The sequence below is a fragment of the Pseudomonas sp. JQ170C genome (assembly GCF_035581345.1).
Taxonomy (GTDB): domain Bacteria; phylum Pseudomonadota; class Gammaproteobacteria; order Pseudomonadales; family Pseudomonadaceae; genus Aquipseudomonas.
The window spans coordinates 814,179-924,762 of sequence record NZ_CP141608.1; the positions used below are offsets into that span (position 1 = coordinate 814,179).

General features: G+C 62.8%; 107 protein-coding genes, 1 tRNA gene, 4 pseudogenes and 1 riboswitch (2 of these 113 only partly in view). Of the genes and pseudogenes, 64 read left to right on the forward strand and 48 right to left on the reverse strand.

What is annotated here, in order from left to right:
- The 3 genes in view from doeB to U9R80_RS03575 are tightly spaced (at most 32 nt apart) and all read left to right on the forward strand, a layout consistent with a single transcriptional unit that may run on beyond the window.
- A protein-coding gene (doeB, locus tag U9R80_RS03565; RefSeq protein WP_301840949.1) for a N(2)-acetyl-L-2,4-diaminobutanoate deacetylase DoeB crosses the window boundary here: on the forward strand, positions 1–150 show its final stretch. The gene continues 870 nt to the left of window position 1, outside the view; the window shows 150 of its 1,020 coding nt (coding positions 871–1,020); its start codon lies beyond the left edge, outside the window; its stop codon occupies positions 148–150.
- Positions 151–182: 32 nt separating this feature from the next.
- Positions 183–1,655, forward strand: coding sequence for an NAD-dependent succinate-semialdehyde dehydrogenase (locus U9R80_RS03570; protein WP_301840948.1), 1,473 nt, complete (start codon positions 183–185; stop codon positions 1,653–1,655).
- 11 nt (positions 1,656–1,666) lie between these two features.
- Positions 1,667–3,052, forward strand: a complete 1,386-nt coding sequence (locus tag U9R80_RS03575; protein ID WP_301840947.1) for an aspartate aminotransferase family protein — start codon at positions 1,667–1,669, stop codon at positions 3,050–3,052.
- Positions 3,053–3,127: 75 nt separating this feature from the next.
- On the opposite strand, the gene ppk2 is transcribed toward U9R80_RS03575, so the two are convergent.
- The 3 genes from ppk2 to U9R80_RS03590 all read right to left on the reverse strand — a co-directional run bounded on the left by ppk2 (position 3,128) and on the right by U9R80_RS03590 (position 5,801).
- Positions 3,128–3,937 carry a polyphosphate kinase 2 gene (ppk2, locus tag U9R80_RS03580; protein WP_301840946.1) on the reverse strand — a complete coding sequence of 270 codons (810 nt, stop codon included), beginning with the start codon at positions 3,935–3,937 and terminating at the stop codon, positions 3,128–3,130.
- Positions 3,938–4,069: 132 nt separating this feature from the next.
- Complete coding sequence (locus U9R80_RS03585; RefSeq protein ID WP_301840945.1) at positions 4,070–4,942, reverse strand: WYL domain-containing protein; 873 nt, start codon at positions 4,940–4,942, stop codon at positions 4,070–4,072.
- A gap of 115 nt (positions 4,943–5,057) precedes the next feature.
- Complete coding sequence (locus U9R80_RS03590; protein ID WP_301840944.1) at positions 5,058–5,801, reverse strand: hypothetical protein; 744 nt, start codon at positions 5,799–5,801, stop codon at positions 5,058–5,060.
- A 359-nt stretch (positions 5,802–6,160) separates the two neighbouring features.
- Here U9R80_RS03590 and U9R80_RS03595 point away from each other — a divergent pair, with 359 nt between their 5' ends.
- From U9R80_RS03595 to U9R80_RS03610, 4 genes are all read left to right on the forward strand, one after another.
- Positions 6,161–6,418 carry a hypothetical protein gene (locus U9R80_RS03595; protein WP_301840943.1) on the forward strand — a complete coding sequence of 86 codons (258 nt, stop codon included), beginning with the start codon at positions 6,161–6,163 and terminating at the stop codon, positions 6,416–6,418.
- Positions 6,419–6,518: 100 nt separating this feature from the next.
- Complete coding sequence (locus U9R80_RS03600) at positions 6,519–8,627, forward strand: hypothetical protein (RefSeq protein WP_301840942.1); 2,109 nt, start codon at positions 6,519–6,521, stop codon at positions 8,625–8,627.
- A complete protein-coding gene (locus U9R80_RS03605) occupies positions 8,602–10,539 on the forward strand; it encodes a GTPase (protein WP_301840940.1) in 1,938 nt (645 codons plus the stop codon). Before U9R80_RS03600 ends, U9R80_RS03605 begins: the two co-directional genes overlap by 26 nt.
- Positions 10,536–11,540: a hypothetical protein gene (locus U9R80_RS03610; protein WP_301840939.1), complete on the forward strand. Its 1,005-nt coding sequence runs from the start codon at positions 10,536–10,538 to the stop codon at positions 11,538–11,540. The genes U9R80_RS03605 and U9R80_RS03610 overlap by 4 nt, the downstream gene beginning before the upstream one ends.
- A 79-nt stretch (positions 11,541–11,619) precedes the next feature.
- Here the strand turns inward: U9R80_RS03610 and ychF are convergent, their stop codons facing one another.
- The 8 genes from ychF to U9R80_RS03650 all read right to left on the reverse strand — a co-directional run bounded on the left by ychF (position 11,620) and on the right by U9R80_RS03650 (position 18,431).
- Positions 11,620–12,720 carry a redox-regulated ATPase YchF gene (gene ychF / locus U9R80_RS03615; RefSeq protein ID WP_301840937.1) on the reverse strand — a complete coding sequence of 367 codons (1,101 nt, stop codon included), beginning with the start codon at positions 12,718–12,720 and terminating at the stop codon, positions 11,620–11,622.
- 21 nt (positions 12,721–12,741) lie between these two features.
- The gene (gene pth, locus U9R80_RS03620; protein WP_301840934.1) at positions 12,742–13,326 is read right to left on the reverse strand and encodes an aminoacyl-tRNA hydrolase; all 585 of its coding nucleotides are present in this window, start codon (positions 13,324–13,326) and stop codon (positions 12,742–12,744) included.
- A gap of 77 nt (positions 13,327–13,403) precedes the next feature.
- Complete coding sequence (locus U9R80_RS03625; RefSeq protein WP_301840933.1) at positions 13,404–14,003, reverse strand: 50S ribosomal protein L25/general stress protein Ctc; 600 nt, start codon at positions 14,001–14,003, stop codon at positions 13,404–13,406.
- 138 nt (positions 14,004–14,141) lie between these two features.
- On the reverse strand, positions 14,142–15,083 hold the full coding sequence (locus U9R80_RS03630) for a ribose-phosphate pyrophosphokinase (RefSeq protein ID WP_028944092.1): 942 nt from the start codon (positions 15,081–15,083) through the stop codon (positions 14,142–14,144).
- 48 nt (positions 15,084–15,131) lie between these two features.
- Positions 15,132–15,206: transfer RNA gene (locus U9R80_RS03635), tRNA-Gln, on the reverse strand.
- A gap of 34 nt (positions 15,207–15,240) precedes the next feature.
- Positions 15,241–16,086: a 4-(cytidine 5'-diphospho)-2-C-methyl-D-erythritol kinase gene (gene ispE, locus U9R80_RS03640; protein ID WP_301840931.1), complete on the reverse strand. Its 846-nt coding sequence runs from the start codon at positions 16,084–16,086 to the stop codon at positions 15,241–15,243.
- 1 nt (position 16,087) lies between these two features.
- Positions 16,088–16,705, reverse strand: a complete 618-nt coding sequence (gene lolB, locus U9R80_RS03645; protein WP_301840929.1) for a lipoprotein insertase outer membrane protein LolB — start codon at positions 16,703–16,705, stop codon at positions 16,088–16,090.
- A gap of 4 nt (positions 16,706–16,709) precedes the next feature.
- Complete coding sequence (locus tag U9R80_RS03650; RefSeq protein ID WP_301840926.1) at positions 16,710–18,431, reverse strand: tetratricopeptide repeat protein; 1,722 nt, start codon at positions 18,429–18,431, stop codon at positions 16,710–16,712.
- Between the two features lie 176 nt (positions 18,432–18,607).
- Here U9R80_RS03650 and hemA point away from each other — a divergent pair, with 176 nt between their 5' ends.
- The 6 genes from hemA to U9R80_RS03680 all read left to right on the forward strand — a co-directional run bounded on the left by hemA (position 18,608) and on the right by U9R80_RS03680 (position 23,971).
- Positions 18,608–19,885, forward strand: coding sequence for a glutamyl-tRNA reductase (hemA, locus tag U9R80_RS03655; RefSeq protein ID WP_301840925.1), 1,278 nt, complete (start codon positions 18,608–18,610; stop codon positions 19,883–19,885).
- On the forward strand, positions 19,882–20,964 hold the full coding sequence (prfA, locus tag U9R80_RS03660) for a peptide chain release factor 1 (RefSeq protein WP_301840924.1): 1,083 nt from the start codon (positions 19,882–19,884) through the stop codon (positions 20,962–20,964). The genes hemA and prfA overlap by 4 nt, the downstream gene beginning before the upstream one ends.
- Positions 20,965–21,795 (forward strand): peptide chain release factor N(5)-glutamine methyltransferase, encoded by an 831-nt coding sequence (gene prmC, locus U9R80_RS03665; RefSeq protein ID WP_301840923.1) that lies wholly within the window; start codon positions 20,965–20,967, stop codon positions 21,793–21,795.
- Positions 21,789–22,544, forward strand: coding sequence for a molybdopterin-synthase adenylyltransferase MoeB (locus U9R80_RS03670; RefSeq protein ID WP_301840922.1), 756 nt, complete (start codon positions 21,789–21,791; stop codon positions 22,542–22,544). Before prmC ends, U9R80_RS03670 begins: the two co-directional genes overlap by 7 nt.
- On the forward strand, positions 22,537–23,337 hold the full coding sequence (gene murI / locus U9R80_RS03675) for a glutamate racemase (RefSeq protein ID WP_301840920.1): 801 nt from the start codon (positions 22,537–22,539) through the stop codon (positions 23,335–23,337). Before U9R80_RS03670 ends, murI begins: the two co-directional genes overlap by 8 nt.
- A gap of 115 nt (positions 23,338–23,452) precedes the next feature.
- Positions 23,453–23,971, forward strand: a complete 519-nt coding sequence (locus U9R80_RS03680; RefSeq protein WP_301840918.1) for an acyloxyacyl hydrolase — start codon at positions 23,453–23,455, stop codon at positions 23,969–23,971.
- Positions 23,972–24,011: 40 nt separating this feature from the next.
- Here U9R80_RS03680 and phrB read toward each other — a convergent pair whose 3' ends face one another.
- The 3 genes from phrB to U9R80_RS03695 form a co-directional block, all read right to left on the reverse strand.
- The gene (phrB, locus tag U9R80_RS03685) at positions 24,012–25,454 is read right to left on the reverse strand and encodes a deoxyribodipyrimidine photo-lyase (RefSeq protein WP_301840916.1); all 1,443 of its coding nucleotides are present in this window, start codon (positions 25,452–25,454) and stop codon (positions 24,012–24,014) included.
- 35 nt (positions 25,455–25,489) lie between these two features.
- On the reverse strand, positions 25,490–26,458 hold the full coding sequence (locus tag U9R80_RS03690; protein ID WP_301840915.1) for a YbgA family protein: 969 nt from the start codon (positions 26,456–26,458) through the stop codon (positions 25,490–25,492).
- Positions 26,459–26,610: 152 nt separating this feature from the next.
- Positions 26,611–27,597: an NAD(P)/FAD-dependent oxidoreductase gene (locus tag U9R80_RS03695; protein ID WP_301840914.1), complete on the reverse strand. Its 987-nt coding sequence runs from the start codon at positions 27,595–27,597 to the stop codon at positions 26,611–26,613.
- A gap of 186 nt (positions 27,598–27,783) precedes the next feature.
- Here U9R80_RS03695 and U9R80_RS03700 point away from each other — a divergent pair, with 186 nt between their 5' ends.
- Both U9R80_RS03700 and hemH read left to right on the forward strand, forming a co-directional pair.
- Positions 27,784–28,689: a TIGR01777 family oxidoreductase gene (locus U9R80_RS03700; protein WP_301840913.1), complete on the forward strand. Its 906-nt coding sequence runs from the start codon at positions 27,784–27,786 to the stop codon at positions 28,687–28,689.
- 13 nt (positions 28,690–28,702) lie between these two features.
- Positions 28,703–29,716: a ferrochelatase gene (hemH, locus tag U9R80_RS03705; protein ID WP_301840912.1), complete on the forward strand. Its 1,014-nt coding sequence runs from the start codon at positions 28,703–28,705 to the stop codon at positions 29,714–29,716.
- 63 nt (positions 29,717–29,779) lie between these two features.
- Here hemH and U9R80_RS03710 read toward each other — a convergent pair whose 3' ends face one another.
- Together U9R80_RS03710 and upp are read right to left on the reverse strand one after the other, a co-directional pair.
- Positions 29,780–31,042 carry a uracil-xanthine permease family protein gene (locus tag U9R80_RS03710; RefSeq protein ID WP_301840910.1) on the reverse strand — a complete coding sequence of 421 codons (1,263 nt, stop codon included), beginning with the start codon at positions 31,040–31,042 and terminating at the stop codon, positions 29,780–29,782.
- A 2-nt stretch (positions 31,043–31,044) separates the two neighbouring features.
- Positions 31,045–31,683, reverse strand: coding sequence for a uracil phosphoribosyltransferase (upp, locus tag U9R80_RS03715; RefSeq protein ID WP_301840909.1), 639 nt, complete (start codon positions 31,681–31,683; stop codon positions 31,045–31,047).
- Between the two features lie 165 nt (positions 31,684–31,848).
- On the opposite strand from upp, the gene U9R80_RS03720 reads away from it, so the two are divergent.
- From U9R80_RS03720 to U9R80_RS03735, 4 genes are all read left to right on the forward strand, one after another.
- Entirely contained in the window at positions 31,849–32,406 is a 558-nt protein-coding gene (locus U9R80_RS03720) for a hypoxanthine-guanine phosphoribosyltransferase (RefSeq protein WP_301840908.1), read from the forward strand.
- A 3-nt stretch (positions 32,407–32,409) separates the two neighbouring features.
- Positions 32,410–32,883, forward strand: a complete 474-nt coding sequence (locus U9R80_RS03725; protein ID WP_301840906.1) for a WbuC family cupin fold metalloprotein — start codon at positions 32,410–32,412, stop codon at positions 32,881–32,883.
- A gap of 142 nt (positions 32,884–33,025) precedes the next feature.
- A complete protein-coding gene (locus tag U9R80_RS03730; protein ID WP_301840904.1) occupies positions 33,026–33,493 on the forward strand; it encodes a hypothetical protein in 468 nt (155 codons plus the stop codon).
- 70 nt (positions 33,494–33,563) lie between these two features.
- Entirely contained in the window at positions 33,564–33,851 is a 288-nt protein-coding gene (locus U9R80_RS03735) for a PA4642 family protein (RefSeq protein ID WP_301840903.1), read from the forward strand.
- 54 nt (positions 33,852–33,905) lie between these two features.
- On the opposite strand, the gene mqo is transcribed toward U9R80_RS03735, so the two are convergent.
- Both mqo and U9R80_RS03745 read right to left on the reverse strand, forming a co-directional pair.
- Positions 33,906–35,411 carry a malate dehydrogenase (quinone) gene (gene mqo / locus U9R80_RS03740; RefSeq protein WP_301840901.1) on the reverse strand — a complete coding sequence of 502 codons (1,506 nt, stop codon included), beginning with the start codon at positions 35,409–35,411 and terminating at the stop codon, positions 33,906–33,908.
- Between the two features lie 607 nt (positions 35,412–36,018).
- Positions 36,019–36,252 carry a hypothetical protein gene (locus U9R80_RS03745; protein WP_301840900.1) on the reverse strand — a complete coding sequence of 78 codons (234 nt, stop codon included), beginning with the start codon at positions 36,250–36,252 and terminating at the stop codon, positions 36,019–36,021.
- Between the two features lie 176 nt (positions 36,253–36,428).
- Between U9R80_RS03745 and U9R80_RS03750 the strand changes: the two genes are divergently transcribed.
- A complete protein-coding gene (locus tag U9R80_RS03750) occupies positions 36,429–37,013 on the forward strand; it encodes a YajG family lipoprotein (protein ID WP_301840898.1) in 585 nt (194 codons plus the stop codon).
- 62 nt (positions 37,014–37,075) lie between these two features.
- Here U9R80_RS03750 and U9R80_RS03755 read toward each other — a convergent pair whose 3' ends face one another.
- Entirely contained in the window at positions 37,076–37,282 is a 207-nt protein-coding gene (locus U9R80_RS03755) for a hypothetical protein (protein ID WP_301840896.1), read from the reverse strand.
- Positions 37,283–37,429: 147 nt separating this feature from the next.
- Here U9R80_RS03755 and U9R80_RS03760 point away from each other — a divergent pair, with 147 nt between their 5' ends.
- Complete coding sequence (locus tag U9R80_RS03760) at positions 37,430–37,690, forward strand: hypothetical protein (RefSeq protein WP_301840895.1); 261 nt, start codon at positions 37,430–37,432, stop codon at positions 37,688–37,690.
- Between the two features lie 53 nt (positions 37,691–37,743).
- On the opposite strand, the gene U9R80_RS03765 is transcribed toward U9R80_RS03760, so the two are convergent.
- Entirely contained in the window at positions 37,744–38,910 is a 1,167-nt protein-coding gene (locus U9R80_RS03765; RefSeq protein WP_301840891.1) for a 1-acyl-sn-glycerol-3-phosphate acyltransferase, read from the reverse strand.
- Between the two features lie 121 nt (positions 38,911–39,031).
- On the opposite strand from U9R80_RS03765, the gene U9R80_RS03770 reads away from it, so the two are divergent.
- Genes U9R80_RS03770 through U9R80_RS03780 form a run of 3 tightly spaced genes read left to right on the forward strand, consistent with a single transcriptional unit; the run spans position 39,032 to position 40,108 of the window.
- On the forward strand, positions 39,032–39,214 hold the full coding sequence (locus U9R80_RS03770; RefSeq protein WP_301840890.1) for a CPXCG motif-containing cysteine-rich protein: 183 nt from the start codon (positions 39,032–39,034) through the stop codon (positions 39,212–39,214).
- Positions 39,214–39,474 (forward strand): putative signal transducing protein, encoded by a 261-nt coding sequence (locus U9R80_RS03775; protein WP_301840889.1) that lies wholly within the window; start codon positions 39,214–39,216, stop codon positions 39,472–39,474. Before U9R80_RS03770 ends, U9R80_RS03775 begins: the two co-directional genes overlap by 1 nt.
- A 13-nt stretch (positions 39,475–39,487) precedes the next feature.
- Positions 39,488–40,108 (forward strand): SOS response-associated peptidase, encoded by a 621-nt coding sequence (locus U9R80_RS03780; RefSeq protein ID WP_301840888.1) that lies wholly within the window; start codon positions 39,488–39,490, stop codon positions 40,106–40,108.
- Positions 40,109–40,171: 63 nt separating this feature from the next.
- Here U9R80_RS03780 and U9R80_RS27250 read toward each other — a convergent pair whose 3' ends face one another.
- Together U9R80_RS27250 and U9R80_RS27255 are read right to left on the reverse strand one after the other, a co-directional pair.
- Positions 40,172–41,014, reverse strand: a complete 843-nt coding sequence (locus tag U9R80_RS27250; RefSeq protein ID WP_442964960.1) for a methyl-accepting chemotaxis protein — start codon at positions 41,012–41,014, stop codon at positions 40,172–40,174.
- A 60-nt stretch (positions 41,015–41,074) separates the two neighbouring features.
- A pseudogene (locus U9R80_RS27255) lies at positions 41,075–42,313 on the reverse strand (methyl-accepting chemotaxis protein); the annotation flags it as partial.
- Positions 42,314–42,467: 154 nt separating this feature from the next.
- Here U9R80_RS27255 and U9R80_RS03790 point away from each other — a divergent pair.
- On the forward strand, positions 42,468–43,283 hold the full coding sequence (locus U9R80_RS03790) for a M48 family metallopeptidase (protein WP_301840884.1): 816 nt from the start codon (positions 42,468–42,470) through the stop codon (positions 43,281–43,283).
- Positions 43,284–43,342: 59 nt separating this feature from the next.
- On the opposite strand, the gene U9R80_RS03795 is transcribed toward U9R80_RS03790, so the two are convergent.
- The 5 genes from U9R80_RS03795 to U9R80_RS03815 form a co-directional block, all read right to left on the reverse strand.
- Complete coding sequence (locus U9R80_RS03795) at positions 43,343–43,930, reverse strand: TMEM165/GDT1 family protein (protein WP_028944124.1); 588 nt, start codon at positions 43,928–43,930, stop codon at positions 43,343–43,345.
- A gap of 87 nt (positions 43,931–44,017) precedes the next feature.
- Positions 44,018–44,139, reverse strand: a riboswitch (yybP-ykoY riboswitch).
- A 38-nt stretch (positions 44,140–44,177) separates the two neighbouring features.
- A complete protein-coding gene (locus tag U9R80_RS03800; RefSeq protein ID WP_301840881.1) occupies positions 44,178–45,176 on the reverse strand; it encodes a class I SAM-dependent methyltransferase in 999 nt (332 codons plus the stop codon).
- A 50-nt stretch (positions 45,177–45,226) separates the two neighbouring features.
- Positions 45,227–46,192, reverse strand: a complete 966-nt coding sequence (locus U9R80_RS03805; RefSeq protein WP_301840880.1) for a 2-hydroxyacid dehydrogenase — start codon at positions 46,190–46,192, stop codon at positions 45,227–45,229.
- A 27-nt stretch (positions 46,193–46,219) separates the two neighbouring features.
- Positions 46,220–46,591, reverse strand: coding sequence for a MerR family transcriptional regulator (locus U9R80_RS03810; protein WP_301840879.1), 372 nt, complete (start codon positions 46,589–46,591; stop codon positions 46,220–46,222).
- 12 nt (positions 46,592–46,603) lie between these two features.
- Entirely contained in the window at positions 46,604–47,182 is a 579-nt protein-coding gene (locus U9R80_RS03815) for an NAD(P)H-dependent oxidoreductase (RefSeq protein ID WP_301840878.1), read from the reverse strand.
- A 208-nt stretch (positions 47,183–47,390) separates the two neighbouring features.
- On the opposite strand from U9R80_RS03815, the gene U9R80_RS03820 reads away from it, so the two are divergent.
- The 6 genes from U9R80_RS03820 (at position 47,391) to U9R80_RS03845 (ending at position 57,029) form a co-directional block, all read left to right on the forward strand.
- The gene (locus U9R80_RS03820; RefSeq protein WP_301840877.1) at positions 47,391–48,020 is read left to right on the forward strand and encodes a LysE family translocator; all 630 of its coding nucleotides are present in this window, start codon (positions 47,391–47,393) and stop codon (positions 48,018–48,020) included.
- Positions 48,021–48,143: 123 nt separating this feature from the next.
- On the forward strand, positions 48,144–49,826 hold the full coding sequence (locus U9R80_RS03825; RefSeq protein WP_301840875.1) for a fatty acid--CoA ligase: 1,683 nt from the start codon (positions 48,144–48,146) through the stop codon (positions 49,824–49,826).
- 334 nt (positions 49,827–50,160) lie between these two features.
- Positions 50,161–52,047 carry a DUF1302 domain-containing protein gene (locus U9R80_RS03830; protein ID WP_301840874.1) on the forward strand — a complete coding sequence of 629 codons (1,887 nt, stop codon included), beginning with the start codon at positions 50,161–50,163 and terminating at the stop codon, positions 52,045–52,047.
- Positions 52,048–52,074: 27 nt separating this feature from the next.
- Positions 52,075–53,439: a DUF1329 domain-containing protein gene (locus U9R80_RS03835; RefSeq protein ID WP_301840971.1), complete on the forward strand. Its 1,365-nt coding sequence runs from the start codon at positions 52,075–52,077 to the stop codon at positions 53,437–53,439.
- Between the two features lie 204 nt (positions 53,440–53,643).
- Positions 53,644–56,370: a helix-turn-helix transcriptional regulator gene (locus U9R80_RS03840; protein ID WP_301840873.1), complete on the forward strand. Its 2,727-nt coding sequence runs from the start codon at positions 53,644–53,646 to the stop codon at positions 56,368–56,370.
- A gap of 74 nt (positions 56,371–56,444) precedes the next feature.
- The gene (locus U9R80_RS03845; RefSeq protein ID WP_301840871.1) at positions 56,445–57,029 is read left to right on the forward strand and encodes an MliC family protein; all 585 of its coding nucleotides are present in this window, start codon (positions 56,445–56,447) and stop codon (positions 57,027–57,029) included.
- 18 nt (positions 57,030–57,047) lie between these two features.
- Here U9R80_RS03845 and U9R80_RS03850 read toward each other — a convergent pair whose 3' ends face one another.
- From U9R80_RS03850 to U9R80_RS03870, 5 genes are read right to left on the reverse strand one after another with little or no spacing between them, the layout of a single operon-like run.
- The gene (locus U9R80_RS03850) at positions 57,048–57,830 is read right to left on the reverse strand and encodes a transporter substrate-binding domain-containing protein (protein WP_301840869.1); all 783 of its coding nucleotides are present in this window, start codon (positions 57,828–57,830) and stop codon (positions 57,048–57,050) included.
- A 34-nt stretch (positions 57,831–57,864) separates the two neighbouring features.
- Positions 57,865–58,224: a RidA family protein gene (locus U9R80_RS03855; protein WP_301840867.1), complete on the reverse strand. Its 360-nt coding sequence runs from the start codon at positions 58,222–58,224 to the stop codon at positions 57,865–57,867.
- Positions 58,221–59,627: an FAD/NAD(P)-dependent oxidoreductase gene (locus tag U9R80_RS03860; RefSeq protein WP_301840865.1), complete on the reverse strand. Its 1,407-nt coding sequence runs from the start codon at positions 59,625–59,627 to the stop codon at positions 58,221–58,223. Before U9R80_RS03860 ends, U9R80_RS03855 begins: the two co-directional genes overlap by 4 nt.
- Positions 59,617–59,946, reverse strand: a complete 330-nt coding sequence (locus U9R80_RS03865; protein ID WP_301840863.1) for a (2Fe-2S)-binding protein — start codon at positions 59,944–59,946, stop codon at positions 59,617–59,619. The genes U9R80_RS03860 and U9R80_RS03865 overlap by 11 nt, the downstream gene beginning before the upstream one ends.
- Positions 59,936–61,060: an NAD(P)/FAD-dependent oxidoreductase gene (locus U9R80_RS03870; protein WP_301840861.1), complete on the reverse strand. Its 1,125-nt coding sequence runs from the start codon at positions 61,058–61,060 to the stop codon at positions 59,936–59,938. Before U9R80_RS03870 ends, U9R80_RS03865 begins: the two co-directional genes overlap by 11 nt.
- A 155-nt stretch (positions 61,061–61,215) precedes the next feature.
- Between U9R80_RS03870 and U9R80_RS03875 the strand changes: the two genes are divergently transcribed.
- The 5 genes from U9R80_RS03875 to qhpG all read left to right on the forward strand — a co-directional run bounded on the left by U9R80_RS03875 (position 61,216) and on the right by qhpG (position 67,849).
- Positions 61,216–62,121 carry a LysR substrate-binding domain-containing protein gene (locus U9R80_RS03875; protein WP_301840860.1) on the forward strand — a complete coding sequence of 302 codons (906 nt, stop codon included), beginning with the start codon at positions 61,216–61,218 and terminating at the stop codon, positions 62,119–62,121.
- 128 nt (positions 62,122–62,249) lie between these two features.
- A complete protein-coding gene (locus U9R80_RS03880; protein WP_301840858.1) occupies positions 62,250–64,157 on the forward strand; it encodes a sigma-54-dependent Fis family transcriptional regulator in 1,908 nt (635 codons plus the stop codon).
- Positions 64,157–65,878 (forward strand): ABC transporter ATP-binding protein, encoded by a 1,722-nt coding sequence (locus U9R80_RS03885; RefSeq protein WP_301840969.1) that lies wholly within the window; start codon positions 64,157–64,159, stop codon positions 65,876–65,878. The genes U9R80_RS03880 and U9R80_RS03885 overlap by 1 nt, the downstream gene beginning before the upstream one ends.
- Complete coding sequence (gene qhpE, locus U9R80_RS03890; RefSeq protein ID WP_301840857.1) at positions 65,868–66,542, forward strand: subtilisin-like serine protease QhpE; 675 nt, start codon at positions 65,868–65,870, stop codon at positions 66,540–66,542. Before U9R80_RS03885 ends, qhpE begins: the two co-directional genes overlap by 11 nt.
- The gene (gene qhpG, locus U9R80_RS03895; RefSeq protein WP_301840856.1) at positions 66,539–67,849 is read left to right on the forward strand and encodes a flavin-dependent monooxygenase QhpG; all 1,311 of its coding nucleotides are present in this window, start codon (positions 66,539–66,541) and stop codon (positions 67,847–67,849) included. Before qhpE ends, qhpG begins: the two co-directional genes overlap by 4 nt.
- A gap of 3 nt (positions 67,850–67,852) precedes the next feature.
- Here qhpG and U9R80_RS03900 read toward each other — a convergent pair whose 3' ends face one another.
- Positions 67,853–69,346 (reverse strand): aldehyde dehydrogenase family protein, encoded by a 1,494-nt coding sequence (locus U9R80_RS03900; protein WP_301840855.1) that lies wholly within the window; start codon positions 69,344–69,346, stop codon positions 67,853–67,855.
- 354 nt (positions 69,347–69,700) lie between these two features.
- Here U9R80_RS03900 and peaA point away from each other — a divergent pair, with 354 nt between their 5' ends.
- From peaA to U9R80_RS03940, 8 genes are all read left to right on the forward strand, one after another.
- Entirely contained in the window at positions 69,701–71,278 is a 1,578-nt protein-coding gene (peaA, locus tag U9R80_RS03905) for a quinohemoprotein amine dehydrogenase subunit alpha (protein WP_301840854.1), read from the forward strand.
- A gap of 47 nt (positions 71,279–71,325) precedes the next feature.
- Complete coding sequence (gene peaB, locus U9R80_RS03910; protein WP_301840853.1) at positions 71,326–72,756, forward strand: quinohemoprotein amine dehydrogenase maturation protein; 1,431 nt, start codon at positions 71,326–71,328, stop codon at positions 72,754–72,756.
- A 1-nt stretch (position 72,757) separates the two neighbouring features.
- Complete coding sequence (qhpC, locus tag U9R80_RS03915) at positions 72,758–73,081, forward strand: quinohemoprotein amine dehydrogenase subunit gamma (RefSeq protein WP_028944146.1); 324 nt, start codon at positions 72,758–72,760, stop codon at positions 73,079–73,081.
- 29 nt (positions 73,082–73,110) lie between these two features.
- Entirely contained in the window at positions 73,111–74,229 is a 1,119-nt protein-coding gene (gene peaD, locus U9R80_RS03920; protein ID WP_301840851.1) for a quinohemoprotein amine dehydrogenase subunit beta, read from the forward strand.
- 255 nt (positions 74,230–74,484) lie between these two features.
- Entirely contained in the window at positions 74,485–76,092 is a 1,608-nt protein-coding gene (locus U9R80_RS03925) for a tetratricopeptide repeat-containing response regulator (protein WP_301840848.1), read from the forward strand.
- On the forward strand, positions 76,089–76,781 hold the full coding sequence (locus U9R80_RS03930; RefSeq protein WP_301840846.1) for a sensor histidine kinase: 693 nt from the start codon (positions 76,089–76,091) through the stop codon (positions 76,779–76,781). The genes U9R80_RS03925 and U9R80_RS03930 overlap by 4 nt, the downstream gene beginning before the upstream one ends.
- A 170-nt stretch (positions 76,782–76,951) precedes the next feature.
- A complete protein-coding gene (locus U9R80_RS03935) occupies positions 76,952–77,596 on the forward strand; it encodes an MBL fold metallo-hydrolase (RefSeq protein ID WP_301840845.1) in 645 nt (214 codons plus the stop codon).
- Between the two features lie 96 nt (positions 77,597–77,692).
- Positions 77,693–78,388 (forward strand): OmpA family protein, encoded by a 696-nt coding sequence (locus U9R80_RS03940; protein WP_301840843.1) that lies wholly within the window; start codon positions 77,693–77,695, stop codon positions 78,386–78,388.
- Positions 78,389–78,500: 112 nt separating this feature from the next.
- On the opposite strand, the gene U9R80_RS03945 is transcribed toward U9R80_RS03940, so the two are convergent.
- The 4 genes and pseudogenes from U9R80_RS03945 to U9R80_RS03960 all read right to left on the reverse strand — a co-directional run.
- Positions 78,501–79,079 (reverse strand): hypothetical protein, encoded by a 579-nt coding sequence (locus U9R80_RS03945; protein ID WP_301840842.1) that lies wholly within the window; start codon positions 79,077–79,079, stop codon positions 78,501–78,503.
- A gap of 167 nt (positions 79,080–79,246) precedes the next feature.
- On the reverse strand, positions 79,247–80,149 hold the full coding sequence (locus tag U9R80_RS03950) for an acyltransferase (RefSeq protein ID WP_301840841.1): 903 nt from the start codon (positions 80,147–80,149) through the stop codon (positions 79,247–79,249).
- 2 nt (positions 80,150–80,151) lie between these two features.
- A complete protein-coding gene (gene pta, locus U9R80_RS03955; RefSeq protein ID WP_301840840.1) occupies positions 80,152–82,248 on the reverse strand; it encodes a phosphate acetyltransferase in 2,097 nt (698 codons plus the stop codon).
- Positions 82,249–82,397: 149 nt separating this feature from the next.
- Positions 82,398–82,514, reverse strand: a pseudogene (locus tag U9R80_RS03960) (DUF3565 domain-containing protein); the annotation flags it as partial.
- On the opposite strand from U9R80_RS03960, the gene U9R80_RS03965 reads away from it, so the two are divergent.
- The 3 genes from U9R80_RS03965 (at position 82,483) to U9R80_RS03975 (ending at position 84,907) form a co-directional block, all read left to right on the forward strand.
- Positions 82,483–82,968 (forward strand): FKBP-type peptidyl-prolyl cis-trans isomerase, encoded by a 486-nt coding sequence (locus tag U9R80_RS03965; RefSeq protein ID WP_301840838.1) that lies wholly within the window; start codon positions 82,483–82,485, stop codon positions 82,966–82,968. The pseudogene U9R80_RS03960 and the gene U9R80_RS03965 sit on opposite strands and share 32 nt — an antisense overlap.
- A gap of 155 nt (positions 82,969–83,123) precedes the next feature.
- Positions 83,124–83,606: a glutathione peroxidase gene (locus tag U9R80_RS03970; RefSeq protein ID WP_301840837.1), complete on the forward strand. Its 483-nt coding sequence runs from the start codon at positions 83,124–83,126 to the stop codon at positions 83,604–83,606.
- 197 nt (positions 83,607–83,803) lie between these two features.
- Entirely contained in the window at positions 83,804–84,907 is a 1,104-nt protein-coding gene (locus tag U9R80_RS03975) for an NADH:flavin oxidoreductase (RefSeq protein ID WP_301840836.1), read from the forward strand.
- Here the strand turns inward: U9R80_RS03975 and U9R80_RS03980 are convergent.
- Positions 84,876–86,099 (reverse strand): glycosyltransferase family 4 protein, encoded by a 1,224-nt coding sequence (locus tag U9R80_RS03980; RefSeq protein ID WP_301840835.1) that lies wholly within the window; start codon positions 86,097–86,099, stop codon positions 84,876–84,878. The two genes, U9R80_RS03975 and U9R80_RS03980, sit on opposite strands and share 32 nt — an antisense overlap.
- 268 nt (positions 86,100–86,367) lie before the next feature.
- Between U9R80_RS03980 and U9R80_RS27260 the strand changes: the two are divergent.
- Positions 86,368–87,000 (forward strand): annotated as a pseudogene (locus U9R80_RS27260) (PAS domain-containing protein); the annotation flags it as partial.
- A gap of 234 nt (positions 87,001–87,234) precedes the next feature.
- Positions 87,235–87,594, forward strand: a pseudogene (locus U9R80_RS27265) (methyl-accepting chemotaxis protein); the annotation flags it as partial.
- 24 nt (positions 87,595–87,618) lie between these two features.
- Here U9R80_RS27265 and U9R80_RS03990 read toward each other — a convergent pair.
- Positions 87,619–88,956: an amidohydrolase gene (locus U9R80_RS03990; protein WP_301840832.1), complete on the reverse strand. Its 1,338-nt coding sequence runs from the start codon at positions 88,954–88,956 to the stop codon at positions 87,619–87,621.
- 101 nt (positions 88,957–89,057) lie between these two features.
- Between U9R80_RS03990 and U9R80_RS03995 the strand changes: the two genes are divergently transcribed.
- Positions 89,058–90,008: a LysR family transcriptional regulator gene (locus tag U9R80_RS03995; RefSeq protein ID WP_301840830.1), complete on the forward strand. Its 951-nt coding sequence runs from the start codon at positions 89,058–89,060 to the stop codon at positions 90,006–90,008.
- Here U9R80_RS03995 and cysZ read toward each other — a convergent pair.
- Positions 90,005–90,733: a sulfate transporter CysZ gene (cysZ, locus tag U9R80_RS04000; protein WP_301840827.1), complete on the reverse strand. Its 729-nt coding sequence runs from the start codon at positions 90,731–90,733 to the stop codon at positions 90,005–90,007. The two genes, U9R80_RS03995 and cysZ, sit on opposite strands and share 4 nt — an antisense overlap.
- Positions 90,734–90,998: 265 nt before the next feature.
- On the opposite strand from cysZ, the gene U9R80_RS04005 reads away from it, so the two are divergent.
- Positions 90,999–91,598 carry a peroxiredoxin gene (locus U9R80_RS04005; RefSeq protein WP_301840825.1) on the forward strand — a complete coding sequence of 200 codons (600 nt, stop codon included), beginning with the start codon at positions 90,999–91,001 and terminating at the stop codon, positions 91,596–91,598.
- A gap of 119 nt (positions 91,599–91,717) precedes the next feature.
- Positions 91,718–92,680, forward strand: coding sequence for a thioredoxin-disulfide reductase (trxB, locus tag U9R80_RS04010; protein ID WP_301840823.1), 963 nt, complete (start codon positions 91,718–91,720; stop codon positions 92,678–92,680).
- 64 nt (positions 92,681–92,744) lie between these two features.
- Here the strand turns inward: trxB and nadC are convergent, their stop codons facing one another.
- On the reverse strand, positions 92,745–93,593 hold the full coding sequence (gene nadC / locus U9R80_RS04015) for a carboxylating nicotinate-nucleotide diphosphorylase (protein WP_301840822.1): 849 nt from the start codon (positions 93,591–93,593) through the stop codon (positions 92,745–92,747).
- A 258-nt stretch (positions 93,594–93,851) separates the two neighbouring features.
- On the opposite strand from nadC, the gene U9R80_RS04020 reads away from it, so the two are divergent.
- From U9R80_RS04020 to U9R80_RS04045, 6 genes are all read left to right on the forward strand, one after another.
- Positions 93,852–96,041, forward strand: a complete 2,190-nt coding sequence (locus tag U9R80_RS04020) for a DUF1631 domain-containing protein (protein WP_301840820.1) — start codon at positions 93,852–93,854, stop codon at positions 96,039–96,041.
- A 78-nt stretch (positions 96,042–96,119) separates the two neighbouring features.
- Positions 96,120–96,686: a 1,6-anhydro-N-acetylmuramyl-L-alanine amidase AmpD gene (gene ampD, locus U9R80_RS04025; RefSeq protein WP_301840819.1), complete on the forward strand. Its 567-nt coding sequence runs from the start codon at positions 96,120–96,122 to the stop codon at positions 96,684–96,686.
- Entirely contained in the window at positions 96,683–97,516 is an 834-nt protein-coding gene (gene ampE / locus U9R80_RS04030; RefSeq protein ID WP_301840816.1) for a regulatory signaling modulator protein AmpE, read from the forward strand. The genes ampD and ampE overlap by 4 nt, the downstream gene beginning before the upstream one ends.
- Positions 97,517–98,998: 1,482 nt before the next feature.
- Positions 98,999–99,703 (forward strand): methyl-accepting chemotaxis protein, encoded by a 705-nt coding sequence (locus U9R80_RS27270; protein WP_442964961.1) that lies wholly within the window; start codon positions 98,999–99,001, stop codon positions 99,701–99,703.
- A 167-nt stretch (positions 99,704–99,870) separates the two neighbouring features.
- Positions 99,871–101,070, forward strand: coding sequence for an enoyl-ACP reductase FabV (gene fabV, locus U9R80_RS04040; protein WP_301840813.1), 1,200 nt, complete (start codon positions 99,871–99,873; stop codon positions 101,068–101,070).
- A gap of 60 nt (positions 101,071–101,130) precedes the next feature.
- Positions 101,131–102,078, forward strand: coding sequence for an alpha/beta hydrolase family protein (locus U9R80_RS04045; RefSeq protein ID WP_301840811.1), 948 nt, complete (start codon positions 101,131–101,133; stop codon positions 102,076–102,078).
- Here the strand turns inward: U9R80_RS04045 and U9R80_RS04050 are convergent.
- Genes U9R80_RS04050 through U9R80_RS04065 form a run of 4 tightly spaced genes read right to left on the reverse strand, consistent with a single transcriptional unit; the run spans position 102,065 to position 104,040 of the window.
- Complete coding sequence (locus tag U9R80_RS04050) at positions 102,065–102,403, reverse strand: HopJ type III effector protein (RefSeq protein WP_301840810.1); 339 nt, start codon at positions 102,401–102,403, stop codon at positions 102,065–102,067. The genes U9R80_RS04045 and U9R80_RS04050 overlap by 14 nt on opposite strands.
- Entirely contained in the window at positions 102,396–102,692 is a 297-nt protein-coding gene (locus tag U9R80_RS04055) for a DUF1244 domain-containing protein (protein ID WP_038614644.1), read from the reverse strand. The genes U9R80_RS04050 and U9R80_RS04055 overlap by 8 nt, the downstream gene beginning before the upstream one ends.
- A gap of 24 nt (positions 102,693–102,716) precedes the next feature.
- Positions 102,717–103,415, reverse strand: a complete 699-nt coding sequence (gene folM / locus U9R80_RS04060) for a dihydromonapterin reductase (protein WP_301840808.1) — start codon at positions 103,413–103,415, stop codon at positions 102,717–102,719.
- 55 nt (positions 103,416–103,470) lie between these two features.
- A complete protein-coding gene (locus tag U9R80_RS04065) occupies positions 103,471–104,040 on the reverse strand; it encodes an antibiotic biosynthesis monooxygenase (protein WP_301840807.1) in 570 nt (189 codons plus the stop codon).
- A gap of 226 nt (positions 104,041–104,266) precedes the next feature.
- On the opposite strand from U9R80_RS04065, the gene U9R80_RS04070 reads away from it, so the two are divergent.
- Positions 104,267–105,217 carry a MerR family transcriptional regulator gene (locus tag U9R80_RS04070; RefSeq protein WP_301840806.1) on the forward strand — a complete coding sequence of 317 codons (951 nt, stop codon included), beginning with the start codon at positions 104,267–104,269 and terminating at the stop codon, positions 105,215–105,217.
- Here U9R80_RS04070 and U9R80_RS04075 read toward each other — a convergent pair.
- Entirely contained in the window at positions 105,202–105,819 is a 618-nt protein-coding gene (locus U9R80_RS04075) for a hypothetical protein (RefSeq protein WP_301840805.1), read from the reverse strand. The genes U9R80_RS04070 and U9R80_RS04075 overlap by 16 nt on opposite strands.
- Before the next feature lie 73 nt (positions 105,820–105,892).
- Positions 105,893–106,351, reverse strand: a complete 459-nt coding sequence (locus U9R80_RS04080; RefSeq protein WP_301840803.1) for a PAS domain-containing protein — start codon at positions 106,349–106,351, stop codon at positions 105,893–105,895.
- 140 nt (positions 106,352–106,491) lie between these two features.
- Between U9R80_RS04080 and U9R80_RS04085 the strand changes: the two genes are divergently transcribed.
- Positions 106,492–106,947 carry a flavodoxin gene (locus U9R80_RS04085; protein ID WP_301840802.1) on the forward strand — a complete coding sequence of 152 codons (456 nt, stop codon included), beginning with the start codon at positions 106,492–106,494 and terminating at the stop codon, positions 106,945–106,947.
- Here U9R80_RS04085 and U9R80_RS04090 read toward each other — a convergent pair whose 3' ends face one another.
- A complete protein-coding gene (locus U9R80_RS04090) occupies positions 106,948–107,835 on the reverse strand; it encodes a LysR family transcriptional regulator (protein ID WP_301840801.1) in 888 nt (295 codons plus the stop codon).
- A 97-nt stretch (positions 107,836–107,932) separates the two neighbouring features.
- Here U9R80_RS04090 and U9R80_RS04095 point away from each other — a divergent pair, with 97 nt between their 5' ends.
- From U9R80_RS04095 to U9R80_RS04110, 4 genes are all read left to right on the forward strand, one after another.
- Positions 107,933–108,319 (forward strand): CidA/LrgA family protein, encoded by a 387-nt coding sequence (locus tag U9R80_RS04095; RefSeq protein ID WP_301840799.1) that lies wholly within the window; start codon positions 107,933–107,935, stop codon positions 108,317–108,319.
- Positions 108,309–108,995 carry an LrgB family protein gene (locus U9R80_RS04100; RefSeq protein ID WP_301840797.1) on the forward strand — a complete coding sequence of 229 codons (687 nt, stop codon included), beginning with the start codon at positions 108,309–108,311 and terminating at the stop codon, positions 108,993–108,995. The genes U9R80_RS04095 and U9R80_RS04100 overlap by 11 nt, the downstream gene beginning before the upstream one ends.
- A 185-nt stretch (positions 108,996–109,180) precedes the next feature.
- Positions 109,181–110,086, forward strand: coding sequence for an alpha/beta fold hydrolase (locus tag U9R80_RS04105; RefSeq protein ID WP_301840796.1), 906 nt, complete (start codon positions 109,181–109,183; stop codon positions 110,084–110,086).
- Between the two features lie 129 nt (positions 110,087–110,215).
- Positions 110,216–110,584: the 5' portion of an SDR family oxidoreductase gene (locus tag U9R80_RS04110; protein WP_301840794.1), read on the forward strand. The gene runs 540 nt beyond the window's last position; 369 of the gene's 909 nt are visible here — the first part of the coding sequence; it begins with the start codon at positions 110,216–110,218; its stop codon lies beyond the right edge, outside the window.

Genomic DNA, 110,584 nt, shown 5'->3' on the forward strand with positions numbered 1-110,584 from the left:
GTGATTGCCCGTATCCATGACATCAAGCGCAGCGGTGCCACGCCGGTGGAGTACCGCGCCCGCCGCAGCGGGTTGCTGGCGGCGCGGCATTTTCCGGGGCTGGTGCAGTGTGGCGATACTCTCGCGGTGGTCGCCGACGTTCTGCAGTAGCACATCCCCCCACACGGTTTGGAGAACACGATATGCCACACAAGCATGCGCTGACATTCAAGACCCTCTGTCATGTGGATGGCCAATGGCTGCACAGCTCCACAGGCAACAGCATTGCCGTGCACAACCCGGCCACCCGCCAGGTCATCGGGCATGTACCCCTGCTTGAGCACGAGCAGATCGTTGCTGCCGTCGACGCCGCCCAGCGCGCCTTTGCGCCGTGGCGCGCCCGGAGCCTGGAAGTGCGGGCGACGCTGCTGCGCCGGTGGGCCGAGCTGATCCTGGATCATCAGGAAGAACTGGCGCGGATACTCAGTGAAGAGCAGGGCAAGTCGCTGGCCGAATCACGCGGCGAGATTGCCTACGCGGCAAGCTTCATTCCCTGGTTCGCCGAAGAGGCGCGGCGCCTGTACGGCCAGACCATCCCCAGCCATATTCCCGGTGCCCACCTGGGCACGGTGAAGGAGCCGGTGGGCGTCTGCGCCTTGCTTACCCCGTGGAACTTCCCCAGCGCGATGATTACCCGCAAGGCCGCTGCCGCCCTGGCGGCGGGCTGTACGGTAGTGGTCAAGCCTGCGCATGAAACACCTTTCTCCGCCCTGGCGTTGGCCCAGTTGGCCGAGGAGGCGGGCTTTCCGGCAGGCGTGTTCAACGTGGTGATCGGCGAGCCGCAGATGGCCATGGAAACCCTGGTGCGTGATGCACGGGTGCGCTCGGTCAGCTTCACCGGCTCCACCCGGGTGGGCAAGCTGGTGCTGCAGGCCGCCGCCCAGGATGTGAAAAAGGTCGCACTGGAGCTGGGCGGCAACGCGCCCTTTATCGTCTGCGCCGATGCTGATCTGGAGCTGGCGGTGAAGGTGGCGGTGGCGGCCAAGTTCCAGACCTCGGGCCAGGATTGCTGCGCCGCCAACCGGATCATGGTGCAACGGCCGTTGTACCCGGCCTTTGTCGCCCGCTTCGCCGAAGCGGTCCGGGCGTTGCGTGTGGGGCCGGCGATGGTGGGCGGTGAAGAGATGCCGGTGGATGTCGGCCCGCTGATGCACCAGGGCGCCTTCGATGTCACCTGTGCCCGGGTCGAGGATGCTGTGCACAAAGGTGCCCGCTGCCTGGCGGGTGGTGAAGGGCACGCGCTGGGTGGCTGGTTCTATCAGCCTACCGTGCTGGCAGACGTGACCCCGCAGATGCGCATCTACCAGGAAGAAAACTTCGCCCCGATTGCCGGCGTCATGCCCTTCGACACCCTCGATGAGGCGGTCGAACTGGCCAACGACACCGAGTACGGCCTGGCGGCCTATATCTGTTCCAACCGCCTTGACCAGGTGTACCCGCTGATCCGGCGGCTGGACCACGCGATGGTCGCGGTCAACGGCGTGAAATTCACCGGCCATCCGATCCCCTTCGGCGGCATGAAGGCCTCGGGCCTGGGCCGCGAGGGCGGTAGCGAAGGCTTCGAGCCCTTTGTTGAAACCAAGTACTTCTGCCTGCACCACCAAGGTCAAATTTAAGGAGCGTTGCCATGAGCCAAGATTTCAGCCAACTGTTCGAGCAAGACCGTGCCCACTTCATGCACCCCTCGACCCACGCCCATGACCATGCCAGCGGTGCGCTCAAGGGCAGGATCATCACCGGCGCCGAAGGCATCCGCCTGCGCGACCATGAGGGGCGCGAGCTGATCGACGCCTTTGCCGGCCTGTACTGCGTGAACATCGGCTACGGCCGTACTGAGGTCGCCGAGGCGATCTACAAGCAGGCCAAGGAGCTGGCGTACTACCACACCTACGTGGGCCACTCGACCGAGGCGATCATCGAGCTCTCCAGCCGCATCATCGACTGGGCACCCGAGGGCATGAAGAAGGTCTACTACGGTCTGTCCGGCTCCGATGCCAACGAAACCCAGATCAAGCTGGTGCGCTACTACAACAACATCCTGGGCCGCCCGCAGAAGAAGAAAATCATCTCCCGCGACCGTGGCTACCACGGCTCGGGGATCATGACCGGCAGCCTTACCGGCCTTGCCAGCTTCCACCAGCACTTCGACCTGCCGGCCGAAGGCATCAAGCACACGGTCTGCCCGCACTGGTACCGCAAAGCCCCGGCCGGCATGGATGAAACCGCGTTCGTGCAGTACTGCGCCAACGAGCTGGAAAAGATGATCCTGGCCGAAGGCCCCGACACCGTGGCAGCGTTCATTGGTGAACCGCTGATGGGCACCGGCGGCATCATCGTGCCGCCCAAGGGTTACTGGGCAGCGATCCAGGCGGTGCTGAACAAGTACGACGTACTGCTGATCGCCGATGAGGTGGTGTGCGCCTTCGGCCGCCTGGGCTCGAAAATGGGCAGCCAACGCTACGGCATGAAGCCCGACCTGATCACCACCGCCAAGGGCCTGACCAGCGCCTATGCACCGCTGTCGGCGGTGATCGTCGGTGAGAAAGTGTGGAACGTGATCGACCAGGGCTCGCAGAAAGAGGGCGCGATGGGTCACGGCTGGACTTACTCCGGGCACCCGGTGTGCGCCGCGGCGGCACTGGCCAACCTGGACATCCTGGAACGTGAAAACCTCACCGAGAACGCCGAGGTGGTGGGCGCCTACCTCAATCGCACACTGCGCGAAGCGCTGGAAGGTCATCCGCTGGTCGGCGAGGTGCGCGGTGACGGCATGCTCGCGGCGGTGGAGTTCATGGCTGACCGTGAAGCACGTACCCCGTTCGACCCGGCGTTCAAGGTTGGCCCGCAGGTCTCCGCAGCCTGCCTTGAGCGCGGCATGGTCGCCCGGGCGATGCCCCACGGCGACATCCTGGGCTTCGCGCCGCCGTTGGTGCTGACCCGCGAGGATGCCGACCTGATCGTCGCCATCACCAAGGAAGCGGTCGATGAGGTGGCGGGCAAAGTGCTGGGCTAAACCGGCCGGCGGCCCCTGAAAAAACAAAACCCCGTCTCGGCAAGCGAAGACGGGGTTTTGTATTCAGGGCGTTGCTCAGAAGCGCTCGGGAATCATCCGGAACGGATAGTCGACGCTCTTGTACTGGCCGATCTTGCCGCGTTTGGGCAGCTTGATCTTCTCGTCCTGGGTGATGTCCTTGTAGGGGATCTGCTTGAGCAGGTGGCTGATGATGTTCAGCCGCACGCGCCGCTTGTCCTCGGAAGGCGCCATGTACCACGGCGCCCAGGAGGAGTCGGAGGCCGCGAACATCTCGTCGCGGGCGCGGGTGTAGTCGTCCCAGCGGTTGAACGACTTGAGGTCCATGGGCGAGAGCTTCCAGATCTTGCGGCCATCGGTGATGCGTTCTTCCAGCCGGCGCTGCTGTTCCTCAGGGCTGACCTCCAGCCAGTACTTGATGACGATGATGCCGGACTCCACCAGCATCCGCTCGAACAGCGGCACCACGCCGAGGAATTTCTTCGCCTGGTCGTCAGTACAGAAGCCCATGACCCGTTCAACGCCCGCGCGGTTGTACCAGCTGCGGTCGAAGATCACCACTTCGCCAGCCGACGGCATGTGCTGGAGGTAGCGCTGGGCATACATCTGGCTCTTTTCCCGCTCGGTGGGCGCCGGTAGCGCCACAACGCGGAAAATCCGTGGGCTGACCCGTTCGGTGATGGCCTTGATGGTACCGCCCTTGCCGGCGCCGTCACGGCCCTCAAAGATCACGCAGACCTTCAGGCCCTTGGCCACGACCCACTGCTGGAGCTTGACCAGCTCGACATGCAGGTTCTTGAGTTCCTTCTCGTAGTCTTTGCGCGGTAGCCGTTCTGCGTCACGGGCCTTGTCTTTCTTCTTGCTCATGGAGGTAGCCTGGTCAGTGAAAGTGGAGTTGAGTATAGGCAGGGCTGTGCCGGGCGCACTGACCAGGGGCAAAGGAAAAGCAGCGAGCGTCAGCACGGCAACGCGCTACACAGCAGCACCGAACACCGTCAGTCACTCATACAGCCACGGCTTCAGCTCCCTCAGGTTCGTCACCACGATTTGCTGGGCTTCAGGGGTGGGGTCCAGGTTCCTGTGGTCGATCTGATAACGCTGCAATACATACTTCACCAGGGCCCTTCGGCTGGGGACCACCAACTGGCCATCCACCATGCCGAAGTCGCTTTCGATGATTGCTTTCTGCGGCGTGCTCAGTCGCCCATCGGCAGCGATCATGACCGGTACCTCGGTATTCCAGTCTTCATCGAACTCGCGGGTGTTTTGCGAAGGATCAAGCAATTCGGGTTGGCCGCGCAGTCGGCTCAGCACGAAGTCGCGGTACTGGCCGTTCTTCTCGCAGTACGCTCGCACGTGCCAGCGCATGCCGGTGTAGACCAGGGTATGCGGCGCTATGAGGCGAACTTCCACGTTGGGCGTGTTGAGCGACACATACTCGGTTTCCAGGCGCAGGCCGTCGCGGCAGGCCTTGAGCAGAGGGCGCAGAACTTCCGGGTGGATTGGCCGGTCAGGTACTTCCAATACCTTGGTATGGGCATACGCCAGGGCGAGCCCATCAATGTGGGGCGCGCGTTCGTTGTTCTGATAGAGCAGGTGCAAATAGGCACTGGCACTGTCATCAATGAACAGGGGCTTGAAGTGCTTGGTGGGGACATAACCTTTGAGCTGCTTGTCGTAGGCCAGGTTCTTTGACGCATGCTCGGTGATGTAGGTATTGATGTCCTTGGACGCCTGTTGCCGGCTGATGCCAAAGCTCTGGATCAGGTGCCCGGTGGTCAGACGGCCTTCCCACCAGACCACGGTCTCGATCAGCCTGTAGCGCAGTGCCAGGTCCCAACGTACCTGCTCGATGGTGTGCTTGCGTTTCATTGCCCCTCCCTGTGTGCGGATGCTTGCATCGCAGCACTCTACAACAAGGACCTGTCGTAACAAGCGACATATCGTAGAAATGTCACAGGGAGAGTGCCTGGCTCAGCGCTAGACGTCAGGCTTCCTCAGCCTCGACCTCTTCTTCAAGCTGCAACCCTTCCCACATGTGCCAGACCTCGTCAGTGACGCAGCGGGAGCGGTTGCCCTGGCCCCGGGGCTGCGAGAAGAACGAGATCCCGCGCTTGAGGCTGATCAACGCTTTCTCATTGCCGGACTTGCCGTTGCTGCCCACCGGGAAGTGCGGGCTGAAACATTCGATGCCCATCGCCAGTTGTTCACTGATGTCGCTGCGATCCTGGAAGTCCGACTCCCCGGCGCGAATCATCTGGCGAATGATGGACAGGTCGATCATGGTGCTTTCATGCCAGTACGCTGCGCAGTTGTAGGCGGCTACCCAGGCAATGTTCGACTCCTGGACCATGTAGTTGATCGTTTCGGCCTGGGAGCGTTTGGCCGTGCCGGCGGAGAAGCACGAGCCCAGGACGACGCCGGTGATGTTGGCCGCCACCGACTTGAGGCTGCACTCGACCATGATGTCGATGATCCTGGCGCCGCCTACACGCTGACCATCACCATGGCCGGCGACATAGACGATGGCATTCTTGTACGTGTGCTTGCTCAGCGCCGCGAACGCCAACCGGAAGCTGCTCACATCGTAGAAACGAGAATGCAGAATTTCGACGTCATTGGATTGTTTGGCCAGCCCCTGGAAAAAGGGCTCGACCGAGCTGCGGTTGATATCCCCTTCATAGATGTTCCAGGGGGCTTCCAGAATCAGTACTGCGCTTTTGTCGTGCATGAGGTCGTCTGTGGGTCAGGGGTGATTCGAGTCGGCACCTGCCATCGCAGTGGTCATGTGTAAAGTTTCAGGACACAAGAGGCCTGAAGCTAGATACCAGTCCCTCACTGCTCAAGCGGCTGCCGGGGAAGACCGATTTCATGGCTTTCAGGCTTCCCTGCCGGGGGCAGATCCTCTAACAGATGATGGCAAAAAGCTATTTTTTGCTGGCCCAGCGACCCCGAGGCCCGACCTTTTCAGGTGCATACATCTGCATGATTACCTTACCTGTATAAGTCTACATTCTAGACCTGTCGTGAATTACTACATATCGTGATCCTGGCTTGTTGATAAATCGGACTCACGCAAGGACGTAAAACATGAATATGTCAGAAGCGGTTTCGACAGGGGCATTGGCGCTGATCGGGGTGATTCTGCTGGTGCTTCTGCATCAGTGCCTCAGGCTGCACGAACTGTGGGAAATGGCCCGGGCCTGTCAAAAGGGCGCGCGCTGGGCACGGATCTGGGAGGCGGAGAACCGCGAGCTTCGTTCGCAGCTGCGTGCCAATAAGGCGCACATCGAGCAGTTGCAGAGCAAGCTGGTGAGTTTGCAGGCGGTGCTCCCGACGGAGGGGTGAGTGCATCATTTTCTAAACTATCCCCTCTTTCTGCCGACAACCCGACTGTCACCTATTGCCCGATCCAGGCCGGCGTTGTCAGACACCAAGGAGTTTCACCATGTATGCCTCGCTCATCGATCCCGTCACCCAGGCGCTGAGACAGGCGCTCGACATCGCCGTCCAATTTGACCGCAGCACCCAGGAGCGCGAGAAGATCCGCGCCGTGCTGCGCAAATTGCTGGTGATCCGTGAGATGCACTCCAGCTTCTTTGTGAGTGTGGGGGGCACCCAGGGCGCGGGGAAAACGCATCTGTTACGTGAGCTCTACGACCTGGACGACTGGCTACCGGACAACCCCGGCCGTGGCGAATGTCGCCCGCTGTTCGTGCTGGAGCGCGATTGCGAGACACCCCAGGCCTACGGGGTGGATGAGTGGGGGCAGGAGTGCCCGATTGACCCACAGACGCTGTTCGACGAATTGCGCAGTTTCTCGGCAGGCGAGCAGTTTTTGCTGTTGCGCCTGTATGTACCCAAGCGCCATTTTGGCGGGCGTGCCGGTTTCCTGCTGTTACCCGGCTACGAAAAGCTCAACCGTACCAATGGCCTGTGGCAACAGGAAATGCGCGACACGCTCAAGCATGCGACGGGCAGCATCATGGTGACCCACAGCAACGCCCTGGCCACGAAGTCCACGCAGGATGTGCTGGTCGAGATGCTCGAACAGGCGCTGCCGGGGCGTCAGCCGATCATCGCTATCGGGCGCACCGAAAACCAGTCCGATGAAGCGCGTGACGAACTGCGCGTCTCGGCGGCACAGGACTGCCTTGTACCGGCCGAACAACTGGACCGTATTGTGTGTGTCGGTCGTGGCGAGGCGTACAAAGCACGCTGGATACCGCAATTGTTTGAAGCGCTGGGTCGTTACGCCGAGCCAGGACTGGATGTTTACCACCAGCGCCTGACGGACCTGCGTGCCGTCCTGGAGCTTGAGCTGGAAGCTGCGGTGGGCTTTCTGGACGCACTGATCGAAGATGCCGGGGCCACGGCCAGTGCTAGCGAAGGGCTGGTCAGGAAGGTTCTGGAGCAGTTCCGTCGTTCGGCCGATACCTATCGCGGTCAGTACAAGAAGCGTCTTCACCAGCACCTGCAGCACTATGCCGATCAGGCGACTGCAAGCGCCAGGAAAGCCTTTGCCGAAGAGGAGGAGGGCTGGTCCAACGTCGCCAGGAACATCGTGGATTACGTAAAGCTCAAGACCAGCGAAACCGAACAGCGACACATCGAGCGCATCAACCAGCACTGGCAGCAGCAGGGCACACGGACGCCTGTGCATGCCATCTACCTGGCGCTGACGCATGTGGCCGATGAGCAATTCCAGCTTGGGGTTGCAGAGACCCTCAGTGAGGGTTCCAACGCGCTGCTCACGCAGCGCCTGGAGAACCAGCCGGGTCGCTACCTGGGTTACGAAAAGCCTGACGGCACTGCGGTGATACCCAGCAGCAAACTCCCCGAGGCCCCCGAGCTGCAAAAAAACCTCTGCCTGCTGCTGAACAACACTGCCAGCGAAAACCACCTGGACCCGGCCACCGTGCGCACCCGGCAGTTCGATACGGCGCTCAAGCATCTCCCCGCGTTGACGATGGAATACCTGCGCATGAGCCAGGGTATGGCGCTGTACCAGCAGCAGGCGGTCGATACCGCGCAGATGGTCAAATACGACCCTGACGCGCTGGCCAGGGACATTCGCGATACGCTCCCCGGCTTTACCCAGGGCGCCAAGCAGGTGGGGCGTGCGCTGCTCGCCATCACCGCGGTCGACCTGGCCATCGATGGCAGCCTGGATGTCATTCCGGTGCTGGCCGGCGGGGCTGCGACCGGTCTGGGCGCGACGTTGTCGCTGGCAGCCACCGGGCTGATGGGTTTGGGCTTTATCGGCTACAAGGCGGCCAGTTCGGTCCATCACTACAACGTGGCGAAGAGCAATTTTATCGGGGCGAGCATCGAGCGATTCAAAGACCACTTAGTGGAAGGCAGCCTCGATCATTACGATGAGCTGATGAACAAAATCGAAGAGCGCATTGAGCACAACCTCAGTGTGGCCTATGGCGTGGATGCCAATCAGTTCTCCGAGCGTGATGCCCTGGCAAGGGCCATGCGCGCGCTGAATGCATCGCGGCGTCACCTGAGCGCCGAGATCGACCGTGCCCAAGCCTCGTTTGTGGTTTGAGCGGCACCGGCAGCGCCATGATTGGGCGCTGCAGGCCTATGATCGCTTCGTCCATGAGTTGGCGCCGGAGGTGAGTGCCCAGCTCAAGCGTTCCGAACAGGTGACGGTAGTGGTGTATGGCGCCACCCAGGTGGGCAAGACCACCTTGATACTTGATCTGCTGGGGCTCGCCTCCGATACCCAGCAGGAGGTCGCCCAGGTGCTGCGCGGGGGGCAGGCACGCGGCAAGTCAGCGACGGTGATGCCGCTGCGTTATGGGCGTTCTACGGATGACCACTGGTACATCGGCAACAGCGCGGCGCTCGACCGGGCCCAGGCCACCCAGGCGCTGGCCGATGTAAGACGGGGTGTCGAGCAGGGCCAGAACGAGGGCATTGTGCTGACCGACATTCTGATCCCGGCCAGGCTGTTTCCTTCTGCGGGCGATGAGGCGCTGGAGGTTGATGTCAAACTGATCGACTTGCCAGGTCTGGATGCGCGCAATGCCCATGAGCGTGAGCTGGTTGCGGCGCTTGCCCGACGCTTCGTCACCGTGGCCGATCTGGTGTTGCTGGTGACCCAGGCCAGTAGCCTGGGCTTCTTGCGACCGGAGAACTTGCAGATCGAAGAGCTGGCCAACTGGGTGCACCAGCCGGTGCGTTTTCGGGTGGTGATCACTTCCAGCTACTCATTGAGCAGCGTGCGCAAGCGCATACTGGCGTCCCCGCTGGATGTGGCGGCGATGCGGGTAGCGATGATCGAGGAAATCGAAACCCTCGATCTACGTATACCCCCGTCTTTCAGCGATAACGTCTATGTACTGGAACTTGGGGACTCCGCGCGGGACATGGCCGAAGGCGACCCGGATTATTATTCAAAGGTCAGTCCCCTGGTTGAAACCTTCCGACGGCAGCTGATTAGCGATATCAAACGCTCCAGCGGACCGTTTTCCCGATTGTTTGCTGCCTTCCAACTGGATCAGGTGGTGACGGGGCAGGTCGCGGCGTTCGAGGACGACTATCGAGAGCGCAAGGCGTTTCTGGAGGTTGAGTTGCAGGCCTTTGAGTCACGGCTGCGGGCAATGTATTCATTGCATACCAAAGACGGACTCTGGGCCGCGCTGCAGGAACACAAGGACACGCTCGAAGCGCAATGCGCCACGATCAAGCATTGGGCGGGTATCGTCGAAGTGCTGCTGAAAACCGATTGCCGGGTGGCTTTTGAATCGCTGTTCGCAGCCCCCGTGATTTCACGGGGAGTGCAACGTGTCAGCGCCATGCAGGACGCACTTCAAAGCGAAAAGCATGCACTGAAAGAGCAGTCCGAGTCCTGGGTTGACGCGCTAAAAACCTTACTTTTCGATCGTGTGGATGAGAGCGTCAGGCCTCTCTTGGAGGCATTTTTCAAAATGCTGCGTCCCACCGCTTTTGATGATCGCAGTTTCCATTTGCTGGAATACCAACTTGACGGGTATTCATGGGATCGTTACTGGAAGTCTTCGAGCTATGACGGTGATGTGTGGATGTTGGACGTTGCTGTCAGAGAGAGTCGGCAGCATCACATCAAGCTTGCGCACGAAGACTTTGTCAGCGGCTTGCGGCTGCAGGCAACATCGCAGGGGGAGGCCCTGTCCGCGATTCAAATCCAGTTACAGCAAGTGCAAAAAGCGATTGAGACGTATGAAATCCATCTGGGTGGAATGTCGGCACTGAGTGCCGAGCTTGACGGCAACATTGCCCGAATGCACGACTCGCAGGAAATCGCCCGGCATTTTGAGCGGCGTGTTCACGAGAGCTTCTCGAATGCCCTGCAAGCCTCCTCGGCGGAGATCACTCAGGGGCGGTGTGCGACTGAAAAGTTCCTGGGCTTGATGAATGCTCATTTAATTATCAACGAAGCAGAAAAGTTCTATTCCGGAAAACCCGCCACATGACGGATAACACCGCTAACGATGACAGGCTCGCCGCCAAGCAGGATTTGACCGAGCTTCTCATTGATATCCTGATACCCCCGTTCAAACATGAGATTTCTACAATCCTTGAGGAGAATCTCTATCCTCTGGAAAAGAACATCCTTGATAAGCAGGAGCGCTTGGAGACCCAGGCCGGCAGAGTTGCACGGTTCATCGCCAAGCATTACCCCGAGCACAGTCCGCCGCTTGAAGAGCAACTTCAAGGCCTGCAGTTTGCCCAGCAGGATGCCGACGCGCTTGCACAAGCCCGCAATACTGAACTGTTTGCCACCCTGGCTAAGCACACCGAGCAAGCGCAGGTCATTCAACATGGGCTCGAGGGGCTGTCGCAGGCGCTCAAGGCAGCGGGAGTGAACCAGGCTGCTACCCAGGATCTGCTTCAACACTTGATTGAAACGAACCAGCAAAGCCTTGGTCAGCTGAGCCAGCAGTTGTCGTCGTTCATTGAGACGCAGCAGCACGCTCACGCACAGGCACTACAGGCCTTACAAGCGCTGGGCGCGTCCGTGGAGGGTAGGCTGGACGATCACCTGCTGCGCTTGAAAGCCTATGGGCAGGCGCTGAGTGATAACAGTGAGCAGCGGTTGCAGGAAGGGTTCAGTGAATTGCTTGAACAGCTGCGAGGGCTGGACAAGGAAGGGCGGCAGCGGCTGGAGAAGTTCATGGTCGTGACTGCGTCCCAGCAGCGCACCGTCGCGCAGAATGTCGCCTTGGCGCAGGACCAGCATGTGCAGACCGTGTTGGCCGAGCAAGCGAACACGCTGCGCGCCCAGCATGAGGCCTACCTGCAATCACTGAATGAGCTTCAACTGAACCAGCAGGCGCAGCAGGCATGCACGGTGGAGTTGAAGTCGCAGTTGGACATCAGCCACAAGCAGCTGAAGCGAGTGCTGTACGGTTGTGCGGGGATGGTGTTCGTCGGCGTCTGCGCCGTGATGTACCTGGTACTGCTCGGCCGCTAGTACTGCCAGAGCCCTGGCGGAAAAGAAAAACCCCTTGAGGCGTGAATCCTCAAGGGGTTTTCTGTTCAGCGGGAGCGGCTTAGACGTTGAAGCGGAAGTGCATCACGTCACCGTCCTTGACGATGTAGTCCTTGCCTTCCAGACGCCATTTACCGGCTTCCTTCGCGCCGCCTTCACCCTTGTACTGGATGAAGTCGTCATAGGCGACCACTTCGGCGCGGATGAAGCCTTTCTCGAAGTCGGTGTGGATCACACCGGCCGCCTGTGGCGCGGTAGCGCCGATGCGTACGGTCCAGGCGCGTACTTCCTGCACGCCGGCGGTGAAGTAGGTTTGCAGGTTGAGCAGGCCGTAACCGGCGCGGATCACGCGGTTCAGGCCAGGCTCTTCCAGGCCCAGGGCCTCGAGGAACATGTCCTTTTCTTCGCCTTCGTCGAGCTCGGCGATTTCCGCTTCGATCTTGTTGCACACCGGCACGACCACAGCGCCTTCTTCTTCGGCGATGGCGCGCACGATGTCCAGGTGCGGGTTGTTCTCGAAGCCGTCTTCAGCAACGTTGGCGATGTACATCACCGGCTTGCTGGTCAGCAGGTGGAAGCCGCGGATCAGGGCCTTCTCGTCGTCTGCCATGCTCTTCATCAGGCTGCGCGCTGGCTTGCCTTCGGTGAAGTGCGGGATCAGTTTTTCGAGGATGGCTTTCTGCGCCAGAGCGTCCTTGTCACCGCCCTTGGCGTTGCGCGCAACCTTTTGCAGTTGCTTCTCGCAGCTGTCGAGGTCGGCGAAGATCAGTTCCAGGTCGATGATCTCGATGTCACGCTTGGGGTCGACGCTGTTGGAGACGTGGATGACGTTCTCGTCTTCAAAGCAGCGCACCACGTGGGCGATGGCGTCGGTCTCGCGGATGTTGGCGAGGAACTTGTTGCCCAGGCCTTCACCTTTGGAGGCGCCGGCAACCAGGCCTGCGATGTCGACGAATTCCATGGTGGTCGGCAGCACGCGGTTCGGCTTGACGATGGCTGCCAGGGCATCCAGGCGTGCATCAGGCATTGGCACGATGCCGCTGTTCGGCTCGATGGTGCAGAAGGGGAAGTTCTCTGCCGCGATGCCGGATTTGGTCAAGGCGTTGAACAGGGTGGACTTGCCGACGTTGGGCAAACCGACGATGCCGCAATTGAAACCCATGGTGAATCCCTCTTCGTGGAGTCAGGCCTTCTGGCTGTGCAGCTCTCTCATCGCACGCGTCCAGTCGCCGGCGAGGATGTCCGGCAGCACGCCGAGGGCAAAATCGATACTGGCGTCCAGTTTTTCCTGTTCGGCGCGTGGCGCCTTGCCCAGGACAAAACCGGAGACCCTGCTGCTGTCACCCGGGTGGCCGATGCCAAGCCGCAGACGGTGAAAGTCGTTGTTGTTGCCGAGTTGCGCAATGATGTCGCGCAAGCCGTTGTGCCCACCATGGCCGCCGCCTTTCTTGAGCTTGGCGACGCCTGGGGGCAGGTCGAGTTCGTCGTGGGCCACCAGGATGGCATCTGGCGGGATACGGAAAAAATTCGCCAGTGCAGCAACGGCCTGGCCGCTGCGATTCATGAAGGTGGTGGGGATCAACAGACGGACATCGTTGCCCTGATGGCTGAATTTAGCCGTCAGGCCGAAATACTTGCGATCAGCAGTCAGGTTGACACGCTGGGCGCTGGCAATGCGTTCTACGAAAAGAGCCCCTGCGTTATGCCGGGTCTGTTCGTATTCGGGGCCGGGGTTTCCCAGGCCGACGATCAGTTGGATGGCGGTCACGTCAGGGGCTCTTCCTTGGAGTTGGGGGTTACAGTGCGGGGCACTGTAACCCGATCAACGCCGGCGTGCCGAGTGGATTACTCAGCAGCGCCTTCTGCAGCTTCAGGCGCAACACGCGGAGCGTGAACGTTGGCAACAGCTTTGTCATCACCGTGGGCCAGAGCTACGAACTCTACGCCTTTAGGAGCTTTGAGGTCCGACAGGTGGATGATGGTGCCGACTTCAGCCTTGGCCAGGTCAACTTCGATGAACTCAGGCAGGTCTTTGGCTTCGCAGGAAACTTCGATCTCGGCCACTACGTGGGAGATTTCGCCGCCTTTCTTGACCGGTGCTTCTTCGTTGATGAAGTGCACAGGAACGATGGCGGTCAGCTTCTGGCCAGCAACAACGCGGACGAAGTCGGCGTGCATGATGAACTGCTTGGCTGGGTGACGCTGCATGGCTTTAACAACGACGTTTTCTTTCTTGCCGTCGATGTTCAGCTCGATAACGTGGCTGAAAGCAGCTTCGTTTTCGAACAGTTTGGCCACTTCTTTAGCCAGCATGGTGATCGATGCAGGCTCTTTGTCGCCACCGTATACAACGGCAGGGACTTGGGCGGCGAGACGACGCAGGCGGCGGCTCGCACCTTTCCCCAGGTCGGTACGCGCTTGGGCGTTCAGGATGAAATCAGTCATTTTGTATCTCCAAAATAGCCATCTCCCGCAGGCGTTTGCGACCAGCGCCAAACGGGATGGGCAAAAAAGCCCCGCCCCAACAACAGGTGTTGGGGCGGGGCGCTTTACGTCAACGTGATGTTCGCGAGGGCAGGGCCCTCAGCGGAACATCGCGCTGATCGATTCTTCGTTGCTGATACGGCGAACCGCTTCAGCGACGACCGGTGCGATATCCAGTTGGCGGATACGCGCACATGCTTGTGCAGCAGCGGACAGCGGGATGGTATTGGTAACCACCAGCTCGTCCAGCACGGAGTTCTCGATATTCTCGATCGCCCGACCCGACAGGACAGGGTGCGTGCAGTAGGCGTAAACCTTGGCAGCGCCGTGTTCTTTCAGGGCCTTGGCCGCGTGGCACAGGGTGCCGGCGGTATCGACCATGTCGTCGACGAGAATACAGGTACGTCCTTCGACGTCGCCGATGATATGCATCACTTCGGAGTGATTGGCCTTTTCACGGCGTTTGTCGATGATACCCAGATCGACACCCAGGGACTTGGCAACAGCACGTGCACGCACGACGCCGCCGATGTCCGGGGACACGATCATGAGGTTCTCGAAACGCTGGTCTTCGATGTCATCCACCAGAACGGGGGAGCCGTAGATGTTATCTACCGGAATATCGAAGAAACCCTGGATTTGGTCAGCGTGCAGGTCGACAGTGAGCACACGGTCGATACCAACGACGGTGAGCATGTCAGCGACGACTTTGGCGCTGATAGCAACACGCGCCGAACGCGGACGGCGATCCTGGCGGGCATATCCGAAGTAAGGAATCACGGCAGTGATTCGGGACGCTGAGGAGCGGCGGAAGGCATCGGCCATCACTACCAGTTCCATCAGATTATCGTTGGTTGGCGCGCAAGTCGGCTGAATGATGAAAACGTCTTTACCGCGGACATTTTCATTAATCTCAGTGCTGATTTCGCCGTCGGAGAATTTACCGACAGAAACATCACCCAGTGGGATATGCAGCTGACGTACGACACGCCGAGCCAGATCGGGGTTGGCGTTCCCCGTAAAGACCATCATCTTGGACACGCGCAGTACCTGAAGGCTGAGGGTATACCTGGATGAGTATAAGGAAAATGGCAGGGGCGGCTGGATTCGAACCAACGCATGGCAGGATCAAAACCTGCTGCCTTACCGCTTGGCGACGCCCCTGTATCTGTTGCTGCGAGTACCTTGTACTCGATTCCTAGTGCAGACTTTGCAGCGTGCGATGCAACATTGAGATGTTGCTACCTTTGGCTACAAATCCTGTTTGGGTATCTGCAAGAAGGGCCAAAACTTTATCAGCTTCAGCTTTGCTTGGGAAGGCCCCAAACACACAACTTCCAGTTCCGGTGAGTCTTGCTTCAGTGAATTTGTTTAGCAAATTCAATGAGTTACGTACTTCTGGGTAACTCTGCTCAACTACCGCTTGACAGTCATTACGACTGTTTCCCTTGGGAACGGGGCGCATCTTAAGGGGCAAAGAATCACGTGTCAACTGCGGGTGTGAAAAAATTTCTGCTGTACTAACAAATACTTGTGGAACCAGCACAACGTACCAGGGTTCTTCGGGGTCGACCGGCGTCAGCTTCTCGCCCACGCCCTCGGCAAATGCTGCGTGGCCGCGCACGAAAACCGGTACGTCGGCGCCCAGGCTCAGGCCCAGTTCAGCTAGTTGGTCTTCGCTGCACTCCAGTTGCCAGAGATGGTTCAGGCCCAGCAGGGTGGTGGCGGCATCCGAGCTGCCGCCGCCGATACCACCGCCCATGGGCAGGACTTTTTTCAGCCATATGTCAGCGCCCAGTTTGCAGCCGGTGAGTTGCTGCAATTTGCGCGCAGCCTTGACGATCAGATTGCTGTCGTGAGGGACATCCTGAAGGTCGCTGTGCAGGTGGATCTGGCCGTCATCGCGCACGGCGAACTCGAGTTCGTCGGCGTAGTCGAGGAACTGAAAGAGCGTCTGCAGTTCGTGGTAGCCGTCGGGGCGACGGCCGAGAATGTGCAGCATCAGGTTGAGCTTGGCGGGAGCGGGCAGGGTCAACCGGGTCATGTCAGTGCCCCAGCTGGCGTGGCTGCCAGTCCTTGACCACTACCGTCACATCAATATTCTGGCCGTGCAGTTTGAGGCGCTCGGGAAGCCAGTAGCCGTTCTGTTCGGTGTAGCTCAGGTACTGCACGTCCCAGCCATCCTGCTTGAGGCTGGCCAGGCGGCTGTCGCTGCCCAGGGTCAGCTGGCTCTTGCTGTCGGGGGCCGGCAAGCCGCGAACCCACCAGACCAGGTGCGAGACCGGCAGCTCCCAGCCAAGTTGCTCTGCCAGCAGGGCTTCAGGGTTCTTGGCTTCATAGCGGCCCTGATTGGCCACTTCCAGCACCACGCCACCGGGGCGACCGGTCAGCCGGGCAGCGCCACGACCCAACGGGCCGGACAGGCGGATGTCGTAGTAATCCTGGCGCTGCAGCCAGAACAGGGTGCCGCTGCCGGAATCCTTCGGTGCACGAATACCGACCTTGCCGTTGATCTGCCAGCCGTCCAGGGTGCTCAGTTGCTGTTTGTGTTCGCGCCACAGTTGCGGGCTGCCCTGGCCCTGGAGGGCTTCACGGGAGCCGAAGCCGGCGCAACCGGCAAGCAGGGCGATCAGGCTGAAGGTGATGCAGTGGCGCAAAAACATAGGCTTAAAGAGTCTCGGATCCGGTCAGGCGCAGGACGGTCTTGCGCAGGATAGGGCTGTCGGGTTGGGTCTCGAAGGCCTTGGCCCAGGTTTGCCGGGCCTCGCGGCGCTTGCCGTTGGCCCACAGAACTTCGCCCAGGTGCGCGGCGACTTCGTGGTCGGGGAAGCGCTCCAGCGCCTGGCGCAGCAGGCGTTCGGCCTCGTCGAGGTTGCCCATCCGGTAGTTGACCCAGCCGAGGCTGTCGAGCACGGCGGGGTCATCGGGGGTGATCTGGTGGGCTTTTTCGATCAGTTCCCTGGCTTCGGCGTAACGCGTGGTGCGGTCAGCCAGGGTGTAGCCCAGCGCATTGAGGGCCATGGCGTTCTCAGGCTCGCGGGCGATGATGCTGCGCAAGTCCTTTTCCATCTGGCCCAGGTCATTGCGCTTTTCGGCCAGCATGGCGCGGGTATAGAGCAGGTTGTTGTCGTCCGGGTACTGCTTGAGTGCTTTTTCAAGCACGCCCAGGGCCTGGGCGTCCTTGTCATTGTTGCCCAGGGCCTCGGCTTCGATCAGGTACAGCTGGATGGCATAGTCGGGCTGGACATCGCGGGCCATGGCCAGGCGGCGCGAGGCTTCGGCACTGCGGCCGTTGGCCACGAGGATGTCGGCCTGGCGCAACTGCGCTGGCAGGTAGTCGTTGCCCGGGCCTACCAGGCCGTATTCGTTCAGGGCTTCCTCAAGCTGGTTGCGCTCTTCATGAATGCGGCCCAGGTTCAGGTGCGCGGCATCCACGTGGCTGTCGCGCTCGATCAGCTCTTGCAGGTAGCCGGCGGCCTCGTCCCAGTTCTTGGTTTCCAGGCAGATGAGTGCCAGGGAATAGCGCAGCTCATCGTCGTCCGGGTACTGCTGGACCAGGCTCGAGAACTCGACCTTGGCGTCGTCCAGGCGATCCTGTTCGACCAGCGTGCGCGCGTAGGTCAGGCGCAGGCGCTTGTCGTCCGGGTACTGGCGGATGGTTTTTTGCAGCAGCGGCAGGGCCTCTTCGCCGCGACCCACGCTTTGCAGCAGGCGGGCGCGCAACAGTACCGGAGCGATTTCACCATCGTCGGCCGGGTGCTCTTCAAGCAGGTTCAGGGCGGCTTCGGCGTTGCCGTCCTGCTGAAGCAGCAGGGCCTTGCCGAATACCAGCTGGCCGTTGTCCGGGTATTTTTTCAGCAGGCGATCAAAGCTCTTCTGCAGACCGTCGCGGGTGTCCTGGTCGGTTTCAGCGGCCGACAGGGCAAGAAAATCGAAATGCGTGTCGCCCTGGCCTTGCAGCACCTTCTCCATGTAGACCATCGAGTCGTCATAGCGGCCACCGCGGGCCAGCTGAATGGCGGCGGCGCGCTGGGCATCGAGGCTGTCGGGGGCGTTCTTCGCCCAGATCAGGGCGGTATCCAGGGCAGGCTGGTCGGCGCCCAGGTATTCGGCGATGCGGTAGGCGCGCTCGGAAATCCCGGCGTCCTGGGTCTTGATGGCTTCGCTGACGTAGTTGTCCAGGGCGATGTCGAAGCGGTTGCGCTGGCCGGCCAGCTCTGCGCTCAGCAGGTTATAGACGGTGTCCTGGCTGAACGATCCATAGACCACGGGCTTGTCTGGCTGCTGTTGCGCGGCATCGAGGGCAGGCGCCTGGGCATCGGTGGAGTCCAGAGTCTGGCAGCCCTGGAGCAGGGCCAAGGCAAGGAGCAACGCGTAGGATCTATTCATAATGAGGATTTGGGCGGCTTACCAGCGGTCGGATCATCATGACACAAGCGCCGGGGCAAACCCATAAGCGAAGGTCTCGGTAGGGGTAGTCTATAGAGACAATAGCGAGCGGTGGTTGTTCTGAAACCTGCGAAGTAGGACAATTATCGGCTTCTCGTCATAATCAGCGACCTTGCATGGCCTTTCTTGCCCTCGGTATCAACCATAAGACTGCCTCGGTAGACGTACGCGAGCGCGTGGCGTTTACCCCTGAGCAGCTGGTGGACGCCTTGCAGCAGCTCTGCCGACTGACCGCCAGCCGCGAGGCTGCGATCCTTTCGACCTGTAACCGCAGTGAACTCTATATAGAGCAGGATCACCTTGGCGCAGAAAGCGTTCTGCGCTGGCTGGCCGAGTACCATCAGCTGAGTCTCGAGGAACTGCGGGCCAGTGCCTACATCCACGAAGACCATGACGCCGTGCGGCATATGATGCGCGTAGCGTCGGGCCTCGATTCGCTGGTGCTTGGCGAGCCGCAGATCCTTGGGCAGATGAAGTCGGCCTACGCCGTTGCCCGCGAGGCCGGGACCATCGGCCCGCTGCTCGGTCGCCTGTTCCAGGCCACCTTCAGTGCCGCCAAGCAGGTGCGCACCGATACCGCCATCGGTGAAAACCCGGTGTCGGTGGCCTTTGCCGCCGTCAGCCTGGCCAAGCAGATCTTCAGCGACCTGGGTCGCAGCCAGGCGCTGTTGATCGGCGCAGGTGAAACCATCACCCTGGTTGCTCGCCACCTGCACGAGCAGGGGGTGCGCCGCATTGTGGTCGCCAACCGGACCCTGGAGCGGGCCAGTACCCTGGCGGAACAGTTCGGTGCCCATGCGGTGCTGCTGGCCGATATTCCCCAGGAGCTGGTCAACAGCGACATCGTGATCAGTTCCACCGCCAGCCAACTGCCGATCCTGGGCAAGGGCGCGGTGGAAAGTGCCTTGAAGCTACGCCGGCACAAACCGATCTTCATGGTCGATATCGCCGTACCGCGCGACATCGAGCCCGAAGTCGGTGAGCTCGATGACGTCTACCTCTACACGGTCGATGACCTGCACGATGTGGTCGCCGAGAACCTCAAGAGCCGCCAGGGTGCAGCCCAGGCCGCTGAAGAGCTGGTGACTGTCGGCGCCGAAGATTTCATGGTGCGCCTGCGTGAGCTGGCTGCGGTGGACGTGCTCAAGGCGTACCGTCAGCAGAGCGAACGCTTGCGCGACGAAGAGTTGCAAAAGGCCCAGCGCTTGCTGGCCAACGGTGCCAGCGCCGATGAAGTGCTGGTGCAACTGGCGCGCGGGCTGACCAACAAATTGCTGCACGCGCCCAGCGTGCAACTGAAAAAGCTCTCTGCCGAAGGCCGCCTCGATGCGTTGGCCATGGCTCAGGAACTCTTTGCCCTCAATGAGGGTTCGACGGATAAAACCCCGCAATGAAAGCGTCGCTGCTCAATAAGCTGGATACCCTCCAGGACCGTTTCGAGGAATTGACCGCCCTGCTGGGCGATGCCGAAGTCATCTCCGATCAGACACGCTTTCGCGCCTATTCGCGCGAATACGCCGAGGTCGAGCCGGTCGCGGCGACCTATGCCCAGTGGCGCAAGGTCCAGGATGACCTGGCCGGCGCCCAGGCGCTGCTCAAGGACAGCGATCCCGATCTTCGCGAAATGGCCGTCGAGGAAGTGCGCGAGGCCAAGGAGCAATTGGCCGAGCTGGAAGGCCAGTTGCAGCGCATGCTGCTGCCCAAGGACCCTAACGACGGGCGCAACGTGTTCCTGGAAATCCGCGCCGGTACCGGCGGTGACGAAGCGGCGATCTTCTCCGGCGACCTGTTCCGCATGTATTCGCGTTACGCCGAGCGCCGTGGCTGGCGCCTGGAGATTCTCTCGGAGAACGAAGGGGAACATGGCGGCTACAAGGAGATCATTGCCCGGGTCGAGGGCGACAGTGTCTACGGCAAGCTGAAGTTCGAGTCCGGCGCCCACCGCGTACAGCGTGTACCGGAAACCGAATCCCAGGGCCGTATCCATACCTCGGCCTGCACCGTGGCAGTGCTGCCGGAGCCGGACGAGCAAGTGGCGATCGAGATCAACCCGGCCGACTTGCGCGTGGACACCTACCGCGCCTCGGGCGCGGGTGGACAGCACGTCAACAAGACCGACTCGGCGATCCGCATCACCCACTTGCCGACCGGTATCGTCGTCGAGTGCCAGGAAGAGCGTTCCCAGCACAAGAACCGTGCACGGGCGATGTCCTGGCTATCGGCCAAGCTCAACGACATGCAGACCAGCGCGGCACAGAATGCCATCGCCAGCGAGCGTAAGCTGCTGGTGGGCTCGGGCGACCGTTCCGAGCGAATTCGTACCTACAACTATCCACAGGGCCGGGTGACGGATCACCGTATCAACCTGACCCTGTATTCCCTGGATGAGGTTCTGGCCGGTGGCGTGGATGCGGTGATCGAACCTCTTCTGGCCGAGTATCAGGCTGACCAACTGGCTGCACTGGGTGAGTAAATGACGATTATCGCCAGCCTGCTTCGCGCTGCGGAGCTGCCGGATTCGCCGACGGCGCGTCTGGATGTGGAACTGCTGTTGGCCGCGGCCATTGGCAAGTCGCGAAGCTACCTGCATACCTGGCCTGAGCGGATTGTCAGCAGCGAAGCGGCGCTGACGTTCGCCCAGTACCTGCAGCGCCGTCGCAGCGGCGAGCCGGTGGCCTACATTCTGGGCCAGCAAGGGTTCTGGAACCTGGACCTCGAAGTGGCGCCGCATACCCTGATCCCGCGCCCGGACACCGAGTTGCTGGTCGAGACCGCCCTGCAACTACTGCCGGCCACGCCTGTACGGGTACTGGACCTGGGCACCGGCACCGGTGCCATTGCCCTGGCCCTGGCCAGCGAGCGGCCCCAGTGGCAGGTGACGGCCGTGGACCGTGTGCTCGAGGCCGTGGCCCTGGCCGAGCGCAATCGTCAGCGCTTGCAGTTGAACAATGTCCAGGTGCGCAGCAGCCACTGGTTCGATGCCCTGCAGGGCGAGCGCTACGAGCTGATCATCAGCAACCCGCCCTACATCGCCAGCGAAGACCCGCACCTGGTGGCCGGCGATGTGCGCTTTGAACCGAGCAGTGCCCTGGTGGCCGGTGTCGACGGCCTGGACGACCTGCGCACGATCATCAGCCAGGCCCCGGCGCACCTGCAGCCCGGCGGCTGGTTGTTGCTCGAGCATGGTTACGACCAGGGCGCCGCAGTACGTGAACTGCTGGCGCGCCACGATTTCGAACAGATCGAAAGCCGCATCGACCTGGGTGGCAATGAACGTATCAGCCTGGGGCGACTGTCGTGCTAAGTGATCAGGAGCTGTTGCGCTATAGCCGGCAGATCCTCCTGGCCCAGGTCGATATCGACGGCCAGCTGCGGCTGAAGAACAGCCGGGCGCTGATTGTCGGGCTCGGCGGCCTGGGCTCGCCGGTGGCCTTGTACCTGGCTGCTGCCGGTGTCGGTGAGCTGCACCTGGCCGACTTCGATACGGTCGATGTGACCAACCTGCAACGCCAGGTGCTGCATGACACCGCCTCGGTTGGCCTGAGCAAGGTCGATTCGGCGCTGGCCCGCTTGCAGGCGATCAACCCCGAAATCAACCTGGTTGCTCACCGCAGCGCCCTAGATGAAGACTCCCTGGCCGCCGCCGTTCAAGCAGTGGACCTGGTGCTCGATTGTTCCGACAATTTCTCCACCCGCGAGGCGGTCAATGCCGCCTGCGTGGCCCAGGGCAAGCCCTTGGTCAGTGGTGCGGCGATCCGTCTGGAAGGCCAACTGTCGGTGTTCGACCCACGTCGCGCCGAAAGCCCGTGCTACCACTGCCTCTATGGGCATGGCAGCGAAGCCGAGCTGACCTGTAGCGAAGCCGGGGTGGTCGGTCCATTGGTCGGCCTGGTGGGCAGTCTGCAAGCATTGGAAGCGCTCAAGCTGCTGGCCGGTTTTGGCGAACCGCTGGTAGGGCGCTTGCTGCTGATTGATGCCTTGGGCAGCCGCTTCCGAGAGCTGCGGGTCAAGCGCGATCCAGGCTGCAGCGTCTGTGGCGCGGACCATGGCTGAGCAGCCATCGGCGCCCGTCGGCGTCTTTGACTCGGGCGTGGGTGGCCTGTCGGTGCTGGCAGAAATCCAGCGCCTGCTGCCCAACGAATCGCTGCTGTATGTGGCCGATTGCGGGCACATTCCCTACGGCGAAAAATCCCCCGCGTTCATTCGCGAGCGTTGCCGGCGGGTGGCCGAGTTCTTTCTCGAGCAGGGCGCCAAGGCCATGGTGCTTGCCTGCAATACGGCCACCGTGGCGGCCGTGGCCGACCTGCGCGAGCAGTATCCGCAGTGGCCGCTGGTAGGCATGGAGCCTGCGGTCAAGCCCGCTGCGGCAGCAACCCGCAGTGGCGTGGTGGGGGTCCTGGCAACGACCGGCACCCTGCAAAGTGCAAAATTCGCCGCCTTGCTCGACCGCTTCGCCAACGATGTGCGGGTCGTCACTCAGCCTTGCCCCGGCCTGGTCGAATGCATCGAGGCTGGCGACCTGAGCAGTCCTGCCCTACGAGAATTGCTTCAGGGCTACCTGCGTCCCTTGCTCGATGCCGGTTGCGATACCCTGATTCTGGGGTGTACCCATTACCCCTTCCTCAAGCCGTTGCTGGCGCAAATGGTCCCGGCCTCCATCGCCATTATCGACACCGGCGCCGCGGTTGCCCGCCAGTTGCAACGGCTGCTCGGCGAGCGTCACTTGTTGTCGGCAGGCCCCGCCAGTGACACGCAGTTCTGGACCAGCGCGAGTCCAGATCATTTGCGAAAGATCCTTCCAATGTTGTGGAATAAATCTGGCAGTGTGCGAAGCTTCACAATGTAAAAAAAGTGTGAAAAGCACTCAACATTGGCTGAACTAACGCAACACCAGCGGTTTCCAAAAATTTGTCCAGCGAGACAAAAGAACCAACTACAGCATTAGGAAAAGGACGTTTCTCATGAAGAAACTGCTTTGTTTGGCTGCTGTTGCAGCCTTGACCCTGGGGCAATCCTTAACAGCGCAAGCTGCTGATATCTCGTTTGCAGTTGGGCAAACCGGCGAATCGACCATGACCTACCGCTTGGGTCTGGAATCGAACTGGGATGTCAGTTGGTGGCAAACTAGCGTAGGTCGCCTTACAGGATACTGGGACGGGGCGTACACCTATTGGGACGGTGACAAGACCGCAAGTAACCACAGTCTTTCCTTCGCCCCCGTGTTTGTTTACGAATTCGCCGGCGAGTCGGTCAAACCTTATGTCGAAATCGGTATCGGGGTTGCAGCGTTCTCCAGCACTGAAATTGAAAACAACGAACTGGGTTCCTCTTTCCAGTTTGAAGACCGCATCGGATTAGGCCTGCGCTTTGCCGGTGGTCATGAAGTCGGGGTGCGTGCGATTCACTACTCCAACGGCGGGCTGCAGACACCCAACGATGGCGTTGAAAGTTACGCCCTGCATTACCGTATGCCGTTGTAATCCAGCCATGGCCCTGCGTTGATCGCAGGGCCGGTTTCGTTCAAGGGGCGACACCTTCATGCCGGTGCGTGGACAAGTGCTTGAACGCATCCAGTGCACGTTGGCGGCTACGGCTCAGGTCGACGATGGGCGGGGGATAGTCGTAATCGGCAAAGAGCCCGCCACCGGGTAGCGGGTTGTGGACGCACTTTTCATCGGCCTGGGCCAGTTCCGGCAGCCACTGCTTGATAAAGCGCCCCTGGCTGTCAAAGCGCCTGGACTGATTGATCGGGTTGAAGATACGAAAGTAGGGCGCAGCATCGGTGCCCGTCGATGCGCTCCACTGCCAGCCGCCGTTGTTGGCCGCCAGGTCACCGTCGATCAGGTGACGCATGAAAAAGCGCTCGCCCTCTCGCCAGTCAATCAGCAGGTTCTTGGTCAGGAACATCGCCACGATCATGCGCAGGCGGTTATGCATCCATCCGGTTGCCAGCAACTGGCGCATGGCGGCGTCGATGATCGGGATGCCGGTACGGCCTTCTTGCCAGGCCTTCAAGTCTTCAGGGGCATGGCGCCACGGCAGGGCTTCGGTGTCCTGGCGGAACGCGCGGTGGCGGGACACTCGGGGGTAGCCGACCAGGATGTGCTTGTAGAACTCGCGCCACAGCAGCTCGTTGATCCAGGTTTGCACCCCGTGGTTGCCACTGTCGAACTCGCCCTGGTTGTGCGCCAGCGCCTGGTGCAGGCACTGCCTGGGCGAGATCACCCCGGCGGCGAGGTAGGCCGAGAGTTGGCTGGTGCCGGCATCGGCAGGCATGTCCCGCTGGGTTTGGTAGTCGTCGACGGCGTCCTCGACGAATTGTTGCAGTCGCCGATGAGCTTCTGCTTCGCCGGCAGGCCAGAGGTCGCGAAGGCTGTCCGGGGGAGGAGGGAAGCCAGCAACTGCCTCGGGGACCGGATCACGGGCAACCCGCCCGATTGCCTGAGGCTCGATGGGAGGCTGCAAGGCGGGCAGGCCCAGGTGCAGGCGCTCCAGACAGACCTTGCGGAACTGGCTGAACACCTGGAAGTAGCCGCCGCTGCGCGTCAGGATGCTGCCGGGCTTGAACAGCAACTGGTCCAGATATCGATGCAGCGCGATGCCCGCCTGCGAAAATGCCTGGCTGACGGCCTGGTCACGGCGGCTTTCATTCACGCCGTATTCTTCATTCAGGTGCAGCGCCTGTACCTCGTGCTCGCGACACACCTGCAACAAAACTGCCGGTGCCTGCTCCCAGTCATCGGCCTCGCGGACCAGCAAGGGAATATTCAGTTCGGCCAGCCGGTCGCTCAATTCGCGCACATTGCGTAGCCAGAAGTCGACCTTGCACGGCGCGTCATCATGGGCGCGCCATTGCTGTGGGCTGTACAGCCAGATGGCCAGGGTCGGGCCACGCGCGCAGGCGCTGGCGAGGGCTGTGTTGTCATGTACGCGCAGGTCGCTGCGCAACCAGATCAATTGCATGGTGGTCCTTGGTCGACTGCCTGTATCGCGCGGCATCAGATGCCGTTGTGCAGGCTCAGGTCCTGTGGGTGCGGTTGCAGGTAGACCTGCTGTAGCACATAGGGATCGGGGTGGCTGCGCAAATGGTGTTTAAGCAGGGTCAGCGGCACCACCAGAGGGATGACGCCGGCGTGGTACTGGTTGATCAGTTGGCGCATTTCCTGCCGATCATCCTGGCTGAGTGCATCGCGCAGGTAGCCGCTCAGGTGCTGCAGCACATTGCTGTGGTTACCGCGGCTGGCGCAGCGGCTCAGTGCTTGCATCAGTTGGCTGAAGTAGCGGGGGCCGAGCACGTTGGGGTCGTCTTCGCGCCTCATGCTGCCCAGTAGCTTGCCCAGTACCTTGTATTGCTGTGGGTGGTTGGCCATCAGCTGGTACTTGTAGCGGGCATGGAAGGCGACCAGCGCGCCGCGACTTAGGCCGCCGGCCAGTAACCGCTGCCAGTCGGCATAGGCGTAGACGCGGGTGATGAAGTTCTCGCGCAGCACCGGGTCGCACAAGCGGCCGTCTTCCTCCACCGGCAAATCGGGGCGTCGTGCGCAGAAGGCTGCCGCGTACAGGCCGCGTGCACCTTCGCGGGCAGGGTAGCCGTTGTCCTGGTACACCTTGACCCGGTGAAGGCCGCAGGAAGGCGACTTTTGCATGAAGATATAGCCGCAGATGTCATCCAGTTCGTCGGCCATCTGTTCGCCGTAGGCCTTCAGCGGGCCGGACAGATCCAGGGCGGGATCACGGTGACTGATCGCTTGCGGATCCTGGGGGGCACCGACCAGGCGAATGGGCGCACGGGGTATACCCAGGCCGATGGCGACCTCGGGGCAGACTTGTACAAGTTCAAAGTGCTCGGCCAGCGTCTCATTGCACAGGCGCGAGGCTTTGTGTCCGCCGTTGTAACGTACGGAAGCGCCGGCCAGGCAGGCGCTGATAGCGATTCTGGGTCTGCTGGCGTGCAGTGGCGCCTTCATGGCTGCGTCCTGAAAACTTGTACAAATTTTAGTATTTGTACAAATAACTCCATCATAGAGGCAGGCGTGTGCAAGTCAATTGGTGTGGAAGGCTTTTGTACAGGGTGGCCAGAGGGCAGCGGGGCAGCGCTGGGGCAGCCCCGTGAGGGGAGTCATTCCATGTGTTCGAGTAGCCGCCGTGCCGCTTCCTGGCCACTGAGCCAGGCGCCTTCCACGCGGCCCGACAAGCACCAGTCGCCGCAGGCATACAGGCCCAGGTCGGCATCGGCCAGGGCGCCCCATTCATGGTTGCCGGCCGGGCGGGCGTACAACCAGCGATGGGCGAGGGAAAAGCTGGGGGCCGGTACCACGCAGCCGACCAATTCGGCGAAGTCCCCCCAGAGCTGCTCGATCACGGCTTCCTTGCTCAGGTCGATGTGTTGCTTGCTCCAGCTGGAGGTAGCGTGCAAGACCCAGGTGTCCATGTGGCTGTCACGTCCGGGCTTGCTACGGTTGCAGGCCAGCCAGTCAAGGGAGCTGTCCTGCACGAAGCAGCCCTGCATGGGGGTATCGAGCGGGGTATCGAAGCCCATGGCGATGGCCCAGGTCGGGTCCATCTGCACACCGGCTGCGGTGGCGGCGAGCTTGGGCGTGGCCGCCAGCAGTTGGGTGGCCTGGGGGGCGGGTACCGCAACGATCACCCGGCTGAACGGGCCGTGGCTGCAGCCTTCGGTGTCTTGCAGGTGCCAGTAGTGCTTGCCGCGGAACACCTCGGCGATACGGCAGGTGAAATTGACTGTCACGTCCTTGAGCAAGCCCCGGGTAATGGCGCTCATGCGGGGTACACCGACCCAGCGGGTCTGTTCGTCCGGTGAAGGGCTCAGCACGCCATCATGGTAGTTGTAGAGCTGGGGCTTCCACTCGGCCACCCAGCCGGCGGCGACCCACTGCTGGACCTGGTCGACAAAGCGTCGATCGCGAGCCGTGAAGTACTGGGCGCCCAGATCAAGGGCTCCGGCATCGCTGCGCTTGCTGGCCATGCGACCGCCACTGCCGTGCCCCTTGTCGAACAAGTGGACGGTCTGCCCTGCTTTTTGCAGGGCCTGGGCCGCTGACAGTCCGGCGATACCGGCACCGATAATGGCAATAGGTACACTCATAATGGCCTCTTCAAACCTGATGGTTAAAGACTACGCTGCCGGACAAACCTGTACCGCTCAAGAACCCTGCGCGAGGTGGTTCCACTCGTTGCGACAGGTTGTCCTATGTTTATCCGAGAGCGATCGGTCAAAAAAGTGCCTTGTTCTTAAAAATAGACCACTGGCGCGCCAAGTGAGGACACAGCCATGCATATATTGTTGACCGGCGGTACGGGGCTGATAGGCCAGCAGCTTTGTCAGCATTGGTTGGCCAAAGGTCATCAGCTGACAGTGTGGAGTCGACGCCCCGAACAGGTGGGCAGATTGTGCGGCGCTGGTGTGCGCGGCATCGCCCGGCTGGATGAGTTGAGCGAGGATGAGCCGCTTGATGCCGTGATCAATCTGGCCGGGGCGCCGATTGCCGATCGGCCCTGGACGGCGCGGCGGCGAGCGCTGTTGTGGGGCAGTCGGATCACCCTGACCGAGCAGTTGCTGGCCTGGCTTGGGCAGCGCCAGCAGCGCCCCGAGGTGCTGATTTCCGGGTCTGCAGTAGGCTGGTATGGCGACGCTGGCGAGCGTGAGCTGACCGAGGCCTCGCAGCCGGTCAAAGAAGATTTCGCCAGCCAGCTGTGCATCGCCTGGGAAGAAACCGCGCAACGCGCCCAGGCCCTGGGCATACGTGTGGTGCTGGTGCGCACGGGGCTGGTGCTGTCGAGCGAAGGCGGCTTTTTGTCGCGCCTGCGCACACCGTTCAAACTGGGACTGGGCGGGCCGATCGGGGATGGTCGCCAGTGGATGCCGTGGGTTCATATCCACGACCAGATCGCCCTGATTGATTTTCTCTTGCAGCAAAAGGACGCCAGCGGTCCTTATAATGCCTGCGCCCCGGAGCCGGTGCGCAACCGTGAGTTCGCCAAGCGCCTGGGCAGAGCACTGCATCGACCGGCCTTCATGCCGTTGCCGGCGCTGGTGCTCAAGGCCGGGCTGGGTGAGTTGTCGACCCTGCTGCTGGGCGGACAGCGGGCGCGACCGGTGCGTTTGCTCGCCGCCGGCTTCACCTTCCGCTTCAATGATTTGCAATCGGCCCTGGATGAGTTGTCCAGTCGCCTCTGAAATAGGACGTTGCATGACCGATCACGCTCTGCTGCTGGTCAACCTGGGTTCGCCGGCCACCACCTCGGTGGCCGATGTGCGCCGCTACCTCAATCAGTTTCTGATGGACCCCTACGTCATCGACCTGCCATGGCCGGTGCGACGCTTGCTGGTGTCGCTGATCCTGATCAAGCGCCCTGAGCAATCGGCCCATGCCTATGCCTCGATCTGGTGGGATGAAGGTTCACCGCTGGTGGTGCTGACCCGCCGCCTGCAGGCCGCCATGCGCGAGCAGTGGAGCCATGGCCCGGTGGAAATGGCCATGCGCTACGGCGAGCCCTCCTTGCCGACCGTGCTGGCGCGCCTGGCTGCACAGGGCGTGAAGCAGGTCACCCTGGCGCCGCTCTACCCACAATTTGCCGACAGCACCGTGACCACCGTGGTCGAGCAGGCGCGCCAGGTGATCGCCGAACAGAAGCTGGCGCTGCAAATGCGTGTGCTGCAGCCGTTCTACGACCGCCCGGAGTACATCGATGCGTTGGTGGCCAGTGCCAAGCTTTATCTCGAACAGGATTACGACCATCTGCTGCTGAGCTTCCATGGCCTGCCCGAGCGGCACCTGAAGAAGCTCGACCCCACTGGCAGCCATCGCTTCCAGGACCCGGACTGCTGTCGCGATTCCTCGCCTGAAATGCTCGCGGTGTGCTATCGCGGCCAGTGCATCCGCACCGCCCAGGCGTTCGCCCGGCAGATGGGTATCCCGGATGGTAAATGGTCGGTGTCGTTCCAGTCGCGCCTGGGGCGGGCCAAGTGGATCGAACCCTACACCGAGACGCGCCTGGACGAGCTGGGCAAGGCGGGCGTGAAAAAACTGCTGGTTATGTGCCCGGCCTTTGTCGCCGACTGTATCGAGACGCTGGAGGAGATTGGCGATCGCGGTCGCGAGCAGTTTATCGAGGCGGGTGGGGAGGAGTTGGTGCTGGTGCCGTGCCTGAATGATCACCCGCAATGGGTGCAGGCATTGAAGGGAATGTGCGAACAGGCTTGATGAAAGGATCGCGGGGCAAGCCCGCTCCTACACGGTAGGAGCGGGCTTGCCCCGCGATGCGGTTCAATCCTGAGCCTTGTTCTTCCAGCCGTCATTCCCCGGCAGCAGCAGGTTCAGCGCAATCGCCACCACCGCGCACAGGGCGATACCTTTGAGGCCCCAGTCATCCGGGCCGGTGCCGGTACCCACCAGCACGCCACCGATACCGAACACCAGTGTCACCGAGACGATCACCAGGTTGCGGGCTTCGCCCAGGTCGATCTTGTGGCGGATCATGGTGTTCATGCCAACCGCCGCGATCGAGCCGAACAGCAGGCAGAGGATGCCACCCATCACCGGTACCGGAATGCTTTGCAGCAGCGCACCGAACTTGCCGATGAAGGCCAGGGTGATGGCGAAAATCGCCGCCCAGGTCATGATCTTCGGGTTGTAGTTCTTGGTCAGCATCACCGCGCCCGTGACTTCGGCGTAGGTGGTGTTGGGCGGGCCGCCGAACAGGCCGGCGGTGGTGGTGGCGATACCGTCGCCGAGCAGGGTGCGATGCAGGCCGGGCTTTTTCAGGTAGTCGCGACCGGTGACGCTGCCCACGGCAATGACGCCGCCGATATGCTCGATGGCCGGCGCCAGGGCAACCGGCACGATGAACAGGATCGCCTGCCAGTTGAAGGTGGGCGCCGTGAAATGCGGCAGGGCCAACCATGGTGCTGCGGCGATCTTGGCGGTATCGACCACGCCAAAGTAGAACGACAGGCCAAAGCCCACCAGCACACCGGCGATGATCGGTACCAGGCGGAAGATGCCTTTGCCGAACACGGCGACGATCAGGGTGGTCAGCAGGGCCGGCATCGAGATCATCATGGCGGTGCTATAAGGCAGCAGCTCGGTACCGTCACCGGCCTTGCCCATAGCCATGTTGGCCGCAATCGGCGCCATGGCCAGGCCAATGGAGATGATCACCGGGCCGATCACCACGGGCGGCAGCAGGCGATCAATAAAGCCTGTGCCTTTGATCTTCACCGCCAGGCCCAGGAAGGTGTAGACGAACCCGGCCGCCATGACCCCGCCCATGGTCTCGGCCAGGCCGAACTGGCCTTTGGCGAGGATGATGGGCGTGATGAAGGCAAAGCTCGACGCCAGGAAGACCGGAACCTGACGGCCGGTCACCACCTGAAACAGTAGAGTTCCCAGACCCGCAGTGAACAGCGCGACGTTAGGGTCGAGGCCGGTGATCAGCGGCATCAGCACCAAGGCGCCAAAGGCGACGAACAGCATCTGTGCGCCAGAGAGGACCTGACGCCAGAGCGGGTCGTTGAACTCCTGCTGCATGTTCAGGCGTCCTTCTGCTTGGTGCCGAAGATCTTGTCACCGGCATCGCCCAGGCCCGGGATGATGTAGCCGTGTTCATTCAGGCGCTCGTCGATCGAGGCGGTGTAGATCTGTACGTCCGGGTGGGCTTTCTCGACCACGGCAATGCCTTCGGGCGCAGCAACCAGCACCATGGCGCGGATGTCCTTGCAGCCGGCTTTCTTCAGCAGGTCAATGGTGGCAACCATCGAGGCGCCGGTGGCCAGCATCGGGTCGATGATCAGCGCCAGGCGCTCGTCGATTTCCGGGGCGAGTTTTTCCAGGTAGGTATGCGCTTCGAGGGTTTCCTCGTTGCGGGCAACGCCCACGGCGCTGACCTTGGCGCCCGGGATCAGGCTGAGCACGCCGTCGAGCATGCCGATGCCGGCGCGCAGGATCGGTACTACAGTAATCTTCTTGCCGGCGATTTTCTCGACCTGGACCTTGCCGCACCAGCCTTCGATTTCGTAGGTTTCCAGTGGCAGGTCTTTGGTCGCTTCGTAGGTCAGGAGCGTGCCGACTTCCTGGGCGAGTTCGCGAAAGTTCTTGGTGCTGATATCGGCACGGCGCATCAGGCCGAGCTTGTGACGGATCAGCGGATGGCGGATCTCACGGGTAGGCATAGGGAAAGGCTCCGGGGGGCGGGCAAAAAAACGGCGGTAGATTAATCTATTCAGCCACCTGTGTCCTATAGGCATTCTGGACGTTAGTCCATAAATGCTTGATCTGACGCCCCTGGATGCGTACCTTTGCCCGCTTTTCTCAATTGCTGCCCCTTGGAGAGCGCCATGTCCGCTGATCTCGAGCATATCCGTCAAGTCATGCGAGAGGCTGACTGCCTTTACACCGAAGCCGAAGTCGAGGCCGCCATTGCCCGTGTTGGCGCGCAGATCAGCGACGTGCTCGCCGAACGCAACCCGGTGGTGTTCTGTGTGATGAACGGTGGCCTGATCTTCGCCGGCAAACTGCTCACCCATTTGCAGTTCCCGCTCGAGTCCTCCTACCTGCACGCCACGCGCTACCGTAATCAGACCAGCGGTGGTGATCTGTTCTGGAAAGCCAAGCCGGAAGTCTCGTTCATCGACCGCGACGTGCTGATCATCGATGACATTCTTGACGAAGGTCACACCCTCAGTGCCATCATCGACTTCTGCAAGCATGCTGGTGCCCGCGCCGTGCATACCGCTGTACTGATCGACAAGGACCACGACCGCAAGGCCAGCGCCGACCTCAAGGCCGACTTCTGCGGCCTGAGCTGCATCGACCGCTACGTGTTCGGCTATGGCATGGACTACAAGGGTTACTGGCGCAACGCCAACGGTATCTTCGCCGTAAAAGGACTCTGACTCATGCGCCAGCCCGGTTTTCTCGATCAATCGTTGTTTGCCGAGCTGGCTGACAAGTCGGCGGCCAACCCCCGTGGCCGCCAGCATCACAACTTCCACGAGATGGAAGAGCCTTGCCACCGCATGGCGGTGGGGCTGCAGCCTTCTACCTATATTCCGCCGCACCGGCACCTGTCGGCCGACAAGGCCGAGTGCCTGATCGTGCTGCGCGGCAAGCTGGGCCTGTTGATCTTCGATGAGCAGGGTACGGTGCTCGATAAGCGGGTGCTTGAGGCCGGTGGCGATTGCCTGGGTGTCGACCTGGCGCCCGGTACATTCCATGGCCTGGTGGTGCTGGAGGCGGACAGCATCATGTTCGAGTGCAAGTCCGGCCCTTATCGCCCGGTCGGTGAGGGTGAGCTGGCCAGTTGGGCGCCGCGTGAAGGTGAGCCGGGTGTGGCCGAGTACCAGGCCTGGATGCGCGCGCAGTTCGACTGATACCACCGTAGGAGCGGGCTTGCCCCGCGATGTGGCTGTGGGATTGCTATCGCGGGGCAAGCCCGCTCCCACAGCAAGCCCACACACAACAAGCCCGCTCCTACAATCTGCTAAAGTGCCAGGCCGCCCCAAGGAGCCTGTCATGCGTGCGATTGTCCCTCTTCTCCTGTTGTTGAGCATGCCTCTGGCTGCTGCCCCCCTGCATAATCAGTTCCTGCCACCGGATGACCTGTCCCTGCGCCAGGAAGCCGCCGAAACCCAGCAACTGCTGCAGGTCACCAGCTACTCGGTAGTGCTCGGCAATCAGCGCCAGTCCAACCAGCAACCTATTCCAGTGACCGCGCCGCTGACGCTTCGCCTCAAGGGCAAGCCGTTGAGCAAGGGCGCCACCTTGAGCCAGGTGTTGATCAGCTTCGATGGCGAAAGTAAAAGCCTGAAAAAGCCGGTGTTCGACCCGAAGAGCAAAGTCCTGAGCCTGAATTACCCGCTCAGTCAGTACCCGGTGATTCTCGATTTGCTGCGCAACGACACGGTCTATGTACAGTTTCTCAGCTACCCCAACGGCCACGTCTGGGCCGATCTGCACACCGGGGCTGTACGCGCGCGTTGAGCGCCGGGGCTAGGCAGGGGTAAACTGCCGGCCCGTGAAAATGTCCGTGATGGTTCAGTTGGAGTCGGTAATGCGTAAAGACAAAAAGCAAGTGATTGGGGATGAGATCAGCGACGAGTACGTCAAATCCTTCCTGCAGTTCGAGCCGGCTGATGCGACTTCGCCTTCGCTGCACAAGCTGGTAAAGGCCTACCGCGGTCTGCGCATCGATGACTTCGAGCGCTTTGTCGGCTTCTTCGTCGAGGCCGGGCTGGACCTGGACGGCAAGGACGAGCACGGCCAGACCTTCGTCGACCAGATCCGCGACCAGCGCAATGCCGCCGAGTACATCGAGATCATCGACAAGGCCCGTGGTTGATTGAATCGCGCCCATAAAAAAACGCCCCGAAGGGCGTTTTTTTATGCCGGTGCGTTACGCGTAGTTCTGCGCCGGGCTGTTTTCGACCAGGCCCAGGACCTCGTCGTTGTGCGCGCTGATCTTGTGATACAGCGCAGCGTCGGCGGCCAGGACCTTTTCCCGGGCCGGGAAAATTTCCTTGAGCTTGGCAGCCCAGGCGCCCTTGGTCTGCTCGGGGAAGCAGCGCTCGATCAGCTCGAGCATGATCGACACGGTTACCGAGGCACCAGGGGAAGCACCGAGCAGGGCGGCCAGGGTGCCGTCCTTGGCAGCCACCAGTTCGGTACCGAACTGCAGGACGCCGCCTTTTTTCGGGTCTTTCTTGATGATCTGCACACGCTGACCGGCCACTTCCAGGCGCCAGTCCTCGGCTTTGGCCTCGGGGTAGAAGCGGCGCAGGGAATCAAGACGCTGCTCCATCGACTGCATCACTTCGCTGACCAGGTACTTGGTCAGGTCCATGTTGTCGCGGGCCACGGCCAGCATCGGGCCGATGTTGCCCATGCGTACCGACAGCGGCAGGTCAAGGAACGAGCCGTGCTTGAGGAACTTGGTGGTGAAGCCGGCGTACGGGCCGAACAGCAGGGAGGTCTTGCCGTCGACGACGCGGGTGTCCAGGTGCGGCACCGACATCGGCGGCGAGCCGACGGCTGCCTGGCTGTAGACCTTGGCCTGGTGCTTCTTGACCACTTCCGGGTTGTCGCAACGCAGCCACTGGCCGCTGACCGGGAAGCCGCCAAAGCCTTTGCTCTCTTCGATGCCCGAGGCTTGCAGCAGCGGCAGGGCCGCGCCACCGGCGCCGAGGAACACGAAGCGGGCGTCGACTTCACGACTGCTGCCGCTGTTGACGTCCTTGATGCTGACGGTCCAGCCGCTGCCGTTACGGCGCAGGCCGGTCACGCGCTTGCAGTACTTGACCTGGGCATCCGGCGCGTTGGCCAGGTGCTTGAGCAGCTTGTTGGTCAGGGCGCCGAAGTTGACGTCGGTGCCTTTCATGACGCGGGTGGCGGCGATTTTCTGGTCGGTAGGGCGACCCGGCATCATCAGCGGCATCCAGTCGTTCATCACCGCTTTGTCTTCGGTGTACTCCATCTCGGAGAAGGCATGGTGCTGCTTGAGCAGCTCAAAGCGCTTCTTCAGGAAGCCGACGCCTTTCTCGCCCTCGACGTAGCTCAGGTGCGGAATGGGGTTGATGAACGCACGCGGCGAGCTGAACGCGCCTTTTTTGCTCAGGTAAGCCCAGAACTGCCGGGAAACCTCGAACTGGGTGTTGATGTGCACCGCTTTCTTGATGTCGATGCTGCCGTCGGCGGCCTGCGGCGTGTAGTTCAGTTCACACAGCCCGGCATGGCCGGTCCCGGCGTTGTTCCACGGGTTGGAACTTTCCGCGGCACCCGAATCCATCAACTCGACGACTTCCAGCTTGATTGCCGGGTCGAGTTCCTTGAGCAGTACGGCCAGGGTGGCACTCATGATGCCTGCCCCTACCAGTACTACATCGACTGCTTCGTTCTGCGCCATTTAACGCGTCTCCAAAATCTACAGCACCAAATTGACAGCATAGGATCCTTGGCTTTGCCAGGATCGCCATGTCCGATTCTTCGCAGTTTTTGCAACTTCAGCGGACACCGCCAACCGGGCTTTGCGTTGCCTATGAACGCATTTTAAGGCCGGTGCGGCAATTCGACTTATGGTCAAGGTGTCCGTCGTGCGTTATGGACCGGCCTCAGGCACTCATCCTGGATGAGCACGTTTGCCAGCTGTTCAGGGCTGTTCGGGACACTTTAGGTGCTTTTGCACATGCCAGACTGTTCATTGCTCGCCACACTCTCGTGAAGTTGTGAAAACCCGTTTTTTCACGCTCTTTTGGAGTCGTGAACCTCAAAAAGGACTGCGCGATGGCAGACCTGGCAGGTTCAGGCAGAGCAGAGGGCCAAATGACGCAGGCACACTGGCTGGTGCAAGACCTGTGTGGAAGGCTCTCTGTGGGCGGTGCGGAGGATGCGCAATGATGAACATTGGCGGTGCTGCGAGGCCCGATCAGGAGACGTCCTTATAATCGGGGGGAGATTATAACGATGTCGCGGGCAGAAATGATCTTTATTAGCGACTTTTATTGAAGCAGCCGTCAGGCGGCCAGGCTGCGTTGTACCCAGTTACCGCGGGGACGCGAGCAAACCCGGGCGCTGGCGGGCAGCGGATGGTTGAGCCAGCTCAGGCGAATTTCGTCGATTTCCACCCATTCGGCGCCACCGGGTTGCACCGTGCACTGCTTGAAAGCCAGGCAATGGCCCTGGTTGTCGAGGCGGGCGAAGCTGCGCATTGGCGTGCGGCGAAACAGGGAAGTCCAGAACCGGGACATGACGTAAACCTCGTTGAGTGCTCTGGGCGCCAGCATAACCGCGGGGTAATGAAACGATTGTGACAGCGAACCGGTGCCGTTGGCGCCTGTCTGATTTGCTAATGGCGCGCTGATGGCTGGCCCGTGTCGGGCTGGTTATACTGGCGGCCTTTGCTGCCTATCCTGGAGAAATGAGCATGTTGCAACGTTTGTTGTTCGGTTTGATCGCGGTGACCAGTCTGACCCTGGTCGGTTGTGCCCACAGCCCGCAACAGCTCAGCCCGCAGCCCAAACTCACCGCCCAGCTGGCGCCGGTCGGTCACGGCCAGCCGGTAGTGGTCAAGGTCGTTGATGGCCGTGGCACCCAGACCCTGGGCACCCGTGGTGGTCTGTACCCTGAAACCAGCGCCATTACCGTGACCGGCAACGACATCCTGCCCAAGCTGCAGGCCCAGGCCGAAGCCGCCGTACGCCTGCTCGGCTTCACCCCGACGCCCAACGCCTACAACGCGCCGCAGTTGACCTTGACCCTGGCCGAGCTCAAGTACCAGTCGCCAAAAGAAGGCCTGTACGTGACTGAAGCCACCATCGGCGCGACCTTCAAGGCTGACGTGTCCAACGCCAACCGTCGTTACAGCGGCCGCTACGGCGCCTCGCTGGATCAGCGTTTCGGCATGGCGCCCAACCAGGAAACCAACACCAAGCTGGTCAGCGACGTCCTGAGCGACGCCCTGACCCGTGTGTTCAAGGACCAGTCCATCGGCCAGATCCTGGGCGAGTAAGCCCGACGCACAAAAAGCCCGATGGCTGCATGGCAGGCATCGGGCTTTTTTGTGCCTGGGGTTCAGGCCGCTTCGACGTAGAAGTCCAGCACGCTGATGCCGGTCGGGCCGTCGACTTCCGGCAGGTCGTGGTGAGTGTGGCCGCCCAGGGCGCAGTACACCAGCCATTGGCGGTCCTGGACATTGAAGGCCAGGCCGTCGATCAGCGCTTGCTGTTCTTCACTTGGGGCGATCAGGTAGAGGCGGTCCTGGTTTTCGGCGTGCAGCATGACAAGCTCCGTTTGGTCACGAGGGCCGGTATGTTCGCGCGTGTGGATGACGATCGTATGACGCTGCTTGTCGTTGGTCGAAAAGCACGGGACTTGCGCGAAGGCTTGGGTAGAATGCCCGCCGACGTATGACTTCGAGGTTGTGTAATGTCGTTGCAAATGCTTTGGGCGCTGCTTGCCGCCCATCCGGCCAAGCTGATCAACGTGGTGGCGCTGCTGGTTACCTGCCCTGGCGGCCTGCTGCTGCACAGTGCCCGACGTCGCGAGGCCCAGGCGCTGGCCGGTGCTCCGAGCGATGAGGCGGTGGTCGATGGCATGACCCTGCGCATCAACCGCTTCTACTACATTCTGGGTTTTGCCTTCCTGGCACTGGCCCTGTTGCTGTCCTGGTTCAGTACCTGGGTTTGAAACCTCGCGGGGCAAGCCCGCTCCAGTAGGAGCGGGCTTGCCCCGCGCTTGCATCAAAGCCCCAATCCCGCCTTGACTCGATACTGGTTACGCACCGGCATCGCATACTGCAACACCAGGTAGGGCCGATGCTCGGCCGGGCAAGCGTCCAGGCGGCGCTGCCATTCAGCCTGGGCACGGGCCAGTTCATCGGCCGCAAATACCTTGTCCGCCTTGGGCACGTCCAGCGCAGGATCGGCATCGGCCCACTGTGCATACGCCAGGTAATGCACCGGGAACAGCCGGTAGCCGCCCAGGATCTGCCGATCGATTTCCGCCGCCAGCTGCTTGGTGTCCTCGAAGAACGCGGTCACCGGCGGGGCGAAGTTGATGTGTACCCGCCCCTTGTAGCCGGTAATGCCCTGGGCGATGCTCAGGTCATCTTCACCCGGTGCTTTGCTGTAGGTGCCGGTGGTGGCGCGGATGAAGAGCTCCCGGGCCTTGGCCTGGTCACACGGGTCGTATTCGTAGCTGATCGATACCGGGCTCAGGTTCAGCGACTGGATCACTGCGCCGAACGGTTCGTCCTTGCGGCTCATGTGGAACATCTTGAGGATCGCCGAATCGGTGCGATCGTCGCCATCCTTGGCCCGGCCTTCGGCCTGGGCGATCCAGATCGACTGGCCGTCGTTGCGGATCGAATGATTGATGTACGCCGACAGGAGCTGGTAGGCGGCGAGTTTTTCCCGGCGACCGGTAATCGAGCGGTGAACGATGAAGCTCTTGTTCAGGCGCATCATGTCGCTGACGAACGGCTTTTGCAGCAGGTTGTCGCCGATGGCGATCCGAGGCGTGGGCAGGCCGGCGTGGTACACCGCATAGTTGACGAAGGCCGGGTCCATGACGATGTCGCGGTGGTTGGCCAGGAACAGGTAAGCGGTACCAGCCTTGAGCAGTTCGACGCCGGTATAGGTCACCCCGTCGGTGGCGCGCTCAATGGTGTGGTCGACGTAGTACTCGACCTTGTCCTGCAGGGTCGAGACGCAGCTGACGCCGGCGAACTCTTTGCGCAGGCGCCGGGCGATCAGCGGCTTGAGCAGCCAGCCCAAGGCACCGGCCATGCGCGGGAAGCGGAAGTGGGTGAGGATATCGAGGAATGCCGGGTCGCTGAGCAGGCGTGCCAGAACGGCAGGGACCTCAGCGTCGTCGTACGGTCGGATGGCATCGAATTCGCCCATCATGCTCTCTTGTTGGAAACGGCTAGGGTAATAGGTAGGGCCGGGGCTCGAAAAACGGCTCGAACACGCGCAGGTCCTGTAAATAGACCGGCAATTATACGCACAAGTCACTGTGGAGGCCGCGATGCTCGAAGCTGCGATCTACGATTGTCCTTATTGCGGTGAAGAAGTTGAGACGACGGTGGACCTGTCCGGTGGCGACCAGGAGTACATCGAGGACTGCCAGGTGTGCTGCAAGCCCATCCGCTTTGTATTACAGGTGCATGGTGATGAATGGATGCTTGATGTCTACGGTGAGAATGACTGATGCAACGAATCTATGAGCCGGAAAGTCTGCTGGAAGCACAAATGCTGATGGGAATGCTCGACAGTGAGGGCATCGCGGTTCACCTGGTGGGGCGCGACCTGATCGGCGCCATGGGTGACCTGCCGATGCAGGGATTGTTGGGGCTGGCGGTGGCGGACGAGCAGGCCGATTACGCACGCCAGTTGATCGCCGCGTACAATGCTGCCCAGCCACTGGCTGGCGACGAACCGGAGAGTGTTCCCGGAACCCTGATTTGCTAGGTCTTTATCCCTCATGTGTGGACGTTATGCGCTGTTTCGCTGGTCTCCCGCCTTTGCTGCATTGCCGGGGTTCCCGACCGACCAGCAGGCGCAATGGAACATCTCGCCCGGTAATTCGGTACTGATCCAGCGTCAGCTTGACGGGCAGCAGACGCTTGCGCGGGCGCGCTGGGGGCTGACGCCGGCCTGGCTGACCGACCTTTCGCGCACCCCCGCCCATGCCCGGGCCGAAACCCTGGCCGAGCAACCGATGTTTCGCGAGGCCTTTCGCCTGCGCCGTTGCCTGATGCCGGCCAACGGCTTTTATGAATGGCGCGGCACCCAGCGCAAGCGGCCTTACTGGCTGACGCCGGGGGAGGGCTCATCGCTGTTCTTTGCGGCGATCTGGGAGGCGTACCCGGTGCAGGACCAGGTGTGGCTGAGTACGGCGGTGGTGACCCAGGCTGCGTTGAATCAGCGTCGACCGTTGATTCTCGATGCTGCCGGTCAGGCGCTGTGGCTCGACCCGGAAACGCCGTCGGCGCGGCTCTACGAATTGCTGGCCAGTACCCAGGCACCGTTGCGTGAGCGGGTGCTGGCCAATTTTGTGAATGATCCGAAGCTCAATGGTCCGGAGTGCCTGACGCCGGCCTGATGGGGCTGTAGGAGCGGGCTTGCCCCGCGATGCATTGATTGCGATCGCAGGACAAGCCCGCGCCTATACCCTGAACTGATTGATCAAGCGCCGCTGCTGCTCGGCCAGCTTGGTCAATTCGGCACTGGCTGTACTGGACTCATCCGCCCCGCCCGCCACCTCGTTGGCCACCTGGCCGATATTGATCACGTTGCGGTTGATGTCTTCGGCCACCGCGCTCTGCTCTTCTGCCGCACTGGCAATCTGGGTGTTCATGTCGTTGATCACCGACACCGCCTGGGTGATGCTTTCCAGGGCCTGGGCGGCGCGAGCGGCCTGCTGCACGCTGTCGTCGGTCTTGCCCTGGCTGTCTTCCATGACCCGCACCACATCGCGGGTGCCTTGCTGCAACTGCTGGATCATCTGCTGGATTTCTTCGGTGGCCTGCTGGGTTTTCTGCGCCAGGTTGCGTACCTCGTCGGCAACCACCGCAAAGCCGCGGCCCTGTTCACCGGCGCGCGCCGCCTCGATGGCCGCGTTCAGGGCCAGCAGGTTGGTCTGCTCGGCAATGGCGCGGATGGCGGTGAGGATGGCGTTGATGTTCTCGCTGTCGCGGGCCAGGGTCTGCACCACGCCCACCGCCCGGCCGATTTCCTCGGCCAGGGCGCTGATCGAGTGGGACGTGTCGCGCACAATCTGCAGGCCCTGGTGGGCGGCCTGGTCGGCGTTGCTGGCGGCCTGGGCGGCATGAGTAGCGTTGCGTGCCACATCCTGGGCGGTGGCGGTCATTTCATGTACGGCGGTGGCCACCAGGTCGATCTCGGCCATTTGCTTGTGCACGCCCTGGTTGGTGCGGATGGCGATGTCTGCCGTGTGCTCCGAGGAGTCGCTGACCTTCTGTACCGAGGCCACCACCTGGCTGATCATCGCCTGCAGCTTGCTCAAAAAGGTATTGAAGCCTTTGGCGATCGAGCCCAGTTCATCGGCGCGGTCGCTGCTCAGGCGGCGGGTCAGGTCGCCTTCACCCTGGGCGATGTCATCGAGCATGGCGACCATCTGGCGCAGCGGACGGGCGATGCCCTGGGCCAGCAGCCAGATCACCAGCAGGCCCAGGGCCGCAATGCCCAGGCCCACCACGGTCATGCCGGCGAGGTCGGTACGACGCTGGGCGCTGAGTTCATCCTGCAGTTTATTGATGTCGGCCATGACCGCGCTCAGCGGCAACTCCAGCAACAGGGTCCAGCGGGCGTCGGTGTTGCCGATCTTGAAGGGCAGGTACAGCTCGATGCGGTTGGCGGCCTGGTTCACCTGGTAGCGCAGGGTTTCTCCGCTGAGCTGGCTCAAGGTGGCAGCGACCCCCGCGTCGAGGGCCTCGCTGGCTTTTGCACCGAACTTGCCCGGGTCTTTGGTGAACGCTACCAGGCGGCCGTTGCCCGATACCAGCGCCAGCTCGCCGGCACCGTCGTACAGTTGCTGATCGGCGGTATTGAGCAGTTCCTGGATGAAGTTCACCGACAGGTCAGCACCGGCGATACCCTGGAACGTGCCATCGATCATGATCGGCTCGACGAATGAGGCGAGCATCACCACCTTGTTGCCGACCTCATAGGGCGCCGGGTCGATCACGCAAGCCTTCTTCGACTCCCGTGGGCAGAGGTAGTACTCACTGGCGCGCACACCCGTGGCAAGGATGGTCTGGTCATTGACGTCGGCCAGTTTGTCCAGGCCCAGGCTGCCATCGTCATTGCGGAACCACCAGGGCAGGAAGCGGCCGGTGGCGCTGTCGATGCCGGTGATGGAGGTGCCGATGTAGCGGTTGTCATCGTTATCCAGGGCGCCGGCTTCCCAGCCCAGGTAGGTGCCCAGGATCAGCGGATTGGTTACGGCGGTCTGCTTGAGCAGGGCGATCAGTTGCTGACGCTCGATCACCAGTTGGGGATTGCCGCTGGCATCTTTCATGCCCAGCATCGCGTTACTGGTGGCCAAGCCCCGGGCAATCAGCAAGGGGGCTTCCAGGCCGCGCTGGATTTCGCTCACCTGGGTGCGGGCCAGGGCGGTCAAACGCTGTTCGATCACCGCCTCGAACTGCTGCTGGGTGCGGGTTTGCACCAGCTCCTGGGTACGCTGGCCGGAGTACACGGCGTAGAGCACCAGGGCGGCGACAATGCTCAGCACAATGGCGCCGGCAAGGGCTGCGACGGAAAACTGGATCGACCTGAACTTCATGAAAGGCTCCACGCGCAAGAAAATTCGTCTGCCTTGCGTTATCGGCCCGTGGAGGTCAAAGCATGAGTGCCGTCTGGAGAATTCTTCGCCCGGGGTGTAGCGGGCTCAATCGAGTCGGCCTACGATACTCGGCATGTTCGAATGGAGTGTTTTCATGCGTAGGTCTTTTGTCATTGGCGCCCTGAGCGCCAGCGTACTGCTTGCTGGATGTCAGGCGGTGAACACCACCAGCGGCGGTGCCGTGGGTGTCGAGCGTAAGCAATACATGTTCAGCATGCTGTCGACCGATGAGGTCAACCAGATGTATGCGCAGTCTTACCAGCAGACCCTGAGCGAAGCGTCCAACCAGGGCGCCGTCGACAAGACCAGCGCCACGGCCAAGCGAGTGCAGTTGATTGCCGACCGCCTGATTGCCCAGGCGCCCAAGTTCCGCCCGGATGCGGCGCAATGGAACTGGGAGGTCAACCTGATCAAGAGCGACGAGCTCAACGCCAACTGCGGGCCGGGCGGCAAGATCTTTTTCTACACCGGCCTGATCGACAAGCTCAAGCTGACCGATGACGAGATTGCCGCGGTCATGGGCCATGAAATCGCCCACGCCCTGCGTGAACATGGCCGTGAAGCCATGTCCAAGGCCTACGGTATCCAGATGGCGCGCTCCGGCGCGGGTGCCTTGCTGGGCCTGGGCCAGGACAGCCTGGCGCTGGCCGACACCGTGGTGCAGTACAGCATGACCCTGCCCAACAGCCGCGCCAACGAGAACGAGGCCGACCTGATCGGCCTGGAGCTGGCGGCCCGTGCCGGCTACAACCCCAATGCCGCGATCACCCTGTGGGACAAGATGGCCCAGGCCTCCGGCGGCTCGCAGCCTGAGTTCATGAGCACTCACCCGGCCTCTGACAGCCGTCAGGCTTCGTTGCGGGCGGCGATTCCCAAGGTGATGCCGTTGTACGAGCAGGCCAAGAAGTAGTTGAAGCATCGGGGGGCAAGCCCGCTCCTGCTGTAGGAGTGGGCTTGCCCCGCGACCGGTCACCCAAACCAGCCACTGACCTGCATCGCCGAATACACCGCCACGCCCGCCAGCACGAAGAAGGCGGCCGATGCCAGGCGACGGATCAGGGTCAATGGCAGTTTCTCGGCGGCGAAGTTGCCCGCCAATACCACCGGCACGTTGGCAATCAGCATGCCCAGGGTGGTACCGATGATGACCATGATCAGGTGCGGATACTGGGCAGCCAGCATCACCGTAGCGACCTGGGTCTTGTCACCGATCTCCGCGATGAAGAATGCAATCAGGGTCGTCAGGAACGGGCCGAAGCGACGGGCCGTGCTGGCTTCGTCATCGTCCATCTTGTCGGGAATCAGCGTCCACAGCGCCGTGGCGGCAAAGCTGGCAGCGAGGATCCAGTGCAGGGTGGCGGCGGAGAAGAAAGTGCTGACCCAGGCGCCTACGGCACCGGCTGCGGCATGGTTGGCCAGGGTGGCGGCGATGATACCAGCGATGATCGGCCAGGGCTTGCGAAAGCGGGCGGCGAGGATGAGCGCGAGCAATTGGGTCTTGTCGCCAATTTCGGCGAGGGCCACGATCGCGGTCGGTACGAGTAATGATTCCAGCATCAGGATTCCTACGGGGGCGGGTCGACACGGCTATGACACGTACAGCCTTCCCGCCCCGGGTAAGGTGTGCGTGTCATAGGTCTTGTCAAACCCTGGGTCCGTCTGTGCGGACCGTGGGTCGCACGCGCCATGGTCTGTGGACCAAGTATGTTGACGCGTACCGGGCGAGCTGGGTGCTCGCGGGAGACTACTCCCCTAGGACGGAGCGGATTCTGCCTAGGCAAATCCGTTTCGGCAAGCGCTGTTTTTATCCGCGCGTCGCCTGGTAGATCTTGAAGCCTTGCCCTTCGGCTCGTACCTGGCAGTTGCCAAGCGCTCCTTCGATCAGCGGTTGGTAGCGCAGGAAGCTGTTGGCGACCAAGCGGAGTTCGCCACCTTTTTGCAGATGATCGGCTGATTTTTTCAGCAGGTTTTCTGATGCCTGGTAATTGGTGTGAACGCCGGTATGGAACGGCGGGTTACTCAGGATCACATCCAGGCCACGGGGCGCGGCGTCGATACCGTCACCGCAAATCACCTCGGCGTCCAGACCATTGGCGGCCAGGGTCAGGCGGCTGCTGGCCACGGCAAAGGCGTCGACATCCAGCATCGTTACCTGGCTTTGTGGGTAGCGCCGCTTGAGGGTGGCACCGAGCACACCTGCGCCACAGCCGAAGTCGAGTACCTTGCCCACCGGTAGCTGGTCCAGGTGTTCCAGCAGCAGGGCAGTGCCCCGGTCCAGGCGGCCATGGCTGAACACGCCTGGCAGGGTGACGATCTGCAACGCACCATCGGTCAGCGGCAGCTCGAAGCGCTCAGCCAGGCTTTCCAGCGGCTTGGCCTCGGGGGCGTGTTCCACCGTGACCTGCCACAGCTGGCAATGACGGGCGCTGTCGAGCTTGCGCGGCTTGCCGAAGGCGTGCAGTTGCTTGGCCGCGCCTTCGATCCCCCCGCGTTTTTCGCCGACCAGGTACAGCTCGCGCCCGGCCAGGCGCGAGGCGAGGGCGTTGAGCAGGTAGTTGGCCAGGTCGCGGGACTTGGGCAGAAACAGCACGGCAGCGTCGAAGCCCTGGGCCGGTGCTTCTACGCCAAAGTGGCTACGACCGGCGAAGCGGGCATCGAGTGCAGCGTGGTCACCGGCATGCCAGCACCAGCCGCTGGCGGCCGGCAGCTTGCCGAGCAGATCGTCGGCGGGCAAACCGGCGAGCAGCAGCGAGCCCTGGAAAAGTTCGGCCTGACGAAGCAACACTTCACTGCGCGGGTCCATGGACGGTGGCTCCTGAAAAAGTGCCGAAGTTTACCAGAGCTGGCGCCAGCTTAAGCGACCTGTCGGCGCGGGCTGCCGGCAAAAAAGGCCTCGGCGTTCTCGCTCAATTGCTCGACGATGCGCTGGCGCGACTCCACTGCGCCCCAGGCGCTGTGCGGCGTGACGATCAGGCGTGGGATGTCATCCGCCAGCAGCGGGTTGCCATTGGCCGGTGGCTCGACGCTCAGCACGTCCGTGGCTGCACCGCCCAGATGCCCGGCGCGCAAAGTGTCGGCCAGGGCCTGTTCGTCGATCAGGCCGCCGCGAGCGGTGTTGATGATGAACGCACCCGGCTTGAGCATCGCCAGCTCGCGGGCGCCGATCAAATGGCGGGTGTGCTCGTTGAGGGGGCAATGCAGGGTCAGGGCATCGACTTGCGGTAGCAGTTCATCCAGCGCCAGGCGGTCTTCCCGCGGTGGCCGCCCTGGCAGTTGGCCGAGCAGCACGCGCATGCCGAAGGCCTCGGCCAGGCGCGCCACCGCGCCACCCAGTTCGCCATGACCGAGCAGGCCGAGGGTTTTGCCCTCCAGCTCGACAATGGGGAAGTCCAGCAGACAGAACTGCTTGGCCTGGCCCCATTGGCCCGCGGCCACGGCCTTTTGGTAGTCCGGCAGGCGCGTGGCCAGGGCCAGCAGCAGGGCCAGGGTGTGCTGGGCGACCGACGGCGTGCCATAGCCCTGGCAGTTGCTGACCACGATGCCCTGGGCACGGGCAGCCTGGAGGTCGACATTGTTGGTGCCGGTGGCCGCCACCAGGATCAATTTGAGATCGGGGCAGGCGGCCAGAGCGGCAGCATCGATCATCACCTTGTTGCTGATGGCCACGGTCGCGCCTTGCAAGCGCTCGGCAACTTGATCGGGCGCGGTGGCCGGGAACAGCTGCAGCTCATCGAAGCAGCCACGCAGGCGCTCCAGGCTCAGGTCGCCAAGGTCCAGGGAAAGGTGGTCGAGGAATACGGCGCGGCGAGGGGCGGACATGGGCGGCTCCAGTGATTGACGAGGGGCTCAGGATGGATAGGTGAAACAGTCGTAGCGGGTCTGCTCGAGGCTGGCCTCGAAGGCTTGCAGGCTCTGGTGTTGCTGCTGCAGGTCGGCAATCTGCGCCTGCAACTGGGCTTTACGGGTTGCAATGGCCTGGCGGATTCGCGGCAACGGCAGGGCCCCGGAACCGTTCTCGCCGAACATCGCCTGCATCTGTTTGAGGCTGAACCCCAGCTTTTGTGCACACTTGATCAAGCTCACCAGCGCCACGCTTTGCGGGTCGTAGACCCGGTAGCTTCCTTGGCGTCGGGGCGCGGGCAGCAGGCCGATTTTCTCGTAGTGGCGTATGCACTTGATCGTGGCGCCAGACAACTGCGCCGCTTTGCCGATGTACATCGTAAATTCCTTTTACCTGGCAGCGGCGGCCTTGCGCGCCTGCTGCAACCAGGCATCGCGCCGGGCCGTGCTTGAGCGGATGATCGGCCCGAACGTTAACGTCTTTTGCGGCCTGATTCCACAGAAGCCCAGGGTGGTGCGGCGCATTTGTTCCAGCCCCGGCATCCGGTAAATCCAGCGGTAGTACCAGGGTGGGGTGTCCATGCACACCAGCAGGTCGGCGCTGCGGCCCTTGAGCAATTGTTTGGGGAAGGGGCTGTCGTTGCGGTAGCGGAATGCGAAGCCCGGGAGCAGGGTGCGGTCGAGAAAGCCTTTCATCAGCGCCGGAATGCCGCCCCACCAGATTGGAAACACGAACACCAGGTGCTCTGCCCACTGGATCAGGGCCTGGGCGTGCAGCAGGTCGGGCTCAAGCGGTTGGATTTTTTGGTAGCCCTCGTGGAGTACCGGGTCGAAGTCGAGCTTGCCCAGCTCCAGCACCTGGACATCCTGACCAGCGGCACGCGCGCCGCTGACATAGGCACTACTCAAGGCGGCGCAGAAGCTCTGGTTGGAGGGATGCCCGAGTATTACCAGTACACGTTTGCTCATCGCGGTGGGGTCCATTATGCAAAGCGATGAGGCTAGAGCCTGCCCCTAAGGGGAGAGTCAAGCCTCCGTAGGAGCGGGCTTGCCCCGCGATGCGATGTACCGGGACGATCACTATCGCGGGGCAAGCCCGCTCCTACACAGGTTGTTACTTGGTGTGTCCAAGGCGTAATGTACTTTTCTTTTTCATCTCTCAGCGCAAGGAGCCCCCATGTATTGGGCTGAATTTCTCACTGTTGCCTTGATTCACCTGCTGGCCGTCGCCAGCCCCGGTCCCGATTTTGCCGTGGTGGTACGCGAGAGCGTGACCCACGGCCGCCGCGCCGGCACCTGGACGGCCTTTGGCGTGGGCATGGCGATTTTCCTGCATGTGGGCTACTCGCTGCTGGGTATCGGCTTGATCGTGTCGCAGTCGATCGTGCTGTTCAACGCGCTCAAGTGGCTGGCGGCCGCCTACTTGCTGTACATCGGCTTCAAGGCGCTGCGTGCGGGGCCTGCCGCACCGGGCAGCGAGGCGATCCAGGCCTCGACCGTCGAGCGCACGCCGCGCGCGGCCTTTGTCGCCGGCTTCATGACCAACGGCCTGAACCCCAAGGCCACGCTGTTCTTCCTGTCGCTGTTCACCGTGGTGATCAACCCGCACACCCCGCTGGCCATCCAGGCCGGTTACGGCGTGTACCTGGCTGTCGCCACCGGCCTGTGGTTCTGCCTGGTGGCCATGTTGTTCAGCCAGCAGCGCGTGCGTGCCGGCTTTGCCCGCATGGGACACTGGTTCGATCGCACCATGGGCGCGGTGCTGATTGCCCTGGGGGTGAAAATCGCCTTCACCGAGATGCATTGATGGCGTTTTGCCGCTAAGCCTTTGTCCGGTCAAATCATTCCTTTGGCTGATTTGGCCGGCGTTGCGGCGATCTAGAGTGGGCCATGTCTTGCCCCGCATGTGCACTCTAGATAAGGGACTCTTATGTTGCAGACTCGTGTCATTCCTCCCGCCGAGGGCGCCTATCAGTATCCGCTGCTGATCAAGCGTTTGTTGCTCTCCGGCAGCCGCTACGAGAAAACCCGCGAAATCGTCTACCGCGACCGTTTGCGCTACAACTACCTGACCCTCAACGAGCGCATCGCGCGCCTGGCCAACGTCCTCACCGAGGCCGGGGTCAAGGCCGGTGACACCGTGGCGGTGATGGACTGGGACAGCCATCGTTACCTGGAGTGCATGTTTGCCATCCCGATGATTGGCGCGGTGGTACACACCATCAACGTGCGCCTGTCACCTGAGCAGATCCTCTACACCATGAATCACGCCGACGACCGCTTCGTGCTGGTCAACAGCGACTTCGTCGGCTTGTACCAGGCGATTGCCGGACAGCTGACCACGGTGGAGAAAACCCTGCTGCTGACCGATGGCGAGGCCAAGACCGCCGACCTGCCGAACCTGGTGGGGGAGTACGAGCAGTTGCTGGCGGCGGCAAGTCCGGTCTATGACTTCCCTGACTTCGACGAGAACTCGGTCGCCACTACCTTCTACACCACGGGCACCACCGGTAACCCCAAGGGGGTGTATTTCACTCACCGCCAACTGGTACTGCACACCCTGGCCGCCGCCTCTGTCACCGGCAGTATCGACAGCGTGCGCCTGCTGGGCAGCGACGATGTGTACATGCCCATCACCCCGATGTTCCACGTTCACGCCTGGGGCATTCCCTATGTGGCGACCATGCTCGGGATCAAGCAGGTGTATCCGGGGCGCTACGAGCCGGAGATGATGTGCGAGCTGTGGCGCAACGAGAAGGTCACCTTCTCCCACTGCGTACCGACCATCCTGCAGATGCTGCTCAACGCCAAGGGCGCGCAAGGCCAGGATTTCGGCGGCTGGAAGATCATCATTGGTGGCAGCTCGCTCAACCGCGCCCTGTACGAAGCAGCCAAGGCCCGGGGCATCCAGCTGACCGCGGCCTACGGGATGTCGGAGACCTGCCCACTGGTATCTGCCGCCCACCTCAACGACGAACTGCTGGCGGGCAGCGAGGATGAATGCATCACCTACCGGATCAAGGCCGGGGTGCCGGTCCCGATGGTGGAGGCGGCGATTGTCGATACCGAAGGCAACTTCCTCCCGGCCGATGGCGAAACCCAGGGCGAGTTGGTGCTGCGTGCGCCCTGGCTGACCATGGGCTACTTCCGCGAAGCCGAAAAAGGTCGCGAACTGTGGGAGGGCGGCTGGTTGCACACCGGCGACGTGGCCACCCTCGACAGCATGGGAGTGATCGACATCCGTGACCGTATCAAGGATGTTATCAAGACCGGCGGCGAGTGGATTTCGTCCTTGGAGCTTGAAGACCTGATCAGCCGACACCCCGCCATCCGCGAAGTAGCCGTGGTCGGCGTGGCCGATCCGCAGTGGGGCGAGCGTCCATTTGCCTTGCTGGTGGTACATGAAGGCCAGAGCGTCGACGCCAAGTTGCTCAAGGAACACCTCAAGCCGTTCGTGGAGCTGGGGCATATCAACAAGTGGGCGATTCCCAGCCAGATTGCCCTTGTTACCGAAATTCCCAAGACCAGCGTCGGCAAGCTCGACAAGAAGCGTATCCGCCTGGACATCACCCAGTGGCAGGCTAGTAACAGTACATTTCTGTCCACCCTCTAAGCGCCAGCGGGTCACACTCCATAAGGTGTGACCCGCATTCTAGACACGTGCCGGCCTTGTCAAACGAGAATTTTCAGCCATCCTTCCCCAGGTTGCGCCGCGGTGGGGCATAGCGACCACATCGAAGGGGCAGGCATGCAAATCACACTTTAGAGGGATCAAGCGCCAGTACCTGCTGGCTATAGTCGGGTCAGGGGATTTTCAGGAACGGGGGGTGCACATGTATGTGCCAAAGCCACTCGCGCGACCACTCGGTGAGCTCACACCAGGTCGAACGGGTCGTTTCTGCAAAGGACTCACTGCCATAACAATAAAAGTACATGGAGTAGCGTCGATGACATCCGTAAATCTGTTTTGGCGCCGGGCAAAACTGCCGCTGGCCGTCAGCCTCGCTTCTACGCTCGCCGGTCCTGCATTCGGCGTCAGCTTCAACATCGGTGAAATCGAAGGTCAGTTCGACTCGTCGCTATCCGTGGGCGCCAGCTGGTCGACCGCCAAGCCGAACGAGAACCTGATCGGCGTCAACAACGGTGGCAAGGGCCTGTCCCAGACCTCCGACGATGGCCACCTGAACTTCAAGCGCGGTGAAACCTTCTCGAAGATCTTCAAGGGCATCCACGACCTGGAGCTCAAGTACGGCGATACCGGCGTGTTTGTCCGGGGCAAGTACTGGTATGACTTCGAGCTCAAGGATGAACACCGCGAGTTCAAGGACATCAGTGACGAAAACCGCAAAGAGGGCGCCAAGTCCTCCGGCGGTCAGATCCTCGACGCCTTCGTCTACCACAACTACGCGATCGCCGATCAGCCAGGTTCGGTGCGCCTGGGTAAGCAGGTGGTCAGCTGGGGTGAAAGTACCTTCATCCAGAACGGCATCAACTCGATCAACCCGGTCGATGTGGCCGCCTTCCGCCGGCCTGGCGCCGAGGTCAAGGAAGGTCTGATTCCGGTCAACATGTTCTATGTGTCCCAGAGCCTGACCGACACGCTGTCGGCCGAAGCGTTCTACCAGATCGAATGGGACCAGACGGTCGTCGACAACTGCGGCACCTTCTTCTCCCAGCCTGACATCATCGCCGACGGCTGTACCGACAACCTGCGCGTGCTCAACAGCAGCCGCACCGTGCCGGTTGCGGCCCAGCAGTTCCTCGCCACCCGCGGCGTGGACATCAACGAAGAAGGCGTGATGGTGCGCCGCGGCGCTGACCGCGATGCCCGTGACAGTGGCCAGTTCGGTGTGGCCCTGCGCTACATGTTCGAGCCGCTGGATACCGAGTTCGGCGCCTACTTCATGAACTACCACAGCCGCGCGCCGATCTTCAGTGCCCACGGCGCCGACCCGTCGGTATACGCCAGCCTCGCCAGCCTGCCTGCGCAACTGCGCCCACTGGCTCCGTTGATCGTTGCAGGCAACTCCGAGTACTTCGTCGAATACCCTGAAGACATCCGCCTGTACGGCTTGAGCTTCTCCACCACCTTGCCTACCGGCACTGCGTGGAGCGGTGAGATCAGCTACCGTCCGAACGCTCCGGTGCAGCTCAACACCACCGACATTCTGTTCGCCGGTGTGCGTCCGATTGGCGGTGCGGTGGCCAACGCCTCCCTGCTCAACGGTGTACCGGGCCAGGACCTGAACGGCTACCGCCGCAAGGAAGTGACCCAGTTCCAGACCACCCTGACGCACTTCTTCGACCAGGTCATGGGCGCCAGCCGTCTGACCCTGGTAGGTGAAGTAGGCGTGACCCACGTCGGCGGCCTGGAAAACGCCCATGAAGTCCGTTATGGCCGTGACCCGGTCTACGGTCCAGGTCCGTTGCCAGCCACTGGCGGCCAGGACACCTGCGTCGCGCTCAACACCAGCACCATCGCCGGTGCCGGCCCAGGCACCTCGACTGCCAACCTCAGCCGCAAGTGCGAGAACGACGGTTACACCACCAGCACCTCCTGGGGCTACCGTGCCCGGGCGATCTGGGACTACCCGGACGTCTTCGCCGGGGTCAACCTCAAGCCTAACGTGGCCTGGTCCCATGACGTCTCCGGCTACTCCCCGGGCCCTGGCGGCAACTTCGAGGAAGGGCGCAAGGCAATCAGCCTGGGCCTGGACGCCGAGTACCAGAACACCTACACCACCAGCCTGTCGTACACCAACTTCTTCGACGGTAAGTACACCACTGTGGATGATCGCGATTTCATCGCCCTCAGCTTCGGCGTGAACTTCTAAGAACACGGATTCAGGACGAGCATGACTATGAAAATGACCAAGAATCTGCTGCAAGCCGGTGTGCTGGGCCTGTCGCTGCTGGCCACCAGCGTCATGGCGGCGGTGTCCGCCGACGAGGCGGCCAAGCTGGGTTCCACGCTGACCCCGATGGGGGCTGAAAAAGCCGGTAACGCCGACGGTTCGATCAGCGCCTGGAAGCCGCTGGGCAAGAACGCCGGCACCGTAGATGCCAAGGGCTTCCTGTCTGACCCGTACGCCAGCGAAAAGCCGCTGTACACCATCACTGCGCAGAACGTCGACCAGTACAAGGACAAACTGTCCCCGGGCCAGGTCGCGATGTTCAAGCGCTACCCGGACAGCTACAAGATCCCGGTGTACCCGACCCACCGCGGCTCCACCGTGCCGGATGAAGTGTTTGCGGCCATCAAGAAGAACGCCACCACCACCAAGCTGGTTGCCGGTGGCAACGGCCTGGAGAACTTCGACACCGCCGTGCCGTTCCCGATTCCCAAGGACGGCGTCGAGGTGATCTGGAACCACATCACCCGCTACCGCGGCGGCAGCGTGACCCGTCTGGTGACCCAGGCCACGCCGCAGCAGAACGGCTCGTACAGCCTGGTGTATTTCCAGGACCAGTTCGTCTTCCGCGATCGCATCAAGGGCTACGATCCGGCCAACCCGGGCAACGTACTGTTCTACTTCAAGCAGAAGGTAACGGCGCCGGCACGCCTGGCCGGTACCGTGCTGCTGGTTCACGAGACCCTCGACCAGGTCAAGGAGCCACGCAAGGCGTGGGTCTACAACGCCGGTCAGCGTCGTGTGCGCCAGGCGCCACAAGTGTCCTACGACGGTCCGGGTACCGCAGCCGATGGCCTGCGTACGTCCGACAACCTGGACATGTTCAACGGCGCGCCAGACCGTTACGACTGGAAGCTGGAAGGCAAGAAGGAGATGTACATCGCCTCCAACAGCTACAAGCTCGACGATCCAAAGCTCAAGTATTCGGACATCATCAAGGCCGGTCACATCAACCAGGACCTGAGCCGCTACGAGCTGCGTCGTGTCTGGCACGTGGTAGCAACCCTCAAGCCAGGCCAGCGTCATATCTACGCCAAGCGTGACTTCTACATCGACGAAGACACCTGGCAGGCTGCAGTGATCGACCAGTACGACGGTCGCAATCAACTGTGGCGCGTTTCCGAGGCCCACTCCCAGGACTATTACAACGTCCAGGTGCCGTGGTACACCCTGGAAGCCATCTACGACCTGCAGTCGGGTCGCTATTTGGCACTGGGCATGAAGAACGAGGAAAAACGGGCGTACGACTTCGGTTTCACGGCCACCCTCAGTGACTTCCAGCCCGCAGCGCTTCGCCAGGAAGGTGTGCGCTAAGCTTCAAACCTCCGTGTGATCTCCCAGAACGCCCCGGCTTGCCGGGGCGTTTCTGTTTGTGTCACATGCTGAAATAAGTAATGTCGTTCGTTGATGCAGTCTTTTTTCTGCAATGAGGGGCAATCATCTTCAAATGCGAGGTTATAACCGCTAGTCTGCGCTGACCCGTACTGCCGAAGATTCCCTAACTAAAACGAGCCGGCGATGACTGATCTGTCCCGTACGCAAGGGTTCTCCAGCCAGGCCATGAGTGCCCTGGAAGGGCGTTTCTATCGTCCGCCACTGCCTGAAGGGCACGTGCCGCGTGCGCGGTTGTGCCAGCGCCTGCAGTCGGGGCTGGGCGGTCGCCTGTTGCTGGTCAATGCCCCTGCCGGTTTCGGCAAGAGCTCGCTGGCGGTGGAGTTCTGCCAGGGCCTGCCCAACCACTGGAGCAGCCTGTGGCTGGGGCTCAGTCGGCGTGACAGCGATCCGGGGCGTTTCCTCGAACGCCTGCTCGAAGGCTTGCAGCAGTACTGCCCGGCGGTGGGCAACCAGGCCCTTGGCCTGCTGAAGATGCGCCAGCGTCACCAACCCTTCGCCTTCGAGGAATGGCTCGACGGCCTGCTCGATGAGCTGGCCCGCCACCTGCAACCGCACAATCCCCTGCTGCTGGTACTGGACGACTATCACCTGGCCCAGGGCCCGGTGCTCGATCGTTGCCTGCAGTTCTTTCTCAACCACCTGCCGCCGGGCCTGGTGCTGCTGGTCACCAGCCGCCAGCGCCCGGACTGGCACCTGGCCCGTTTGCGCCTCTCGCGCCAACTGCTGGAGCTCAACGAACAGGACCTGCGCCTGACCCCGGACGAGTCGCTGGCAGTGCTCGGTCAACAACCCACCGCCTTGCGCGGTCAGGCGCTGGACAACCTGATCCAGCGCAGCGACGGCTGGGTCGCCGGCCTGCGCTTCTGGCAGCTGGCGGCCAGCGAGTCGGGGGCCGACAGTGCATTGCCCCAGGCACTGCATGGCGGTGAAGGGTTGATCCGCGATTACCTGCTTGAAGAAGTGATCGACATCCTGCCGCCCGAGGTCCAGGGCTTCCTCAACGACACCGCCTGCCAGGAGCGCTTCTGCGCCGAGTTGTGCGACGCCCTGCGCGAAAGCCACGACAGCGCCGAGATCATCCGTTTCCTGCAAGCGCACCAGGTATTCCTGGTGCCACTGGACGAACATGGGCGCTGGTACCGCTATCACCATCTGTTTTCCGATCTGCTGCGCAGTCGCCAGACCAGCCTGCCGTTGTCGAGCCTGCACCTGCGCGCGTGCCGCTGGTTCCATGGCCAGGGTCTGCTCGACGAGGCGGTGGAGCAGGCCTTGCGGGCGGGGCACCTGGATGTTGCCGCCAACCTGGTGCAGAACCTGTCCGAGGAACAACTGCTGGCCGAGCAGAACGTCGGCATGTTGCTGCGCTGGAAGATGGACCTGCCCGACAGCCTGCTGATCAGCACGCCGCGCCTGATCGTGCTGTACAGCTGGGCCCTGGGCCTGGCCGGGCAACTGGATGCCGCCGAAGAACTGGCCAGCCATCTGAGTCGGTTCTTGCCGGCACCGTCGGCGACGGCGCAAAAATCCATGCTGGCGCAGTGGCTGGCGCTGAGCGGGGTGATTGCCCGTGGGCGCGGTGATCGCGAGGGCACCCTGGCCTATTGCAGCGAAGCGTTGCACAGCTTGCCGCAGAAGCGTTATGGCCAGCGGCTGGTGTGCCTGTCGACGCTGTCCAACCTGGCCATTGCCGATGGCGACTTCTGGCGTGCCCGGGGCTGGAACCGCGAAGCCCTGGAACTGGCGCAGCGGGTCGGCAATCCGCTGTTCGAGGCCCTGGCCCATTACGACCGGGCGCGGGTACTGCACGCCCGTGGCGAGGTGTTGCGCGCCCAGGACGAAGTGCGCGAGGGCTTGCAGCGCTTGCAAGGGCTGTCGGCGCAACGTCTGTATGCGGTGCGGGCGCGGCTGACCTTGTACGAGGGCTATCTGCTGGCCGCACGTCTGCAGCCGGAGGCCGGACGCAGCCGCTTGCGCGCCGGCCTGGTCGAGGCGCGAGCCTGTCGCGACATCAGTGTATTGATCGGCCACTGCGTGATCGCCTCGCTGGACGGGCGTGAAGAGCGCTTTGCCGAAGCCTTCGCCGAACTGGCCGAGGCCGAGCGGCTGATGCACATCTGGGATGTGCCGCCGGTGTTCTATCTGGCGATGATCACCCTGGTCAAATGTGAGCTCTGGCTGGCCCAGGGGCGCACCGACCTTGCCGAGTCCTGGCTGCTGCGCCTGGGCCAGACCTACGGCGGCCAGCAGGCCGCTTCGGCGCCGGAATTCCATCCACTGCTGCCGTTGCACATCGAGCTGCAACAAGCCCTGCTTGAACGCACCCAAGGACGCCTGGAGCAATCCGGGCGACGCCTGCAGGCACTGGTGACGCGCGGTCAGGCCAGTGGCGGGCAGTTGCTGTGCGTCACCGCCCTGTGCCAGTGGATCGGCTTGCTGCTGGCCAACAACAGTGAACAGCAGGCCCGCGACTTGCTGGTGTTGAGTCTTGAAGCGGCGCGCGGCGGCACCTTGCAGCCCTTCCAGCGTTTGCTGATCGAACACCCGCTGTGGCTGCGCGAGCAACTGCTGGCGCAACCTGCGAGTCCGGCGCAGGCCAGCCTGCTTTCCTTGCTGCCGGCCCTGCAGGCCCCGGAGCCTTCCGCCAGCGCTAGCTGTGAGGCCCTGAGCGCCCGGGAAACCGCGGTGCTGGAGCTTATCGCCCAAGGGTGCTCGAACCAGGAAATCAGCGAACGCCTGTTCATCTCGCTGCACACCGTCAAAACCCACGCCAGCCACATCAACAGCAAACTCGGGGTCGAGCGGCGCACCCAGGCCGTGGCCCGGGCCAAGGCCCTGGGCCTGCTGAGCTGACGGCGAACCGGCACCTGCCCTGTGGATATCTGCTGTACTCTCTGGCAGATATTTCCCTGATGGAGGCTTTGCCCATGTTTGCCACACGCACGTCGGTGCTGTTGATCGGTTTGTTGTCGGCCGGGTCAGCCCTGGCGGCAGACAGCCCGTCGTTCTCCTGCGACAAGGCCCAGGGTATGGCGCTTAAGGTGTGCCAGAGCCCGGAGCTGAGCAAGCTGGACCGCGACCTGGCAGCCATCTTCAAAAAAGCCCTGAGCCAGGCCGACAGCGACTCGCAAAAGCTGCTCAAGGCCACCCAGCGCGGCTGGATCAAGGGCCGTGACGAGTGCTGGAAAGCCACGGATGCCGATGCCTGTGTACGCGAGCAGTACCAGACGCGGCTGGTCGAATTGCAGATCAAGTCCGGATCGGTGCAGGTACCGGCGGCGGTCGAATTCGAGTGCGATGACAACGACAAACCCTTCACCGCCGTGTTCTACAACCAGCTCGATCCCCAGGCTGCCGTGCTGACCTACGGCGATGACCAGACCATCGCCATCGCCCAGCGCACGGCCAGCGGCAGCAAGTATGCCCGTGAAGGCGTGGAGTTCTGGGAGCACCAGGGCGAGGCCAAGGTGAAGTGGTATGGCCAGGAACTGACCTGCCGGGCTGCGCAGTGAGTGCGCAGCCTGCCTGGCTCAATTGCCTGAAATGTCGATGCTGAAGTACTTCTTGCGGATGCTGTCATAGGTGCCATTGGCCTTGATCGCCGCCAGGGCATCGTTCAGGCGTTGCCCCAGTGGATCGTTCTTGCGCACGGCCATGCCGGCGCCGTAGCCGAAGTAACGTTCTTCGCTGTAGTCGGGGCCGACAAAATGGAACGCCGCGCCTTCGGCTTGTTTGAACAGCCCTTCTTCAATGGCCACCATGCCCGCAAGCGAGGCATCCAGACGTCCGGCCAGCAAGTCGAGAAACACCTCGTTCTGGGTGCCATAGCGGACGATTTCGGCACCCAGCGGCGCAAATTTCTCAGTGGCGTAGCGATCGAAGTTGGTCCCGCGTTGTACGCCTACCCGTTTGCCGTCCAGTTGTTGCGGGATCTGCTCGATGCCGTTGCCCTGACGCGTCACCAGTTTGGCCGGGATGCGGTAGTAGCTGTGGGTGAAGTCCACCGAGCGCTTGCGCTCATCGGTGATCGAGACCGAAGAGATGGCCGCGTCGATCTTGCGAACTTTCAGCGACGGGATCAGGCCGTCGAATTCGATTTCCTTCCACTGGCAACTGACCTTCATTTGCGCACAGAGCGCCTCGCCAATGTCGTAGTCAAAACCTTGCAGCTCGTTGTTCTGGGACTTGTAGGCAAATGGCGGGTAGGACGCTTCGATACCCAGGCGCAGGTTTTGCTCGTCGGCATGGGCCGTGAGCGACAGCCCCAGCAGGGTGGAGAGGGCCAGACGGGTGAGCAGTGTTGTTGTTTTCATGATCAGCTCCAGCATCAGGTAAAGAAGTAGCCGTTCAGGCCTGGCAGGCGGCGGTGGCGATCAGTTCCAGACGGATGTCGGGGTCGTCGAACACCACCTGGGCCGTGGCGCGGGCGGGGGCTGCAGCACCGTCGAGCCAGTCGGTCCATACCGTATTCATCGTGGCGAAGTCCCCGTTCATGTCGCTCATCCATAACTGCACACTGAGCAGGCGCTCGCGGCTGCTGCCGACATCGGCCAGCAACTGATCGAGGCGCTGCAGGATCTGGCGGGTCTGGCCCTCGATGCACTGGCTGCAATCGGCCGCGACGATGCCACTGAGCCAGGCCAGGTCGTTGTGCACCACGACGCGGCTCAGCCGTGGGTTGCTGTCGAAATGTTCAAGGGTACTCATGGTGCCTCCAGGCGGTGGGTAACGGGTGTTTCACTGGCCAATTGCGCCAGCGTGATGGGCTTGAACGGCGGGCGGATGCGGTAGTAACCGACGTGTTCCGGGGTTACCTGGCGTTCGCTGGCGATCAGTTCCGTGACGCTCAAGCCGCACATCCGGCCTTGGCACGGGCCCATGCCGCAGCGGCTGAACGCCTTGGTCTGGTTGGGCCCCAGACACCCCAGGGCGACCATGGCGCGGATGTCCTTGGCGCGTACTTCTTCGCAGCGGCAAATGATCACGTCGTCGGCAGGTGCCCGGCTTTGCGGGCTTGGCGGGTACAGGCGGTCGAGCAATGGGCGAAGGGCCAGGTGCCGGGCCAGGCGCTTGCGGCAATCGCCTTCGCGTTCCCTCAGTTGCTGCGGCTCGATCGACTGCAATTGCCGGGCAACGGCCAACGCGGCCAGGCGACCTTGCTGCCGGGCCGCCAATGCACCGCCGATGCGCCCGCCGTCGCCGGCGATGAACACGCCTTCCAGGCTGGTTTCGCCCCATTGACTGCGCCGGGCTGTCCAGCAGTGCTGGGCGTTGTCCCAGTCATGGTCCAGCCGCAGGGCGTTGCTGATCTGGGTGTTGGGCACCACGCCCTGGTGCAGCAGTATCAGCTCGGCGGCTACCCGGTGGTGGCGACCGTTACGGGTAAAGCACAAGGCCTGGGCCTGGGACTCACCTTCGATGGACAGGTCGCGGGCGGCGCGATAATGCGCAATCTTCAGGCGCCGCAAGGTGCCGAGCAAACCCAGGCCTTTGCCCAGGTCCCGCCACCCCCGCAGGATCCCCGGCAGATGAGCCGCGCCGCGCAGCAGGTCCCCGTGGCCGCTGGTATCGACCACGGCCGCAGGGCGGATTCCGGCGCGCAGGTATTGGACCGCCAGCAGGTACAGCAGTGGGCCGCAGCCGGCCAGCACCACCGGGCCATTGGGCAACAGTGCGGCGCTTTTGAGCAGGATCTGCCCGGCGCCGGCCGTCATCACCCCGGGCAGTGTCCAGCCGGGGATGGGCATGGGGCGCTCATAGGCGCCGGTGGCCAAGAGCAGGGTGCGGCCCTGGATCACCTTGGCCACGCCGTTGTTGAGAAAGTGCACGGCTTTCTGCGCGGTTACCTGCCACACCGCAGCCTCGGCGATGTAATGGGTGCTGCTGGCCAGAAAGGCGTCCACCAATGCCTGTCCGCTCACGTAATCCGGGCCGAGAATGGCGGCTCGCTGTGCATCGGTGTGCTGGACATTGCGATAGATCTGCCCGCCGGGGCTGGCCTGTTCGTCCAGCAGGGCGACGCGCAAGCCATGGCTGCAGGCTTCAACGGCGGCCGCCATACCGGCCGGGCCGGCGCCGATGATCACCAGGTCGAAGCATTCAGCGTCCATGGTCGTCTCCCAGTGGGTCGGTATGGCGCGCACCCCGTTGGCTATGCACCTGCATACCGGCGCGCACCGGGGTCAGGCAGGCCTGGCAGTTGGGCGCACCATCGACCTGGACCAGGCATTCGAAACACACCCCCATCATGCAGAACGGCGCCCGTGCACTGGCGCTGACCGGGGTGGTGCGGCTGTGGCGTACCCCGCTGGCGAGCAGGGCGGCAGCCAGCGATACACCGGCCGGCACCTGCAACAGTTGACCGTCGAAACAGATCTGCACGGTGGCCGCGTCCACAGACAGGGGCCGGAACAAGGGGTCAGTGGGCATAGTTGAACTCGCGTTGCGGATCGAAGCGCTGCAAGGAAAACGGTGCCAGCACGGAGGCGGGCGACTGTTCGGCGATGTGCCGTGCCAGGCTCAGGGCGTGGGCGGCGGCCAGGGTCACCCCGCTGTGACAGGACACCACCCAGGCACCGGGTGCGCTGCTCAAGGCCTGATAAATGGGCGCACCATCTGGCGTCAGTACCCGCAGGGCTCCCCATGCGCGCACCAGGCGCACATTGGCCAGGCAGGGAAATGACTGCACGGCGCGCCGGGCGATGTCGGCCATCACCGGTACGCTGGTGGTGTCGTCCAGCCCCACGGACTCTGCGGAGTCGCCCAGCTGCACGGTGCCTTCGTCGGTCTGGCGTACTGTGCTGGTGGGAAAATGCAGAAACGGCTGCAGCCGTTCGCTGACCAGTATCTGGCCGCGTGTTGTACCCAGGGGAACCGTCTCACCCAGTTGCGCCCCCAACGCCCGATTGCCCAGGCCGGCGGCCAGCACCAGTTGCTCGCAGCGCCAGCGCTGGCGGCCGGCGGCCAGCTCGAAGCCACCGCTGTGCTGGCCGATGGCATCGATATGGCAACCATTGATCACCTTCACGCCCCATTGCTGGCAGGCCACGTGCAAGGCATGCAGCAGTTTGAGCGGATTGACGTGGCCATCCAGCGGCGAGTAGCAGGCGCCCACCACCGCTTCGCCAACCCCGGGCAGGCGCCGGCGCAACTGTGCACCCTCCAGGCATTCAAAGGGGTAGTCACCCTGTTGGGCGTCACGCAGCCATTCCAGCCGCGCCAGCTCCTGCTCAAGCTCGTCTGTCGACAGGCACAACTGAAAGCCGCCGGGCTGGCGAAGTTGAACGTCGATGCCGCTATCGACCGCCAGCATCCGCGCAAACTCCGGCCATAACGCGGCCGAGCGGCGGGTCCACTGGGCATAGGGAAGCATGCGATAGCCTTTGCTTTGCACCCACAACAAACCGAAGTTGCCGCGCGAGGCACGAAAGGCCTGGTCGCCTTCATCCAGGACGGTCACCGCATGCCCTTGGCGGGCGAGGCCATAGGCGACGGCCATGCCGACGAGGCCTGCGCCAAGAACGATGGTCTGTGAGCTGTGCATAGTGTCGTGCCTTGCCCGAATCCGCTCCAGGGTGGTGTCAATCACCAATGAAAACGGGCTTATGGTTGATGTGAAGCTGATGCTAGGCTGACGGCCAGGTCTTTAAAAATGCTTTGTTTTTTGTCATCCATGTTTTTTGGTTATGGTTTTTCTCCATGAATCTTCGCCACCTCGAAGCCTTCCGAGCCGTAATGCTTGGCCAGACCGTCACCCGCGCCGCCGAGATGCTGCACATCTCGCAGCCGGCGGCCACACGCTTGATTGCGGCGCTGGAGGAGGATATCGGCCTGACCCTATTCGACCGGGTCAAGGGGCGCCTGCACCCGACGGCCGAGGCCCATGTGTTGTTCGAGGAGGTGCAGCGCTCCTTGCTGGGCGTGGAGCGCATCGCCCGTACCGCCAGGGAGATCGTCGGTCTCAAGCGCGGTTCGCTGCACATCGCCTGCGCGCCCGCCCTCGGCCTGTCGTTCCTGCCACGGGCGATCAGTGCCTTTCTGGCCGATCACGAGCAGGTGCAGATCACCCTTGAGGTGCTGGCGTCCCGGGAAGTCGTCGACCGCTTGATGGGGCAGCGTTGCGACCTGGGCATGATCGCCGAACCGGACAGCTACCTGGGGCCGCGGGGGGAGCTATTGTTCCGGTCGCCGCTGCTGTGTGCGTTGCCGGCCGGTCACCGCTTGCAAGGGCAACCGAAGGTGGTGCCGGAAGACCTGGAGGGCGAGGCGTTCGTCTCGTATCCGAGCAACATCGCCTCGCGCCAATACATCGATGCCATTTTCGCCGCCCATGGCGTCAGCCGCGATTTGCGCGTGGAAACCCAGCTCTCGCTGCCCATGTGCAACTTTGTCGCCAATGGGCAAGGCGTGGCCCTGATCGATGCCATCAGCGCATTGGAGTTCGCCGGGGGCGGCGTGGTGTTCCTGCCGTTCGAGCCCACTGTGGAAATGGACTTCACATTGCTGCTGCCTGCGCAGGTGCCGTCGTCGCGGTTGCTTGCACGCTTCATCGAACACCTGCACGACTTTGTCGAGCAACAGGTGCCAGCGTCCTATCGACGCTAGGGGCACCTGCGATACGTGGTGATTGCAGCTTCCACGCCCTTGACGTAAAAGGAAAGGCAACCGCTAGCCCACCGACGCATGGTTGGTGTGGTACTTGCTTGTATCGGGACACCGAGCGGGAGCCGCCGATGAGCACACTAAAAACAACAACAAATGCAATGCCGCCCAGCACTCGTCTGGCCCGGGAAATTCTCTCGGTAGACGGGCAGGTCCCCGAAGGGGTGCTGCGTGCCGAAATCGACGCGTCCTGGCGGCGCAGTCTCGATCACGGGGTCGGTGTGCACAGCCGCAACGACGTCAGCCTCGCCTCTGCGGCCAGCCTGGACCTGCTGCTGGCCCGCAACCGGCTGCTGCTCGATGCCGCCACTGCCGAGCTCGACTACCTGCGCGGCCGCCAGGGCGACGACGGCCTGATCATCCTGGCCAACGCCGACGCCACCATTCTCGCCGTCGAAGGCACGGCCGATACCCTGCGCACCAGCAGCCAGGCGGGCATTGCCCCCGGTACCTGCTGGAGCGAAGCCGAGCGAGGCACCAATGCGCTGGGCACGGCGCTGGTGGAAGCACGCACGGTGCAGATCGACTGCGGTGAGCACTTTCTCGAACGCCTCGCGGATTATTCCTGCACCTCGGTGCCGATCCATTGCCCGCAGGGTGAACTGTTCGGTGTGCTCGACCTGACCCGCGAGGGGCCGCTTGGCCGCCTGCACGACCGTACTGCGCTGCTGGCCCTGGCGGTGAGCCAGATCGAAGGCAAGTTGTTCAACAACAGCTACCCCGAGCAGATCGTCCTGGCCTTCCACAGCCGCCGCCACTACCTCGACTCACCGTGGCAGGGCCTGCTGGCACTGGGCATGGACGGGCGCATCGTGGCGGCCAGCAACCAGGCTTGCCAGTTACTGGCAAGCCCCCGCGACAACCTCGTCGGCCAGCGCTGCGACGGCCTGCTCGGCATGCGCCTCGAGCAATGGCTGGCGCGTTTGCAGCAGGGCAAGGTCGAGCATGTCGAGACCGCCAAAGGCGGGTTCTTCTATAAAACCCTGCAGGTGCCGCAGCGGCCACTGAGCGTCAGTGTGCCGGCTGTACCGTCAGCCCGGCAGCTTGCACCGCAACCGGACCTCGAGCGCCTGGGTGCCGGCAACAGTCGCCACGCGCGTGCGCTGCGCATGGCCCGCCAGGGCCTGGCCAACGGCCTGCCGGTGGTGTTGCTGGGGGAAACCGGCAGCGGCAAGGAGGTGGTCGCCCGCGCCCTGCACCAGGACAGCGCCCGCGCCAGCAAACCCTTTATCGCGGTGAACTGCGCGGCGATCCCCGAAGGCCTGATCGAGTCCGAGCTGTTCGGCTACCGCGAGGGTGCCTTCACCGGTTCGCGCCGTGGCGGCATGGTCGGGCGCTTGCAGCAGGCCCACGGCGGCACGCTGTTTCTCGACGAGGTCGGCGATATGCCGCTGGCACTGCAGGCCCGTCTGCTGCGGGTCCTGCAGGAGCGCAAAGTAGCGCCGCTGGGCGCTGGCCAGGAACAGGACCTGGACATCGCCCTGATCTGCGCCACCCACCGTGACCTGAAGGCCCAGGTCCAGTCCCAGCAGTTTCGCGAGGACCTTTACTACCGTATCCACGGCATCAGCGTGCAACTGCCGGCCTTGCGCGAGCGCGAAGATTTGCCGGCCTTGATCCGCAGCCTGCTGGACCGCCTGGGCGGTGAGGGCGTGCAGGTGTCGAGCGAGTTGAGCAGCCTGTTCGCCGCCTACCACTGGCCCGGCAACATCCGCCAACTGGAGATGACCTTGCGCTTGCTGCTGGCCATGCGCGAACCCGGCGAGCAGGAACTGGACCTGATGCACTTGCCCGACAACCTGCTCGATGAATTGCGCGGTAGCGCCCCGCCCAGTGGTGGCGGGCGCATGCGTGATTCGCAACTGGCGTTGATCCGCCAGGCCATGGATCGCCATGGCGGCAACGTCACCGCGGCGGCCCAGGCGCTGGGCGTCAGCCGCGCGACGCTGTACCGCAAGCTCAAGCAGGCCCAGCCTTGATCCAGCGTCTGCTTGCCCGCCTGATCGACCACCCCGACCCGCCTGCGCTGGATGCGGCGCTGCGCTGGTTGTACGGTTTTGTCCGCCCGCAGCGCCTGGCCATTGCCGGGTTGCTGGGGTTGTCGTTGTGCGCGACGTTACTGGTGCTGGTGCAGCCCTGGTTGACCAAGCTGCTGATCGATGACGGCCTGCTGGCGCGCAACTTCCCGACCCTGGCGCTGATCGCCGGCCTGATGGTGCTGGCGGGCATCCTGGGCACGCTGCTGTCGGGCCTGAACCGTTACCTGCATACGCGCTTGTCCGGGCGCATCCTGTTCGCCCTGCGCGACGAGATCTACCGGCACCTGCAGGGCCTGTCGCCGACCTTCTACGGCAAGCGCCGCATCGGTGACCTGATGTCGCGGCTCGATGGCGACGTGGCGGAGATCCAGCGCTTTGCCGTCGACTCGCTGTTCTCGGCAGTGTCCAGTGTGATCGGCCTGGTGTGTGCCCTGGCCATGCTCCTGGCGTTGTCGTGGAAGCTGTCGCTGCTGGCCCTGGTGCTGATTCCGCTGGATGTGCTGTGGCTGCGCTGGATGCGGCGCAAGGTCGAGCGCGAAGTGCGGCAGCTGCGCGAGAAGTCGGCGGATGTGTCGTCGTTTCTGGTCGAGACCCTGCCGGCGATGAAGTTCATCCAGTCTGCCGGCCAGCAGCAGCGTGAGGCGCGGCGCCTGGACGGCCTGGGCCAGGGCTACATGAACCAACTGCTGCGGGTGCAGGTCACGGAATTTTTCACCCAGGCAGTGCCCGGCACCCTGACCTCCCTGTCGCGCGCCTGCGCCTTTCTGGTGGGCGGCTATTGGGTGGTGCAGGGCACCTGGCAACTGGGTGCCCTGATCGCTTTCTCGACCTACCTGGGCATGGCCGTGGGGCCAGTGCAGAGCCTGCTGGGCCTGTATGTGGCGATGCAGCGCATGAGTGTGAGCCTGGGGCGGGTGATGGAACTGCGCGGCGAGCTGCCGGAGGTGACCAGCCCTGTGCAGGCGCAGCCGATGCCCGCCACGGGTGATCTGCTGTTGCAGGGCGTGAGCTTTGCCCATCCGGGGCGTGCGGCGCTGTTGTGCGAGGTGCAGGCGAGCATTCCCCACGGTTGCAAGGTGGCCTTGAGTGGCGCCTCCGGCGTGGGCAAGTCGACCCTGATCGACTTGCTGCAACGCTTCTACGACCCCCAGGCCGGGCGCATCCTGCTCGGCGGCGTAGACCTGCGCGAACTGGATCTGTTTGAACTGCGCCGGCGCGTGGCGGTGGTCAGCCAGGACATCGTGCTGTTTCGCGGCAGCCTGGCCGACAACCTGGCCTACAGCGCGCCCGACGCCACCCGCGAGGCCATCGCCGAAGTGGCCCGCCTGGCACAGCTGGACGGCCTGATCGCAACGATGCCCGAAGGCCTGGACAGCCCGCTGGGCGAACGTGGCCAGCAGCTGTCCGGCGGGCAGAAACAACGCATTGCCATTGCTCGGGCGCTGCTCCAGGACCCACTCATCCTGGTGCTCGACGAAGCTACCTCGGCGGTGGATGAACGCACTGAGCGGGAAGTCATCGCCGCCATTGATGTGCTGTTCAGCACCCGCACCCGCATTTTGATCAGTCACCGGCCTTCGACCCTGGCCGATGCCGACTTGCGCCTGGAGTTGCACGACGGACAACTGCGCGAACGATGGGAGCAGCGCCATGAAGCCTGAGCTGCGCATTGGTGTGGTCGACAGCGGCCATGACCTGGCGCCAGGGCAGGTCGCTTCGGCGTGCAGGTTTCAGTTGGCCGGCCTGGGCGTGCAACAAGGTGAGCTGGTCGAGGACGCCCTGGGGCATGGCTCGGCGGTGGCCGAGGCGATCACTTCGCGGGCCGGCGAAGCGCGCCTGTGCATTGCCCAGGTGTTCGACCAGCGTGGGGTCACCAGTGCCTTGCAGGTGGCGGCGGCGATTGACTGGTTGCTCTGCGCCGGGGTGCGCGTGATCAACCTCAGCCTGGGGCTGCGCGAAGACCGGCCGGCGCTGCGCCAGGCGTGTCTGGCGGCGGTCGAGGCCGGGGTGCTGGTGTGTGCGTCGAGCCCGGCCCAGGGCGCGCCGGTGTACCCGGCCGCCTATCCCGGCGTGCTCGCGGTTACCGGCGACGCCCGCTGCCATGCCGGGCAGTGGGCCTGGCTGGACTCGCCCCAGGCACGCTTCGCCGCCTGTGTGCGCAGCGCCGATGCGCGCCTGTCGGGTGCCAGCCTTGGCTGCGCGGCACTCAGCGGGCATATCGGCAGTTACCTGCAACGCCAGCCCACGGCCAGCAATGCCCAGGTGCTTGAGTGGCTGCAGCAAAGCGCCCATTACCGCGGCGTCGAACGCAGGCGCGGGCCATGAGCCGGGTGGTGATCCTGGGCGCAGGCCCGGCCGGCGCGGCGGTGGCGCTGGGTTTGCGCAAGCTGGGCCATGAGGTGTGCGTGGTCAGTGAGTGGCGACGCTTTGCGGCCTTGGAAGGGGTGTCGCAGCGGGTACTCGAAGGCCTGCGCGCCGCCGGCCTGGAAAAGGCCTTGCGCTGCACCAGCGAACCCTCGTTGCGGCAGGTGAGCTGGAACGGCGAAAGCGCAGCGCGCAATCATGAGTTCCTGCTCGACCGACCCACATTCGATCAAGGGCTGCGCGATGACCTGCACGCCGCCGGCGTCGCGCTGATCGAGGCGCGGGTGCTGGCGGTCCACCGTGACGCTGAACGCTCCTGGGTGGCGCTTGAAGGGGCCCCTGAGCTCACCGCTGACTTTATCGTCGAGGCCCGGGGCCGGCAGGCGCCGTTACGTGACGGTGCGACGCCCGGCAAGGCCTGGCGCGGCCCTGAAACCCTCAGCCTGCTCAATCGCTGGCAAGGCCCGCCCGGGCCTGCCGGCAGTGCCGTGGAGAGCCTGGCCGATGGGTGGGTGTGGATGGCCCGTCAGGCCGATGGGCGCTGTTACTGGCAGATGACCCTGGACGTGGCCAGCAGCGTCTTGCCCGATAAAACCGGGTTGATCGACTACTGCCGGGGGCGGCGTCAGCAGTCCGAACTGGCCCGGCGTTTTTTTGCCAGTGACCAGGAACACGACCTGCAACTGCACGCGCGCAGCAGCACGGCCATCCTCTCACGGCACAGCTGCGGCGATGGCTGGATCAGGGTGGGGGATGCGGCGATGGCGGTCGATCCGTTGTCGGGCAACGGGATTTTCCAGTCGCTGTCGTCGGCGCTGCAGGCGCCTGCGGTGATCAACACCGTGCTCGGCCTGCCGGAGCGTACGGCGCTGGCACAGCAGTTTCATCAGCAGAGGGTCGAGCAGTTGTTCTGGCGCTTTGCACGCATCGGTCGCGACTTCTACGCCCAGGAACAGCGCTGGACCGAGCAGCCGTTCTGGCAGGCCCGCAGTACCTGGCCGGATGCCCAGCCGCTGCACCCGGCCCCGGATTTCGCTGCCCTGCAAGTGCAGTGGGCACCGGTGCTGCGCGACGGCCTGGTAGACCGCGCGCAAGTGGTGACCAGCCCCGACCAGCCCCTGGGCATCTGGCATTTGCAGGGTATCGAGCTGGCGCCGCTGGTGAGCCGGCTGCGCCATGAACCGGCGCAGCAGGTGCTGGCAGACCTGGCGCCCGAGCAGGCGCTGCACGTGCGGCGCTGGTTGCTCAGCCAGGGCTACCGGCCTTGAGCCTCAGAGCTTGATCAGCACCGATTTGAGCTCGGTGTAGTGCTCGATGGCCGCCGCGCCCATCTCCCGTCCGACCCCCGACATCTTGTAGCCGCCAAAGGGCAAGGCCGGGTCCAGGGCGCTGTGGCAGTTGACCCACACCGAACCTGAGCGGATGCGGGGAATCATGCGGTGTACCGCCGCCAGATTGTTGGACCAGATGCTCGCCCCCAGGCCGTAGGGGCTGTCGTTGGCCATGCGCAGTGCATCGGCTTCGTCATCGAAGGGGATGGCCACCAGCACCGGCCCGAAGATCTCTTCCTGCACCAGTGGATGGCGCTGATCGACATCGACAATCACGGTCGGCTTGACGAAGTAACCGGGGCCGAACTGCTCGCCACCGCAGGCGATGGTCGCGCCGCTGTTGCGCCCTTGCTCGATGTAGTCGTACACGCGCTTTTGCTGGCGTGCGGAAATCAGCGGGCCCATCTCGACGCTGGGGTCCAGGCCGTTGCCCAGCTTCATGGCGTTGGCGATACCGGCAATATCGGCGACCACATTGTCAAAGTGCTTGCGCTGCACATAGAGCCGCGAGCCTGCGCAGCACACCTGGCCCTGGTTGAAGAAGATCGCGCTGGCGGCGCCGGCCGCGGCGGTGGCGAGGTCGGCATCGGCCATGACGATGGTCGGCGATTTGCCGCCCAGTTCCAGGGTGACCCGGGTCATGGAGTCCATGGCGATCTTGCCGATGGTCTGGCCCACGGCGGTGGAGCCGGTGAAGGTCAGTTTGTCGACCTGGGGGTTGCGGGTCAGGGCGTCGCCGGCAACCAGGCCGGTGCCGGTAACCACGTTGAACACGCCGGTGGGGTAGCCGGCTTCGAGTACCAGTTCGGCCAGTTTCAGGGCGCTGAGCGGGGTTTCGTCGGCAGGCTTGAGGACCACGGTGCAGCCGGTGGCCAGGGCCGGGCCGAGTTTCCAGCAGGCCAGCAGCAAGGGGAAGTTCCAGGCGACGATGGCGCCGACCACGCCAACCGCCTCGCGGCGTACAAAGCTGTGGAACTGGTCCTGGGGCATCAGCGGCATGGACACCTCGACGGTGCTGCCCTCGATCTTGGTGGCCCAGCCGGCCATGTAGCGCAGGAAGTCGATGGCCAGTTGCACGTCCATGGCGCGGGCGACGACGGCGCTCTTGCCGTTGTTCAGGCATTCGAGCTGGGCGAGGATTTCGCCGTCGCGTTCAAGCAGGTCGGCCAGGCGCCACAGCAGGTTCTGGCGCTCACGGGGGCGGGTGCGGCTCCAGGCCGAGTCGTCGAAGGCCAGGCGTGCGGCCTGGACGGCGCGGTCGACATCGGCCGGCGTCGCTGCCGGGACCTGGCAGAGGGGTTCGCCGTTGGCCGGGTTGCGCAGGGTGAGGGTCGCGCCATCGCTGGCGGGAACCCAGTCGGCGCCGATGAGCATGCTGGGGACGCGCTGGAGGAAGGCGTCGACGGCGGGGAGCAGGGTGGCAGGGGCGGACATGGCAAACCTCGTTGTTGTTGAGAGATGCGCAGTGTTCGCAACGCTTGTGCCAATGTCGGCAGGGCCCGGTTTAGCGAGGGTGGAGGGGATTTGAGGGGAGATGGGTGTCTCAGCCTGAGACAGTCGTGAGACGGGGATGCATCGCGGGGCAGGCCCGCGCCTGCGGTAGGCGCGGGCTTGCCCCGCGATGCATTCTCAATGTGTTACAGCTGTCGCGAAATTAAACGCTTCGGGTGCGCCTGCACGGCGGCAAACCCCATGAAATCCAGCGTTTCAGCTCTTGGCACACATTATGTATTGGTCACTCTGGCCAAAGACCAATAAGAACAATGTCCCGTGGGAGGTCAGTGATTGATGAACAAAAGACTCAGGTTCGCCAGTGCCGGTGGCCTGCTGGCGCTGGTTGCAGGCCTGGCCTTGCAGCCACAGCTCAGCCAGGCACGCGAAGCCCAGGCGATTCTCAAGGAAACCTGCCAGGGCTGTCATTTGCCCGAAGGTGACAATGCCTTGAGCCGTATCAGCCATCAGCGCAAGACGCCCGAAGGCTGGCTGATGAGTATCGCGCGGATGCAGACGATGCATCAGTTGCAGATCAGCGACGAAGACCGCCGCACGCTGGTCAAGTACCTGGCCGATACCCAGGGCCTGGCTCCGAGCGAAACCGAGGGGGTGCGCTATGCCCTGGAGCGGCGCCTGAACACGGTCGAGCAGTTCGACGATCAGACCAAGCAGATGTGCGGCCGCTGCCACTCCGGCGCGCGGGTTGCCTTGCAGCGTCGGCCGGCCCAGGAGTGGGAGCGCCTGGTGAACTTCCACCTGGGGCAATGGCCATCGCTGGAATACCAGGCACTGTCGCGTGACCGCGACTGGTTTGACCTGGCCCGCAAGGAGATGGTGCCGCTGCTGGCCAGCCGTTACCCGCTGGACAACCCGGCCTGGCGCAAGTGGCAGAAATCCATGCCCAAGGCCCAGGCCCTGGCGGGTGACTGGAGCTTCACCGGCCACTTGCCAGGCAAGGGCGAGCTGGCCGGGGTGATGGGCGTCAAGGCGCAGCCCAATGACCAGTTCGCTGTGTCCATCGACGGCCAGTACGCCGACGGCACACCGTTCAAGGGCCAGGGCAGTGCAGTGCTTTACAGCGGCTATGAATGGCGCGCCAGCGTGACCGTGGACGGCGTCACGATGCGTCAGGTGTTCGCGGTCAAAAACGGTGAAATGAAAGGCCGGATGTTCGACAAGGCCCATGACGAACGCGGCCTGGATTTTGTCGCCGCGCGGCAAGACCAGCCACGTCTGCTGGCGGTACAGCCGGGCTACCTCAAGGCCGGCAGCGAGGCGCAGATCAGCCTGATCGGCAGCGGCCTGGCCGGTACGCCGGACTTCGGGCCGGGTGTCGAGGTGCTGCAGGTGCTGGAGCAGACGCCGCAACGCATCAAGGTACGGGTGAAGGCCGCCGGCAATGCCACTGCGGGGGTGCAGCCGGTGAGTGTCGGCAAGCTCAATGGCGGTGAGCTGGCGGTCTATCGGGATATCGCCGAGGTCAAGGTGGTGCCGGCGTTCTCGGTGGCGCGCATCGGTGACGGCGGCGGTTCCACGCCCAAGGTCCAGGGGCGTTTCGATGCCGAAGCCTGGGGCAAGGGCGCCGACGGCAAGCCTTATCGCATCGGCCTGTTCCCGGCCACCTGGAGCGTCGAGCCGTTCGATGAGCGGGCCCGCGAGGACGAAGACGTCAAGTTCGCCGGCACCATGCAGGCCGACAGCGGCGTCTTCACCCCGGGTGATGCCGGGCCGAACCCGGCACGCAAGATGTCGACCAACAACGCCGGCAACCTCAAGGTCATTGCGGCCGTGAACGATGACGGCAAGGCCCATACCGGCGAAGGCCAGATGATCGTGACCGTGCAGCGCTGGAACAACCCGCCCATCCCGTAAGGGGGGCGGTTTGACCAGGCCATGAGCGAGAATTCGAGGAGGTTGCGATGGGCGTTATCCTGAATCTGGTTGAGCGAAACCTGCATGAAGTGCAGGTCGATGCAGCCCGTATGTTGTTCCACATTCCCAGCAGCTCGCTGTTTGCCAGCGATGACCTGACCGGGGAAATCATCGATGCCTTGCGCCGCGAGGGCTGCTCCAGTGAAGACCTGGTGCAGCGCCTGGGCGCGCGCTTCGATGGCTCGCAAGTCAATGAAACCCTGCGTGAGCTGATCGCCCTGGAGCTGGTCAGCGACGGCTCGCCCCTGAGCCCCGAGGTGGCGCTCAAGCGGGTCGAGCGGACCGCGCTCAATACCGTGGTGCTCAACGTCAACACCGGCTGCAATCTCAGTTGCACCTACTGCTACAAGGAAGACCTGGACAAGCCGTCTGCCGGCAAGCGCATGGAGGCCGAGACCGCCGTGGCGTCGGTGGAGATGCTGCTCAAGGAGTCGCCGGACGAGTCGGTGTACACCGTGGTGTTCTTCGGCGGTGAGCCGCTGAGCAACCGCAAGCTGATCGAGTACATGGTCGATTACTGCGAGCAGCGCTTCGGTGAGCTTGGCAAGCGCGTGGAGTTTGTCATGACCACCAACGCCACCCTGCTCACCGAGGAGATCGTCGACTACCTCAACGCCCACCGCTTCGGTTTGTCGGTGAGCATCGACGGGCCCAAGACCGTCCACGACCGCAACCGCATTACCGTGGGTGGGCAGGGCACGTATGACGTGGTGCGGCGCAAGGCCGACATGCTGCTGTCACGCTACGACAGCCGCCCGGTGGGGGCGCGCGTGACCCTGACCCGTGGCGTGACCGATGTCGAGACCATCTGGGATCACCTGTTCAATGAAATGGGTTTTGCCGAGGTCGGTTTTGCCCCGGTCACCAGCGGCGACATCAGCACCTACAACCTCAGCGCCGAGGAACTGATCGAGGTGTTCGCCAACATGAAGGTGCTGGGCAGGCGCTACCTGGAGGCAGCGCTGGAGCATCGCAACATCGGCTTTTCCAACCTGCACCAGTTGATCACCGACATTCACGAAGGGCACAAGAAAGCCCTGCCGTGTGGTGCCGGGCTGAAGATGCTGGCGGTCGACCACAAGGGCGAGCTGAACCTTTGCCATCGTTTCACCGGCTCGCAATTGCCGACCTTCGGCAACGTCCACAGTGGCGTCAAGCAGGTGGAGCTCAACGACTTTCTCTCCCAGCGCCTGGACCGCACCAATACCGGCTGCGACAGCTGCCGTATCCGCAACCTGTGCTCCGGTGGCTGCTACCACGAGAGTTATGCCCGCTATGGCGACCCGGCCCACCCGACCTACCACTACTGCGAACTGATGCGTGACTGGGTGGACTTCGGCATCGAGGTCTACAGCCGGATCATGGCCGTCAACCCGGCGTTCATCAGCCGCTACATCACACCGCGCAAGGTTCACTGACATGAAGCATCTCAAGCCGATCAACAACAAAGCACTCAAGCTCGAACAGGCTGCCGACGAGAACCGCATCGAAGAAGTGTTGGCGATGAACTCTGTGGCAGGTTGCGCCTCGACCACCGACCCGGGCTGGGAAATCGATGCCTTTGGTGGCGTCTCGTCCTTGTGCCAGCCCATGGAGGCTGACCTGTATGGCTGCTCCGACCCTTGCTGGTGGCCGGCCCAGGTGCCGGACATGATGAGCACCTACCCGGACTGGAACAAGGATGCCCAGGCGTCCAACGACAACTGGCGCAACCTGGGCACCGTATTCCCGGACGACAAATGAGCCCCGAGCCGAACAAGAGGGATATTCGCATGCTTCAGATTGCAACCCGCGGCCTGGCCGCCCTGGCCCTGTGTGCCGCCAGTTCCGGTGTAGCCCTTGCCGACGCCGGCAAGGCCCTGAATCCGGGCCAGGAGTACCTGGTCGCCGTCAACTACCCCAACAACCTGCACGTCCTGGACCTGGCCAGCGACAGCCTGTACAAGACCTGCCAGATGCCCGACGCCTTCGGCCCGGGCACCGTGCAGCTGTCGCCGGACCGGCGTATCGCCTATGTGCTGAACAACCACTACGCCGATATCTATGGCGTCGAGCTGGACAGCTGCAAGCAGGTGTTTCATGCCAGCATCACCCAGCTCCCGGGCGAGAAGGCACGCTCGATGTTCTCCTTCACCGTCAGCCATGACGGCAAGGAGATCTACACCGTCGCCAACCCGACGCGCATGCTCAATGACCACTACGAGGTGCAACAGCCGCGCCTGGATGTGTATGCCAGCAATGCCGGGCTCGATGCCAAACCGGTGCGCAGCTTCCCTGCACCGCGCCAACTGACCATCATGCAGAGCGGCAATGACGGCACGCTCTATGTGGCAGGCCCGGACATCTACAAGGTGGATGTGAAGACCGGCAAGTTCGATGTGCTGGTGCCCAGCCGTCATTGGCAGCGGCCGTTGTACAGCGCCCCGGATGTGCTCTACATCTGGAACCAGCAGACCTACCGCAACGACTTTTCGCTGCTGTACACCACGGCGAAATTCAAGGATGAAAAACGTGATCCGGCCACGGCGGAAAACCTCTACGGCTTCTTCTCGATCGACCTGGCCACCGGCAAGGCACAGACCGTCGACTTCGGCCCGCTGACCGAAATCTACTTCAGCGGCATGCGCTCGCCCACCGACCCGAACCTGGTCTATGGCGTGCTCAATCGCCTGGCCAAGTACGACATCAAGGAGAAAAAGCTGCTCAAGTCGGCGGCGCTCGACCACAGCTACTACTGCATCGCCTTCAACAAGGCCGGCACCAAGATCTACCTCGCCGGCACCTACAACGAAGTGGCGATTTTCGATGCCGACAGCCTGGAACCCATCGGCAAGGTCAAGCTGCCGGGCGGTGACATGGCCATCACCACGGCGCAGATCTTCACCCGCTGAGTGTCACCCTGCGCCGCTGCCTTGCCTGGGGCAGCGGCGCTTTACTATCCACCGGGGTTGAACGAAGATGGCGCAACGCCATCAGCCGCCGTACCACGCCCCCGCTGTCATCCACCTATGACACCGCTCTGGCTCAAGCTATTGCCCTGTGCGGCCGATACTGTGCGAGTACGACGAATTTTCGTCCCGCGAAGCCAGCCCAGGGTTGCACAGGTCTGCGCATCGTTTTTCTATTTGCCATGTCAGGTCTCATGGATGCAGGTCTACAGCAACAAGAGCTTTCTGATCGTCGATGACTATTCCGATTTCCGCAGCTCGGCCCGTTCGATGCTGCGCGAGTTGGGTGTGCGCGATGTCGACACCGCCGACAGTGGCGAACAGGCCCTGCGCATGTGCGGGCAGAAGCGCTACGACTTCATCCTCCAGGACTTCCACCTGGGCGACGGCAAGAAGAACGGCCAGCAGGTGCTCGAAGACCTGATCCTCGACAAGCTGATCAGCCATGAGTGTGTATTTCTCATGGTCACCGCCGAAAGCAGCCAGGCCATTGTGCTCAGTGCCCTCGAGCATGAGCCCGATGCCTACCTGACCAAACCGTTCAACCGAATCGGCCTGGCCCAGCGCCTGGAAAAACTGGTGCAGCGCAAGACCCTGCTCAAGCCCATTCTCCAGGCCCTGGATCGCGGTCGTCCGGCCGAAGTGCTGGCGGCCTGTGCCGCGCTGTGCAAACGCGACCCGCGCTTTGCGCCGCTGTGCCTGCGCTATCGCGCCGACGCCTTGCGGGACTTGAACCGCTTTGAAGAGCTGGGCAAGTTTCTCAAGGCCATCATCGCCAGCCGCGCCACGCCCTGGGCCTATGCGGCGCTGGGCAACATGCTGTTCAAACGCAACCAGATGGCCCAGGCCCAGGGTGTGTACGAGCAGGCGCTCAAGGCCTTCCCGATGATGCCCGGGCTCTACGACGGCCTGGCCGATGTGCTGATGGCGCTGGGTGAAAACAAGCGCGCCCAGAGCGTGCTGGAGGAGGCGGTGCGCCTTTCGCCGCTGGCAGTACGCCGGCAGATGATGCTGGGCAAGCTGGCCATGGCCAACCAGGACTTCGAGGCGTCCGCCAAGGCCTATCGGCATGCCGTGAGCCAGGGCAAGACCTCGCGCTACAAAGACCCGGAAAGCAACCTGGGCCTGGTCCAGGCCCTGATGAGCAAGAATGCCGGCAATGGCCTGGATGCCCGCACCCGGGTCGAGATCAATACCGTGCTCAGTGACGTGGCCAAGGAAAACGTCGAGGACCAGGGCCTGCAGGTACGCGCCCGGCTGATGAAAGCCGCCAGCCTGCAGCAGGCCGGCGATGCCGAAACCGCGGCCAAGCTGACCGAGCAGGCCTTGTTGCGGCTGGACAAGATGGAGCAGTTTTTCTCGGTGGACGCAGCCCTGGTGGTGGCGGCGCAGTTGCAGAAACTCGACCAGCATGGGGCGAGTATCAACATCCTCAAGAGCTGCGTGGAAACCTACGGCGATGACCCCAAGGTGATGCAGAGCGTATCGCAACTGACCGACGACCCCACGGTGCTCAACGCGATCACCGAAGCCGTCGACGTCAACCGCAAAGGCGTGCGCAGCTACCAGGCCGGGCAGCTCGACGAGGCGCTGGGCATGTTCCGTCGCGCCCTGACGCTGCAGCCGAAAAACATCAGCATCGCCCTGAACACCGCCCAGGCGCTGATGCGCATGGGCGGCGAAACGCCCGGTCCGGATGTCATGCAAGAGTGCCGCGCCTGCCTGACCTGCGTGGCGGGCATTCCATCGAGTGACAGCCGCTATGACCGTTACCGCAAACTGCATATCCGAGCGTTTGGCGCATGAACCAGAACGATCAGGGGCTGGATTTTTCCACGGTGATCGCCTCCACCGTACACGACATGAAAAACTCCCTGGCAGCGCTCACCCAGGCCCATAGCCAATGGCTGTCGCGCCTGCCCGAAGGGCTGCGCGAGGGCAGCGAGCAAGGCGTGATGGAACACGAGTTCACCCACCTCAACGGCATGCTGGTGCAACTGCTGGGCCTGTACAAACTGGGTGTCAACCAACTGCCCATGTGCCCGGACTACCATGAGCTGGACGACTTTATCGAGGCCCAGCTGGCCGCCCAGCAGAACCTGCTGCAGCACCGCGACATTCTCGCCACCTGGCGCATCGACACCGCCAGCCCCCTGGGCTTTTTCGACCGCGAGCTGGTCGGCTCGGTGATCGCCAACATTCTCAACAATGCCATTCGTCATGCCGGTCATGCCCTGTTGATTACCGTCAGCGACGAAGGTGAGCAACTGGTGCTGAGCATCAACGACGACGGCCCGGGCTTTTCCCAGCACATGCTCGAACGGCAGGAAGACTATGCCCAGGGCATCGATGCGCAAAGTGGCAGCACCGGCCTGGGGCTGTACTTTGCCGCGCGCATTGCGGCGCTGCATGAGCGCGACGGAGTGAAGGGACGGATCGAAATTGCCAATGGCGGGGCGCTGGGGGGAGGGGTGTTCAACCTGTACCTGCCGTGAAATGCTGCAGCGGAGGCACCTGGGCTGACCTGGAAACGGTGCGAGATCAAAGAAACGCTATGTAAGGCTCGTTGTGCCTGGGTTTCGTCAGGCTGGGCTGGTCAGAAGGCGAAATTGCGGTTATGAAGGGTGATTGTTTCAGGCATGACTCTCACTTCACTGGATTTCCCATGCACGTTGCACAACCACAACTCATCCGCGAAACCTTCCCCGTCGGCCCTTTGCAGTGCAACTGCACAATCATCGGCGACCCGATCAGCAAAAAGGCCATCGTCGTCGACCCGGGTGGCAACCATGAACAGATCCTTGCCCGCCTGGAGGCCCATGGCCTGAAGCTGGTGAGCATCATCCACACTCACGCGCATCTGGATCACTTCCTGGCCTCGGGCCTGTTGAAGGAGAAGACCGGCGCCACCCTGCACCTGCACAAGGAAGACCAGTTTCTCTGGGACAACCTGGAAATGCAGTGCCAGATGTTCGGCGTGCCCTACACCCCGGTGCCTTCGCCTGACCGCTGGCTGGCCGACGACGAGGAACTGGCCTGTGGCTGTGGCGTGGCCCTGCACACGCCGGGGCACACGCCCGGGTCGATGAGCTTCTGGTTTGCCGATGCCAAGTTGCTGATTGCCGGTGACACGCTGTTCAAGCGCGGAATCGGTCGCACCGATTTGTGGGGTGGCGACCAGGCGACTATCGTTCGGTCGATCAAACAGCGTCTGTATCGCCTCGATGAAGATGCCACGGTGGTGACCGGTCATGGGCCGGATACCCGTCTGGGCGACGAGATGCGCCAGAATCCTTTCGTGCGGGCCTGATTTTTCAGGGAATTTTTCTGATGTTTGCCACTCCAAGGCTGGCACAGATCCGTTAACCGGTCCGCTGCACTTTCGAATTACAGTAGGAGCTTGTCCATGTTCACCATGCGTCGTTTGATTATCGTCGCTACCGCTGCCGCCCTGATGACCGGTTGTGCCAGCCCCAACCCGTACGACAGCCAGGGTCAGGCGCAGCAAGGCTCCACCGGGATGAGCAAAACCGCCAAGTATGGCGGCCTGGGTGCATTGGCCGGCGCCATCGCCGGTGCTGCCATCGACCATAACAACCGTGGCAAGGGTGCGCTGATCGGCGCTGCCGCCGTGGGTGCCGCTGCAGCCGGTTATGGCTACTACGCCGACAAACAGGAAGCGGCGCTGCGCGCGAGCATGGCCAACACCGGCGTCGAAGTTCAGCGCGAGGGTGACCAGATCAAGCTGATCATGCCGGGCAACATCACCTTTGCCACCGACTCGGCAAACATCGCTCCAAGCTTCTACTCGCCGCTGAACAACCTGGCCAACTCCTTCAAGCAGTTCAACCAGAACACCATTGAAGTGGTCGGCTACACCGACAGCACCGGCAGCCGCCAGCACAACATGGACCTGTCCCAGCGTCGCGCCCAGTCGGTCGTGAGCTACCTGACCTCCCAGGGCGTGGATGCCAGCCGTGTGACGGCGCGTGGCCTGGGCCCTGACCAGCCGATCGCCAGCAACGCCGACGCCAACGGCCGCGCGCAGAACCGCCGGGTAGAGGTCAACCTCAAGCCGATTCCGGGCCAGCAGTACCAGTAAATCGCTATGGTGTAAAAAAAACGGTAGGAGCGGGCTTGCCCCGCGATCGCTGTGGTGAAATCACCATCGCATCGCGGGGCAAGCCCGCTCCTACCGTTTTGGTGTGGCGCTTTTAGTGCTTGGTGGTGATCTTCAGCAAGTCAGTGAACACCATGTCCACCGTCTGACCGACCTTGAGGTTTTTCATCCGCTCTTGCAGTTGCGGATCTTCGACCTTCACCACTTTTTGCGGGCCGTCCGGCGGTAGCAGGGTCACTTCGTGGGTCTTGAGGTCAATCTTGGTGATCTTCGAGGTGACTTTCACCTGGCGGAACGCCTCGCCACCGGGGTTGGGGTTGTCTTTGGTGGCACGGATCACGCCGGCCTCCTTGCTCACGCCAGGCTCACCGCCCACCGTGGTGTCCAGCACCGTCGCGACCGAGCGATTGACCTTGATGTTCACCAGATCCCCAACCTTGAGGTTGTGCAAATCCTTGGCGTTCTCGCTCAGCTGGATCGGCACCTGGGAATCATCGGGGCCGGCGACGGTGACGAGGCGCTTGTCCACATCGACAGCCAGAACCTTGGTATCCACGATATTTTCACTGGCGATGCCATTGATCAGGATGTCTTCTGCCTGCACCGTGAAACTGGCTGCAGACAGGAGCGAAGCAAGAGCGATAGCGTGGGTGAAGGTGCGCAGCGGTTTCATAGGCTTACATTCCGTGTGTGGGCTATTGAGAAACTGAAGGTGCGAAATAGCGTGGGGAAGAGCATAGATGCTCAGCGCAGGTTCGGGGGCGGCGGGGCGATTTTCTGTTGATCTGCCTCAAGCCCAGGGGGAAGAAAACCTCCCACCCGAGCCAGAGCTTGCGAGGATCAGGTGCGGGTTTCGTGCTTCAGGCGCTCAAGCAGGGCGTCCTTGTCCTGCCACAGCACGTTGATCCACTGCTGGAACGCCAGGCGATAGGCTTCATCCTGGTCGTAGTTCTTGCCCAGGAACTCGGGTGGAATCGCCACCTCCTCCAACTGCACCACGATGTGCTTCACCCGACCGCACAGCAGGTCCCAGAACCCAGGCGCGCCAGCCGGGTAGTGGATGGTGACGTTGATGATCGACTGCAACTGTTCGCCCATGGCATCGAGCACAAAGGCAATGCCGCCGGCCTTGGGCTTGAGCAGGTGCTGGTAGGGAGATTGCTGCTGGCGATGCTTGGCCGGGGTGAAGCGGGTACCTTCGGCGAAGTTGAAAATGGCCGTGGGTTTGCCACGAAACTTGGCGCATGTACGGCGGGTGGTTTCCAGGTCCTTGCCGGCCTTTTCCGGGTGCTTGGCCAGGTAGGCCTTGGAGTAGCGCTTCATGAATGGAAAGCCCAGGGCCCACCAGGCCAGGCCAATCACCGGCACCCAGATCAGCACTTGCTTCAAGAAGAACTTCAGCGGACGGATGCGGCGGTTGAGCACGTACTGCAGGACCAGGATGTCTACCCAGCTCTGGTGATTGCTGGTGATCAGGTAGCTGTGCTGGTAGTCCAGCCCGGCGAGCCCCTCGACCTGCCAGCGCGCCTTGCCCAGCAAGTTGATCCAGGCATTGTTATTGCTGATCCAGGCCTCGTGGATATGCCTCATCAGTTCGTCGGTCACCCGCTGCGCCGCCGGGAACGGCAGGCACAGCTTGAACAGGCTGACGATGAACAACGGGGTGCAGCAGACGATGGTGTTGAGCCCCAGCAGCAGCGAGGCGATCACCCCACGCAGTGGCGCGGGCAGAAATCCGAGCATGTTCAGCTATCCAGTGAGCGGTTGGCCTGAATCGCGGTCAGGGCAATGGTGTAGACGATATCGTCGACCTGGGCGCCGCGCGGCAGGTCGTTGACCGGTTTGCGCAGGCCTTGCAGCATCGGCCCCAGGCTGACGCAGTCGGCGCTGCGTTGCACGGCCTTGTGGGTGGTGTTGCCGGTGTTGAGGTCGGGGAACACGAAGACCGTCGCGCGGCCGGCTACCTGGCTGTTGGGGGCCAGTTGCCGGGCGATCTCGAGGTTGGCCGCGGTGTCGTACTGCAGCGGGCCGTCGATTTGCAGGCTGCGCTGGGTTTCCTGGGCCAGCAGGGTGGCCTCGCGTACCTTTTCTACCTCCTCGCCGCTGGCCGAATCACCACTGGAGTAGCTGATCATCGCCACCCGCGGGGCAATGCCGAAGGCTTCGGCGGAGTCGGCGCTCTGCAAGGCGATTTCTGCCAGTTCGCTGGCGCTGGGGTGTGGGTTCATGACGCAGTCGCCGTACACCAGCACCTGCTCGGGGAACAGCATGAAGAATACCGACGACACCAGGCTGCAACCCGGTGCGGTCTTGATCAGCTGCAGGGCCGGGCGGATGGTGTTGGCGGTGGAGTGGACCAGGCCGGACACCAGGCCGTCGACCTCATCCAGGGCCAGCATCATGGTGCCGATCACTACCGGGTCCTCCAGTTGCTGTTCGGCCATGGGGGCGTTGAGGCTCTTGCTCTTGCGCAGGCTGACCATCGGCTCCACATAGCGGTCACGGATCAGGTCCGGGTCAAGGATTTCCAGGCCTTCGGGCAGGGTGATGCCCTGGGCCCGGGCCACGGCCTGAACATCGTCGGGCTTGGCCAGCAGCACGCAGCGGGCGATGCCACGGGCCTGGCAGATGGCGGCGGCCTGCACGGTCAAGGGTTCGGCGCCTTCGGGCAGAACGATGCGTTTGTTGGCCTGCTGGGCACGCTGGATCAGCTGGTAACGGAACACCGCGGGAGACAGGCGCAGTTCCCGTGGGGTGCCGCAGCGCTGGTGCAGCCACTCGGCATCCAGGTAGCTGGCAACGAAGTCGGTGATGATTTCCGCACGCTCGCGGTCATCGACCGGGATTTCCTTGTTCAACTGATTCAGCTGGTTGGCGGTGTCGTAGGAGCCGGTGCTGACCGAGAGAATCGGCAGGCCGGCCAGCAGCGCGCCCTGGCAGAGTTCGAGGATGCGCGGGTCGGGCTTGCTGTCGCTGGTCAGCAGCAGGCCGGCCAGCGGCACGCCATTGATGGCGGCCAGGCTTACCGCAAGGATGATGTCGTCACGGTCGCCCGGGGTGACCACCAGGGTGCCGGGCTTGAGCAGCGGCACGGTGTTGGCCACGGTGCGGGCGCAGATGATGATCTTGTTCATCCGCCGTTGCTCGTAGTCGCCGGCGTTGAGCACCTGGGCGCCCAGCAGCTCGGCCACATCGCGGGTGCGCGGGGCGTTGAGGTCGGCCTGGTAGGGAATGCAGCCGAGCAGGCGGAAATCCCCGCCGCGCAGCAGGGGCGAATGCTCCTTCAGGCGTTCGGCGAAGGCGTCCATGCTCTCGTCGGTGCGGACCTTGTTGAGAATCACGCCGAGCACTTTCGGGTCTTTCGGCCCGCCAAACAATTGCGCCTGCAACTCCACCCGGCCAGACAGCTCGGTGAGCACTTCGTTTTCTGGCGCCGAGACCAGGATCACCTCGGCGTCCAGGCTCTTGGCCAGGTGCAGGTTGACCCGTGCGGCGTAGCTGGCGTGACGGGTCGGGACCATGCCTTCGACAACGACCACGTCCTTGCCCACGCAGGCCTGCTGGTACAGGGTGATGATTTCTTCGAGCAACTCATCGAGCTGGCCATCGCCGAGCATGCGCTCGACATGGGCCAGGCTCAGCGGCTGCGGCGGCTTGAGGCCGTGGGTGCGCGCAACCAGTTCGGTGGAGCGCTCAGGGCCGGTGTCGCCGGGGTGCGGTTGAGCAATCGGCTTGAAAAAGCCGACTTTCAGCCCGGCGCGTTCCAGGGTGCGAACCAGGCCCAGGCTGATGGAAGTCAGGCCGACACCGAAGTCGGTCGGCGCGATGAAAAATGTCTGCATGCGAGCTTCTCGAAATGAGCTGTGCAAAAGAATCAATTGCCAAGGGTATCGCTATCGGCACCCCGAGCGCATCTGTAGGTGCGGGCTTGCCCCGCAATACGATGTGGCTGAAGGACCGCTATCGCGGGGCAAGCCCGCGCCTACGGGGTCCGTTTGTCCGGGTTGCGTTCGCTTTCAGGCGATGCGTTGGTTACACTTGTGCGCTCTACATTCTTATGCAAAAGGTCTCGCCCCATGCTGATCGCCGCCAACAAGGCTGTCTCCATCGACTATACCCTGACCAACGACGCTGGTGAGGTCATCGACAGCTCCGCCGGCGGCGCTCCGCTGGTCTACCTGCATGGCGCAGGCAACATCATTCCAGGCTTGGAAAAAGCCCTGGAAGGCAAAACCGCCGGTGACGAGCTGGAAGTTGCCATCGAGCCGGAAGACGCCTACGGCGAATACCTGGCCGAGCTGGTCAGCACCCTGAACCGCAGCATGTTCGAGGGCGTCGACCAACTGGAAGTGGGCATGCAGTTCCACGCTTCCGCCCCCGATGGCCAGATGCAGATCGTGACCATCCGTGACCTGGACGGCGACGACGTGACCGTCGACGGCAACCACCCACTGGCTGGCCAGCGCCTGAACTTCAAGGTCAAGGTCGTCAACATCCGTGACGCCAGCGAAGAAGAAGTAGCCCATGGCCACGTCCATGGCGAAGGTGGCCATCAGCACTGATTTTCTGCGCTAAGCTCAGAGAGTCGCGAAGGCGCCCGGGCAAGTCCGTCGCACTCCACCAGGGGAAGACGGCTTGGCAGGGCGCTTTTTTAATGGGCTGGGGATATTGATTGCAGCCCGCAGCGGCAATCGGGATCTGGAAAGGGGAGTACGTCATGAGTGCATTTCACGACCTGAAGTTGCAGGCGCTCAATGGCCAGGAGTTACCTCTTGCGCCATTCAAGGGCCAGGTGGTGCTGGTGGTCAATGTCGCCTCCAAGTGTGGCCTGACCCCGCAGTACGCAGCACTGGAAAACCTTTATCAGCAATACAAAGGACAAGGCTTCAGTGTCCTGGGCCTGCCGTGCAACCAGTTTGCCGGGCAGGAACCGGGCACCGAGAGCGAAATCGCCGAGTTTTGCAGCCTCAACTACGGGGTGAGTTTCCCCCTGGGCGGCAAGCTTGAAGTCAACGGGCCGCAGCGGCATTCGCTGTACCGTTTGTTGGCAGGCGAAGGGGCGGAGTTCCCCGGCGACATCACCTGGAATTTCGAGAAATTCCTGGTGGGTAAGGATGGTCGGGTCCTGGCGCGCTTCTCGCCACGCACCGCGCCGGATGATGCGACTGTGGTGCAGGCCATCGAGAAAGCGCTGGCCTGATTGACCCTGATCGCGGGGCAAGCCCGCTCCTACCGAACCCGTAGGATCGGGCTTGCCCCGCGATGCAGTTGAGCCGCCCCCACCGTAGAAGCGGGCTCGCCCCGCGATTGCCGTCAAATCACTCCCATCAATAGTACTGGGCCACCCCATCGCTCGCCCCTATCCTCAGGCGCATCCCCACCCCACTGGAGCGCCGCATGTCCGCCACCGCATTGTTCACCCCCTTCCAACTGGGCGCCCTTGAGCTGCCAAGCCGTGTGGTCATGGCACCGATGACCCGCACCTTTTGCCCGGGCGGCGTACCCCATGCCCAGGTGGTCGAGTACTACCGTCGCCGCGCCGCCGCTGGCGTCGGCCTGATCATCACCGAAGGCACCACCGTCGGCCACCAGGCCGCCAACGGGTACCCGAATGTGCCGCGTTTCTATGGTGACGACGCCCTGGCAGGCTGGAAAAAGGTCGTGGAGGCGGTACACGCCGAAGGCGGGCGTATCGTTCCGCAGCTCTGGCATGTGGGCAGTGTGCGGCGCCTGGGCGTGGAGCCGGACGCCAGCGTGCCGGGCTATGGCCCGAGCGAGAAAATCAAGGACGGCCAGGTGCTGGTTCACGGCATGAGCCAGGACGATATTCGTGACGTCATCCAAGCCTTCGCCCAGGCCGCCCGCGACGCCCAGGCCATCGGCATGGACGGTGTCGAGATCCACGGCGCCCATGGCTACCTGATCGACCAGTTCTTCTGGGCGGCAAGCAACCAGCGCACCGATGAATACGGTGGCGACCTGGCCGGTCGTTCGCGTTTTGCCATCGAGTTGATCCAGGCCGTACGCGCCGCCGTGGGCCCGGACTTTCCGATCATCTTCCGCTTCTCGCAGTGGAAGCAGCAGGATTACACCGCCCGCCTGGTGGAAAGCGCCGAGGCGCTGGATGCCTTCCTGCAGCCGCTGAGTGAAGCGGGTGTGGATATCTTCCACTGTTCCACCCGCCGTTTCTGGGAGCCGGAGTTCGCGGGCTCGGACCTGAACCTGGCGGGCTGGACCCGCCAGCTCACCGGCAAGCCGACCATTACCGTCGGTAGCGTGGGCCTGGATGGCGAGTTCCTGCAGTTCATGGTCGCCACCGACAAGGTGGCGCAACCGGCCAGCCTGGAAAACCTGCTGACCCGGCTGAACAACGACGAGTTCGATCTGGTAGCCGTGGGCCGTGCATTGCTGGTGGACCCGGACTGGGCTGCCAAGGTCCGTGACGGCCGCGAGCAGGACATCCTGCCGTTCAGCCGCGAGGCGTTGACGACCCTGGTTTGATTGCCAGTGCTGCGGCAGGCTGGGGCGCGATCGCGCCCTGGCCCTGACCCTGGCGGCAGGCGGCGCTCAAGTGGCTTTCAAACTGCTCGACAATCGCCGGCCAGCCTTGGCGGCTGGCGTGTTGGCGGGCATTGAGGCGTACCCGGCGCAAGGTTTCCGGGTCTTCCAGCAGCCAGTTACAGGCATCGATGAACGCGTCGGCATCACCCGGCATGGCCAGCGCCCCGCTATGGCCGTGGCGGATGTGCTGGGCCGCGGCGGCCTGGTCGTAGGCCACCACGCCAAGGCCTGAGGCCAGGGCTTCGAGCACCACATTGCCAAAGGTTTCGGTGAGGCTGGGAAACAGAAAGATATCCCCCGAAGCGTAGTGCTCGGCCAGGGCTTCGCCGCGTTGGGCACCGCAGAACACGGCGTCGGGCAGTTGTTGCTCAAGGGCGCTGCGCTGCGGACCGTCACCCACCACGATCAACCTGATGTGCCGTGCTGGATAGTTGCGCCGTGCCGCGTCCAGGCATTGCTGCAGCACGCCGAGGTTCTTCTCCGGGGCCAGGCGCCCGACATGGATCAGGGCGATGTCATCGCTGCCCAACCCCCATTGTGTACGCAACGCCTCACGGCGCCGGGCCGGCGTGAATAGCTGGCTGTCGACACCCCGGGCCATCAGGGTCAGGTTGTCGAACCCGCGGCGCTCCAGTTCCAGACGCTGGCTCAGGCTGGGCACCAGGGTGGTGTGGGTGCGCCGGTGAAACCAGCGCAGGTAGTGCGTCAGCAGCCGGGCCAGCAGGCCCAGGCCGTACTCGCTGGAATACTGGTGAAAGTTGGTGTGAAAGCCACTGACCACGGCAATGCCCAGGCGCCGCGCCGCGCGCAGGGCGCTCAAGCCCAGCGGGCCTTCGGTGGCGATGTACAGCACATCGGGACGGTGCCGGCGCCAGCGGCGGATCAGCTTGTGCATCGACACCTGGCCCCATTGCAGCCCAGGGTAGCCCGGCAGCGGCCAGCCGCGGCACAGCAGCTGCAGGTCATCGCCCGGCCCGCCGGGATCACCGCCCTGGCGCGGGCGCACCAGCTCGACCTGATGGCCGCGCTGGCGCAAGCCTTCGCTCAGGCGGCCAAGGGTATTGGCCACGCCGTTGATTTCCGGTGGGAAGGTTTCGCTGATCAGGGTGACATGCAGGGGCGGTGTGCTCATGAAGATCAGTGTCTGCGGCCTCGATTGCGGCGCCGTGAAGCATTTGTGACGGATGCATGACGCCCGATTTTCGGCGCGTTGGCCTGCAAAATATTTCCCATGCGGGCACTCAAGATTGTTGGGCAATCAGCCGATGCAAAAGCACACGAATGACCGATTTCGCTCCAGGAGAGCGTTGATGTTCAACAGCAAACTGAAAAAAGAAAACCAGCAGCTGCGCGAAGACCTGCTGTCCATCGAGCAGGTCAAATGCAGCCTCGACAGCGAGATGCTGGTGTTGCAGCTCGACCCTCAGGGGCGGATCGAATCGGTCAACAGCAATTTCGAGAAAGAGATGCTCTACGGCAGCCATCAGTTGCTGGGTCGAAGCATCGAAGAGATCGTGCCGGCGCACGTCAAGCAACTGGACTTCTACCATCGCATGCGCAATGCCATTACCCGTGGCGAGCACCTGAACGGCGCGTTTCGCCTGTTGCGCGGCAACGGCGAGGAAGCCTGGCTGCGCTCGATCCTGCAGCCGGTGAAAAGCAGCGATGGGCGGCTCAAATATTTCACCCTGCACTCCAGCGATCTGACGCGCACCATCGAGACTTCCCGCGAGCACGAAAGCCTGATCAAGGCGCTGATGCGCTCCACGGCGGTCATCGAATTCAACCTGCAAGGTGAAGTGCTGGCCGCCAACGACCGTTTCCTGCAGACCATGGGCTATCGCCTGGAGCAGGTGGTGGGCAAGCACCACCGGATGTTCTGCGAGCCCGACGAGTACAACTCAAAGGCTTACCAGGCGTTCTGGGAGCAGTTGCGCCGGGGCGAGTTCGTGGCCGAGCGCTTCAAGCGGGTCGATGCCCACGGGCGTGTGGTCTGGCTGGAGGCGTCGTACAACCCGATCATCGACACCCACGACGTGCTCTACAAAGTGGTCAAGTTCGCAACCGTCATCACCGACCAGGTCAATCAGGAGATTGCCGTGGCCGAGGCTGCCGACATCGCCTACAGCACCTCGGTCGAGACCGACGCCAGCGCGCGCAAGGCCACCGACGTGGTGACCCAGACCGTCGAGGTGATGCGTGGTCTGGAAGCCTGCATGCAAGAGGCCGCCAACGGTATCGAGGCGCTGGATAAACAGTCCCAGGTCATTGGCTCGATCATCAAGACCATCAGCGACATTGCCGGGCAGACCAACCTGCTCGCGCTCAACGCGGCGATCGAGGCGGCGCGCGCCGGCGAGCAGGGCCGCGGCTTTGCCGTGGTGGCCGACGAAGTGCGGCAACTGGCCTCGCGCACCAGTACCGCCACCGAGGAAATTGCCCGGGTGGTGCAGCAGAATGAGCAGTTGGCCAAGGCGGCCGTGGACATCATCGACAGCAGCAAGCGCCAGGCCGAACAGGGCCTGAGCCTGGCCGGGCAGACCGGCACGGTGATTGTCGAGATCCAGGACGGGGCCAAGAAGGTGGTCAATGCGGTGGGGCAGTTCTCCAGCCAGCTGGCGGGCTGATGACGGCCAACCACCGCGGGTGTTTCAGCCTGGCTGATTGAAGAAGGCTGCCAGCGTCGCAGTGACAGCCCGTGCCCCGGTAGCGATCGCGGGCAGTTCGACGACAAAGCCCGGGGTGTGGTTCATCGCCGCCGGCAGTTGCTTTTTCTCGACCAGGTTGGTGTACACGTCGGGCTTGCCCGACCCCACCTCAAGGAACAGCACCTTGGTGTCGGGGTAGGGGCTGGCGAGCATGTGGAAGTCTTCCGAGCCCATCAGCGGTGGCATCCCTGGCAACACCTTGTCGGCACCCAGCTGCTGCACCAGCGCGGCCTGGGCTATTTCAGTCTGTTCCTTGCCGTTGAACACCGGGGTGGAGTAACCCTTCATGGTGTACTGGGCCTGGTAGTCGGGCGGCATGTCGTTCATGACCAGCACGCCACGGGTGACCGACTTGATCCCGGCGATCATCCGCTCGCGTACCTTTTCGTCGTACCAGCGCAGGTTGAGCTTCAGCGTGGCGCTGACCGGGATGATGTTGTTGTTCACCCCGGCCTGGAAGGCGCCGACGGTGAGTACGGCGGGTTTTGACTGGTCGAGCATGCGGCTGGTGATGGTCTGGTAACCCATGACCGCCATGGCGCCCATCACCACCGGATCTTTGGTGACGTGAGGCGTGGAGCCGTGGCCGCCGATACCGGGCAGCACCACGTCGATCTGGTCGGTGCCGGCCAAGCGAGGGCCTTCGCGCAAGCCGACACTGTCGGCCGGGTACACCGGCGACACGTGGGCCGCCACCAGCACATCGGGTTTGGGCGCAAAGTCATAAAGCCCGTTGTTGACCATGGCGGTGGCGCCTTCGAGCAATTCCTCGGCCGGTTGCGCCACCAGCACCAGCGTGCCGGACCACTGATCCTTGAGCTGCACCATGACCTTGGCCACCTCCATCAGCCACGTGGTGTGGGCGTCGTGACCACAGGCGTGCATCACCGGCTGGGCCGGGTTGCCGAGCCAGGGCGTGACCTTGCTGCTCTGGTAGGGCAGGCCGGTGGCTTCCTTGATCGGCAGTGCATCCATGTCGGCGCGGTACATCACCACAGGCCCCGGGCCATTGCGCAAAATGCCCACTACGCCGGTGGTGCCGATGGCGGTCTTGACCTCAAAGCCCTGGGCTTTGAGGGCCTTGGCCACCTGGGCGGCAGTTTCTTTCTCCTGGAAGGCCAGTTCGGGATTGCGGTGCAGTTGCTTGAACTGCTCGATCATCTGCGCTTCGTCCTGATGGACCAGGCTGTCGATGCGGGTTTTCAGGTCGGTGGCGGCGTGTGCCGGGAAAGCGGCGATACAGGCAAGGGCAAGCAAGCAGCGCTGGAGACGCAAGGGCATGGCGTAATTCCTTGTACTTTGTAGGATTTGTTGCGTGGCCCTGTCAGTCTCTGTATCTATGCCTTGTGCGTCCAATGCAAAAAAAACCAAGGATTAATGCAGTGGCTGACTCAATTGACCTGAAACGCATCCGCCATCTGGTACTGCTCAGCGAGGAATTGCACTTCTCCCGTGCGGCCGAGCGCGCCAATTTGTCCCAGACCGCCTTCAGCCGCAGCATCCAGACGCTGGAGGCTGATCTTGGGGTGCGTTTGTTCGATCGCGATACCCGCTCCGTCACGCTCACCGCTGCCGGGCGTCAGTTGCTGGCCCGCAGCCGGGAGTTGCTGGGCAGTGCCGGACGGCTGGTCGCCGAGGCCAACCACATTGCCAAGGCCGACGGTGGGGAGCTGAAGTTCGGCGCGGGCATGATGGCGGCCAATCTGTACCTGGCCAATACCCTGACGACACTGCGCCGGCGCATTCCGAAGCTGGTGATGAAGGTCGAGGTCAATCACTGGCATCACCTGATCCAGCACCTGGAGCAGGAGCAGATCGAGTTCTTTGTCGCCTATACCTGCGACCCCGGGCGTTTGTCCGATCCCCGCTTTGCCATCACCCCGTTGCCGGCCGAACCCACCTCGATTTTCTGCCGGGGCGATCACCCCTTGGCCCGGCAGCAGGCACCGGTGACCCGCGAGCAACTCCTGGAGTACCCGTGGAGTTCCGTGTTGTTTGACGAGGTGGCGCCAGCGCGGTTGCGTGACGTGCTGGAGTTGCCCGAAGGAATGAGCGCGCCCTTGGCGCTGGGCTGCAATGACCTGCAATTGCTGCGCGCCACAACCCTGGGCAGTGACTCGTTGCTGCTCACCTGGCGCGCTTGGCTGGAGGCGGACCTGCGCAGCGGCGCGCTCTGTGATGTAGGGGCGTTGTTGCAGCCGGGGTTTCCCGGAAGTGGCCGTATTGCCAGTGCGATTGTCTGCCATGCCGGCCGGACCTTGTCGCCGATCGCACGCCAGGCCATCGAACTGATCACTGCTGCGGCGACCGGCGCAGCCGGCGGGTCAGGTTAAGTGCGCTCGCGCACCCAGAACAGGGTGGCGCCCGCCACGGCCGCCGGCATCATCAGGATGTTGAGGAAGGGCACCATCAACACCAGGTATACCGAGCCGCCAAAGCCCAGGCTCTGCCAGCGCTTTTCGCGCAGCCAGGCGAGCATGTCCTGCCAGCTCATCTTGTGGTTGTCGGCGGGGTAGTCGATGTACTGGATGGCCATCATCCAGATACCGAACAGCAGCCACAGCGGTGCGGCGATGATGTTGACCACCGGGATCAGCGACAGGATGAACAGGCCGATGGCGCGGGGCAGGAAGTAGCCCAGCTTGCGCATTTCTCGGCCCAGGGTGCGGGGTACCATGGCCATCAGTTCGGCCCAGCTGAACGCCGGGAAGTCGTCGGTGCCACGCACCACCACTTCGACCTTTTCCGCGAGAAAGCCATTGAACGGCGCGGCAATGACGTTGGCCAGCATGGTGAAGGTGAAGAACACCATCAGGGCCACCAGCACCACGAACAAGGGCCAGAGAACGTAGCTGAGAAAGCTCAGCCAGCTCGGCAGGCTGGGCATCAGTGAATCGACCCAGAGGCTGAACTGATGGCCGGCGACGTAGATCAGGCCGACGAACAGCAGCAGGTTGACCACCAGGGGCAGCAACACGAACAGGCGCAGGCTCGGGCTCAGGACCAGTTTCAGTCCTTCGCGCAGGTACTGTGGGCCAGAGAGGGCAGGGGCTTGCATAGAGGACTCCGGGGAAAGGAAAACGCGCTGACCTTACCGAGTTTGAGCGGTCGACGAAAGCGCAGCGCAAAGCGGGACATGGGCTGTAACAAAACCTCGGCAACCGCCCTTGTAGGCCTGATAGACAAACAGCTGTAGCTTTTGGCGATGAATAGAGCCGTCCTATAAGGTGGATTGTCTAAGGATATTTCCTTAATCTCTGCGGCCTCGCTAAAGTGCGCACAACTTTTCAACGCCTTCGAATTCAAACTTTCAAGGAGTTTTCATGAGCATTCTGGTCAACAAGCAAGCCCCTGATTTCGATGCGGCGGCAGTTTTGGGCGACGGTTCGATCGTCGACAGCTTCAAGCTTTCTTCCCTGCGCGGCAAATACATCGTGCTGTTCTTCTGGCCGCTGGACTTCACCTTTGTCTGCCCGTCGGAAATCATTGCCCACAATAATCGCATGGACAAATTCCGCGATCTGGGTGTTGAGGTTGTTGGTGTCTCCATCGACTCGCAATTCACCCACTACGCCTGGCGCAACACGCCGGTCGAGAAGGGCGGTATCGGCGAAGTCGAGTTCACCATGGTGGCCGACGTGACTCACGAGATCACCCGTGCCTACAGTATCGAGCACGAAGCGGGCGTGGCCCTGCGTGCCTCGTTCCTGATCGACCAGCAAGGCGTGGTTCAGCACCAGGTGGTGAACAACCTGCCACTGGGTCGTGAAGTCGACGAGATGATCCGTCTGGTCGAAGCCCTGCAGTTCACCGAACAGCACGGCGAAGTCTGCCCAGCCGGCTGGCGTCCAGGCCAGAAAGGCATGAAGGCTGACGCCAAGGGCGTTGCCGACTACCTGGCCGAGAACGCCAACAGCCTGTAAGGCTGCTGCGATTCAATGTTTTTCAGGACCTGCGACCCAAAGCCTTCCCCAAGTGCTTCGCAGGTTCTTTTTTATTCCAGATGCGGGCAAGCCATCGCCCGCTTCGACAGGAGAGCGTCATGTCTGAAGTACGTCATTCGCGAGTGATTATCCTGGGCTCCGGCCCTGCCGGTTACAGCGCTGCAGTCTATGCCGCCCGTGCCAACCTCAAGCCACTGCTGATCACCGGCATGCAGGCTGGCGGTCAACTGACCACCACCACCGAAGTCGACAACTGGCCGGGCGACCCCCATGGCCTGACCGGCCCTGCGCTGATGCAGCGTATGCAGGAGCACGCCGAGCGCTTCGAGACTGAGATCGTGTTCGATCACATCAATGCCGTGGACCTGGCCAGCAAGCCGTACACCCTCAAGGGTGACAGCGGCACCTACACCTGCGACGCACTGATCATCGCCACTGGTGCCAGCGCTCGCTACCTGGGCCTGCCATCGGAAGAAACCTTCATGGGCAAGGGCGTTTCCGCCTGCGCGACCTGCGACGGCTTCTTCTACCGCAACAAGCCTGTGGCTGTTGTCGGCGGCGGCAACACCGCTGTCGAAGAAGCCCTGTACCTGGCCAACATCGCCAGCAAGGTCACCCTGGTTCACCGCCGCGAGACCTTCCGCGCCGAGAAGATCCTGGTCGACAAGCTCAACGCCCGTGTGGCCGAAGGCAAGATCGAGCTCAAACTCAACGCCAACCTGGACGAAGTCCTGGGTGACAACATGGGTGTGACCGGTGCGCGCCTGAAGAACAACGACGGCAGCTTCGACGAAATCAAGGTCGACGGCGTGTTCATCGCCATTGGCCACACCCCGAACACCTCGCTGTTCGAGGGTCAGCTGACGCTCAAGGACGGCTACCTGGTGGTCAACGGCGGCCGTGACGGCAACGCCACCGCCACCAACGTCGAAGGCGTGTTCGCCGCAGGCGACGTGGCTGACCACGTGTACCGCCAGGCAATCACCTCGGCCGGTGCCGGCTGCATGGCTGCGCTGGATGTCGAGCGCTACCTGGATGGCCTGCAGAACGCTTCGCTGTAATTGAAATGAACGCGGGGCAAGCCCGCTCCTGCACAGATGCAGGAGCGGGCTTGCCCCGTGTTGTTTAAAGGCTCAGGCGCATGGACAGGTCCACCGCCTTCACATCCTTGGTCATGGCACCAATCGAGATGTAGTCCACACCCGTTTCGGCAATGACCCGCAGGGTGCTTTCATTGACGCCGCCGCTGGCTTCGAGCTTGGCCTTGCCGGCGTTCAGGCGTACCGCTTCGCGCATGTCGTCCAGGCTCAGTTCATCGAGCATGACGATATCGGCGCCGGCCTCCAAGGCCTCCTTAAGTTCTTCCAGACTCTCCACTTCAACTTCTACCGGCTTGCCGGGGGCGATGCGTCGCGCGGCACTCACGGCCTGGGCAATACCGCCGCTGGCCGCGATGTGGTTTTCCTTGATCAGGAAGGCATCGAACAGCCCGATGCGGTGGTTGTGGCAGCCGCCACAGGTCACCGCGTACTTCTGCGCCAGGCGCAGGCCGGGCAGGGTCTTGCGGGTATCGAGCAGCTTGACCTGGGTATCGGCCACCTTGTCGGCAAAGAACTGTGCGTGGGTCGCCACGCCCGAGAGCAGTTGCAGGAAGTTCAGCGCGCTGCGCTCGCCGGTCAGCAACGAACGCGCCGGGCCTTCGAGGTGAAACAGCGGCTGGTTGGCCTTGGCCCGCTCACCGTCCTTGACTTGCCAATGCACCGCGACCCGCGGGTCCAGCTGGCGGAACACCGCATCGACCCAGGCAGTGCCGGCGATCACGCAATCATCGCGCGTAATGATGGTGGCCTTGGCCAGGCGCTCGGCCGGGATCAGTTGGGCGGTGATGTCGCCGCTGCCTACGTCTTCATGCAACGCACGGCGCACGTTGGCTTCGATTTCGGCGGTCAGGTCGGCGAGGCGTAAATTCGGCATGGCGGGCTCCACAAGCTAAGTGCCCGGGATTATAGGGCAGGGCGGGGCGCGCTTGCAGCAAGCACGGCACGCTTGACCTCTGGTCAGGCCAAATGAGCTTTTGGCTCATTCACCGGTCTATCTCCACTCGCGCCACCGAAGACGCTGCCTGAACTGGCGAGTGTCCGGTTTTTGCCAGATAATGCGACTTGTATTTGGCGTCATAGCTTTGACGATTTATCGATTCATTTCACACTTTTACCCAGCAAGGAGTCCGGGATGCACAACGGCGGGAAGGTGGTGCCCATCACGGCCTCCATCGAACAGGCGCAGGCTGCGCCGCTTGCTCGTTTGCCCGTGGTCCTCCTGCAAGTGCGTGACAAGGCCGCCCTGCAACTGCGCCAGGGTTTGCAGGCATTGTTCGACAATGCCGATGACACGCTGTTCGAGATGGCCGACAAGGCTGCCAGCAACAGTGAGCAGAACTACTTGTTCGAGGCCATGCGCGACCTGCGCCTCAAGCGCAAGAACATCGAGCGCGGCTACCTTGACCGCTTCTACCAGGCCTTCGTGCGCCTCGGCCAGGCCGACCCGATGCCCTTGGCCACACCCTGTGGCGGCTACGACAAGTTGGCGCTGGTGGCCCACGATGAGCTGGAGCGTACGGTGGCGCTGGATGCCATGGTTGCGCGGGTACTGGCCCGCGATGGCTTTGCGCTCAATCAGCTGACCCTTCGCTTCACCGCCCTGACCGGGCAGGCGCTGGATGACCGCAGCAATCCGCTGGGCCCGGCGATGCTCTGCGAGTATTTTCTTCAGGCCGGGCGCAACCTGGGGGTTGGCATCAAGGTCAAGCTGATCATCCTCACGTTGTTCGAGCGCTATGTGCTGCAAGATGCCGATCAGTTGTATGGCGAGGCTAACCAGTTACTGGTGGCCACCGGCATTCTGCCTGAGCTCAAGTCGATGCCCCGTCGCCGGGTCCAGGACAGCAGCGCCGCTGGGCGCAATGACCCGGCCAACCAGAGCGGCGACGATCACCCGGGCGCCACCCTGGATGCCAACGAGCAAGCCGTGTTCAGTGCCTTGCAGTCCTTGCTGTCGCGGGTGCGCGGACGCGTCGCGCCACGGCTGGAGGCGGGCAGCACGGTGCAGCCGATCAGTACCCGCGACTTGCTGCGCTTGCTCTCGCACCTGCAGCACTATGTGCCGCCAACCTCGCAGGTCGATGATTTCGACCTGCACCACCAGCTTGAGCAGCTGTTGACGCGGGTGAGCGTCAAGAGTGGTACCTACCGCAAGGTCGAAGGGGTTGATGAGGATGTGATCAACCTGATCGCCATGCTCTTCGAGTTCATCCAGGCTGACCATAATCTGCCGCATTCGCTGCGGGCGTTGATCGGTCGCCTGCAGATTCCGATGCTCAAGGTCGCGGTGCTCGACAAGCGCTTTTTCAGCCGCAGTAGCCACCCGGCCCGGCGCCTGCTCAACGAGATCGCAACCGCCGCCATGGGCTGGGGGGCCGGTGACGACTGTCGGCGCGATGCCCTGTACCCGCGTGTGGAGACAATCGTCCAGCGCTTGCTCGCCGACTTTGTCGACGACCCGGCGATTTTTTCCGACCTGCTGGCCGAGTTCCTTGCCTTCAACAGTGATGAGCGGCGACGCAACGAGCTGCTCGAACAACGCACCCGTGATGCCGAAGAAGGTCGTGCCCGTGCCCAACTGGCTCGCCAGCGGGTACAGCAGGAACTCAACCGCCGCTTGCTTGGCAAGACCCTGCCCCGGGTGGTGGTGCGTTTGCTTGAAGAGGCCTGGAGCCAGGTGCTGTTGCTGGCTTGCCTCAAACATGGCGACCGTTCGGCACAGTGGGTCGGGGGGCTGGAGACCATGGACACCTTGATCTGGAGCGTCCAGCCGCATGACGATGAGGATGCCGGCCAGCGCCTGCTGGCGGCTGTGCCTGGCTTGCTCAAGGCCTTGCGCGATGGCCTGGCCAGCGCCGCCTTCGATCCGTTTGCTACCAGCGAATTCTTCGCCCAGCTTGAAGCCTTGCACGTTCAGGCGCTGGATGCGCCATTCGCAAGCCACGGCGAAGCCTGCGAGCGGGTGTTGGTACTCGACGAAGTCGTCCTGGCCAGCCCGGAACACACCGGGCCCGTGCACGGCCTGGTGCACCTGGCGGACGATGATCCGGCCTTGCTGCAAGTGGAGCGCTTGCGTATCGGCAACTGGGTCGAGCTGGAGGAGGAGGGGGACGTGCAGCGTTGCAAGCTCATCGCCCAGATCGACAGCACCGACCGGTTCATCTTCGTCAATCGTACCGGTATGAAGGTGCGTGACTACTCGCGCATGGCGCTGGCGGCAGCCCTGGGTCGTGGTGATGTGCGCCCGCTGGATGACACGCTGCTGTTCGATCGTGCGCTGGACTCGGTGCTCAGCCAACTGCGTCTGGCCCAGGCGCGCTAGTGCCAATGTGTTTTAACGATGCATCCCGCAACGCCTCAGGGCATACTGGGGCAGTGCTCTCGTGCCTCAGGATTTTCTATGCAACTGGACCGCGCAACAGGCTGGTTCGCCGGTGTCACCCATTGCCCCTCGCCGAACTTCAATGCCCGCCCCAAGGGTGAGGTCATTTCCCTGCTGGTGATCCACAACATCAGCCTGCCACCCGCACAGTTCGCCACCGGCAAGGTCCAGGAATTTTTCCAGAACCGGCTGGACCCCAACGAACATCCCTACTTCGATGGCATCAAGGACTTGCGGGTGTCGGCGCACTTCCTGATCGAGCGTGACGGCAAGGTCACCCAGTTTGTCTCCTGCCTGGACCGTGCCTGGCATGCCGGGGTTTCGCGCTTCGAGGGGCGTGAGGGGTGCAACGACTTCTCCATCGGTATCGAGCTTGAAGGCACCGATGAGTTGCCCTTCACCGATGCCCAATACCAGGCGCTTGAACGCCTGACCCGGCAGATCCAGGCGGCCTGGCCCGCCATTGACCTCCAACGGATTCAAGGCCACAGCGACATTGCCCCGGGGCGCAAGACCGACCCTGGCCTGGCATTCGACTGGCCGCGCTACCGTGCGGCCCTCAAGGATAACGAGGACAGATCATGACTTTTCTGGTGTTGTTACTGGTGCTCTGGTTCGAGAAGTTTTCGGCCCTGCGCCAGCGACTGCAGCGCGATGGTTTTTTCCGCAGTGAACTGGCGCGCCTGGAGCGCAACGGCAAAAGCCACCCCTGGTGGGTATTGGCAATCCTGGTGCTGTTGCCGGTCGCGTTGCTGGCCCTGCTGACCCATGTGCTTGAGCCGGTGGCCTACGGGCTGCTGGCGCTGCCGGTGCATTTGCTGGTGCTGATCTACAGCCTGGGTCGAGGCGATGTGAAGGCCTCCCTGGGGCCGTTTCGCGATGCCTGGCGGCGCGGTGACGAACAGGCGGCCGTGCATGTGGCCGAACGCGACCTGGGCGTGACCGGCGATAGCGCCCAATCCCTGCTCGAACGGGTCCAGGGGCATCTGTTGTGGCAGGCCTACCAGAGCTTTTTTGCGGTTATTTTCTGGTATGTGCTGCTGGGGCCCGCCGCTGCGCTGGCCTATCGCCTGCTGGCCCTGACGGCCGAACATGCCCGTCACCCGGCGCTGCAGGAACGCGCCCAGCAATTGCGCCATGCCTTCGACTGGGCACCGGTGCGGGTGTTGGGCGTGAGCTTCGCCCTGGTGGGCAACTTTGTCGCGGTGAGCCGGGTGATGTTGCATGAACTGCTGAACTGGAACATCAGCGCCGCTCGCCTGATTGCTTCGGTAGGCCAAGTGGCCGGGGAGATGCCCGCCAACGCGGCGGCCGGCCCCGAGGGCCTGGTCGGGCTGGACTCGCTGTGGGAGCTGTTGCTGCGCTCGGCGGTGCTCTGGTACGCCTGTTTTGCCCTGTGGACCGTACTGGGCTGAGGCATTGCGCGGGGCGGCCGTTGGTCCGCCCCGCTAGCGGTTTACCTTAAGTTACAAAACCCCCTTCCGATATACGTTATACAGGTGCCGGTGACGATCATCGGTGGCCTAGTGCCACTGTGCGCGCAAAAACAATAAGAATCGGAGGGTGCACCCTTGAAGAGCCTGTTGTATCCGGCCATCGCGCTGATGAATCGACTGAGCTTCGGGATGAAGTTCAGCCTGATCAGTATTCTGTTTTTCCTGCCCATGCTGGTGACCAACTATTACCTGGTCCGCGACTCCTATCGACAGTTCCACGCCACCCAGGTCGAGCTGCAGAGCCTTGAGCTTTTAGGCAGCAGCCTGGCCTTGCGCGGCGACCTGGAAACCCTGGGCAACCTGGTGCAGATCAATGCGGTGCTGGGGCAGTCGGGCAAGGCTGAAGAGGTCGACGCGCAGATCGCCAGCCTCGAACAACGGCTGATGAGCCGGTTGTCGGGACTCACGGCCGTGGTCGCCGACGAGGAGCAGGCCCGGGACTTTCACGCCAGGCGCGACGAGATGCTCACCCAGTTGAAGGCTGCCCAGGCGGAGTCGTCGCTGCAGAGCAAGGTCGCCATGCTCGACAAGTTGCTGGGCCAGGCCCAGGTGTTGAGCAAGATGATTGCCGGCCAGGCCGGGCTCAGCCAGGACAGCGATCTGGCTATTCGCCAACTCAGCGAGCTGATGACCACCGTGACGCCCGAAGTCACCCAGACACTGGGCGAAGGTAGGGCCATGGGCGCGTATTCGCTGGGCCAGGGCTTTCTCAATTCGGCGGTCAGTACCCGTTTTGAAGACTTGCTGCAGCGCCTGGATAAACTGGCCGCCGACTATGCCCTGAAACTCCAGGACACCCTGGCCACCGAGCCCGGCGCCCATGCCGGCCTGGGCACCCTGGCCCAGCGTAGTCAGGCCTCGATCAAGCAGGCCAGCGAGCTGTTCGAGGAGCAGGTGGTGGTCGCCGATTCCCTGGATGCCCCTTGGCAGGCGTTCTACCAGCAGGTCAGCGGCCTGATGGAGCAGACCTACGCCTTGAACACGGCGACCGGCGAGTTCCTTGACCAATTGCTGCAGCAGCGTCTGGTCGAGCATCGCCTGCACATGATCGTGCTGGTGTCGGCCCTGGCCTGTGTGTTTTTGCTGATCGTCTACCTCTACAGCGGCTTTTACGCCTCGACCCGTCACACGCTCAAGTCACTCGGTGCGGTGATGGACAAGGTGGCCGCAGGCGACATGACGGTGAGTTTCCGGCCCAGCAGTCGTGACGAACTGGGGGAGTTGGGGGAGGTGTTCAACGGCACCGTGCAGCGTATTCATGACTTGATCGAGCAGGTCGGCCACACCGTGGTCGAAGTCGAGCGCCAGGCCGAGCAAGTGCATGCGGTGTCGGCACGCAGCAACCAGGCGGTCAGCGGCCAGCGCGGGCAGATCGAGCAAGTGGCCACGGCCATGAACCAGATGTCGGCCACCGCACAGGAAGTGGCGCGCAGTGCTGCAGCGGCGGTCAACAGCGCCCACAGCGTCAATCATGAGACGGTCAGCGGGCGCGGCCTGGTGGAGTCCCAGCAGGGCAATATTGCCCGGCTGGCAGGTGAAATCGACCAGTCGGTGGCGGTCATTCACCAGTTGGCCAGTGACAGCCAGGCGATCAGCCGGGTGCTGGAAGTGATCAAGAGCATTGCCGAGCAGACCAATCTGCTGGCCCTCAATGCCGCCATCGAGGCCGCCCGGGCCGGGGAACAGGGGCGTGGATTTGCCGTGGTGGCCGACGAAGTCCGCACCCTGGCCAAGCGGACCCAGCAGTCGACCGAGGAAATCGAACAGATGATCTCGCGGCTGCAAGGCGGTGTCGGTGCGGCGGTCAAGGCGATGGACACCAGCCACCAGGTGGCGGCCGGTACGGTCGGCCAGTCGCAGCAAGTGCAGCAGGCGCTGGAGAACATCCTCGGCGCGGTGGGCAGCATCGTCGATCAGAACCAGCAGATTGCCGCCGCGGTAGAGCAACAGACGGCAGTGGCCCAGGACATCGACCAGAACATCGTCGAGATCAACCGGGCGGCCGAGCACACCACCCAGGGCGCGCACCAGACCGAGGATGCCAGCCGCCAGTTGTCGGCCCAGGTGATGGAACTCAAACGCTTGATCGGTGCATTCAGGGTCTGAGTGATGTTGCTGAACTTTTCCACGCTGTGACAAAGTAGCGCCCTGAAGGATTCCAGGGAGCCGGATGTGTCGGCAACGCCGCGGGTGTAGTCTCACCCTCACAGCAACGGAACCTCGAGTCCCCGCGATTCGGCTCCCTCAGCAAATTCACTGACGAGGTACAGACATTGGCCATCATCCATCCTAAAGTTCGCGGTTTTATCTGCACCACTACGCACCCGACCGGCTGCGAGCTCAACGTACGTGATCAGATCGAAGCCACCCGCAAGCAGGGCGTGCGCAAGGATGGTCCGAAGAAGGTCCTGGTCATCGGTGCATCCAGCGGCTACGGCCTGGCGGCCCGCATCACGGCAGCCTTCGGTTTCGGCGCCGATACCCTGGGCGTGTTCTTCGAGAAGCCAGGCACCGAGACCAAGCCCGGCACCGCCGGCTGGTACAACGCTGCCGCCTTCGACAAGTTCGCCAAGGCCGAAGGCCTGTACAGCAAGTCGATCAACGGTGACGCCTTCTCCGATGAAGCCCGCGCCAAGGTGATCGAGCTGATCAAGAACGAAATGGGCGGCCAGGTCGACCTGGTGGTCTACTCGCTCGCCTCGCCGGTGCGCAAGCTGCCGCAGACGGGTGAACTGGTGCGTTCGGCCTTGAAGCCCATCGGCCAGCCGTACAAGTCGACGGCTATCGACACCAACAAAGACACCATCATCGAAGCGTCCATCGAGCCTGCGACCGAGCAGGAAATCGCCGATACCGTGACCGTCATGGGTGGTCAGGACTGGCAGCTGTGGATCGACGCCCTGGACGCCGCCGGCGTGCTGGCACCACAGGCCCGCACCGTGGCCTTCAGCTACATCGGTACCGAAATCACCTGGCCGATCTACTGGCATGGCGCCCTGGGCAAGGCCAAGCAGGACCTGGACGAAACCGCCAAGCGCCTGAACAGCAAGGTCGGCGGTGGCGCCAACGTCGCCGTACTCAAGTCGGTAGTGACCCAGGCCAGCTCGGCCATCCCGGTAATGCCGCTGTACCTGTCGATGGTCTTCAAGATCATGAAGGAAAAGGGTGTTCACGAAGGCACCATCGAGCAACTGGACCGCTTGTTCCGTGACCGTCTGTACCGTGCCGATGGCGCGCCGGCGGCGCTGGACGAAGAAGGCCGTCTGCGTCTGGACGACTGGGAACTGCGCGATGACGTGCAGGACGCCTGCAAGGCCCTGTGGCCAACCGTGACCACCGAGAACCTGTTCACGGCGACCGACTACAAGGACTACAAGCGCGAGTTCCTGAAGCTGTTCGGTTTCGAGCGCCCGGATGTGGACTACGACGCCGATGTAGCCACCGACGTGAAGTTCGACTGCATCGAACTGTAAGGTCACCTTCATCGCCGCCCCGGCCTGAGCCGGGGCGGCGTTTTGCTTGAGGTTCGTGCAATGAGCAGCCTCGAAAGTTTTCCACCCCTGCCGGTCTCCCGCAACACCGCACACGCCTTTCGCGAACGTGCTGCCGACGGCTACACCCTCGGCGGATTCAGTTGGCGCCATGCCCTGCCGGACAGCACACGCCCGGTGGTGATCATCAACGCTGCCACCTCGGTGCGCTGCAGCTACTACGCCCGTTTTGCCCAATACCTGTTCAGCCATGGTTTCGATGTCATGACCTATGACTATCGCGGCATTGGCGAGTCGCGCCCGGCCGCCATGCGGAACTTCAAGGCCAGTTGGACCGATTGGGGGGCGTTGGATTTCGAGGCGATGCTGCAACGCGCCGCCCGCGAATTTCCGGGGCAGCCGATTGATGTGGTCGGTCATAGCTTTGGTGGTTGTGCAGCGGGGCTGGCGGCGTCGGCCGACCGCTTGCGCAGGCTGGTCACGGTCGGTGCGCAGTTTGCCTACTGGCGTGATTACGCCCAGGACAGTCGCTGGCAGTTGTTCGGCAAGTGGCATGTGGTGATGCCGCTGCTGACGCGGGTGTTCGGCTATTTCCCCGGCAAGCGTCTGGGTTGGCTGGAAGACACCCCGGCCGGGGTGGTGAAGGATTGGAGCACGCTGACACCAGCCTATGAGCGACGTCCCAGCGGCAGGGCGCATGGGCAACTGCCATTTGCCAGGGTCAGGGCGCAAACCCTGGCCATCAGCCTGACCGACGACCCGTTCGGCACCGTGGCGGCCATCGAGCGGCTATTGGGGTATTTCGAGTCCAGTGCGCGAAGCCATTTGCGGATCGCGCCTGCGGACATCGACGAAACGCAGATCGGGCACTTTGCTTTTTTCCACAATCGCTTTGAAGCCAGGCTTTGGCCAATTGCCCTGCAGTGGTTGCAGCAGGGGCAACTGGCCGACGGTACGCCAGGCAGCGTGGTGTCGCTTAACGCGCCGTGAGTGGCTGGGCGTCGAACTTGACCCCGGCCAGACCATGCTGGATCAACGCACGGATGTTGGCGTGGTCGCTGCCTTCAGGCGTTGCCAGCACCGAGCGGTAATGCTCGCCGAACGCCAGCAGCGCTTCCTGATCGCTCAGGCCTTCAAGCAGGGCCAGGCCGAGGGTCTTGCAGGAGCCTTCGTTCTGTCCGGCAGCGTTTTCGACGCCGCCATTGTTGAAGGCTTGTGGCTGGTAGTCGTAGTGCGCGGTGATGAAGGCCAGGGTGTCGGCGAAGAGGTGTTCGCCGCTGTTCAGGCTTTGGCGCAGGGTGTTCAGATCAGTCATTGGGCTTTCCTTTGGCGAACGCCGCCTGTTGTTCGGCGCTGGCTTCTTTCTGGTACTGGGCTTTCCATTCGGCATACGGCATGCCGTAGACCACTTCGCGGGCTTCATCCATGCTCAGGTCGATCTGACGCTCGTCGGCGGCGGCCTTGTACCATTTGGACAGGCAGTTGCGGCAGAAGCCGGAGAGGTTCATCAGGTCGATGTTCTGCACATCCTTGCGGCTGTCCAGGTGGGCAACCAGCCGGCGGAAGGCGGCGGCTTCGAGTTCAAGCTTTTGTTGATCGTTCATGGTCGTTCTCGTGACAAGGGCAATTCAGTCAGTTGCGATGCGGTTTTTCAGGTGGCGGCCACCGTTGATCACCACGTTGCTGCCGGTGCTGTACTGGCTATCGAGCAGGAAGCGCACCGCCTCGATCAGCGGCTGGGCACCGGGCTCGAATTCCAGCAAGGCCTTTTTCAGGGTTTGCCGGCGATAGGCCTCGTCGCTGTTCTCTTTGAGGATCAACAGCCCGGGCAGGATCGCGTTGACCCGCACTACCGGCGCGTATTTCTCGGCAAACGACAGCACCATGTTCTGCAGCGCGGCCTTGGTGGCGGCATAGCCGATGTGGCTCTTGCTGCCGCGCGAGGAGGTTTCGTCGCAGATGTGGATGATGTCGGCCTTGTCCAGCTTCAGCAGTTGCTCGCCCAGCGCCAGGTTCAGGTGATAGGGCGCCTCGACGTGCAACTTGAACATGGTGTTGAGGTTGGCCAGGTCGTCGTCGAGCCACAACGAGGCGTTGTGGATGATTGCCCGCAGGCCATCGTAGTTGCTCTGCAGGTGATCGATCAGGGCCAGGCGGTCTTGTTCCAGGCACAGGTCGGCCTGGAACTGGATGATGTTGGGATGGGCCGCGTCGGGGCTTTTGCTGCGGCTGGCGCTGACCACGGTATGGCCGGCCTGCGCCAGGTTCAGGGCCAGCGCCAGCCCGACTCGCTGGCTGGCTCCGGTGACAAGAATTGGGCTTTTCATGGTGGGGGCGGTCAACTTTTACTGGTTCGCTTGGATAACCCCCAGCATACCCGAACTAGGCTGGATTGCGCGCGCCCTGCGGCCTGGCACCGCGGGCCGGGGCGTTGAGCCAGTTGGCCAGCAGGCGGGTCGACAGCGGAATGAACAGGTACACCATCAAGGGCGTCAGCCCCAGGGTGCTGAGCAGGATGCGCGGCACCAGGTCCAGGGCGCCGAGCCAGTGGCCAAACAGCACATTGAACAGCAGCGAGACCGGAAAGAACGCCAGCCAGATGGCAACCGCTTGCTTCCAGCGTGGTGGGCGCTGCACCGGATTGGTGCCGAACCAACCGTCCAGGCCGCTGGCGCGCAGTTCCTGCGGTTGTTCAAACAGGCCGTTGCCACGGGTGAGCCAGGCGTTGCGCGAGGCGGAGTGTTCCCACGCCTGCATGGTCTGCTCGTTGGTGAAGCGGAAGATGATCTGGAACTCGTCGCCGTGCGGGGGCGGCGCCAGTACGCCGGAACCCAGGTAACCGGTGAAGTCGGTGGCCAGTTGTTCGCCTTCGTGCAGCCAGGCCATCAGGTCCTGGTAGCGGCCTTGGGCAACGCGGCGCGTCACCATCAGGGTTACGGGTGGGGTAGACATCGTGTATCTCCTGGCAACTGGGCGTGGCGGGTGGCCTGCCCAAGAAATGCCGCCTGGGGTGGTAGGCGACATCTGGCTGCATGCAAAAAACGGGCGCGGATTATTGCCGAAATTATCTGACCCGTCAGTGCTGGCGGACAAACCGCGTTGCGCGAAATGCCAATGGTCGTGCTTCCACCCCCGGAGTAGAATGCCCGTCGGCCCCTGAATCGTGGTTTTTCCGGCAATGATCGAACCTGCCCAGCCTTCGTTGAACCCCGGCGATCTCGACCACGAGGAGCTGTTCCCGATCCGTGAAGTGTCGCGCCTGACCGGCATCAACCCGGTGACCCTGCGGGCCTGGGAGCGCCGTTATGGGCTGATCCAGCCCACACGCACCGAAAGTGGGCACCGCCTGTACTCCCAGGCCGATATTGATGAAGTGCGCAACATCCTCGGCTGGATCGAACGGGGGGTGGCGGTGAGCAAGGTCGGCAAGATCCTGGCCCGCAGTCAAAGCCTCAAGGCCCAGTCCGAACCGCTGCACAATCGCGCGTCCCAGAACGACTTCAAGCAGTGGCAGCTACAACTGCGCCAGGCCGTGCGCGCTTTCGATGAGCGGCGCCTGGGGCTGGTCTATGGCCAGGTCTTCAGCAGTTACCCCCTGGTGGTGGTGTTCCAGGACATCCTCATGCCGGTCTGGCAGGAACTGCGCAGCACGCGCGAAGCCTTCGGCCAGACCAGCGAATGGCTGTTCCTCGATGGTTTCTTGCGGGGGCGGGTGCTGCAGCGCTTGCAACTGGCCGAAGAGCAGCAGGAGGTGAGGGTGGTGCTGGCGGCCATTCCCGATCATTGCCGGGAACTGGAACTGCTGGTGACGGCCTTGCTGCTGGGCAGCAGTGAAATTGCCGTGACGGTGTTGAGCCTGGGGCAGCCCGTGGAAGAGTTGGCGTTGGTCTGCGAGCACATGGCGCCCCATGCCCTGGTGCTGTTCTCCAATCTTCCGCCGGCGCTGGACCTGCCGAAAAACCTGGCGCGCCTGGCCCTGGCACTGGAGTGCCCGTTGTTACTGGCGGGGGAAGCGGCGGACCTGGCCCAGGACAGTCTGGTCGGCTCGCAAGTCGCGTGCCTTGGCAGCGAGGCGCGCCTGATGCGCCGCCGGCTGCAGCAATACCTGGACGGTCACCTGGACAGTTGAGGGTGAAGCTCCGGATGGGCCTGGCGATGGGCCTGGAGGATGTACTCGCGTAGCCGTTCGATTTCCTGCGGTTGGCTGGGGCTCAGGTTGTAGGCCGCCAGGCTGTCGCCGGTGCGCCGTTGCAGCACACCCTGCAACGCAATCGGTGGGCAGTTGGTGGGTGTGAACCAGAGGTTGAAAGATTTCGGCGGCTCGGGCTGATCACGAATCTCGATCAGAACGCCCTTGAATGAAATTTCCCGTACCCACAGGCCCGCACTCAGGCCCAGCTCATCTTCCAGCGCGACCGGTTCATCCAGCGTCAAGCGCCACGGCCGGACCATGGGGCCTTCTTCATAAATGTTCGGTGCACCCAGCTGAAGGTGCAGGGAATGGAACTCGTCTTCGACCAATTGCAGTGGAAAGGTCATTTGCTGGTTGTCGAACTGCGCCTGCAAGGTGACCTGCTCCTGGGCAATGAGCCGGGTCAGCAGGTCTTTGATCTCGCTGCCGCCATTGACCAGCAGGCGCGACGCCGACTCAGCCATCGACGGCTGTGACGTGTGCTGCATGGACCTGATGAAGTCCAGCTCATCCTGAGTCAGGAGGGCATCTGCTTGCATGATCGAACTCGAAAATGTCAGTCGTGAATGCATTTCTTCACCGAGATGGACAGCCAAACGGTGGTTTAGTTTTTTACCGTTGGTCGCTTTCCAGTTCGGCAATGCGTGCCCGTGCCTGGGAAAGTTCGCGTTCCAGTTCAATCACCCGCTGCTCGGCCTCGACCTGGCGGCTGACATCCTTCTGGATGCCAATGAAGTACTTGAGCTGGTCGGCTTCGTTGTACACCGGGGTGATCGACAGCTCGTTCCAGAAGGCGCTGCCGTCCTTGCGGTAGTTGCGCAGGATTTCCCGGCACGGCTGGCCGCTGCGGATTGCCTCACGGATCAGGCGGCGAGGGGCCTGGTCACGGTCGTCGTTCTGCAAGAAGCGGCAGTCGCGGTAGAGAATGTCGTTGGCGCTGTAGCCGGTCAGGCGCTCGAACGCCGGATTCACGTAGATCAGGATGGTGTCGTCATCGCCTTCCTGTTCGGCGACCACGATGCCATCGTTGGAGGCGTCAATCATGCGTTGCAGCAGTTTGGCGTTGATCATCGAAAAATTCACAAGGTCATTGGAGCGGGCACGGCGGCTGATTCTAGATTATTGGTGCGCGGCTCACACCTGGAGAGTGAGGCCTTTTGCCAGTGTCCGATGTTAGTATCCTACGCTTTTACTCAGTTTCGGAATCCACTATGAAAGTCGCCATCCTTTCCGGTTCGGTCTACGGCACGGCCGAAGAAGTCGCACGGCATGCCGAATCCCTGCTCAAGGCCGCAGGTTTCGAGGCCTGGCATGCTGCGCGCGCCACCTTGCAAGACCTCCAGGGCTTTGCTCCAGACGCCTTTCTGGGCGTGACTTCGACCACCGGCATGGGCGAGTTGCCCGATAACCTGATGCCGCTGTTCAGTGAAATTCGCGATGTACTGCCCGCCGCCTGGCGCGGCTTGCCCGGTGCGGTGATCGGCCTGGGTGATTCGAGCTACGGCGATACCTTCTGCGGCGGTGGCGAGCAGATGCGCGAGCTGTTCGCCGAACTGGGCGTCAATGAAGTGCAGCCGATGCTGCGCCTGGATGCCAGCGAAACCGTTACGCCTGAAACCGATGCCGAGCCCTGGCTGGCAGAGCTCATCGCTAAACTGCGCGGCTGATCACGACGGCTGTGGTTGTTCGCGCAGCAACTGCAGCCAGGCCTGTGCCGCACGTGACAGATAGGCACCCTGGCGCCAGATGAAGGCGATGTCCCAGCGCAGGTCGGTGGGCTCGCTCAACGTCAGGCGGACCACGCCGGGGCGTTCCAGCCCCCGTGCCACCACGCTGGGCAGCAACACCACACCCTGGCCAGCCGCCACCAGCGCAGCGAGGAAGTCAGCCTGGCCGCTGCGGCCACCCTCTTTGGGGGTAAATCCCAACTGCTGGCACGCACTGAGCAAGCGATCGTTGAGCACGAAACTGCGCTGGTACAGCAAGAACGGTGTATCGGCCAGTTGCGCCAGGCTGACCTGGCCGGCATCGGCCAGTGGGTGGTCGACCGGCAACAGGGCATCGAGCGGTTCGTTGCAGAAGGGCTGGTAGGCAAATGCCGGATCATTGGGCGTGAGGCTGCCGCCCAGTTCCAGTTCACCGCTTTGTACCGCTTGCTCGACACTGCGGCTGCCGCCTTCAAGCAAATGGATGGTGATGTTCGGGTAACGCCGACGGTATTCGGCAAACAATCCGGCAAACAGTGCGTCGCTGCCCAGCAGGGGTAGGCCAAGGCGCAGTTCGCCACGGCCCAACTGGCTCAAATCGTCGAGTTCGTTCTGCAGCTCCTGGCGCAGGCGCAGCATGGCTTCGCCGCGTTCGAGCACGATCCTGCCGGCAGCGGTCAGGTGCAGGTGCGAGCCTTGGCGTTCAAGCAAGGGCGTACCCAGGTCCTGCTCCAGTTGCGCCACTTGTTTGCTCACCGCCGATTGGCTGATGTGCAGCGTGTGGGCCGCCTGGGTGAAGCCACCGCGGTGGACCACTTCGATAAAACTGCGTAGCTGTTTGAATTCCATGATCGAGATTCCATTGTGGAATGGAAGCAAGTCTAACAATTCGCTTTTGGCGTGTGGGGTGGGCTTCTAGAATGAAGGCCTGAAGAGGTCCCCTGCGATGAAACCCGCGTCAATCAAACGATTCCTGCGCTTGCTCGCCGAGCTTGCGATCTTCCTTGGCCTGTATCTGTTCGGCGGTCAGTTGGCCGCCTGGCTGGGCTGGCCAATCCCGGGCGGGGTCATGGGCCAGGCCCTGCTCCTGTTGCTGTTTGCCCTGGGCTGGTTGAAGCCGGCCTCGTTGCAACTGGGTGCGGGCCTGCTGATGGCCGAGATGCTGCTGTTCTTTATTCCCGCGCTGATGAGTCTGCTCGACTACGGCAGCCTGATGCGTGACGAAGGCTGGCGAATTCTGCTGGTGATCGGCGTCAGCACCCTGATGGTCATGGTGATGACGGCGGTGACGGTGGAGTGGGTGTGCCGCTGGAGGATGCGCCATGACGCTTGAGCCCATGCCGCTGTTCTGGCTGGCCCTGACCCTGCTGGCCTACCTGGGCAGCCGCTGGTTGTACCGTCGCACCGGCCGCTACCTGCTTTCCCCCCTGATCCTGGTGCCCGCGCTGCTGCTGGCGGTCGCGGTGCCCTTGCACACGGCCTATGCCGAATACGCGCGCAATACCCATTGGCTGATGTCGGTGCTGGGCCCGGTGACGGTGGCCTTCGCCGTGCCGATCTGGCAGCAGCGCGCGCTGCTGGCGCGGCACTGGCCGGCGCTGTCGCTGGGCATGCTGGTGGGCAGTGCGGCGTCAATCAGCAGTTCCTGGGGGCTGGCGCACCTGCTGGCGCTGGATAACTCGGTGAGCCTGTCGTTGCTGCCGCGTTCGATCACCACGCCCTTTGCCATGCCCCTGGCCCGTGACCTGGGCGGGGTGCCGGAGCTGACGGCGGTGTTCGTGATGTTTACCGGGGTGCTCGGGGCAATGTTCGGCGGGGTGCTGCTCAAGTTCCTGCCGCTGCGCACAGCGTTGGCCCGTGGCGCGCTGTTCGGGGTCGGTGCCCATGGCGCTGGCGTCAGTCGCGCCCATGAGGTGGGCGGCGAAGAAGGCTCTGTCGCGGGGCTGGTGATGGTCCTTACCGGATTGCTCAATCTGTTTGCCGCGCCCCTGCTGACGGTGCTGTTGTGACGTGCCTCTCTGTTTGAGGGGCTGACTCACAGAGTCAATAAGCTGGCTGCCAATGCAACTTCCCCCTGGACCGGTACTGGCTAGACTGGATCCAATAGAGCACACGAATGTGCCGAGGTAATTGCAATGATCGCAGCCGCTGCCTTGCGCAACACTACACATGCCTACCAACCGGGACCGCACTGATGCCTTTGGCCGAAATTCCATTGTGCGTCTGGCGTACCCGGGGCCTGAGTTTTTCGTTCCGGGGCCAGAGCATTCGATACTGGACGGCAGGGCAAGGTGAACCCCTGTTGCTTATCCACGGATTTCCCACGGCGAGCTGGGATTGGCATTACCTGTGGGCGCCACTGGCCCAGCGCTTTCGGGTCATCGCCTGCGACATGCTCGGCTTTGGCGACTCGGCAAAGCCGCTGCAGCACCACTACAGCCTGATGGAGCAGGCCGATCTGCAACAAGCGTTGCTCAAGCACCTGCAGATCGACCAGCCGGTCCATTTGCTGGCCCATGACTATGGCGCCAGCGTCTCCCAGGAACTGTTGGCGCGCCACCATGAGGGGCGGGCGCAGGTCGCCAGCTGTGTATTCCTCAACGGTGGCCTGTTCCCCGAGCGGCACCGGGCCTTGCTGATCCAGAAGCTGCTGCTCAGCCGCCTGGGCTGGCTGGTGGGGCGCTCGTTTGGTCGCGATGACCTGGTGCGCCATGTCACCCAGGTCTACGGGCCCTGCACCCGTCCCAGCGAAAGCGCGCTGGACGACTACTGGAGCCTGATCGCCACGAGCCGCGGTACGCGCATCCTGCACAAGCTGGTTGCCTATGTGCCGGAGCGCTCGACTTACCGAGAGCGCTGGGTCGGTTCGCTGATGAAGAAAGAGGTGCCGTTGCGCTTTATCAATGGCGCGGTCGACCCGGTTTCGGGTGCGCACATGCTCGAGCGCTATAAAGAGCTGGTGCCCGACCCGGATACGGTGTCGTTGCATGGCATCGGCCATTACCCCCACACCGAAGCACCGGTCCAGGTGCTGCGCCATTACCTTGAGTTTCGTGAACAGCCGCTGGCGCACATTCCCCAGAAGGTCGCCTGGTCCTGATGGACCAGGTGCAACCCATCATCGCCTGACCTTATTGCCTGCCATTCACCCCGCGCCCGCTTCGTTGTGCGCGGGCCGGGGCTGATCGACACTCGGGCATCCCTTGCCGAATTTTCTGGAGTGTTGAGCATGAACGATTCGCTGCGCCTGGACGATAAAGTGGTCATTGTCACTGGAGCCGGTGGTGGCCTGGGGCAGGCACATGCCTTGCTGTTTGCCCGTCATGGGGCGCGGGTGGTGGTCAACGACCTGGGCGGCTCGACCCATGGTGAAGGGGCCAGCACCTCTGCCGCCGACCGGGTGGTGGCGCAGATTCGCGAGGCAGGTGGCACGGCGGTGGCCAACCATGACTCGGTCAGCGATGGCCAGCGGATCGTCGAGCAAGCGCTGGATGCCTTCGGCCGGGTCGATGTGCTGGTCAACAATGCCGGCATCCTGCGCGACAAGACGTTCCACAAGATGGAAGACAGCGACTGGGAGCAGGTTTACCAAGTGCAT

What these genes read in the sequence shown, in the direction of transcription:
- U9R80_RS03940 (WP_301840843.1), top strand. Translation starts at nt 77,693, where the DNA reads ATGTTCACCATGCGTCGTTTGATTATCGTCGCTACCGCTGCCGCCCTG.
- U9R80_RS03590 (WP_301840944.1), bottom strand. Translation starts at nt 5,801, where the DNA reads ATGCACGACAAAAGCGCAGTACTGATTCTGGAAGCCCCCTGGAACATC.
- peaB (WP_301840853.1), top strand. Translation starts at nt 71,326, where the DNA reads ATGGGCGTTATCCTGAATCTGGTTGAGCGAAACCTGCATGAAGTGCAG.
- U9R80_RS03860 (WP_301840865.1), bottom strand. Translation starts at nt 59,627, where the DNA reads ATGGACGCTGAATGCTTCGACCTGGTGATCATCGGCGCCGGCCCGGCC.
- U9R80_RS27270 (WP_442964961.1), top strand. Translation starts at nt 98,999, where the DNA reads ATGTCGGCCACCGCACAGGAAGTGGCGCGCAGTGCTGCAGCGGCGGTC.
- ispE (WP_301840931.1), bottom strand. Translation starts at nt 16,086, where the DNA reads ATGACCCGGTTGACCCTGCCCGCTCCCGCCAAGCTCAACCTGATGCTG.
- U9R80_RS03575 (WP_301840947.1), top strand. Translation starts at nt 1,667, where the DNA reads ATGAGCCAAGATTTCAGCCAACTGTTCGAGCAAGACCGTGCCCACTTC.
- lolB (WP_301840929.1), bottom strand. Translation starts at nt 16,705, where the DNA reads ATGTTTTTGCGCCACTGCATCACCTTCAGCCTGATCGCCCTGCTTGCC.
- trxB (WP_301840823.1), top strand. Translation starts at nt 91,718, where the DNA reads ATGTCTGAAGTACGTCATTCGCGAGTGATTATCCTGGGCTCCGGCCCT.
- cysZ (WP_301840827.1), bottom strand. Translation starts at nt 90,733, where the DNA reads ATGCAAGCCCCTGCCCTCTCTGGCCCACAGTACCTGCGCGAAGGACTG.
- U9R80_RS03990 (WP_301840832.1), bottom strand. Translation starts at nt 88,956, where the DNA reads ATGCCCTTGCGTCTCCAGCGCTGCTTGCTTGCCCTTGCCTGTATCGCC.
- nadC (WP_301840822.1), bottom strand. Translation starts at nt 93,593, where the DNA reads ATGCCGAATTTACGCCTCGCCGACCTGACCGCCGAAATCGAAGCCAAC.
- U9R80_RS03720 (WP_301840908.1), top strand. Translation starts at nt 31,849, where the DNA reads ATGTCCGCTGATCTCGAGCATATCCGTCAAGTCATGCGAGAGGCTGAC.
- U9R80_RS03880 (WP_301840858.1), top strand. Translation starts at nt 62,250, where the DNA reads ATGAGCACACTAAAAACAACAACAAATGCAATGCCGCCCAGCACTCGT.
- U9R80_RS03805 (WP_301840880.1), bottom strand. Translation starts at nt 46,192, where the DNA reads ATGTCCGCCCCTCGCCGCGCCGTATTCCTCGACCACCTTTCCCTGGAC.
- U9R80_RS27250 (WP_442964960.1), bottom strand. Translation starts at nt 41,014, where the DNA reads ATGATCAGCCAGGTGGTGGCCTCGGTACAGAAGGTCAGCGACTCCTCG.
- pta (WP_301840840.1), bottom strand. Translation starts at nt 82,248, where the DNA reads ATGCAGACATTTTTCATCGCGCCGACCGACTTCGGTGTCGGCCTGACT.
- U9R80_RS04095 (WP_301840799.1), top strand. Translation starts at nt 107,933, where the DNA reads ATGAAACCCGCGTCAATCAAACGATTCCTGCGCTTGCTCGCCGAGCTT.
- U9R80_RS03830 (WP_301840874.1), top strand. Translation starts at nt 50,161, where the DNA reads ATGACATCCGTAAATCTGTTTTGGCGCCGGGCAAAACTGCCGCTGGCC.
- qhpC (WP_028944146.1), top strand. Translation starts at nt 72,758, where the DNA reads ATGAAGCATCTCAAGCCGATCAACAACAAAGCACTCAAGCTCGAACAG.
- U9R80_RS03810 (WP_301840879.1), bottom strand. Translation starts at nt 46,591, where the DNA reads ATGTACATCGGCAAAGCGGCGCAGTTGTCTGGCGCCACGATCAAGTGC.
- U9R80_RS03850 (WP_301840869.1), bottom strand. Translation starts at nt 57,830, where the DNA reads ATGAAAACAACAACACTGCTCACCCGTCTGGCCCTCTCCACCCTGCTG.
- U9R80_RS03875 (WP_301840860.1), top strand. Translation starts at nt 61,216, where the DNA reads ATGAATCTTCGCCACCTCGAAGCCTTCCGAGCCGTAATGCTTGGCCAG.
- U9R80_RS03690 (WP_301840915.1), bottom strand. Translation starts at nt 26,458, where the DNA reads ATGAAGGCGCCACTGCACGCCAGCAGACCCAGAATCGCTATCAGCGCC.
- U9R80_RS04100 (WP_301840797.1), top strand. Translation starts at nt 108,309, where the DNA reads ATGACGCTTGAGCCCATGCCGCTGTTCTGGCTGGCCCTGACCCTGCTG.
- upp (WP_301840909.1), bottom strand. Translation starts at nt 31,683, where the DNA reads ATGCCTACCCGTGAGATCCGCCATCCGCTGATCCGTCACAAGCTCGGC.
- U9R80_RS03925 (WP_301840848.1), top strand. Translation starts at nt 74,485, where the DNA reads ATGCAGGTCTACAGCAACAAGAGCTTTCTGATCGTCGATGACTATTCC.
- U9R80_RS03760 (WP_301840895.1), top strand. Translation starts at nt 37,430, where the DNA reads ATGTCGTTGCAAATGCTTTGGGCGCTGCTTGCCGCCCATCCGGCCAAG.
- U9R80_RS03770 (WP_301840890.1), top strand. Translation starts at nt 39,032, where the DNA reads ATGCTCGAAGCTGCGATCTACGATTGTCCTTATTGCGGTGAAGAAGTT.
- U9R80_RS03835 (WP_301840971.1), top strand. Translation starts at nt 52,075, where the DNA reads ATGAAAATGACCAAGAATCTGCTGCAAGCCGGTGTGCTGGGCCTGTCG.
- U9R80_RS04005 (WP_301840825.1), top strand. Translation starts at nt 90,999, where the DNA reads ATGAGCATTCTGGTCAACAAGCAAGCCCCTGATTTCGATGCGGCGGCA.
- U9R80_RS03730 (WP_301840904.1), top strand. Translation starts at nt 33,026, where the DNA reads ATGCGTGCGATTGTCCCTCTTCTCCTGTTGTTGAGCATGCCTCTGGCT.
- U9R80_RS04070 (WP_301840806.1), top strand. Translation starts at nt 104,267, where the DNA reads ATGATCGAACCTGCCCAGCCTTCGTTGAACCCCGGCGATCTCGACCAC.
- U9R80_RS03865 (WP_301840863.1), bottom strand. Translation starts at nt 59,946, where the DNA reads ATGCCCACTGACCCCTTGTTCCGGCCCCTGTCTGTGGACGCGGCCACC.
- U9R80_RS03750 (WP_301840898.1), top strand. Translation starts at nt 36,429, where the DNA reads ATGTTGCAACGTTTGTTGTTCGGTTTGATCGCGGTGACCAGTCTGACC.
- U9R80_RS03570 (WP_301840948.1), top strand. Translation starts at nt 183, where the DNA reads ATGCCACACAAGCATGCGCTGACATTCAAGACCCTCTGTCATGTGGAT.
- U9R80_RS03935 (WP_301840845.1), top strand. Translation starts at nt 76,952, where the DNA reads ATGCACGTTGCACAACCACAACTCATCCGCGAAACCTTCCCCGTCGGC.
- peaA (WP_301840854.1), top strand. Translation starts at nt 69,701, where the DNA reads ATGAACAAAAGACTCAGGTTCGCCAGTGCCGGTGGCCTGCTGGCGCTG.
- U9R80_RS03930 (WP_301840846.1), top strand. Translation starts at nt 76,089, where the DNA reads ATGAACCAGAACGATCAGGGGCTGGATTTTTCCACGGTGATCGCCTCC.
- U9R80_RS03975 (WP_301840836.1), top strand. Translation starts at nt 83,804, where the DNA reads ATGTCCGCCACCGCATTGTTCACCCCCTTCCAACTGGGCGCCCTTGAG.
- U9R80_RS03855 (WP_301840867.1), bottom strand. Translation starts at nt 58,224, where the DNA reads ATGAGTACCCTTGAACATTTCGACAGCAACCCACGGCTGAGCCGCGTC.
- U9R80_RS04075 (WP_301840805.1), bottom strand. Translation starts at nt 105,819, where the DNA reads ATGCAAGCAGATGCCCTCCTGACTCAGGATGAGCTGGACTTCATCAGG.
- U9R80_RS03585 (WP_301840945.1), bottom strand. Translation starts at nt 4,942, where the DNA reads ATGAAACGCAAGCACACCATCGAGCAGGTACGTTGGGACCTGGCACTG.
- prfA (WP_301840924.1), top strand. Translation starts at nt 19,882, where the DNA reads ATGAAAGCGTCGCTGCTCAATAAGCTGGATACCCTCCAGGACCGTTTC.
- U9R80_RS03610 (WP_301840939.1), top strand. Translation starts at nt 10,536, where the DNA reads ATGACGGATAACACCGCTAACGATGACAGGCTCGCCGCCAAGCAGGAT.
- U9R80_RS03870 (WP_301840861.1), bottom strand. Translation starts at nt 61,060, where the DNA reads ATGCACAGCTCACAGACCATCGTTCTTGGCGCAGGCCTCGTCGGCATG.
- qhpG (WP_301840856.1), top strand. Translation starts at nt 66,539, where the DNA reads ATGAGCCGGGTGGTGATCCTGGGCGCAGGCCCGGCCGGCGCGGCGGTG.
- phrB (WP_301840916.1), bottom strand. Translation starts at nt 25,454, where the DNA reads ATGCAATTGATCTGGTTGCGCAGCGACCTGCGCGTACATGACAACACA.
- U9R80_RS04090 (WP_301840801.1), bottom strand. Translation starts at nt 107,835, where the DNA reads ATGGAATTCAAACAGCTACGCAGTTTTATCGAAGTGGTCCACCGCGGT.
- U9R80_RS04050 (WP_301840810.1), bottom strand. Translation starts at nt 102,403, where the DNA reads ATGACTGATCTGAACACCCTGCGCCAAAGCCTGAACAGCGGCGAACAC.
- U9R80_RS03625 (WP_301840933.1), bottom strand. Translation starts at nt 14,003, where the DNA reads ATGACTGATTTCATCCTGAACGCCCAAGCGCGTACCGACCTGGGGAAA.
- U9R80_RS03700 (WP_301840913.1), top strand. Translation starts at nt 27,784, where the DNA reads ATGCATATATTGTTGACCGGCGGTACGGGGCTGATAGGCCAGCAGCTT.
- U9R80_RS03775 (WP_301840889.1), top strand. Translation starts at nt 39,214, where the DNA reads ATGCAACGAATCTATGAGCCGGAAAGTCTGCTGGAAGCACAAATGCTG.
- U9R80_RS03970 (WP_301840837.1), top strand. Translation starts at nt 83,124, where the DNA reads ATGAGTGCATTTCACGACCTGAAGTTGCAGGCGCTCAATGGCCAGGAG.
- U9R80_RS03840 (WP_301840873.1), top strand. Translation starts at nt 53,644, where the DNA reads ATGACTGATCTGTCCCGTACGCAAGGGTTCTCCAGCCAGGCCATGAGT.
- qhpE (WP_301840857.1), top strand. Translation starts at nt 65,868, where the DNA reads ATGAAGCCTGAGCTGCGCATTGGTGTGGTCGACAGCGGCCATGACCTG.
- U9R80_RS03980 (WP_301840835.1), bottom strand. Translation starts at nt 86,099, where the DNA reads ATGAGCACACCGCCCCTGCATGTCACCCTGATCAGCGAAACCTTCCCA.
- U9R80_RS03900 (WP_301840855.1), bottom strand. Translation starts at nt 69,346, where the DNA reads ATGTCCGCCCCTGCCACCCTGCTCCCCGCCGTCGACGCCTTCCTCCAG.
- U9R80_RS04080 (WP_301840803.1), bottom strand. Translation starts at nt 106,351, where the DNA reads ATGATCAACGCCAAACTGCTGCAACGCATGATTGACGCCTCCAACGAT.
- U9R80_RS03725 (WP_301840906.1), top strand. Translation starts at nt 32,410, where the DNA reads ATGCGCCAGCCCGGTTTTCTCGATCAATCGTTGTTTGCCGAGCTGGCT.
- U9R80_RS03745 (WP_301840900.1), bottom strand. Translation starts at nt 36,252, where the DNA reads ATGTCCCGGTTCTGGACTTCCCTGTTTCGCCGCACGCCAATGCGCAGC.
- U9R80_RS03800 (WP_301840881.1), bottom strand. Translation starts at nt 45,176, where the DNA reads ATGGACCCGCGCAGTGAAGTGTTGCTTCGTCAGGCCGAACTTTTCCAG.
- U9R80_RS03695 (WP_301840914.1), bottom strand. Translation starts at nt 27,597, where the DNA reads ATGAGTGTACCTATTGCCATTATCGGTGCCGGTATCGCCGGACTGTCA.
- U9R80_RS03820 (WP_301840877.1), top strand. Translation starts at nt 47,391, where the DNA reads ATGTATTGGGCTGAATTTCTCACTGTTGCCTTGATTCACCTGCTGGCC.
- U9R80_RS03815 (WP_301840878.1), bottom strand. Translation starts at nt 47,182, where the DNA reads ATGAGCAAACGTGTACTGGTAATACTCGGGCATCCCTCCAACCAGAGC.
- hemA (WP_301840925.1), top strand. Translation starts at nt 18,608, where the DNA reads ATGGCCTTTCTTGCCCTCGGTATCAACCATAAGACTGCCTCGGTAGAC.
- U9R80_RS04020 (WP_301840820.1), top strand. Translation starts at nt 93,852, where the DNA reads ATGCACAACGGCGGGAAGGTGGTGCCCATCACGGCCTCCATCGAACAG.
- U9R80_RS03680 (WP_301840918.1), top strand. Translation starts at nt 23,453, where the DNA reads ATGAAGAAACTGCTTTGTTTGGCTGCTGTTGCAGCCTTGACCCTGGGG.
- U9R80_RS03650 (WP_301840926.1), bottom strand. Translation starts at nt 18,431, where the DNA reads ATGAATAGATCCTACGCGTTGCTCCTTGCCTTGGCCCTGCTCCAGGGC.
- U9R80_RS03600 (WP_301840942.1), top strand. Translation starts at nt 6,519, where the DNA reads ATGTATGCCTCGCTCATCGATCCCGTCACCCAGGCGCTGAGACAGGCG.
- U9R80_RS03965 (WP_301840838.1), top strand. Translation starts at nt 82,483, where the DNA reads ATGCTGATCGCCGCCAACAAGGCTGTCTCCATCGACTATACCCTGACC.
- folM (WP_301840808.1), bottom strand. Translation starts at nt 103,415, where the DNA reads ATGAAAAGCCCAATTCTTGTCACCGGAGCCAGCCAGCGAGTCGGGCTG.
- ychF (WP_301840937.1), bottom strand. Translation starts at nt 12,720, where the DNA reads ATGGGTTTCAATTGCGGCATCGTCGGTTTGCCCAACGTCGGCAAGTCC.
- U9R80_RS03825 (WP_301840875.1), top strand. Translation starts at nt 48,144, where the DNA reads ATGTTGCAGACTCGTGTCATTCCTCCCGCCGAGGGCGCCTATCAGTAT.
- mqo (WP_301840901.1), bottom strand. Translation starts at nt 35,411, where the DNA reads ATGGCGCAGAACGAAGCAGTCGATGTAGTACTGGTAGGGGCAGGCATC.
- ppk2 (WP_301840946.1), bottom strand. Translation starts at nt 3,937, where the DNA reads ATGAGCAAGAAGAAAGACAAGGCCCGTGACGCAGAACGGCTACCGCGC.
- U9R80_RS04085 (WP_301840802.1), top strand. Translation starts at nt 106,492, where the DNA reads ATGAAAGTCGCCATCCTTTCCGGTTCGGTCTACGGCACGGCCGAAGAA.
- U9R80_RS03795 (WP_028944124.1), bottom strand. Translation starts at nt 43,930, where the DNA reads ATGCTGGAATCATTACTCGTACCGACCGCGATCGTGGCCCTCGCCGAA.
- U9R80_RS03780 (WP_301840888.1), top strand. Translation starts at nt 39,488, where the DNA reads ATGTGTGGACGTTATGCGCTGTTTCGCTGGTCTCCCGCCTTTGCTGCA.
- prmC (WP_301840923.1), top strand. Translation starts at nt 20,965, where the DNA reads ATGACGATTATCGCCAGCCTGCTTCGCGCTGCGGAGCTGCCGGATTCG.
- U9R80_RS03710 (WP_301840910.1), bottom strand. Translation starts at nt 31,042, where the DNA reads ATGCAGCAGGAGTTCAACGACCCGCTCTGGCGTCAGGTCCTCTCTGGC.
- U9R80_RS04065 (WP_301840807.1), bottom strand. Translation starts at nt 104,040, where the DNA reads ATGTCTACCCCACCCGTAACCCTGATGGTGACGCGCCGCGTTGCCCAA.
- U9R80_RS03595 (WP_301840943.1), top strand. Translation starts at nt 6,161, where the DNA reads ATGAATATGTCAGAAGCGGTTTCGACAGGGGCATTGGCGCTGATCGGG.
- U9R80_RS03765 (WP_301840891.1), bottom strand. Translation starts at nt 38,910, where the DNA reads ATGATGGGCGAATTCGATGCCATCCGACCGTACGACGACGCTGAGGTC.
- U9R80_RS03950 (WP_301840841.1), bottom strand. Translation starts at nt 80,149, where the DNA reads ATGCTCGGATTTCTGCCCGCGCCACTGCGTGGGGTGATCGCCTCGCTG.
- U9R80_RS03945 (WP_301840842.1), bottom strand. Translation starts at nt 79,079, where the DNA reads ATGAAACCGCTGCGCACCTTCACCCACGCTATCGCTCTTGCTTCGCTC.
- U9R80_RS03790 (WP_301840884.1), top strand. Translation starts at nt 42,468, where the DNA reads ATGCGTAGGTCTTTTGTCATTGGCGCCCTGAGCGCCAGCGTACTGCTT.
- U9R80_RS03845 (WP_301840871.1), top strand. Translation starts at nt 56,445, where the DNA reads ATGTTTGCCACACGCACGTCGGTGCTGTTGATCGGTTTGTTGTCGGCC.
- murI (WP_301840920.1), top strand. Translation starts at nt 22,537, where the DNA reads ATGGCTGAGCAGCCATCGGCGCCCGTCGGCGTCTTTGACTCGGGCGTG.
- hemH (WP_301840912.1), top strand. Translation starts at nt 28,703, where the DNA reads ATGACCGATCACGCTCTGCTGCTGGTCAACCTGGGTTCGCCGGCCACC.
- U9R80_RS03735 (WP_301840903.1), top strand. Translation starts at nt 33,564, where the DNA reads ATGCGTAAAGACAAAAAGCAAGTGATTGGGGATGAGATCAGCGACGAG.
- U9R80_RS04055 (WP_038614644.1), bottom strand. Translation starts at nt 102,692, where the DNA reads ATGAACGATCAACAAAAGCTTGAACTCGAAGCCGCCGCCTTCCGCCGG.
- ampE (WP_301840816.1), top strand. Translation starts at nt 96,683, where the DNA reads ATGACTTTTCTGGTGTTGTTACTGGTGCTCTGGTTCGAGAAGTTTTCG.
- U9R80_RS03755 (WP_301840896.1), bottom strand. Translation starts at nt 37,282, where the DNA reads ATGCTGCACGCCGAAAACCAGGACCGCCTCTACCTGATCGCCCCAAGT.
- ampD (WP_301840819.1), top strand. Translation starts at nt 96,120, where the DNA reads ATGCAACTGGACCGCGCAACAGGCTGGTTCGCCGGTGTCACCCATTGC.
- U9R80_RS04105 (WP_301840796.1), top strand. Translation starts at nt 109,181, where the DNA reads ATGCCTTTGGCCGAAATTCCATTGTGCGTCTGGCGTACCCGGGGCCTG.
- peaD (WP_301840851.1), top strand. Translation starts at nt 73,111, where the DNA reads ATGCTTCAGATTGCAACCCGCGGCCTGGCCGCCCTGGCCCTGTGTGCC.
- U9R80_RS04045 (WP_301840811.1), top strand. Translation starts at nt 101,131, where the DNA reads ATGAGCAGCCTCGAAAGTTTTCCACCCCTGCCGGTCTCCCGCAACACC.